Raw genomic sequence first — 115,343 nt, 5'->3', positions numbered from 1 at the left:
TCGCCGCTCCGGCCACCCGCGTGTCCGAGCTCCCGATGCTGGATGCCGCCGAGCAGACGCTGCTGGTGGACGTGTGGAACGACACCGCCGCCACGCTGGACGAGGGGGCGACGCTGCACGGCCTGATCGAGGATCAGGCCGCCCGGACCCCCGGCGCGGTCGCGGTGACATTCGAGGGCAGTCACCTCACCTACGCCGAGCTGAACGAGCGGGCCAACCGGGTGGCGCACCGGCTGGGCGAGCTGGGAGTGGGGCCGGAGACCCTGGTCGGCGTCTACGCCGAGCGCTCGGCCGAGCTCGTGGTGGCGCTGCTGGGCGTGCTCAAGGCGGGAGCGGCCTACCTGCCGCTCGACCCGGAGTATCCGGCCGACCGGCTGGCTTTCATGATCAACGACGCCGGCGCCCCCGTGGTGCTGACCCAGGGGCACCTGAGGGCGAGCGTCCCGGCAACCGACGCGACCATCCTGGACCTGGACGAGTCCGGCGAGTGGGCGGGCCGGTCCACCGACGATCCCCATCCGCCGGTCACCTCCGGCAACGCCGCCTACGTCATCTACACCTCGGGGTCCACCGGCCGCCCCAAGGGCGTGCCCAACACCCACCGCGGCATCGTGAACCGGCTGCAGTGGATGCAGCGGACCTACCGGCTGGGTGACGACGACGTCGTGCTGCAGAAGACCCCCGCCGGCTTCGACGTGTCGGTGTGGGAGTTCTTCTGGCCGCTGCTCACCGGAGCGCGGCTGGTGCTCGCCAAGCCGGGCGGGCACAAGGACGCGGCGTACCTGCGCGACCTGCTGATCAGCGAGAACGTGACCACCGCCCACTTCGTCCCCTCGATGCTGGCGGTCTTCCTCGCCGACGACGAGAAGGCCGCGGGGGACTGCACGGGACTGCGCCGGGTGATCTGCAGCGGCGAGGAGCTCCCCGTGGCCACGGCGGCCACGTTCACGACGGTGCTGCCGGGCTGCGAGCTGCACAACCTGTACGGTCCCACCGAGGCCGCCATCGACGTCACCTCCTGGCACTGCACCCCCGAGGCCGTCGCCGGGGCGGTCACCCTGCCGATCGGCGCCCCGATCGCGAACATGCGGCTCTACGTGCTCGACAGGCACGGCAGCCCCACCCCGATCGGCGTGCCCGGCGAGCTGCACATCGGCGGGGTCGGGGTGGCCAGGGGCTACCACCGCCGCCCGGCGCTCACCGCCGAGCGGTTCGTCCCCGACCCGTTCGGCAGCGACCTGGGCGCCCGGCTGTACCGCACCGGCGACCTGGCGCGCTGGCGCCGCGACGGGAACCTGGAGTTCCTCGGCCGCATCGACCACCAGGTGAAGCTGCGCGGCCTGCGCATCGAGCTCGGCGAGATCGAGACGGCGCTGCGGGACCGCGAGGACGTCACCGAGGCGGTGGTGGTGGTCCGCGAGGACAGCCCGGGTGACAAGCGGCTGGTCGCCTACCTGACGACCCCCGCCGGGACGGACGTCGACGTCACCGAGCTGCGGCTCGCGCTGAAGCAGGGCCTGCCCGACTACATGGTGCCGACGGCGTTCGTCACGCTGGACACGCTGCCGCTGTCCCCCAACGGCAAGCTGGACCGCGCGGCGCTGCCGGCCCCGCAGGCGACCCGGGACGCCACCGCCGAGCTGGTCGAGCCGGAGACCCCCACGGAACGGATGCTGGCCGAGATCTGGACCGAGATCCTCGGCCTGGAGCAGATCGGCGTCCACGACGACTTCTTCGACTCGGGCGGCCACTCCCTGCTCGCCACCCAGGTGGTGGCCCGGATCCGCAAGGCGTCCGACGGCTCGGGACGTCCGGTCGGTGTCATGGACCTGTTCCAGAACCGCACCATCCGCGAGCTGGCCGTCTTCATCGACGCCGGCGCCGACGCGGTGACCGGGCCGCAGCCGCTGCTGTACGAGCTGACCCCGAAGACGACCGGCAAGCGCACCCTGTCCTACGTCTGCGTCCCGTACGGCGGCGGCAGCGCGATCGTCTACCAGCCGCTCGCCGACGCCCTCCCCGCCGGGCACGCGCTGTACTCGGTGGCCATCCCCGGCCACGACGTGGGCCTGACCGAGGAGGGGCTCCCCTTCCACGAGCTGGTCGACCGGATCGTGACGGAGGTCCGGGAACGGGTGGACGGCCCGCTGGTCCTCTACGGGCACTGCGGCGTCGGCAGCGCCATCGCGGTCGGCGTGGCCCGGAAGCTGACCGAGGCCGGCCGGGACGTGGACGCGATCTACATCGGCGCCATGTTCCCGTTCGCCCGGCTCAAGGGCGTCATCGGCGCGGTCCGCACCCGCCTGGAGAAGCTGCGCAGCAACCGCGAGTCCGCCAACTGGCTGAAGGGGATGGGCGTCGACACCGACGCGCTCGACCCGGAGCAGGCCGACCGGATCATCGGCAACATGCGGGCCGACTCCCGGGCCGCCGAGGAGTACTTCACCGAGCTGCTCGACCGGCGGCCGGAGCCGATGTCCGCTCCGATCATCTCGGTGGTCGGCTCCGAGGACCCGGTCACCGACTACCACACCGAGCGGTACCGGGAGTGGGAGTTCCTCACCGACACCACCGGGCTGGTGGTGCTCGACCAGGCCGGCCACTTCTTCCTCAAGCACCGCGCCGAGGAGCTGGCCGAGATCGTCACGGGCGTCCACCCGGCGATGGCCCGGCGCGAGACCGCCGAGTACGGCGTCGCCGAGCGGGGCCCCGACGCGGCGTGGGCGCTGCACGACACGCACTACCCGGCCGAGCCCGGACAGGCCGCGGGACCGCCCGTGGTGGAGCCGAGCAACTCCAGGTTCCTCAGCGTCGCGATCGGGCAGCTCGTCTCGGCGACCGGGTCGGCGCTGACCGGGTTCGCCATCCCGGTGTGGCTGTTCGACCGGACGGGGTCGGTGACCGACCTCGGCCTGCTGTGGGCGCTGACGCTGATCGCCGGGGTGGCGATGCTGCCCATCGCCGGACCGCTCATCGACCGGTTCGACCGGCGGCGCGTCATGATCACCGCGAGCGGCATCTCGGGCGCGATCCAGCTCCTCATCGCGCTGCTGCTGTGGACCGGACGGCTGGACCTGTGGGTCATCTACCTGCTGCTGCCACTCAACTCGATGGCGGGCACCTACCAGCGGCTGGCCTTCCAGACCGCGGTGCCGCAGCTGGTGCCCAAGCGCTACCTGGGACACGCGGTGGGCCTCACCCAGCTCACCAACGGGTTCGCGATGCTGTTCGCCCCCCTGCTGGGCGCCGGGCTGTACGTCGCGATCGGCCTGCCCGGCATCATCGCCATCGACATGGCGAGCTACCTGTTCGCCCTCGTGGTGCTGCTGGTCGTCCGCTTCCCCGACACGCTCGGCTTCCGCCGCAAGGAGCCGCTGGTCACCGCGATCGCGGAGGGGCTGCGGTTCTCCTGGAACCTGCGCGGGTTCCGGGCCATGGTCATCTACTTCGCCGTCGCCAACATCTTCCTGGGCCCGGCCCTGGTGCTGACCGTCCCGCTCACGCTCTCCTTCGGCACGGTCGACCAGGTCGCCCAGGTCGCGGTGGCCGAGGCCCTGGGCGCGGTGGCCGGCGGAGTGATCATGGCGCTCTGGGGCGGTCCCAGGAAGCGCCGGATGATCGGCGTGTTCCTGGGCAACCTGGGGATGGCCGCCGGATGCCTGGTGATGGGCCTGCAGCCGTCCCTGGTCGTGGTCACGACCGGCGTCTTCTGCATGGCGATGGCGATGACGGTCTCCCAGGGCATCTACGTGACGCTGATCCAGGTCAAGGTGCCGCAGCGCTTCCACGGCCGGGTGCTCGCACTCAACCAGGCCATCTCGTGGTCCACCCTGCCGCTCGGGTTCGCCGTACTGGCGCCCCTGGCCACTTCCCTGTTCAACCCCCTGCTGCAGCCGGACGGCGCGCTCGCCGGCTCGGTCGGCGCGATCATCGGCACCGGGGACGGTCGCGGCGTGGGCCTCACCTACGTCGTCTTCGCGCTGATGATGGCCGCGATCACCATCGGCGCGTCCACCATCCGGCTGCTGCGGCGCTTCGACACCGAGGTGCCCGACTCGCTCCCCGACGACCTCATCGGCATGCAGGAACGGCAACGCCGCCTGAAAGGAACGACCGCATCATGACGGGTGTCATTCCCGAGGAACTGGCCCAGCTCGGGCCGGTGACCGGACAGCTCGACGGCAACGACCACACCACGATCGTGGTGTACGGTCTCGGGCCGGACATGACCGACCATCTCGACTGGGTGGCGGCCCACCGCGACAGCCTGCGGGCCGCCCTGGCCGAGCACGGCGCGGTGCTGCTCCGCGACCTGCCGGCCGACCTAGACCTGTTCGACCGGATCGTCCGGGTCGTCGGCGGTGACCCGCTGCGCTACACCGAACGCTCCACCCCCCGCACGTCCGTCACCGAGTCGATCTACACCTCCACCGAGTACCCGGCCGACCAGCCGCTGCCGATGCACAACGAGAACTCCTACTCGGACAGCTGGCCGGGTCACCTGTTCTTCTACTGCGACACCGCCGCGGCCACGGGCGGGGCCACCCCGATCGCCAACAGCCGCGCGGTGTTCCGCCTGGTCCCCCAGGAGGTGCGGGACAGGTTCGCCGACGGCGTCGTGTACGCCAGGGCGTTCCGGGAGGGGCTCGGCCTGTCCTGGCAGGAGTCCTTCCAGACCGACGACCCCGCGGCGGTCGAGGAGTACTGCGCGCGGCACGGGCAGACGTTCGAGTGGACCGAGGACGGCCTGCGCACCAGGCACCACCGGCCCTCCCACCAGACCGAGCCGCTCACCGGGGAGCAGGTCTGGTTCAACCAGGCGAACCTGTTCCACGTCACCAGCCTGGACGAGGAGGTCCGCGAGGCCCTGCTGTCGCTGTACGACGAGGCCGACCTGCCCCGCAACGCGTACCTGGCCGACGGCACCCCGATCGACCCGGCCGACCTCGCCGCGGTCAAGGCCGCCTACGACGAGGCCTCCTACGGGTTCCCCTGGCGCCGGGGCGACCTGATGATCATCAACAACATGCTGTGCGCCCACGGCCGTGAGCCGTTCACCGGCGCCCGCCGGATCCTGGTCGCCATGACGGCCTGATCACCGGGAGTCACGGGCAGAGGGCCCGGCCGCCGACGACGGCGGCCGGGCTCTCCTGTTCCGGTGCCGAACGTGCAGAACGCTGGACCCGGCGGTTTTCCGGGTGGGCGCGCCGCCGGGAGGCGGTCAGCGGATGCCGACGTAGAACCGGGTCTGGTCGCTGCGGTGGAGGGCGTAGTAGGCCTCGAAGCGCGTGTTGTCGTCCAGCCACGCGACCGATTCGATGCCGAGCAGCGGCGTCGAGGTGGAGACTTCGAGCATCGAGGCGTCCTCCCGGTCGGGGAAGACCGCCTCGATCCACCGATCGGCGGCGGCGGGTTCGATCCCGTACCGCCGCCGCAGCACGTCGTACAGCGACTGGTTCTCCAGTACGGCGCGCTCCAGGCCGGGCACCAGGCGGGCGGGCAGGGCGGTGTCGACGAGCAGCCACGGCTGCCCGTCGACGCGCCGGAGCCTCCGTATCCTGACGACCTGCTCCCCCAGGGGGATCTGCAGCAGGGCGGCCTCCCGCTCGTCCGCCTCGCCGAGGGTCTGGCGGATGGTCTGGGTCGTCACGCGACGGCCCGACTCCCGCAGGTCGTCGGCGGAGCCGGACATCGAGCCGATGAAGCGCAGCTCGGTCTTGCGCGGCGAGACGAAGGCACCGCGTCCTTTGACCTTGTAGATCAGGCGCTGCTGCACGAGCTCGCGCAGGGCCTCCCTGACGACGGTGCGGGAGACGCTGAACATGTCGCTGAGCTCCGCCTCGGACGGCAGCGGCTGATCCGGGCCGAGCTCACCGTCGTCGATCTTCGTTCGCAACGCCCGCATCAGCTGCATCCACAGCGGTTCGGCCCCGTCCCGGTTGAGGCGCGGATACGTCATCGTCACGGAAACCTCCTTGGCGGCAGCATCCAGAAAAGCATGCCACGCCCTCAGACCTGTAATGACAGGTTATCGCGCCCGTCGTGACGATTATCCACCACCCACCGGAAAGATCAGCAAAAAAAGTGACTCTTGACATGCTCGTAACGTCGTCTTAGTTTGCTTGTCATTACAGGTCTGTAATGACTGCACGGCCGCGCTCCCCCTGAGCGATGAGGTCGCGGCCTCGATTCCACCGCTCCGGCGGACCTGCTCTCTCTGGAGACCACGATGCGTACCCGTCCCACACTCCGGCCTTGGCGCACGGCCTCCGTGGCATCGCTGGCCGCCCTCGCGGTCCTGGCCGCGGGCTGTAGCTCCGCCGCCACCCCCGACGCGAAGCCGGACGGCGACAAGCCGTTCATCGCCCTGAGCAACGGCTTCATCGGCAACGGCTGGCGGCAGACGATGATCGCCAAGTTCGAGGACGCCGCCAAGCAGGCCCAGACCGACGGCCTGATCAGCAAGTACAAGGTCGTCAACGCGCCGGGCGACAACTCGGCGACGGAGCAGGTCGCCCAGATCAAGAGCCTCCTGCTCCAGAAGCCGGACGCCCTGCTCATCGACCCGTCCTCGCCCACCGCGCTCAAGCCCGTCATCCAGCAGGCCTGTGCCGCCGGCGTCACCGTCGTGGTCTTCGACTCCGCGATCGACTCCGAGTGCGCTTACGTGCTGCAGAACAGCTTCGTCGACTGGGCCACCTACGCCGCCAAGCCGCTGCTGGAAGGCATCGGCGGCAAGGGCAACGTCATCGTCAGCCGGGGCGTCGTCGGCTCGCAGCCCGAGTCCGAGATGTTCGACACCACCAAGAAGATCCTCGGCGAGTACCCCGGCGTGAAGACCGCCGCGACGGTGAACGGGATGTGCGACGGCGCCACCGCGCAGAAGGCCGTGCTCGGCGTGCTTTCGAGCGTGTCGAAGGTCGACGGGGTCATCGGCTGCGGCGACGGCTACGGCGTCGCCCAGGCCTTCGCCACGGCGGGCAAGCCCGTTCCCGCGGTGACCTTCGAGACCAACGGCCGCGCGCTGAACTACTGGAAGGACAACAAGATCGACAACGGCTCGGTGGCCGTCATGTCCGACCCGGGCCAGTCGGTCGCCGCGCTCTGGCAGGCGCTCGACCTGCTGGAGAAGCGCGACGTGCCCAAGCACATGACCTTCCCGATCGTCCTCGTCGAGCAGAAGGACCGCGACGCGTGGGCCGGCGTGCTCAAGCCCGACGAGTACGCCGCCTGGCCCTGGACGCGTGAGCTGTTCCGCGAGCAGGTGAAGGCCGTCCAGACCGGCGGCAAGCCGGTGCAGCCGCCGATCCCGACAGCCGCCGGCTGAGCGGGGAAGGCACGGAGGAGGTCGCGTCATGCACGTCCACAACCTTCCCGCGGAGCCGTTCGCGGCCCCGCGGGGGGCGGACCGGGGATCGTCCGATCGGCAGCCCGTCGTCGTCGCGAGACACGTGGCCAAGACGTACGGGCGCACCCGGGCCCTCGCCGGTGTGGACCTCGAGGTCCGCGCCGGAGAGGTGCTCGGCCTCGTCGGCCACAACGGCGCCGGCAAGAGCACCCTCATGCGCGTCCTCGCCGGGCTCGAAGCCTGTGACGAGGGCACGGTCACGGTGCGCGGGCGGGAGACCTCCGGTGAGGCCGGACCACGGGCCGCGGAGTTTCGCGGGGTGCGGATGGCCTACCAGGAGACGTCGCTCTGCCCCGACCTCACGGTCGCGGAGAACATCTGGGTGTCCTCGCGCCACTGCCTGCCGCGACTGGGGTGGCGGCGCGCGGCCAGCGACGCGGTACGGCGCCGGCTCGGCGAGATGTTTCCCGGCCACGGGGTGGCACCCGGCGACAGGGTCGAGGACCTGTCACTGGCCCAGCGCCAGATGGTCGAGATCGCCCGTGCCGGCCTGGTCGACCGGCTCGATCTGCTGATCCTCGACGAGCCCACCGAGTCCCTCGGCCCGGACGCGGCGCGCTCGCTGTACGACTACGTCCGCGGCCTCACCGCCGGCGGCGTCGCCGTCCTGCTCATCTCGCACCGCATCCGCGAGATCCTCTCGGTGGCCGACCGCGTCGCCGTGCTGCGCGACGGGGCCGTCATCGCCGACCGGCCCGCCGCCGGGCTCGGCGAGCACGACGTGCTGACCCTCATGGGGGCTCAGGTCGCCGACCGGGCCGGGAGCGAGCCGGCCGCGGCCCCCGCGGGCGAGCCCGCCGACCGCCCGGTGATGGCGGAGCTGCGCGGGGCCACCGGCTCCGGACTGCACGACGTCTCCGTACGGGTCGGCGCGGGAGAGGTCGTGGGCCTGGCCGGCCTGGCGGGCCAGGGCCAGCAGGAGGTGCTCGAACGCCTGTGGCGACCGGCCCGGCGCGACACCAGGGTGCACGGCAGCCGGGCGTACGTGCCGGGCGACCGGCAGCGCTCCGGGGTCCTGCCGCTGTGGACGGTGGCGGAGAACCTCATCGTGACCGCGATGCGGGGCATCGCCCGCCATGGTCTGCGCCGCCCCGCCGAGGAGCGCGCGGCCGTACGGAACTGGGTCGAGCGCCTGTCGATCCGGGGCGGCCCGGACGCGGCGATGACCGAACTCAGCGGCGGCAACCAGCAGAAGGTCATCGTCGCCCGCGCGTTCGCCTCCACGGCCGACCTCGTGCTGCTCGACGACCCCTTCCGAGGGGTCGACGTGCACACCAAGACCGACCTCTACCAGCTCATCCGCCAGGAGGCGGCGCAGGGCCGGAGCGTCGTCTGGTATTCGAGCGAGAACGCCGAGATGGCCCACTGCGACCGGGTCTACGTCTTCCGCGCCGGGCGGGTGGTCGCCGAGCTCGCCGGCGAGGAGATCTCCGAGGAGCAGATCATCGCCGTCTCGTTCGCCGAATCCGACGGAGCGCGGAGCGGTCCGCCCGCCGAGTCCCGCGACACGCGGAGCCGTCCGTCCGCGGAGCCCGACGGAGCACGGAACCGGCCCGACGGAGCACGGAACCGATCCGACGGAGAGCGGAACCGGCCCGACAGAGCACGGAACCGACCCGACGGAGAGCAGAGCCATGAGTGAGCTCCTCGCGCCGGCCCTGCCGACCCGGGCGCGGATGCGCCGGACGGCCCCGGCCGTGGTCAGCGCGGTCGCCATGATCATCATGTTCGCCGTCTGCGCGTCGCTTCAGCCGGACGTCCTGACGGTGGCCGGCCTCTCGCTGGTCCTCTCGGCGACCGTGCCCCTGGTCATCGCGGCCCAGGCCCAGATGACGCTGATGTCGGTCGGCGACATCGACCTCGGCATCGGCAACTTCGTCGGCCTGGTCACCGTGGTCTCGGCGACCACGCTGGTGTCGTCTCCGGCCACCGGCGCCCTGATCCTGCTCGCGCTCGTCGCGGCCTACGCCGTTCTCGGCGTCCTCATCCACCTCCGCCGGGTGCCGTCGCTCATCGCCACCCTCGGCGCGTCGTTCGTCTGGCTGGGCCTGGGCCTGTTCGCCCTGCCGACGCCCGGCGGGACGACCCCCGAGTGGCTGGCGTCCTTCGGCACGTGGCAGCCGGCCGGCTTCCCCGCGCCGTTGCTGCCGATCCTCGTCGTCGCCGCGGTGGTCTACCTCCTCACCGCACGCAGCACCCTCGGAGTCCGGATGCGCGGCCTGGGCAGCAACCCGGTGGCGCTGGAGCGGGCCGGCCTGCGCCCGCTGGCGTCCCGCGCCATCGCCTACGCCACCGCGGGCGTGCTGGGTGTGCTGTCCGGTCTCGTCCTGGCCTCCCAGACCGGCGGCGGGGACGTGTCGTCGGCCTCCAGTTACACCCTCATGACGGTGGCGGCGGTGATCCTCGGCGGCGGGTCCTTCCACGGCGGCAGCGCCGTGCCCTGGGGCGTGGCCGTCGGCGGCGTGACCCTCGGCCTGGTCAGCGTGGTCCTGAGCCTGCTCGACGTGCCGTCCAACATGCAGTCGGCCGTTCAAGGCGTGATCGTCCTGGCCGTGCTCGCCGGCCGCGTAGTGGTCGGAAAGGTGCTCCGATGAACATCCGTGCGCTCGTTGCGCGCCCGTGGATCTGGGGCTTCGTCGCCGCGGTGCTCGTCTGGCTGATCATCGTGATCATTTCCGGTCAGGGGGGTGGCCAGACGGTCTCCCTCGCCCTGTCCCTGGCTCCCTACCTGGTCGTCGTGGGGCTCGGGCAGATGCTCGTCATCACCGCCGGTCCCGGCAACATCGACGTCTCCGTGGCGCCGATCATCTCCCTCGCCGGGTTCGTCTCGGTCGCGGTGACCGCGTCCACCGGCTCGGCGGTCGTGGGGGTCCTCGCGGGCGTCGGCGTGGGCGTCGTCGTCGCGCTGATCAGCACCGTGGCGATCCTCGGCCTGTCCGTTCCGCCGATCATCGCCACCCTGGCCGCGGGGCTCATCGCCTCATCGGTCACGCTGTCGCTGGCCAACGGCTTCACCGCCGTGCCGGACGCGGGACTGCGGCAACTGCTCAACGTACGGCCGGCGGGGGTACCGCTCCTCGCCGTGGCCGTCGCGGTCGTGACCGCGCTGGTCATCGCGCTGCTGCGCCGTACGATCTACGGGCGGTCGCTGATCGCGGTCGGGCAGAACCGCCGGGCCGCCGAGCGCGCCGGCGTCCCCGTCGCGCGGATCATCGCGACGACCTACCTGGCGAGCGGCGCGCTGGCCGGCCTGACCGGCTCCCTGCTGGCCGCCTACATCGCGCCCTCCGCGGACCTCGGGACCCGCTACCTGCTCGACTCCGTGGCCGTCGTCGTCATCGGCGGGACGCTCATCTCAGGCGGACGGGCCGTGCCCGTCGGCGTCTGGGGAGCCGCGCTCTTCTTCATCCTGCTCGACGGCCTGGTCAATCTCGTGGGCTGGAGCACAGCGGCACAGAACCTCCTCAAGGGCGGTCTCGTGCTCCTGGTCCTCTTTCTCGCCGGTGGGGGCGACCGCGTCGGCGGCACGCCCTCCCGCTTCAGAAGACGGCCGCGACCTGCGGCCGCAACCACCACAACCACAGGAGACAGCACCCATGGCTGACACCGACGGCCTGCTCGAGGCCCGCAACTTCGAGGCGACCGGGCCCGTGGCCGGCGGCTTCCACGTCAAGGGCGCCCACGCCCAGGACTGGGGCCTGCAGAACCGCCTGTCGCGCATCTTCAGGACCGACACCGGCCGGACGGTCATGCTGGCGTTCGACCACGGCTACTTCCTCGGGCCCATGGCCGGGCTCGAGCGCATCGACGCCAACATCGCCCCGCTGGTGCCCGACGCCGACGCCATCATGATGACCCGGGGCGCGCTGCGCACGAGCATCCCCTCACACAGCGATGCCGGAATCGTCCTGCGCGCCAGCGGCGGCCCGAGCATCCTGCGCGACCTGTCTGACGAGCACATCGCCCTGGACATCGAGGACGCGGTACGGCTCAACGCCGCCGCCGTGGCCATCCAGGTGTTCGTCGGCGGGGAGCACGAGTCGCGGTCGGTCGCCAACCTGGCCACGCTCGTGGACGCCGGCCAGCGGCACGGCGTCGCCGTGCTCGGCGTCACGGCCGTCGGCAAGGACATGGTGCGCGACGCCAGGTACTTCCGGCTGGCCACCCGGATCACCGCGGAGATGGGCGCGCACATCGTCAAGACGTACTACGTCGACCAGGGCTTCGAGACCGTCACCGCGAGCTGCCCGGTGCCGATCATCGTCGCGGGCGGCAAGAAGCTGCCCGAGCTCGACGCCCTGACGATGGCCTACCGCTCGATCCAGGAGGGTGCCGCCGGCGTCGACATGGGCCGCAACATCTTCCAGAGCGAGCATCCCGCCGCCATGCTCGCGGCGGTCCGCGCGGTCGTGCACGACGACGCGAAGCCCGAGGAGGCCTACGAGCTCTTCAGGCAGCGGTCGGCCGGCAACGCAGCATCCTGACCCCTCCGAGGGTGCGGGTCCCGGCGTGAGATCGCCGGGACCCGCGCCCGTCATCTCCGGGAGCACCCATGTCGCACCACCGAACCGGACCTGACGACGACGTCGACCTCGCCGTCATCGGAGCCGGTATCAACGGGCTCGCCATAGCCCGCGACGCCGCCGCCCGTGGCCTGCGCGTCGTCGTCGTCGACCGCGCCGACGTGGGTTCTGGCACGTCGAGCACGTCGAGCCGGCTGATCCACGGCGGCCTCAAATACCTCGAACGCTACGACTTCAAGCTCGTCAGGGAGTCCATCCGCGAGCGGCACCTCCTTTTCCGCAACGCCCCGCACCTCGTTCACGACTATCCGATGCTCATCCCCTTCTACGCGGGCAACAGCAGGCCCGGCGCGCTGATCCGCCTGGGGCTGGCCGCGTTCGACGTCATGGCGATAGGCCGGGGGCACGGGCGGAGCCGCAGCGTCTCCGCCCGCTCGCTGGCCCGTCGATGGCCCACCCTGTCGACGAGCGGGCTCCGTGGGGCGGCGCTGTTCCACGACGCGCAGGTGCCGTGGGCGGAGCGGCTCTGCGTCGAGCTCCTCCTCGACGCCCGGCGGTTCGGCGCGCGGGTGCTGACCTACACGACGGTCACGGAGCTGATCACCGAAGGCGACCGCGTCGCCGGCGTGCGGGCCCGGGACAACCGGTCCGGCGCGCGGACGGAGATCCGTGCCGCCGTCACCGTGAACGCGGCCGGCCCGTGGATCGACGACATCCTCGACGGGCAGGTGGCCAGCCGGCGCCTCAACGGCGGCACGAAGGGCAGCCACGTCGTCGTCGACCCGTTCCCGGGCGCGCCCGACACCTGCATCTTCTTCGAGGCCGCCGCCGACCAGCGGCCGATCTTCGTCTTCCCCTGGGAGGGCCGCTATGTGCTGGGCAGCACCGACCTGACCTACGACGGCGATCTCGACGAGGTCGTCGCCGGCGACACCGAGATCGACTACCTGCTGGCCGAGACCAACCGGATCTTCCCGAGCGCCGGCCTCACCCCCGCCGACGTGCTGTACAGCGTGGCCGGCATCCGGCCCCTCCCCTACACCACCGGGGTCTCGGACAACGCCAAGATCAGCCGCGGCCACACGGTCCACAGCCACGCCCCGGCCCACCCGGGGCTGCTCACGGTCATCGGCGGCAAGCTGACGACCCACCGCGCCCTCGCCGAGGACGTCACCGACGAGGTGCTGCGGGTGCTCGGACGCACGCCCCGGCGATGCCTCACCCGCGAGCGGCCGCTGCCGGGCGCCGACACCGCCGACTGGCAGGCCTTCACCGAGGACTTCATGCGCTCGTCGCCGCTCACCGGGGCGCAGTCGCGCCGGCTGCTCGACATCTACGGCGTGCGGGCACGCAGGGTTCTTGAGATCGCCGCCACGGACGCCTCGCTCGCCGAGGTCGTCCACGAGGAGTCCGGCGCGCTCGCCGCCGAGGTGGTCCTGGCGGTGCGCGACGAGGGCGCCGTGACGTTGGGTGACATCCTGCTCCGACGTACGCTGGTCGGACTCGGTCCTGACATGGGCCTGGAGGCGGCGGCCGCCTGCGCCGACGTCGCCGTCCGTCACCTCGGCTGGGACGACGAGCGGGCCCGCGCCGAACTGGCCGGCTACGGAGCCGAGCTGCGGCGCTTCCGGCCACGGGTGCTGACCGCTTCGGCGTCACAGCGGAGCAGCGACAGGAGGACTCCGTGACATCCCCGACCACGTGCTACATCGGTGTCGACATCGGCCTCACGGCCTCGAAGGCCGCGGCCTTCGACGTCGACGGGCGGGAACTCGGCGTCGTCCACGCCCGCACGCCCCGCACCAGCGTGACCGCGCACCGTCACGACGTCGACATGCTCGGGCTGGCCGACACGGTGATGTCGCTGCTCGGCGAGCTCGCGGGCAAGCTGGCCGCCGACGGATACACGCCGGCCGGCATCGGCGTGGCGGCCCACGGCAACGGCCTCTATCCGGTCGACGCCTCCCTGCGGCCGGTCGGGCCCGCCGTCGCGTCGTCGGACAGCCGGGCCCAGCGGATCGTGGACACGATCCCGGCGCAGGCGGCCCGGCGGCTGGCCCGGGAGACCGGTTCCATCCCGTGGGCGGCCCAGCCCAGCGTGCTCCTGCGCTGGCTGCGCGACTTCGAGCCGGCGGCCTACGAGGCCACCCGGTGGGCCCTGTCCTGCAAGGACTGGGTCACCTCGCAGCTCACCGGTGTCGCGAGCGCCGACTACAGCGACGCCAGCGCCTTCGGCATGGTGGCTCTCGACACCCGCGCCTACAGCGCGACCGCGCTGGAGCTGGTGGGACTGCCGGCCACCGACCTCGACCGGTTCCCCCCGCTGCGGCAGTCCAGCGACGTGGTCGCCGGGCTGAGCGCCCAAGCCGCGGCGCGCACCGGACTCCCCGAGGGGCTCCCGGTGATCGCGGGCTGCATGGACTGCGTGGCGGCGACGCTGGGCGCCGGAGGCCGTGACCTGGGAGATGTGACGATCATCGTCGGGACGTGGGCCATCAACGGTGTCGTGGTGCCCGCCCGCACCCCGGCGCCGGAGATCACGATGAGCGCGTTGATGCCCGACCCCACCACGATGCTGGCCATGGAGGTCGCGCCGACCTCGGCCGCCAACCTCGAATGGCTGGCATCCGCGTCGGTGCCGCACGGCCAGATCGGCGGTGTCCCCGCGGTGGATCTCCTGAAGGAAGCGGCCACGGTGCCGCCGGGAGCGGACGGCCTGCTGTTCCTGCCCTTCGTCAACGGCGCCCCCGAACACCCCGCGGCCTCGGGAACCTTCCTCGGCATCTCCGGCGTGCACCGCCGCGGGCATCTCACCCGCGCGGTCATCGAGGGGGTCGCCCAGTACCACCGGGTCCAGCTCGACCGGGTCCTGGCCAGCGGCGCCGACATCGGGGACCGCCCCTGGCGCCTGGCCGGCGGAGGCGCCAGGTCCGAGGTCTGGGCGCAGATCTTCGCCGACACTCTGGGACGTCCGGTCCGCCGCCAGCTCACCAGCGAGCTGGGAGCCCGCGGAGTCGCCTCTCTGCTGCCAGGAGCTCTCGGCCACGACGTCCAGCCCTGGTCGGTGAACGACGGAGACGACCTGTGCGTGCGCCCCGGCCCCGACCGTGCCGCCTATCTCCGGCACTCCGAGGTCTTCGACCGATGTCTGGCCGGCATGTCGTCCGCGTGGTCGGAGGTCGAGCAGTACCGCACCACCGGCCTCGAGGAGGTCGTGTGAGGCGATCTGCCGACCGATCCGACCGCCGACCGGCGGTGGCGACGCGGCCGAGATTGGACGGTGCGCCGTCGTTCTCTCCCGGCGAGGCCGACCACGTTCCGCGTCAGCCGGCTCCCTTTCGCCGCCCCCGAAGACGCCGGGCGTTCGGTCAGCCGGTGGGCGGATGGTCAAGCCGGGCGCGGTCGAACCGCTCGATGAGGCTGGGCTTGCGCAGATGGTCCTGGCGTAGGAACGTGAAGCGCCGCGTGAAGTCACCGAGACGGCCGGCGCGCTCGGCCACGGCCCGCAGATCCCTCAGAAGCTCGACGGCCGCGTCGTACTCGCTCGCTTTCCTGGCACCGATCATCGCGTCGACACGCAGCCAGGCCCCGTCCTCGTCCCCGGCCAGCGCTTCCAGCCGCTTCTCCCTGGCCAGTGCCCCCTCCCGTTCGCGGTGGGCCTCTTCCTCGGCGCGTCTGGCCGCGTCACGGCGCTCGCGTCCCTGACGACGCTCCGCCGCGGCGTCCAGCAGCTCGGCCACGCTACGCCGGGGAAGGTCACCACCCTCGCCGCTGGACTCGTCCCGGAACCGGCGCAGCAGCTCCATCCGGATCTGAGCCTCCTGGCCCCGGACGACCCGCAGCAGCAGTTCGTCCTTCTCGGTCTCGGTCAGCTCCGCGATGCCCCTGGCCGGCCTGCGCGGATCGTCCCGCATGACGGCCGGCGCCGGACTCGCCTCAGCCGCGACGGCGAGCAGATCGGCGTCGAGGCGGAGGAAGTCGGCCAGGGCCCGCTGGGACGCGCTCAGCGACCCCAGCCCCGCCGGCACCGGGGGCTCACGTCCATCCTCGTCGACGTAGTCGGAGGCGTCCTCGACGCGCTCCCACCCGCCGAAGGCCGACAGCCAGGCGAGGTAGAGAGGCCGCAGATCGCCGGCGCCGAGTTCGGCCCGGACTCCGACGATGGCCGACAGGGAGTCCTCCGCGTACTCATCCCATTCGCCCGACTCGTCTTCGCTGGTCAGGTCGAGGATGAGATGCTCGCCCGAAACCCATGCCGACACCTGGTCCCCGACGCAGTACTGCTCGGCGACGTCCAGGTCGAGGAGGAGACGCGGCAGCCGGAGCATCACCCGGTGCGTGCCCCAGTTGGCCAGATACAGATGGGCGTCGTAGTAGCGCTCCATCATCCGGCGCGGATCGCCATCGAAGTCGCCCCAGTGGTATTCGTTGGTGAAGCCGGTGGCGGTGATCCGGGCCCGGGTGGACAGCGCACGGACCTCGGCCTGCTGACGGGCGTCCAGGGGGCGGTCCACCGCCAGGAACTCGTAGTACTGATATTCGCTCATCGTCAGCGTCCCCAGTGCCGGTAGGCCTCGATCCACTCCGAGCCTTCGGGGGGCGGAGCCGGCAGCGGAAGATCGAGGATGCCGATCGCCTGCCGGTGTGACCCACGGGCGCAGATCGCGACGATCCCGCTCCCCGAGAGCAGATCGATCTTCTTGACCGTGACCTCGACGCCCAGGACGGTCGTCTGGAACGGCAGCGCCAGACGCTCCTCGAGCATGGCGTGGAACCCGGAGAGCCGCTCGTCGTCGCCGTAGGCGTCGACGACGGCCTCCTCGACCAGCGCGTCCAGCTCCGCCTTGCTCAGTTGCGTCATGGCCATCAAGCCTAGCCAGGGGGGAAGGTGTCCGGCGGTCCGTGGACGTGATTAGCGCCGGAGCGGGAAGAAACGAAACGTGTACCGCGACTCTGCTGGCAGACTCGGCTTCCGTGAGGATCACGCTGGCCCAATCAACCTGGTCGCGGCAACATGAGTACGGGGGTCATGATGCGGACACATTTCGATCCGGAGGAGGCCGAGGAGTTCGAGTCGGCGAAGGACCTGCTGGTCCGCCGCTGCATCGTCTGGGCGGGTGAGCACGGCATGAGAGCCGACGAGGCGATGCTGGCGGCGGCCCTGGACGCGCGGCACCACAGCTGCGACGGGCGGCTGGCGTACTGGGACGCGCAGCAGGTACGGCGTTTCCTCCTGGAATGGATTCCCCGGCACCTCGTGGCCGAGCGGGGTCTCCTCGCCACCGCGCCGGAAAGCCTGCTGACACTCCTGCGCTACCTCGCCGCGTCCGGCCTGCGCGACCCTCGAGGCGCCTCCTCGGCGGAGCTGGAGGCGGCCGTGGCCGAGACCGCGGCGGAGTATCCGGTGGCACTGGCCGACCCGGCCCGGCAGGGCATCGGGAAGTTCTGGGCGCAGACCGCCCTCGACAACGGCATCGTCCTCGACGACGAAAGGGCGGTGGCCAGGTTCCAGCGCGACGTCGACGCGGGCCGGATACGGCTCGACGCCGGTGTGCTCGACAAGCTCCTCGAAGCCGAGTTCGCCGGCGCCGCCCCCGACGACGAGCGGGCCTTCCCCCAGCGTCCCGTCGCCATCCCTCCCGCCGCCGAACTCGCCGCCGAGGCCGCCCGGAGCGAGGTCGTACGGCAGCTGACCGCCCTGACCGGCTGGGTGGGGGCGGACGGACAAGCTCTCACCAAGACCGGAAATCTGCGGGTGGCCGACGCCCGCGAGCTGGCAGCGCTGCTGGGCACCGGGGAGCAGGATCTGCGGGTGCGCAGTTCCGCCGAGATGCCCCGGGTGGGCCTCCTGTTGGCGTGGGCGAAGAAGACGGGCCTGGTGCGGGTGCGCAAGGGCCGCCTGGTCCAGGTGGCCAAGGCCGCCCCCGTCCTGCGTGACCCGGAGGCGCTGTGGCGGCGCGCGTTCGAGGCGACCTTCGAGCTGGGTGCCGCGATCTGCACACCCGCTTCCGGGTGGTACCGCTCCTCGATGCTCGTCACGGCGTTCGACGTGCTGCTGCCCGACGTGCTGAACACGATGTACAGCATGCCGATCCCGATCCCCGTGGCCCGGCTGCAGGAGACGGTGTGGCTGGCCTGCCAGGAGTACTTCCTGCTCGACTCCGAGGAGGACGGCTTCCACCAGGACCTCTGGCGCCGTCAGGTCGAGCGGGAACTGCTGGCGGTGTTCGACGCTCTTTCCTGCCTCGGTGCCGTCGAGCTGAGCCACGGCGTGCCCGACGAGCTGTACTCCAGTGATCTGCGTCCCGGCGTCTTCGACGAGTTCGGCGAGCTCACCGAGGAGGACCTGCCGCTGCCGCCCGAGGCATGCGCCCGGCTCCTGGCGCGCCTGGCGGAGCCGGGCCCGCTGGTACGGCTGACAGCCCTGGGCACGCGAGCCGTACGGGAGCGGATGCTCGCCGACGGGCGGGACGCCCCGCTGATCGGGGAGCTGGCAGACGCCACGGCGGGCGAACTGCTGGGGGTGCTCGCCCAGCACTACCCCCCGGAGACGGCTGCGGTCGAGCTCGAAGGCTGGCTGGCGGCGCACGGAGGTGACGTCGAGCCGCTGCTGGACGCCATACGCGCCTGCCCCTTCCGTACCCGCGCCTCCGCCATGCTCTCCACCCTGGTGAGGACACTCCCCGACGGCCGGTCGACGCAGACGGGACTCCGGCGTGATCCGGTGCTGGGGCCCATCGTCCTGACCGCCCTTCTGGAAGAGGGGGAGCTGCGCCCCGAGGACCTCACCGCCCACGAGCACTCCCTGCTGCTGGCCGAGGGACTGATCCTCCTGTTTGAGCTGGGCGGTCCCGAGGCCGTCATGGAGCAGCTCCGCGAGTCGGCGGGCAGGGGCGCACCCGAGCTCGTCGCGGCGGTGCTGGACTCGGGGCATCCCGCGCGAGCGGCCCTGGAGGAGCTGCGCGCACTGGTGTACGAGCCGATGCTGGCCCGGAACGGCCGACTGCGCCTCGTGCCGCGTCCGGCGCCCGGCTCGCGGGGCCGTCCCAGCGGCCACGGCAGGAAGCGCAGGCACTGACAGCTTCCCGTCGTAGTCCCGGTTGTCACCGAGCAGTCGCCCGGTGATGTCCGTCGGTGAACCCGGTGGCGGTGATCCGCCCCCGGGTGCGCAGCGCACAGTGCGAAGCCGCTGTCTCCGGTAACGGCGAGCTACGGGGTGATGATGTCTGCGACAATCGCGACGACACCTTGATTGCTCTTCGTAACGAAACAATGACTCATTGAAATGCCGTAGCGGCCCGGCACACTGACGTCCGACACAGGAGGTGGGGCCATGGCACGGGGCCTGGGCAGGAACGCGGTCCGGCAACTGCTCGGGCTCAGCGTCTGGGAGATCGAGCTCGCGGCTACGACCAGCCTGCTCCGGCGCTTTCCCGACCGGACCTTCGATCCCGTCTCCGTCAGGGCGGCCGAAGCCGACATCGAGCACTTCCGGCGACTCCTCGCCGCGGAGCGCCGCTGCACCGTTACCGAGGCGTCGGCCAGGCTCGGCGTCTCGGCCGACCGCTTCAAACGGATCACTGCCGCCGTCGGTCTGGCACCCGTGGCCACCGAGGAGATCCGGAAGTACGGCCAGACCCTCACCGTCCGCTACTACCGTGCCGCTGACATGGACGCTCTGGCCGACCACGTCCACGCGGACGCCGAGCTACGCGCCGCCGCGCGGGCGGTCTCCCGCTCCGAAGCCGCCGGGAAGGCCGTCCAGACCCGCAAGCTGAACCTCGCGCGCACTGTCGCGGCCCGCGCGGAGATAGAGACGATCAAGCCCACCCTCGACGCGGACCACGTGCGGGTTCTCCTGTGGACCACTGCGCTGATAGTCGCTGCCGACGTCTGGCCGGGGCCTCTCAGACCCCTTCGCCGCATGGCGGACCCTCGCGTCCCACCGCTCACCGAGATCCTGCGCGCTGCCCGCCTCTCTCGCACCGAGCTGGAGGTGATGCTCGCCGAACTCGCCCCGAGATCAGCGGAGCTTGTGCGTCTCCTGGTCTCGCCTCGGGACGCGGAACAGGAGCTGGGTGTGCCCATTGAGATGATCCCAGCAGGGCTGCCCCATTTCGGCGACCACCTGCTGGCTCCCCTCCTCCGCGAGACGGTCTCCTCACCTCCTCCCTGGCTACTGCGGGCGCGTGCGGAGGTGGAGTTGCAACGAGCCGTCCACGCGGAGGAGCGGCGTGCCGTCGAAGAAGCCTCCCAGCGGCGCCGAGCCGAGCGAGCCGCTGTCGACCAGGCCACCCGAGTGGCCTCTCGGCTGTCCGACGAGTCTGTGGCCGAGCTGTTCGGCATACCCGCCGATGTGATCCGGCAACTCCGCCCGGCAAGCGGCCGTTGGGCGGCCGACCACGTCGCGGGACTGCTCCGGAAAACCCCGCCGTGGCTGCGGGACGAGTCCGCTGCCCGGGCGGAGGCCGACCGTCGCCGTCACCATAACCATCACCGCGCCGAGCGGAAAGCCGCCCGGCGGCTCTCCTGGCGCAGCCTCTGGGCTGAGGCGCTCGGCATCCCCCTCGACCGCATCCCCGATTCGGTCGGACGTCCCACCCGCGCGGCGATCGAAGCCGCCAGACGCGAGCCGCCCCGGTGGGCACGCGAGACACCACCCGGCTGAAACGTACCTGGCTCTCCGCTTCATGAGCCGCCGCAGCCGTCGGGAGCGACCGAGAACCGTGGCCACCCATCGAGGTCGCGCGGCTCTGCATGGTCCTTGCCGGAATGCTCGGTCACCACGACATCTCCACACGATCCCGGCCGTAAGGCTCGGCTGTCACAACGACGCCCGTGTGATCCTTGTGGGCGGCGTCGTTCTGGTCGCGCCGCTCGGCCACCATGCCGCCCGTACGATCTCCGCCGTGGGGTCGCCTACCACGGCGCCTCCGTGTGGTCCTTGAGGAAGACTCCGTGCACCGGGTCGCCCGCCTCGCCGCGCACGATCGGGTCGTAGACCCGGGCGGCACCGTCGATGACGTCCAGCGGCGTCCGGCGGTCGAGCCACTCCCGCACCGGCACCGGGTTCTCGTCGGTGATCCAGCCGGTGTCCACGCTGCACATGTACACACCCTGCCGCGCCAGATCGGCGGCGCTGGTACGGGTCAGCATGTTCAGCCCGGCCTTGGCCATGTTGGTGTGCGGGTGACGGCCGGTCTTGTTCGGCGCCACGGACTGCCCTTCCACCGCCGACACGTTCACGATGTACCGGCGTGGGAAAGGCGCGGCGAGCAGCAACGGCAGTAGCCGGTCGATCAGCAGGAACGGCGCGACCGCGTTGACCAGCTGGACCTCCAGCAGCTCGGCCGGATCCACCTCACCGATCCGCACCGACCAGGAGTTACGCGCCGACATATCCGGCAGCAGACCGGACGCATCCGGCAACCCCGGGGCCACGTCATCAGGACGCGACAACGGAAGCCCCCGCAGGTCCCCGACCGCGCCACCAGAAGGCGAGACCGGAAGACCCCAGACCCCGTCACCGGGAGGCGACATCGGAAGACCCGGCACGAACCCCGGCACCGCCGACGCCCCCGGCGGAAGCCCGGCCCGCTCCCCCTCGACCAAGGCGGCGTAGGCCGACAGCGGCCGGCGCAGGGTCTGCGCGGCATTGTTGACCAGGATGTCCAGCGGATCCCCGGCCGCCAGAAACCGGCGGGTTGGTGGCGATCCACCTGTGGCCCAGGCGAGAAACGCCCATCGCATTGCTGCGTGCCCTGGCCGGTCGTAAGGACACCCCGCCCGCTGATTTCGACCCGCAGGAACTCGTCAACGGCCAAGCCAAGATCGAGCCGGGCGTCCGCCCTTTCACCGTCTCCTTCGTGACCCCGGCCAGGCAGGGCCTGCCGCGCCTGTATCGCCAGACCCGCTACTTGCGCTGGTCGCCCGTTCACCAGTGGCTGTGGGCCCTGGCCTCCCGGACCAGCCTGGCCGACTATCCCCCCGATCCTCAGAACCTCAAACCGACGGGCAACGAGATCATCCGGCTCTCCAGCGACTGGCACGCCGTCGTCCTACGCGACGGGATGGGCGTCGTCGGCATCCGCCCCGACCGGGGACGGGACGGCGCGTTCTTCGGCTACGCGGAGCTGTACCTGCGCTCGATCTACCTGGATGTCATCCTGCTCGGCATGCTCCAGAAGCAAGGGCTCACCCGCCTGGAGGGGCGTATGGCCGCCGCGCTCGACTCCTCGCTGTCGGCGACGATGGCCGAACTCGAACGGGAGGTCAGCTCCTTCCGGCACCGACTGTGGGCGCAGCATCTGACCCCGCACGGGACCCCGAATCGTCTGCTGGCCGCCTACCAGTGCCAGCACGCGCTCCGCGAACGCTTCGAGCAGATCCTCACCGAGATTAACGACTTCAACCGGCGCACCCGCGAAGACGAGAACCGGCACGTCAACAGCGCCGTGGTCGTGTTCACCCTCGTCACCGTCCCCTCCGGCATCGCCCTCGCGCTCCTCCAGGTCCTGGAGACCAACGAGCCCTGGTTGTTCGCCGCCGTGGCCGTGGCCTGCGCAGCGCTTATCGCACTCCTGCTGCGCACCAGCTCCGCCCGGGTGGCCTTCCGAGCACTACGCCGCCGCTTCACTCCTTGAAAACACCGCCGCTCCGTCGCCCCATAAGCAGCACCTCATCAGCCACACAGCATTTTTCAGCTACCTCAACACCTCCAGTATTCAGTGATGTATGTATTACAGAGAGCAGCGATTGTCATGGGTTCACCGGCCTGGCTACTCACTCACCTCGCCACAGCAAGCAGGACCGCAATGCTGCAAGTAACCTGGCCCACCTCCGATTTGGAGCCCCCGGATGGCTGACACCGTGCCCGAAATCATCGAGTACGAGGGAAAGCACTACAGGTTAATGCCGTCGACAGGCAAGGCCATCTGCTCGAAGACCGGCAAAGACATCCATCACAGCGAGGACTGTCAGCACCTGCGCGGCGGCGACCAGTCCGCATGGCAGCTGTACGAGGATCCCGACGGCCTCACCTGGCGCCGCCTCCTCGATTCTGCCCCGTCGAACAACCGGGACGGTCGCCGGGAATTCGCCCGAGCACACGGCCTGCTCAACGGCGTCGGTAGACCGATCACCGACGCCTGCGATGACTGCGTCCTGAAGGAGGTCTCCATGACCGATGATGGACGTCCAATTCGCATGACTCTGGCCGAGGCCCTCACAGCCTTCGACCGGTCCGCCATCGCGGACGAGGTTGCCAAAGCCACCGCTGAGATCGAAAGGGTCCGGCAGGAGTTTCCTCTCACGGCCTGGGCCGACATGCCTCTCGAGCGCTACGCGCTTGGAGTATCCGACTACAGGAGCACCTTCTGCTACCAGATGGAGTACGGCACTCGTGAGCTGGGCGGCATCGGCGGTGGCAGCGCCCGCAAGCACATGATCTTCCGGCAGAAGAAGGACCAGCGCTGGTACCACGATCCCGCCTTCGCCAACGAGCAGGATGCGTGGGCGCACCTGCGACAGGGTTTCCTCGACGCGTTCGCATTGGCGGAAAAGGGTCAGGTCGCCGCAGTCGACGGGATCGAAGCGCTCCGCTCGGGTCCGAGCCTGACGGCGAAGACCCTCTATGTCTATATCCCCGACCGCATGCTGCCGGTCTACGGCCGGGAACACGTCCGCCACTTCATCTCGCTACTGTCGGACGAGGACCCGTCGAAGCTGGAGCCCTTCGAAGCTCACGCACTGCTGAAACAGCTCATCGACGAGACGGGGCACTTCTCCGGGTGGCACAGCAGGGAGATCGCACACTTCCTGTACTGGTGGAACAGCCCCAGGCAGAATGCCGCCATCGTCAAAATCGCACCCGGGCCGGATGCGAAGTGCTGGCAGGACTGTCTGACGGGTGGATACATCTGCGTGGGCTGGGACGATGTCGGAGACCTCACCGCCTACACGTCGGAAGACGATTTCCTCGAAACCTTCCGAGCGGTCTACGGCAAGGAGTACAACAGCAACCAGGCCAAGATCACAACAAAGGCCCGGGAGCTATGGCGGTTGACCCAGCTCCAGCCCGGCGATCTGATCGTAGCGAACAAGGGCACCCGGGAAGTCCTCGCCGTAGGTCACGTCACCAAAGCCGGCTACGCCTGGCGTGAAGATCGCACCGCATTCCGGCACATCGTGGCCGTGAACTGGGACACCTTCTACGCGCAGACGCTCCCCGAAGCGGAGAAGCACTGGGGTGTCGTCACCGTGGCCAGCGTGCCCGTCCGCCTATGGAAGATCATTCGCGCTGGAGCCGGTGCCGCGAAAGATCCAGCCCCCGTGCGAGGAAACGGCATGAAGATGCCGCAGGCCGACCCGCAGCTCTCCGCACTGGCCAAGGGGCTCGCGCGCAAGGGACAGCTCGTGCTGTTCGGCCCACCCGGAACCGGCAAGACATACACCAGTCTGCGCTTCGCCGCCTGGTGGCTCTCGCAGGAGCTCGGACTGGAGTCCGAGCCTGATCCGGACGGTGGCTCCCTCCGACGGACACTGGCCGAGCTGTCCCGGCGCGACGGGCGACCGGCTGGTCACCTCACCCAGGTGACCTTTCATCCGGCATACGGCTACGAGGACTTTATTGAAGGTTTCCGGCCGGTCGAAGACGGAAGCTCAGGCCTGCGCCTGTCGCTGGTGGACGGTGTCTTCAAACGCATCTGCCGGGCCGCCGAACAGGACCCCGGTCAGCCGTACCTGCTGCTCATCGATGAGATCAACCGGGGCGACGTCCCGAAAATATTCGGTGAGCTGATCACTCTGCTGGAGAAAGACAAGCGCGGCCTGACCGTGGTCCTCCCACAGAGCGGTGAAGATTTCAGCGTCCCGTCGAACGTGCACATGCTCGGCACGATGAACACTGCGGACCGCAGTATCCGGCTGCTGGACTCCGCGCTGCGCCGACGATTCGCCTTCGAGGAACTTCTGCCGGATGTCTTCCTGCTACAGGGTGCATTTGTGGGCAAACTCAACCTCGGTGACCTGCTCAGCGAGCTCAACCGCCGCGTGCTCAAGGAACTCGGCCGCGAGCGCCAGATCGGGCACTCGTTCTTCCTCCTCGACGGCGAACCCGTGCAGGACGAGGCGACCCTTGCCGCAGTGGTCCGCAATGAGGTGCTACCGCTGCTGCAGGAGTACGCCTACGACGACTACTCCATGCTCGCCCGGTTCCTCGGTTCCGAGATCGTCGACGTCATCGAGCATCGCATCAACGACGTCGACGACGAGAAACTGATCGACGCGCTCTACGCCGAGTTGCTGGTGGATGCGGGCCTGCGGTGAGAACCGTGGTCCTGGACGAGTACCAGAAGACCTGGGTCGGCGATTTGAGTCCCAGCGCTACCGACCGGGCAGCGGCCTACTCCGAGGACCTTGGGCAACGGCTGAGACTGCGCTGGCTGGCGAGCGGCGAGCTAGAGGTCGAAGCGACCTCGTACATAGGAGTCGTCGCCCTTGACTGCGTCACTATCCACATCCGACCCAAGCTGGTCGGCCGCGAGCTGGCCGTATTGAGGATGCTCGACTACGCAAGCGGGTTACCTGCGCTCCGGCATATGGACCGCCTGCGCAACCTCCCGAACCAGGGGCACGACCTTCGGGATCTGATCTGCCTGCTGCTGACCGTCGAATGTGAGGCATTGGTACGGCACGGGCTGCGGCGCGACTACATCCGGCGGCAGGAGACTCTGCCCGCGATACGCGGCCGGCTACTTGCCGACCAGCAGGTGCTGCGCCGATTCGGCCGACTGGACAGGTTGGAATGCCGATTCGACGAGTTCGACAGCGACATCCTCGACAACCGGCTGTGCGCGGCAGCTCTGCGAGTGGCCGCGCACAGCGCTCGCGATGAAGCACTGCGCGCCCGGGCCCGCCGCGTGGCGACCGACTTCTCCGAAGTCTGCACCACAGATGGCCTTGACGTGCGCTGGGTCGCGCAACACCTGACCTACCACCGCCCCAACGAGCACTACCGCCAGGCACATCGGTGGGCACTACTCCTGCTGCAGGCCCCCGGCTTTACCGATCTCCTCTCCACCGGCGGACCGTCCTCCCGCACATTCATGCTGGACATGAACAGCTTGTTCGAAGCCTTTGCCACGCAGCTGCTCCGCGAGGCCACGCACCGCACCGGCATCGCCGTACGCGCCCAGGAAAGCTTGTCTCGCAGTATCAGCCGTCCCGACGGCCGCAGCTACACGTCGATCACCCCGGACATCCAGCTCGTCCACGGACATGGCCCAGGCGCCTGGCGACGTTCGGTCGATGTCAAGTACAAGCTCTACGCCGACCGGACGATCAAGCCTTCCGACCTCTACCAGAGCTTCGCCTACGGCCAGGTCTTGAGCAGCGAAGAGACTCCGACCGCGTACATCCTTTTCGCCAGTGACCGGGACGGCGAGCCAGACCATGTCGTCCTGCGCCGCCTCGATGGTGTCCCTGTCGCGAAGCTCATCAGCGTCGGAGTGAACGTGCCGCGCGTCCTGGAGACCCTCGGCACACCGAGGCTCCAGCCCTTGCTCAACAGGCTTCTCGATGATTTGGGCGGTCACATCCAGTGGGCTTTTTCAACCTGAAGCCGCAGGTCTCTGAATCTCGCTGTTCCAACGGAGCCGGTAACTCGCTGGCCGGGCGGTAACCGTACATGACACGGTATGACGGTGTCCGACCTCATCAAGCTGCCCCGCTCGATTACCGAGGCCCTCACCGCCGAGCGTGACGGTCTGCGATTGCGTTATCTGTTCTTCTGGGGCCATCGGCCGCCCCGTGGCGGCGGTGTCGGCGCCGGGTGCCTCAGCCAGTGGTGGGAGGTCGCCTTCACCGTGGACGGGCACCTCTTCCGGTCGGCCGAGCACTACATGATGGCGCACAAGGCGTGGCTGTTCGGCGACGGCGAGACCGCGGTGCGGATCCTCGCCGCCGGGCATCCCGGCGAGGCCAAGAAGCTCGGCCGCGAGGTCCGCGGCTTCGACGAGTCCGTGTGGAACGAGCACCGCTACGAGATCGTGGTAGGCGCCAACATCGCCAAGTTCGGCCAGCACCCGGAGCTCGGAGACTTCCTGCTCGGCACCCGTGGCCGCGTCCTGGTCGAGGCCAGCCCCGTCGATCGGATCTGGGGCATCGGGCTCACCGCCGACGACGAGCGTGCCGCCTCCCCCGCCACCTGGCAGGGCCTGAACCTGCTCGGCTTCGCTCTCATGGACGCCCGCGACGCCCTGGACACCGCACCGTGAAACAGGGCTGGCTGGACGAGGTGGACCGGGTGTTCGCGGCGGTGCCGCCGTTGGACCGCGAGGTCGGCGGCTGCGCGCACTGCCATGCCGAGGAAGACCTGCGCCTGCTCGGCGGCGACCCCGCGGCCATGTCCGACGAACTCGTCGGGAGCTTCATGAGGAAGGTCGTCGACCACTGGGACGAGGACCAGTACCCGCTGCTGTGGCGCCGCCTGATGCCTCGCGTCCTGCGTTACCTGGCGTCGGCTGCTCCGGGCTGCGACCCGGCCGGAGAACTTCGCGGCCTGGCCTCCTACGGCGCGGGCTTCGCCGGCTGGCCCGCACACGAGCGAACCGCCGCCGAGCGTGCCTTCGCCGCCCTGCTCGCCGCGGCACTCACCGACGGACGACCCGCCGAACGCGTCGCCGAGCTCGTGGAGGGCCTCGCCCACGCGACCGAGGATCTGCGGCCCTGGCTGGACCGTCTCGCGGGCCTGCCCGGTCACGAGGCCGACGCCGGGCTGGTACGGCTGGCCTGCCACTGGTCGACCGCCCTGCTGTGGGAGGAAGACCTGTTCACCTGGTGGTACGACGGGGACCCGCAGGTTCTGGCCGATTGGCTGCCCAGCCAGCGCGACCGCATCGCATCTTTCGCCGCGGCGCATCGCTGTAAGACGGCCGCCGACACGGTCGTCGCCATCGACCGGCTCCAGGCGGGCGAGCCGAGCCCCTGGTTCTACCCCGGCGCCACGGGCTACCCGATGAGAGGCTTGGACCCGCGGCTGCTCCACGTCGTCACGCGGTGATCTCGGTGCGCTTCGGCATCCGCGCGCGTCGCCTACGGACCAGGAGCTTCCATACGCCCTGCGGCACCGCGTTGCGCCACGCCGTGCAGCTCTGGATGTACTCGGTCAGCAGATTGGTGACACGCCGCGGCTGATCGTCGGCGACCTGCTGCGCTATGTCCGGCGAGCGGTCCGGTGCACGCTCCGGACCGCGGCGATCTCGGGATGTGGCCGGAGTTCCGGTACGGCTGCCGCCAGGCGCCCCAGCTCGCGTTTGATCCTGGACGCGATGCCCTGACTCAGGATGAACCGGGTCGGCGACGGAGCCCGCTGGGCCTCGGCGAGCAAGCGGAGCGCACCCCTGCTGCCGATCCCCGTGTGCCCGAGATCCAGGTGTCCCAGCCGGTGCGGGGAACCGGCCAGCACCTGGGCGACGGATGCCACACCTCCGTCCCCGAGATGGTTGTCCGAGGCACCGAGGACCCCGGCGGCACGGACCCGGCCCAGGTCGAGCACCTCGACCCCCGCCGCCACCGCGGCGGCGACCAGCTCGACGGCGGCGGCGGATCCGATGCCGTTGCTCGCCACCGACAATCGGCGCAGACGTCCGGCCCGTACGGCCTTCGCCAGGTTCACGGCACCTTGATCTCCAAGGTCTGCCGCTGACACGTAGAGCTCCTCAAGCCCGGCTGCGGAGATCAGCCTCGCCAGCTCCTCGGCGCCCGCCGGTCCGAGAGGGTTGCCGCTCACGAACAGCCGCCCGATGCCTCCGGCGGACAGCACACGGTCGACGAATGTCGCGAGCCCGCCCGCGTCCAGGCCTGTCTGGACCAGGTCGACCGTGGTCAATCCGGCACCGACGGCCTCGGCGACGATGCGACCGCCGTCGGGTCCGAGCGGGTTGCGCTTGAGCCAGAGGCCACGGACGACACCGGGTGAGGCGGTCAGGCGGTCGGCGATCAGGCACGCGCCGGCCGCGGTGACGCCATTGCAGCCGAGGTAGAGAGTCGAGGCTCCGGAGGCCGTGGCCGCCTCCGCGACCGTGTCCGCCCCCGCATCGCCCAGCCCGTCGGTGCCCAGCAGCAGATGACGCATCGGCCCGCCGTGGGGCAATGCTTCCGCGATCAGCTCGGCGCCACGTGCTCCCAGTGCCTGCTTGCACAGGTCGAGGCGCCCGTCGGGCATCGCCGTACCCACCGCGAAATCGGTGCGGCGGGTCGCCGGCCGCCCGGCGCGCAACCACGCGAGCAACGCGTCAAGGTCGTGGGGCTCGGCTACCACGGCGCCTCCGCGTAGTCCTTCAGGAAGACCCCGTACACCGGGTGGCCCGCCTCGCCGCGCACGATCGGGTCGTAAACCCGCGCGGCACCGTCGATCACGTCCAGCGGAGTCCTGCGATCGAGCCGATCCCGCAGTGGCACAGGGTTCTCGTCGGTGATCCAGCCGGTGTCCACGCTGCACAGGTACACGCCCTGCCTGGCGAGGTCGGCGGCGCTGGTGCGGGTCAGCATGTTCAGCCCGGCCTTGGCCATGTTGGTGTGCGGGTGGCGGCCGGTCTTGTTCGCCACCGCGAACTGGCCCTCCACGGCCGACACGTTCACGATGTACCGGCGCGGGAAGGGCGCCGCGAACAGCAACGGCAGCAGCCGGTCGATGAGCAGGAACGGCGCGACCGCGTTGACGAGCTGAACCTCCAGCAACTCCGCCGGATCGACCTCGCCGATCCGGGCCGACCACGAGTTCCGCGCCGACAGGTCGGGCAGCAGGCCGGACACATCCGGCAACTCCCAGGCCACATCGGGGGCAGGCGGCACTCGACGACCATGAGAATTGGAGATCGGTACGAATCCAGGCACCACCGACGCCCCCGGCGGCAGCTCGGACCGCTCGCCCTCGGCCAGGGCGGCGTAGGCCGACGGCGGTCTGCGCAAGGTCTGGGCGGCGTTGTTGACCAGGATGTCCAGCGGGTCCCCGCCGGCCAGAAGCCGGTCGCTGAGCGCGATGACCTGCCGGGGGTCGCGCAGGTCGATCCCAACGATCTCCAGGCGGCCGGCCCAGTCACCGGTCTTCGCGAACCTCCTGGTCGCGTCACCCGGAAAGCGGGTGGTAACCGTGACGTGGGCTCCGTCACGGAGCATCTTCAGCGCGAGATGGTGACCGATCTTCGTACGTCCACCGGTGACGAGCGCACGCCGCCCCGACAGGTCGGCGCGTACCGTACGGCGCGCCGCGTTGGAGGCCGCGCACGAGGGGCAGAGCAGGTGATACAGGCCGTCCACCTGTGTGAAGCGGCTCTTGCAGACGTAGCAGATCCGCGCTCTGCGCAGCTTTCCTCCCGGCTCTCCCTCCGGCTTCTCCGCGACAGGAGCGTCGATCACCCGGTCCGCCCCACCCATCGCGGTGGCCGCCAGCACCGCGGCGTCGGCTTCCGCCGAAGCACGTCTACGGTCCCGCTTGCGGCGCTGCCGCCCGTCACGGATCAGGGCGAGCGCCACGTGCTCGATCCGGAGGCGGGCCGGATCATCCAGCGGGAGCAGGCGAGTCTCGCCGAGCGCGCGCAAAACCGCCGAGACGCTCTCCCCGTCCACGTCATCCTCCCTCGGGTGGGCCCGGCTGGATTCGAACCAGCGTCCTCCTCTTTGCCAAAGAGGCGCGACGGCCGACTGCGCTACAGACCCCGGCGAGAAATGGGGTCCGGCCGGATTCGAACCGGCGTCCTCCGCCTTGAAGGGCGGCGTGACGACCAACTGCACTACGGACCCCATGCGAAACCGGCTCATATCAGGACCGATCTTGTGCCTACCCTACCGACGAGATCAACTCGATTTCGATGGGGCTGGGCCGGAGGGATGCCGGGGCTGGGCCGGAGGTCGGGACCGAGACCGGGGGTGGGGGTCGTTCGCCGTCAAACGGCGCGGCGCCGTACGTGGTGGAAGGTCAAAAGCGCGGCGAGGGGTGGGTGGGGTGGCCCAGGGCCGCTTCTTCCGTGCGGGCCGGAGTCTCGTGGTCCGGGGGCGGTGCTCAGGAGGAGCCGGTCGATGGGCGGGTGGGAAGGCCTGGCGAGGGGGCGGTGGTGGATCGGGCGAGGCAGGGCGGACGCCGAAGAGCCCCAGGAGCGGCAGTGATCAGGCTTTTTCCTTGATCTGTTGGGATTGGCGGCGCCATGGACCGCCAATCCCAACAGATCAAGGAAAAACCCCGCACCGCCCCCTCCCCGGCCCGCGCAACGGGGAGCACTCCGTACGGCGCCGCGCGGATGGGTCGGCCCTGGGCCACTCCACCACCCCTCGCCGCGCTTTTGACCTTCCACCCCGGTACAGCGCCGCACGAAAGGAACGGCCCTGGGCCACTCCACCACCCCTCGCCGCGCTTTTGACCTTCCACCCCGGTACAGCGCCGCACGAAAGGAACGGCCCTGGGCCGGAACGGAGGTGAACGGGAGCCGCTACCGCCGCCCGCCACCGGCGGAACCCGTACACCACCTCCGTGGACGCAACCTCCGGCGACTCGGCGCCGTACCCGAGTCAGCAGATCCTCGACGCACTTGGGAAGCAGGATCAGTCCCAGAAATTGAATACCAGCTCGCCCACCGTTTCGGGCCTCCAGTAACGGATCTGATCCATCTCGGCCTCCCCGAGCTCGGAAAGATCAGCGCGGGCTACCGGCAAGGCCAGCTCGGCCGTGCCCGGAACCCGGTAGGGCTCGTACGCTCCGAGCTTCCCCGAGACTTCCCGATCGTCCAGGAACGACAGCGCCATGTCGCTTTCGATCCTGCGCCGCGCGAGCGCGAGAAGCGGGAGCAGCACATGCCCCACGAGCTCCAGTTCCCGGCCCCGGTCCCGGTAGGTCAATATGGCGGCGTGGAAGCTCCGTCTCCCGCCGGCGGGGTCAACGGCCAGGACCCGGCCATTCGTACGGCGCGCCACATCGTGAACGATCCGGGTGAACTCGCGCGGATCCGGTGCGCTCGGAGGCGGCTCCCCCGCGTACCAGAATCCGGTCGCCCCGCGCGGCAGCCGGAAGGCCGTCGGCGGACACGATCCTCCCCGCTCCGGCCCGGAACGGGGAACCTCATCCGTCACGATCCCACCTCGGTCCGTCCGAACCCGTACACGATCTTGTCCAGACCAACGCCGTGGTCGTTGAACTCCTCCACCTTCTCGGCTCCGGCTCCTCGGCGGGCGTTCACCGCCCGGGGATGTCCCTGTCGCCCGCCGGTCCCGGCCCTCCGGCGTCACATCCGCGGCGCGCAGGCCGCCGTCACCGGTAGCGGAAGCCGTCGAGGAAGCGACGGAAGACCCCGCCCACACGGGGCAGGGGCGCGGCCGGTGGCGGCGCCACCGTGCGCTGCCGGGCGATGGGCTGGTCGTAGTCGGTCCGCGCGATGGCGTCGACGACCTGCTGCTCGTCGAAGTCCTCGGACCCCTCGATCACGGGCACGAAACCGACCATCATCCCGTTGCGCATCACCAGGGCTTCGAGGCCCGCCGTACCGTCGGTGTCCCAGTCCGCCTCACGCCCGCCGGGCAACAACACCCGCACCCCGAACTGGTAAACGCCGACCCTCGCCAGATGGGCGTCTATGCCACGCTCGCGCAACGCGTCGACAACCCGCCGGGCCCGGTTCTCATCCACCTCTCCCAAGATAACCGGGCCGGTCCGCCCGCGAGCGGACGTCCTCGATGCGGGGTCCGGTGCGGTTGTCCGGCGGCTGCTGTGGCGAAAGCGACGTGGAGAGCATGCCCAGGAGGGCGCCTTGCCCCGGTCGGCGGACGCCAGCGGGATCCGGAAACACTCGAAACCGGTGGGGTGGGATGCCTCGAAGATCCCGGACAGGCAAGTGACCTGAGATTCCTCCCCGCTCGCACAGCACTCGTGGGAATCGGTTCGGTGGGCCAATCCCTGTCAGGCGACTTTCCAGGTTCGATTGCCCAGGGTCGCGACGAGATCAACCGTTCCTCCGAGCGCCGTGACATAGGCACGTACGACATCGATGCCGGACACCTCGCCGTTCTCGATCTTGGAGATTCGCGCCTGCGTCACCCCAAGAGCCTCGGCGAGTTCCACCTGGGTGATGCCGGCCGCCTTGCGCATCTCGGCGAGCTGATAGCCGCGCACGTACGCCTCCCGGCGCTGACGGGCAGCCTCTTGCCCGACCGCCCGCTCGGCATCCGAACGCGGGTCGAGCGCCCGCGCCTTCGCCTTGACGTCGGTCCACTTGGAGTATCCGCCGCTCATCGCCCCTCCTCCTTCAACGCGATCAAGTGCTCTTCGAACCGTTCGTCGGCCAATGGGATCGCCTGGCGGTACCAGCCTTCCCAGTTGCCGGCTTTGTCGCCGGCCACCAGGAAGATGGCTTCCCGAGCCGGGTCGAACGCGAAGATGATCCGAATTTCACTGCTCCCCGATGAGGGAGGCCGCAGCTCCTTCATGTTGTGAAAGCGGCTCCCCTGCAGCCGGTCGACCAACGGCCGCCGAGCCGTCGGCCCCTCCTCCGCGAGTTGGTCGATGGCGTCCTTGATCAGATCTGCCGTCTCGGAATCACTCACGCAGATCTCCAGATACCACGCTTCCACCTCGGGATGCAGACTGATCTCCCAGCTCATCGCCCTATTATAACCGATCAGTCATATCGGGGACGGGGTAAACAGCCTTCTGGGCACGCCACAGGATGACGATCAGTTGCATGATCTATTTTCGGCTCTGCCGGAGCCCCCGGGTCGAAGAGGAGTTCGGCCACGCCCCATGATCAACGCCAGGCGACTGATTAACGCAAGGCGACGGTCACCCGGCCAGCCGCGTACGGACTCCCCCGGGTTCGAGAAACCGGGACCCACGCCCTGGACCGCTTGTCCCCGGACACCTCAGACAGGCTGGCACCCGGGCACCTCCGGCCGTGGAAATGTCGGCGGGTTCTGTAAAGATCTCCAATCCCGGCCGAACATCTGATCTTGGAGATCCGCGACATGGGACCGAAGCACGTGCGGTTGACCGCCTGGGACCAGGTGCGCGAGCTCGTCGACGCCGGCGACGTGGCCAAGATCGTGGAGGCGGTGACCGCGCTCGACGACGCCGGACGGCGGGAGGTGGCACGCGAGCTGCCCGGATACGTGGCGGTGGCGCGGGAGAAGGCGCGGCGGACGCTGGCGGACCACGAGGCCGAACGCGACCGGGTCCGGCGGGTCCGGCAGACGGAGGCGCGACGGCTGCACGACGCCGGGGAGATCTCCGAGCACCAGTTCAACCAGATGTGGTCGATGACGTGGCACGACGACGACTGGGAGACCCTGCCCGGAACCGACGGCTGGATCGAGCCGATGCGGGTCGCGGGCGCGGGCACGATCGGCGGCGCGGCGGCCGTGGTGACCTGGATCAACCGCCGGGACTTCGATCGCTGGGACGTCGACGGCTGGGACTCCGCCGGCGGTCCGACGGCCGGCGGGATCGAGCCGCTGCTTGAGGTGATCGCCGCGCGGCCCGCCGAATGGCAGGCCGATCTGGCCGTACGGCTCGCACTCCGGATCCGTCCCCGGCGCCGCCGGAACCCGAGTGATCGGAACCTGCCGCTGGCGCTCGCCCTGCTCCGCCGTACCGGCGTGACTCCTCCCGCGCACGACCCGCTCGTGGTCGGGTGGGTGTCCCGGGAAGCCCGGCTCAGCGAGCTGCGGGCCGATCCGCTGCTCGACCGTCTGCTGCCGCTGATCTTCGATGCCGAGGGCGTCGGCCGGGCGCTGCGGGACGAGCGGCCCGACCCGGCCGGCGCGACCTCCTGGCTCGGCGCTCTCCGCACGCTCGCGGCCGAGGGCAGGGTGCCGCGCACGCTGTTGCTCGACGGCAGCCGGCGCCGCTTCCTGCTCGGCGGCGAAGGCCCCGACCTGCGATTCTTCGCCCGCCTCCACGAGCTGCTCGAACCCGTCCCCGCCGAGATCGAACCACACGCGATCGACTACCTGCGGCTCCTGCCCACCGCGCCGGGACCGGTGGCCGAGCTGTCGCTGAAACACCTGCGGCGGTTGACCGGCCTCGACCCGGCAGACGTGGTGGAGGCGCTGGAGGGCCTGCTGTTCCGCGCCGAGGGCGGGCTGGTCCGCGCCGGTCTGAGCTGGCTGGAGGAGTCCGTACAGCGGGCGCCCCATCGGGCCGACGAGCTGGCTCCCGCCCTGGCCCTGGCGTTCGGCCACGAGGCGCGAGCCGTACAGGAACGGGCTGTGCGCCTGGCGGTCCGGCACGCCGGGCGCTTCACCCCGCTCGGCGCCGAGACCCTTCGCCGCGGCACGGGCACGCTGGCGCCCGACCTGCACAACCGGCTGGCCGCGGCCATCGGGGGCGAGCCCGTCGAGGAGCCGGAACCCGAGCCCGAGCCCGAGGAGGTGTTCGTCCCGCGGCCGCTGCCCGCTCCGTTCCGGCCGGTCCCGGTCATCGCCCCGCCCGGCACTGCCGGGCAGCTGGCCCGCATGTATCTGCGCGAGGGCTGGCGAGCGGCCGAACGCTGCCTGGCCGCCTTCGTCCGGCTCGCCGCGCAGGACCGGGAGTCGCTGCGCGCGGAGCTGGCTCCGTTCGTCGAGCTCCATGGAGAGGAACTGGCTTCGGACGAATGGCGGAAGCACGGCACCTGGATGATCGCCTTCGCGGCCGAGCTGGTCGACCCCGGACGGGTGCACGAGAGCCGTCGCACCGCGTTCGTCAACCACGCCCGGCGCGAGCACGGGCTCCCACCTGTGGCGGTCGAGGAGCCCGACCGGCTGCCGAGGTCCGACCGCGTCTCGCCGCTGCACCGCTTCATCCTGCGCCGCCATGCGGAGATCCTCGCCGCGCTGAGGGCCGGGACGCTGCCGCCGCTCCTGCTCGCCACGCCGAGCCTGTCCAACGGTCAGCTCGACCCGGCCGAACTGGTGGCCAGGCTGGAGACGCTGGAAGCGGCGGGCACCACGCCGCTGCCCGCCGACTTCCAGCAGGCGCTGCTCAGGCTGCCCCGGCGGATCGACCCGGCGGTGGCCGTACGGGCCGCGGCGCTGAGGTCGGAGGCGGGCCGCCGGGCTGCCCGCTGGATGGCCGACGGCGGGCTGCCCGACCCCGACGTGCTGGTGACCTGGTCAGGAGAGGACGACGGCCTCGGGTCACGGATCTGGATGACCTCCACCGTTCAGGCCGCGCCCACCGGCCTGCCGCTGGTCGACGAGCTGCTCGCCGACCAGCCCCGGCACGTCAACCCCGTGTGCGGCGGGCATCTCGGGGGGCTGATGGAATGGTGGGCCGCCGTCCTGCCCTCCCACCGGGAGGTGGTCGCCGCCCATCTCCTGCCGCACCAGCCGGTGCCCGCCTGGAGCGTGGAGATGCGTCCGCTGCGCCTGGCCGATCTCGCCGCCGCGGAGGGACCCGCCGGACGGGCCGTCGCCGTCCTGCTCGCGCACCGGATCTTCCCTCCGCCGTTCGCCCACGACGACGCCACTCCCGCGGTCCGTGCCCTCCGGAGCCTGGCCGCCGCCGGCGAGTTCCCCGCCGAGGACTTCGGTACGGAAATCGCCCAGCGGGTGCTCCGGGGTGAGTTGACGCTGCGGCTCCTGGTGGACACGGTGGAAGGCGAGGCAGCGAACGGAACCCATCTCCACATGTGGCGAGCTCTCGCCGCGGCGTTGCCCTTCCTGCTCCCCGCCCGGGGCAGCCGCCCCACCGTCGCCCACACCGACCTGGTCGCCCTGGCGGCCCGCCTCGCCCGCTGGTCGGAGGCCCGGGGACAGATCCCCGCCCTTGCCGCCTTCGCGGCGCGCAAGGGCTCCAGCCGCATCCTCCGGCACGCCAGGACCCTCCACGACCGGCTGGCGTCCGGGGACGGCACCCGATGATCCACCCGCGACCCGGTCACGGGCGGGATCACCCATGCCTAACTCTCCACGGGCCCCCATACCGGGGAGAGGTACGGCAGGCGGGCCGAGCGGTAGAGCACGACGATCAGGGCCACGACAGCCGCGAACCAGGCGATGAGCGGGACAGGGCCCAGGCCGGTGTAGCCGTACCCGGCCAGCATGCCGAGCGCTCCCAGGCTGACCACGGCCCAGCGCAGCACGTCGAGGAGGGCGGCCCTGGAGATGTCTCCGCAGGGACGGATCCGGCTGATGACGGCGTCGGCGGTCAGCCAGACGGCGATCAGGGCACCGGCCGTGTCGGCGACGCCGATCACATGCATGACGGGGAGAGCCATCAGGGGGTAGCCCGGATGCGCGTCGGGCGCGACCATGGCGACGAGCGAGACGCAGACCATGACGATGGCGGAGGACCTGGCCCGGCTGAAGGGGTCGTCGGCGGATCGCTGCAGCCGAGACAGCCCGGAGACGCACAGGAGCCAGCCGGCGGGGTTGAGCAGCAGGTCGAAGCCATTGAACCGGAGGGCTCCGAAGGCGAAGACGAAACCGCTGGCGATCTTCGTGACGGGCCGCACGCGCCCCAACCTCTCAGGTGTGCCGTTGTCCGCGGATGAGCTGACTGTCAGGGCCAATCCGGGCTCACCGCGTAGTTGCAGATCTTGCCGGCGAGACCTCGCTGCCAGGCGACCGGAAGTCTCCCCTCGGCTCCTTCCAGCCACCACGAGTCCCACGTCACCTCCGCCGACCCGGGGCCCATCCAGGTTCTGTAGGTGAAGCCGACCGGCTGGGGCTCGTGTGGCACCGCCGCGCAGTCGGTGATGACGATGCGCGTCTCCAGGGTCTTCATGTCACCGCTTTCCACAGTGACCAGGGAATGCTCCTTTTTCGCCCCGTCGGCGGGGAGCAGGAGGAGACCCGGTATCTCTGCTGAGATACCGGTGAGGACGAAGGGGGCCAGCCCCTCGTTTTCAAGCTCGATATGCAAGCTGGCGGACAGGACGCCATTCTCGTCCACCTCGGTTCGGGAGAGGAAATCGTCGACCTCCCAGCGGATATGCGGAGTTATCGCCCCTGACCACCACAGAAACGCAGCGATAACCACCAGCGAAAGGCAGCTGGACACCACGACCGATAACAGCGATCGCGCATGCTGGACACGCCACGTGGCGACACCGAATTGCTGCCATATATCGCCCGAAGTCACGATGTAGAACCATATATGGTGTCACTTCGTGACGATACCCCCGATGATCTTCTGGGTAGCCGCCGTGGTCATCATGCTGGCAGCGGCCATACCGGTCACGGGCGAGCGGCTCACCAGGTTCGCCACCCTGACCGACCTTTCCGTCACAGCGGCCAACGCCCGCCAGGTCATCGACCACTTCGCCGGCCTGCGCCGGTGGCGGCTGATCATCCTCACCGTCGCCGTCCCCCTGGCCTGCTTCACCGATGACCCGTTCTATCTGGTGCTGGGCTGGTGTGCCGTTTCTGTCTTCCGCGACGTACGGCTGCCGGCCCCGGCGTCGCGTGCTCACGACGGCGCGCGGATCTACCGAGGGGCATGGCTGCTCGGTTTGGGCGGTGCTGTGGTGGCAGGCGTCCATCTGCTGACGGACCAGGGGGCCACTCCGGCACGCGTGGCCCATGCCGCCATCGTGATCGTCGTGGCGGCGGCCGTACCGCTTGCCGCTCGGAACCTGACCGCCCGGCCGGCGCCCGAAGCATCGGATGACACGGCCTGGGCCGAGCCGGCCATCCGCCAATGGTCGACACGGACCCTCTACCTCTCGGGAACCGCGATCGTGCTGTCGGGCGCACTGCTCACTCCCGGGCAGCCACCACAGCGCGAACTGCCCGAATACTCGATGCCCAAGTCGTTCCCGGAGCGCATGGCCGTGTTCACGACGGTGAACAAATACAAGAGGCCCACCTGTCCGTGGTTCGACCAGATAGACGACCCCTGCCGGTCATGGCTGGTGAACGGGGAGCCGTTCCCGCAGGCCGCGCCGTACGTCATCAGGAAAGGCGGAGCACCCCAGCGGGCGCCGTTCGCGCGCAGCCCCGACAAGAAGGCCGTCATCTACCTGGACAGACGCGATCGCCGCATGGTGTACCAAGACACCGAGGGCATCCATCACCTCACCGGCCGCCTGGCTGACACCGAAGTGCCCACGCCCGCGTTCGCCGGCCAGAACAGGTATGTCGTCCTGTCCAAGGACGGTACGCAGATCACCGACACCACGACCTGGACCACGGTGTCGATCCCGGGCGTTCGACAGGTCCACGACCTCAACGAGAGCGGGATCGTGGCCACGACGGCCTTTCAGGTGCTCGTGCTCGACCACCGGGGAAAGACACGGATGAGCCTCCCCCTCAGGAAGATCAAGGATGCGCCCGAGGACACCTACCACCTCCGGCCGGACGGAAGGCGCCTGGTGGTCATCCGAGGCCATGAGATGCGTGTCGAGACCTTCGCCCCGGAGACCGGCAGGCGTGTGTCCAGCGTCGTTCCCGTGTTTCCCGGCGACGACTTCCTCGACCTCGGCCTCGGCTGGTCGGAGCAGGGCCCCTTCCTGGTCCGCGGCTACACGAGCGAACGTGTCTACTACCTCGACCTGGCGACGGGCAAGCTCCGGAGACGTGAGAAGTGAACCACAGGCGGAGACGCCGGTCATGATGCCGTTGAGGCAGCCGAGGCCCTCGTCGTCGCCGTAGCTCTCGCGAAGTGGCTGAGAGGTACGCCTCGGATCCTCCGTACGGTGATTGCGAGACGACGGCCGGACGATTGCGCGTCACTGCATGTGCGCTCCTCGTCAAGGAACACTACAGGCTCTGGTAAAGACTCCAGTGATCAGCCGCAACCATACTGAGCAGGTCGGATCCACCGAACGGGTTTGACGCCGTAAATTTCCAAAGGCTTCTCAGCATAGGGGCAGGAAATGAAAAGAAACCTCAAGCGATGGAGCGCCCTCGGCGCCGCGGCCGTCTCTCTGGCAGGGGCCATGGTCGTCGCGGGCGGGGCCACCTCGGCGCACGCGGACACCCGGTGCACCTGGGGCTGGATCTGGATCAACGACAGCGCCGGCGGAGACCCCAAGACGCAGGCCCGCGGCCACTCCCACGACACCGGCAACCACTACGTCCGCGACTACGGATGGGACGCGGTTTCGGGGCGGTACCTCTGGAACTGGTGGGCCGACAACGACGGCGGGTCGGATGGCGACACGGCGGACACCTATTTCGGCTCGCGCTGGTGCGGTAGCGCCCCGTGGTAGTGGCACTCACGAACGAGTGAGACCCCGGTCCGTGAAGGCCTCCCCGGCTACGCGGGGAGGCGTCGAGGAAAACGCCGGCGCCTCTTCCGTCGCGGACCGTCGTGGACCGCGGGCACGGGCCGTGTAAAAGCGCCGGCCCGTCGGCCAGGAAGAGCGCCTTGGCAAGACACGTCGTGGCCTTCCCGGCCTTCCGGGAAGGCCATTGCCTTTCCCGGGAAGTTGCCGTTCCCGTTCGAAAGGCGTTTCACCCTCGAAAAACCCCGATGCTTGAACTATTCCTCCGGCCCCCGGACGATTTCGGCGCCATGACGCTCCATTCGCGCCATAGCCGCCCATCACCACATCTCCGTTCGTTACCTGCACCTGCTCTTCCAGCGGCCGGAGACCACCCTGATGGCGTGGATTCGGCAGCGCAGGCCGGAGAACTGCCGCGCGGACCTCGCCGACCCCCGTTTGCGAGCGCACTCCATACAGGACATCGCAGCCCGATGGGAGTTCACGCACGCCACGGACTTCAGCCGCTCCTTTCGCCGGGCGTACGGGATGTCCCCCAAGGACCACCGCCACTCCGTGCTGGACTCCCCGTGATCCCCGACCGCCGGGTGCCGGATCTCTGAAGCCCTCGGCGACGTCTGACGATCTTCCTGAAACTCCGGCACGTATCCGGCGCAGCGAGCCGCAGACAACCGGCGCCGACCGTAGACAGCCGGACACGGAAAAAGGCGCCCCCGACCGCGAACACGCAGGTCGAGGGCGCTTTTCGGGTGGTGACGAGAGGTAGGGCGGGCGGGACTCGAACCCGCGACCCAGGGATTATGAGTCCCCTGCTCTAACCGGCTGAGCTACCGCCCCTCGTGCGCATGCCGTACTGCCGCATTCAACCAAAGGTCGGCCCTGTTCGCACATCCACCGGGCGGTACGCGTTCAAGATGTGACCTTCGACGGCGGAACCGGTGTTCCGCCGACTCGCTAATCTACGGGGGGACGCTGTTGAGGAGTGTTGGATCATGCGCGTTATTGAAGCTTTTCGTGAGTCGTTCGGCGTGGAGCCCGAGGGGGTGTGGCACGCTCCGGGGCGGGTCAACCTCATCGGCGAGCACACCGACTACAACGACGGGTTCGTGCTGCCGTTCGCGGTGCCGTGGGGAGTCACCGCGGCGGTCGCGCCGCGCGAGGACGACGTCGTCCGGCTGCGGTCGCTCCAGGCGGGCGAGCCGCAGACCGTCGAGACCCTCGGCCGGGCCGAGGGCTGGGCGCGCTACGCCGTCGGCGTGTTCTGGGCGCTCCGCGAGGCGGGCCACCCGGTCAGGGGCGCGGATCTGGTGATCGACGGAGACGTGCCGCAGGGGGCAGGGCTGTCGTCGAGCGCGGCGCTGGAGGTGGTGGTCGGGACCGCGCTCAACGACCTGTACGGCCTGGGCCTCACCAAGATGGAGATCGCCCTCGCCGCGCAGCGGGCCGAGAACGACTTCGTGGGCATGCCGTGCGGGATCATGGACCAGGCCGCCTCGGCCCTCGGGGAGGAGGGGAAGGCCCTGTTCATGGACTGCCGGAGCCTCGGCACCAGGACCATCCCGTTCGATCTGGCCCAGCACGGCCTCCAACTGCTGATCATCAACACCGGGGTCCACCACGAGCTCGCCGACGGGCAGTACGCCCGGCGCCGTCAGGACTGCGAGAACGCCGCCAAGCACCTGGGAGTGGACGCGCTGCGCGACGTCACCGACCTGGCGGGCGCCCTCGGCAGGCTCAGCGGCGACGAGCGCAGGCGCACCCAGCACGTGGTGACCGAGAACCACCGGGTCGAGGCGTTGATCGGACTGCTGCGGGCCGGAGCCGTGCGGGAGATCGGGGCCCTGCTGAACGCCTCCCACCTGTCGCTGCGCGACCAGTACGAGGTGTCCTGCGCCGAGCTGGACGTGGCCGTGGAGTCGGCGGTCCGGGGCGGGGCCAGGGGGGCGCGGATGACCGGTGGCGGGTTCGGCGGGTCGGCGATCGCGCTGGTGGCCGACGACCGGGTGGAGGCCGTACGGGAGTCGGTGACCCGGGCGTACGGCGAGCGCGGCTGGGCGGCGCCGGAGATCTACCCCGCCACTCCGGCAGCCGGGGCCCGCCGGCTCCGCTGATCCCTGCCGGGCGCCTTCCCGCCTCACCCCGTCGGACCGGACCAGCGCCGGCCTCGACCCGGCAGACCCGGCGCCCTCCCGCCTCTCCCCGTCGGACCGGGCGTCCCCGACCTCGCCCCGTCCGGCCTGGCACCCTCCCTCCGGCCCGTCGGACCGGGCCTCCGCCTGCCTCGACCTGACCCGACCCGCCCGGCCCGGCCGGTCAGGTCCCGGCCGGCACCAGTTTGGGGACCGCGCCGAGCAACTCCCGGGTGTAGTCGTGTTTGGGGATGAAGAACACCTCGTCCACGTGCCCCTCCTCCACGACCCGGCCTTTACGCATGACCAGCACCCGGTCGCTGATGTGGTGCACCACCCCGAGGTCGTGGGAGATGAAGAGCAGCGCGGTCCCGTCGGCCGCCTGGATCTCCGCGAGCAGGTCGAGCACCTGGGCCTGGATCGACACGTCCAGCGCGGAGACCGGCTCGTCGCAGACGAGCACGTCGGGCCGGGGGGCGAGGGCCCTGGCGATGGCCACCCGCTGGCGCTGCCCGCCGGAGAGCCGCCGGGGGTGGCGTCCGGCGATGTCGGCCGGCAGGCCCACCCGCTCCAGCAACTCGGCCACCCGGGTCCTCCTGTCCCTGGAGGACCCGCCGAGAGGCTCGGCGACCAGGCGGCCGACGGTGTAGCGGGGGTCGAAGGAGTCGAGCGGGTTCTGGGAGATCACCTGGATGCCGGCGCGATGGGGGCGGCGCCTGCGCTCGGCGATCCCGGACCAGGGGGCGCCGTTCAGCCGCACCTCCCCGGAGATGGGCGCCAGCAGGCCCAGGACGAGCCGGGCGACGGTCGTCTTGCCCGAGCCCGACTCCCCCACGATGCCGACGGTCTCACCGGGATAGACCTCGAAGGAGACGTCGTCCACCACCCGGCGGGAGCCGTACGCGGCGGACAGGCCCGAGACCTGCACGACCGGCGAGCTGTGATCCACGCGCCGCTCGGGCAGCGGGGTGCGCAGCGAGACGCCGCCGGCGGCGACGGCCGACAGGCGGGTGCCGCGCGAGGCGGCCGAGGGTACGGCGGCCAGCAGCAGCTTCGTGTAGTCGTGTCCGGGCTCGGACAGCACTCGGTCGGTCGGCCCCTCCTCGACGACCACGCCGTCCTTCATGACCAGGACCCGGTCGGCGATGGAGGAGACCACCGCCAGGTCGTGGCTGATCATGAGCAGTGCGGTGCCCGCGGCCTTGCGGGCGGCGAGCAGGCGCAGGATCTGGGCCTGCACGGTGACGTCGAGCGCGGTGGTCGGCTCGTCGGCGATGATCAGCGGCGGGTCGGCGGCGATGGCCGAGGCGATGAGGGCGCGCTGGCGCAGCCCCCCGGAGAGCTGGTGGGCGTACTGCCGGGCGCGCACCCCCGGCTCCGGCACCCCGACCGCGTCGAGCAGCTCGATCACCTTCGTCCCGCGGTTCGCGCGGGGTACCACGTCATGGGTGGACAGCACCTCGGCGATCTCGTCGCCGACCGTGCGGAGCGGGTCGAGTGAGACGAGCGCGTCCTGCAGCACCAGTCCGGCGAACCGGCCGCGCAGCCGCCGCCAGTCCCGCGCCCCGAACCGGAGCGCGTCCTTGCCCTTCACGGTGAATCTCGTGGCCGTCACCGTCGCGCCGGGACCGGTCAGCCCGACCAGGGTCCTGGCCGTGACGCTCTTGCCCGAGCCCGACTCGCCGACGATCGCCACGCACTCGCCCGCCTCGATCGACAGGCTCACCCCCCGCACGGCCTCCACGCCGGACCTCGGGAAGGCGACCCGCAGATCCTCGACCTCGATGAGGCCCATCAGTTTCTCCCTTCGAAACGGCGCTGGAGCCGGCGCCCGACCAGGGTCAGGCTGATGACGGTCAGTGAGACGGCGAGCCCGGGGAAGAGCGCCGTCCACCAGGCGACGCGCAGGTAGTTGCGGGCCTCCGACAGCATCGAGCCCCACTCGGGGCTCGGCGGCTGGGGGCCCATGCCGAGGAAGCTGAGCCCCGAGGTGGCGATGATGGCGGTGCCCATGCCGATCGTGGCGAGCACCGGGAGCGGGCCGAGGACGTTGGGCAGCACGTGGCGCAGGACCAGGACCGGCCTGCGCAGACCGAAGGTGACGGCCTGCTCGACGTAGCCGGACCGGCGGACGACGAAGGTCTGGGCCCGGATCACGCGGGCGTAGTTGGGGACCTGGGCCATGCCGATCGCGAGGATGACGTTCCCGGTGCCGGGACCGGTGATCGCGATGACCAGCAGGGCGAGCAGCAGCTCGGGGAAGGTGGCCAGCACGTCGAACAGGCGGCTGAGCAGCTCGTCGAGGTATCGGGGGGACAGCCCGGCCAGCATGCCCAGGACGGTGCCGACCCCGGCGGCGAAGAGGATCGCGGCCGCGCCGATGCCCAGCGAGTGCCCGGCTCCGTGGACGACCCGGGACAGCACGTCCCGGCCGAGGTGGTCGGTGCCGAACCAGTGCTCGGCGCCCGGCCCCGAGAGCGCGTGCAACGGGTCGGCGGCCAGCGGGTCCACCCCGCTCAGCAGAGCCGGGGCCAGGGCTGCGACTGCGGCGAGGGCCAGGAACAGCAGCGGGGCGAGCAGCCAGGGACGCACGCCGTACCGGCGCCCGGCCGGGATGGGGGCGGCCGTGACCGGCGGCGCCTGCGTGACCGCCGTCATCGGCCCCTCCTCGGATGGGAAGCGGCCGCCGCCGACCGGAAAACGACCCGCGTCATCGGCCCCTCCTTCGATGGGAAGCGGCCGCCGTCGGCCGGAAAGTGACCTTCCTCATCGGCTCCTCCTCCGGGACCCGCGGCATCGGCGCCTCCTCGGTGACCCTTCTCATCGGCTTCTCCTCAGGCGGGGGTCGATCGCGAGGTAGGCGAGGTCGACGACCGTGCTGACCGTCACGTAGATCAGGGCCGACAGCAGGACGACCGCCATCACCACGGGCATGTCCTTGCCGGTCACCGCCGAGACGGTGACCTGGCCCAGCCCGGGGCGGCCGAACACGGCCTCGACGACGATCGCGCCGCCGAGCAGGACGCCGGTGAACCAGCCGGTGAGGGTGACGGCCGGGAGCAGGGCGTGCCGCAGGGCGTGCCGGGTGACGAGGCGCCACTCGGTGATGCCGCGCGAGCGCGCGGTCACCGCGAACGGCTCCTCCAGCGCCCGCTCCAGGCCTTCGCGCAGCACCTGGCCGAGCACCCCGGCGATCTGCAGCCCCAGCGCGACGGCGGGCAGCACCAGCGAGACGAAGCCCCGGTCGCCGGAGACCGGGAACCAGCCGAGGGTGAAGGAGAAGACGACGAGCAGCAGGATCCCGAGCATGAACGGCGGCACCGAGACCGCCACCAGCTCCGACAGACCGGCCAGGCCGCTGAGCCAGGACCTGCGGCCCGCGGTGACCAGCGCCAGCACCAGTGCCAGCGCCACTCCGAAGGCCGCCGCGGTGAGCGCGAGCCGTACGGTCGGGCCGATCTGGGAGGACAGGATCTCGCCGACGCCGCGCTGCAGGATGTAGGAGTGGCCGAGATCGCCGTGGAGCAGCCGGGTCAGGTAGTCGCCGTACTGCTGCAGGGCCGAGCGGTCCAGCCCCCATTCGGCGATGATCTGCGCCCGCCGCTCGGGGGTGTCGAGACCGTCGCCGATGAGGACGTCGACGGTGTCGCCCGGCACGAGCAGCAGCGCGACGTAGGCCGCGGTGGCGGCGGCCCAGAGCACGGCGACGCCGGCTCCGAGCCGCCGGGCCACCGGGCCGAGCCACCCGGCGGCGGCCAGCCCCCGCCGCCGGGTGAGTGTGAGGGTGCTCATGTCCCTGTCCGGATGTCATAAGCACTGTTGGGGGTGCCGGAGACCGGCTCGAAGGTGATCCCGGTGACGTCGGCGCTGTGGGCGATCTGGTCGGCGGGCACGTAGAGCGGGAGCAGCAGGGCCTCGTCGGCGACGAGCTTCTGCACCTTGGCGTAGAGCTCCTTGCGCTCGGCGACGTCGGAGCTGGCCGACGCCTCGGCGAGCAGCTTGTCCAGCTCGGCGCTCTCGAAGTGGGTGCGGTTGATCGCGGCCCCCTTCGGCAGGATCAGGTTGAGCGCGGCTCCGGCGTCGGTGTCGCCGCGCGAGTTCTCGAAGACGTCGAACTGGTTGTCGTCGTAGGCCTTCTGCGCGGTGCCCTGGTCGACCAGCTTGACCTGGAAGTCGATGCCGGCGCTCTGCTTGACCGCCGCCTGGATCGCCTGGGCGAGGACGTCGCGGCGGTCCCGGACGAACGGGGCGGAGTTCACGGCCCGCACGATCAGCCGCTTGCCGTCCTTGACCCGGAAACCCTCGCTGTCGCGCTTGTCCCAGCCCGCGTCGTCGAGCAGCTTGTTGGCCCGCTGCGGGTTGTTGCCGAAGGTCTTCTCCAGCGAGGCGTCGTAGAACTGCGGGCTGCCCTGGCCGATGATGCTCCAGGCCCGCTTCGCCGTGCCCTGGTAGACCGAGTTGAGGACCGCGTCCACGTCGACGGCGTCCCGGAAGGCCTCGCGCACCCGCTTGTCGTCGAACGGCGCGTGCGACTGGTTGAAGTAGTAGGAGAACGCGCTGCCGGAGTTGAGGTTGGTCTCCAGCTTCAGCTGGGGGTCGCCCTTGATCAGGCCGATCTCCGTGGCGGGCACGCCCTCGATCACCTGGACCTGGCCCGAGGTGAGCGCGCCGACCCGGACCGCCGCCTCGGGCAGGAAGCGGTAGGTCACCTCCGACAGGTGCGCCGGGCCTTGGTGGGCCGAGCCCGCGGGCGGCCAGTTGTAGGCCGGGTTGCGCTTGTAGTGGACCTCCTGGCCCGGGGTGAACCGGTCGAGGATGAACGGCCCGGTGCCGACGAGGTCGGTCCCGCCGGCCTTGAGGTCCTTGGCGTTCTTCAGCGACTTCGGGGAGACCTGGCCGGCGTAGGGGGAGGACAGGAAGTCCAGGAACAGGCCGTCCGGCGCCTTCAGCGTGATCTTGAGGGTGTGCGTGTCCGCCACCTCGGCCTTGCCGAAGTTGCGGAGCTGGATGGCGGCCACCGCCGGGTTGTAGCCCGGCACGACGAACTGGTCGAGGTTGGCCTTCACCGACGCGGCGTCGAACTTCTCGCCGTCGTGGAAGGTGACGTCGTCGCGGAGCCGGAAGGTGTAGGTCAGGCCGTCCTCGGAGACCTCCCAGGACGTGGCCAGCCACGGCAGGAACTCGCCGTTCCTCCCCCGGGCGATCAACGCGTCGAACTGGTTGTGCACCAGCAGCCGGGCCTTGTTCTGGCCCCACAGTTGCGGGTTGAACGTGATGGGCTGCGTCTCCACCGCCCACACCAGCGACCCGCCGCCGCCATCGCCGGCCGCGGCTGCGGGGGCCTCCGTCTCGGCTCCGCACGCCGTGAGCGCCAGCACTCCGGCCAGTGTCAGGGCGCCCCATCGCAGCTTCACGTGCTTCTCCTTGAACAACTTGAACGACTCGAACGATCTGAGTGACTTGCGCGCCATCAGGCGACGTGCCTGATCTGGGTGGCGGTGGCCTCGGACAGCACGATCCGGGCCAGCGCGTCGGCGTGCCGGAAGAGCGGGGCGTTGAGTCCGGGCCGGGCGAATCCGCCGGTGGCCCGGCCGCCGACGACCCAGGGGCCGAAGGCGAATCTGCGGGAGTGGGGGGTGTCCGACCGGTCCAGCAGGCGGCGGTCGGCCGGCCGTACCTTCAGCAGGCCGGACTCCTCGTCGATCTCGCCCCGGTCGCGGAGCGCGGAGATCAGCGGGTCGGTGGCCCGGCTCACGCTGGGCGCGGGCAGCCGGGCCTCGATCAGGGTCCTGGCCGCCACCCCGCCGGGGACGGTGGGGCTCTGCGCCCACCACTGCCGGTCGCGGTGCTCCACCTTCAGATCCGCGCCGAGGAAGGTGACCACACCCGCCTTGGCGAGCGCCCGCAGCTCCTCCAGCCGGGGGCCGGGCGGGCCGCTGGCGATGTAGCTGAAGAACCCGTTGAACCACGGGTCGGACAGGCCCAGCTCGGCGAGGACGCCGTAGACGGACAGCAGCCCGAGGATCATGGCGTGGTCGGCACTGTGCGCGGGGTCGGAGCGGCGCTCCAGGTCCGCTCCCAGGTAGCCGAGCATCCACCTGCGCAGTCCCGCCGGGTCGCCGAACCGCATCCGCTCCAGCGGCCGGTCCAGCCGGTCGAAGTCCAGCCGGTCCAGATGCCGGGGTACGGCCTTGCGGATCAGCGCCCGCATCCCGGCGTCGCGCCACTCCTCGGCCGCGTACGCCTCCTCGAACTCCTCCCAGCTCATCCGGGCGCGCTTCGGGTGGGCGGTGATCAGCTCGTGGTAGTAGGCGAAGCCCAGCTCCTTGGCGACCAGCGGCCACACGTCCCTGCGGAAGTTCCACGGCCCCTCGCCCAGCGCCTGCGCGGTGAGGAAGCGCGGCACCGGCGGGCGGGCGCCCCGGAACGGGTATCCGGTCTTCGAGTGGTACGGCACGCCGCGGCGCGACCCCACCTGGAGCAGCGGCTCCCGGCCGCTGGGCAGGTAGACGAGCTCCCCGTCGTACTCGCGGACGAACCGGCCGCCCCGGCCCGAGGTGAGCAGCACCATCAGGTCGACGAAGGCCAGCCCCATGCCCCGCACGATCACCGGCTCGCCGCCGGGCACCTGGTCCAGGTCGAGGTCGGCGGCGTAGCCGGTGGGCAGGTAGCGCAGGCCGCTGCCGGCGGCCACGTCCGCCAGGGCCTGCTCCTGCCCCGTCGGGGTCACGTCGCCGTGTCCCTGCGCCAGGATCACCGTGTCGACCTCGATCGTCCGGCCGTCCCCCAGCGTCACCGCCTGCCCGCCGGGGACGTCGGCCAGGTCCAGCGCGCGGGTGGCGTGGACGTGCACCCGGACGCCGCGCGGAGCGGTGTTCACCGCGCGCCAGAAGACGTCGGACAGGTAGGCGCTCTGAACCGGCCGGGAGGCGAACCGGCCGGGGTCGCAGCCGAGCCACTCGGCCAGCGAGGGGCCGGGGCGGATGGGGCCCTGGCACTGGACCGACTCGTCGGTGAACAGCGTCACGTCGGCGGCGGTGGAGTTCATCCAGAGCAGTCCGGACTGCTCCCTGCGCCAGACCCGCCCGCCGCCCGGCGGGTAGGGGTCGATCACGTGGATGTCCAGCGACGGCCAGGGGAGCAGGTCGGCCGCGTTGGCGCAGATCCGCTCCACCAGGCAGGTGCCGGTCGGCCCGGCGCCGACGACGGCGATGGAGGCACTCATGCGATCTCCTCGCCCGGCGGCGCGGGGGTGGTCCCGCGCCGATCGACTGGCTGTCTCATACGGCGGCTCTGCGGTGTGACTCGTCCCAGTCGGCGTGGAGCGGCTGGACCGGGATCCGCCAGGGGTCGGTCTCGGCGGCGGCCGGAGCGGTGAGCACGGCGAAGTCGGTGTTCTCACGGAAGGCGGGATGCTGGTAGAGGTCCCTGGCGTAGGCCCACAGGTTCGGGAAGGAGGTCAGCGGGCGCTCGCTGATCCTGGCGGCCGGATTGTCGTTCACGTCGAAGCGGAGCAGCGTCGGCCAGAGCCTCACGTCGGCCTCGGTGATCCCCGAGCCGAACAGGAACCTGCGGTCGGCGAGCCGGGCGTCGAGCTCCTCCAGGAAGGAGATCACCGCCTGCCGGGCCTCGTGGTAGTCCGCCTCGGTGGTGGCCGACGCGACGCGGCCCGCCGCCGTGTTGGCGTACTCGTAGATCCTGGCGTTGAGCGCGTCGATCTCCGGCCGGAGCTCCTCGGGGTAGAGGTCGGCGTCCGGGTCGCCGCCGAACCGGGTGCCGAGGTCGATCGTGATGTCGGGGAAGTTGTTGCTGACGATCCGCCCGGTCGTCCTGTCCCACAGCACCGGCACCGAGACGTGCCCGTCGAAGCCCGGCTCGGTCGCCTCGTAGGCCTCGCGGAGCGTGGTGAACCCGTTCACCGGGTCGGCTCCGCGCCGCTCGCGGAAGGCCCAGCCGCGCCCGTCGCGCTCGTCGTCGACGTAGGAGAGCGAGACCACGTCCTGCAGCCCCTTGAGGGAGCGCACGATCGCCACGCGCTGCGCGTAGGGACAGACCGCCGCGACGTAGAGGTGGTAGCGGCCGGATTCGGCCGGGAAGTCGCCGGTGCCGTCGGCGATCCGCCCCTGGAAGGGGTAGCGGGGGCCGGGCCGGTCGCCCGGCCGGTAGCGGCCGTAGGTGTCGAGGTCGGCGGGGCCGGCGTAGTTCAGTGTGATCTCGGACATGTGCTGCTCCCAGGCATGTCTCGGTGACCCGGTGAAGGGGTCCGCGCTTGCGGCACGCCCACCGTGCCGCCAGGTCTCCCCCGGGGGCACCCCGCCGCGGTGCGAGGGTTGCCGGTCAGCTAGCCGGGGCTTTGCACTGACACTCTTAACCTAGTTAGAAGGTAGGAAATACATAGATCTATGTCAACCCTTATGGTCGAGGGATGTCACACGAGATCGTGAATGTGGTCTACCGCAAGTACGACGGCTCCCTGCACTGGCATCACCAGGCCCTGCTCCTCGGCGAGGACGAGCACGGTGTCTGGACCGGCTGCCTGGCCGGCAGCAGCGGCAGGAGGGGTCACGAGCCCCCGGTCGCCTGGTCCCACGCGTTCGTGATGCTCTTCCCCCGCGACGCCTGGTGGACGGCCAGCTTCAACGCCGCGCCGAACAAGACGGAGATCTACTGCGACATCTCGACCGTGCCCGAGTGGCGCGACGGCGAGGTGACCATGGTCGACCTCGACCTCGACGTGATCCGCATGCGCGACGGCCGGATCTTCCTGGACGACGAGGACGAGTTCGAGGAGCACCTGCTCCGCTACGCCTATCCTCCCGACGTCATCGCGAACGCCCGCGCCTCGGCCGCCCGGCTCATGGAGGCCGTCGCCGCCGACGCGGCCCCCTTCGCGGGCGCCCCCCACTGGCTGTCCCACGTGACCTGACCCGCCCCGGCCCCGGCGGTCAGGCGGGGCCCTCTACAGGGGTGGGAACCCGGGGGCGCGGCGCTCGACGAAGCTGGCCACCCCCTCGGCGAAGTCGGGGCGGCGGAAGGACTCGGCCATCAGGCGCACGGCGGCGGACTCCGACGCCTCCAGCGTCCGGTCCCAGTCGCCCCAGACCTGACGCTTGATCACGGCCATCGACGCCGGCGAGCTGTGCGTCGCCAGCTCGCGGGCGTAGGCCTGAACCTCCTCCAGCAGGTTCTCGCCGGGCACCGACCGGTTGACCAGGCCCAGCTCGCAGGCCTCGGCCCCGGTGAACGTCCGGCCGGACAGCAGCAGGTCCATGGCCCTGGCCTGGCCGATGAGCCGGGGCAGGATCCACGACAGGCCGTATTCGGCGATCAGGCCGCGGCGGGCGAAGGCGGTCGTCCACTTGGCCTCGTCCGCGGTGAAGACCAGGTCGCAGACCAGGGCGTGGACCATGCCGAGCCCGGCGCAGGCGCCGTTGACGGCCGCGATGACCGGCTTGCCGATGGTGGCAGGGAAGGTGGTGGGCCGCCTGTCCGGCTCCCCCTCGTAGGAACCGTCCTGGATGGCGTTGAGGGTCTGGAAGTCCGCCCCGGCGCAGAAACCCCTCCCCGCCCCGGTCACGACGATCACCCGGACCTCCGGGTCCTTCTCCGCCTCTGCGAGCTGGTCGAAGTATCGCCGCCCCATCGCGTCGGTCCAGGCGTTGAGCCGTTCCGGCCGGTTGAACGTCAGCGTCAGCACACCCTGCTCGACCGACGACAGCACCAGATCCAACATCGCGCCCTCCTTGCCCGCCCCCATACCGAATCATGTTCTGCATCTTCTCCGCAACGCCTCTTGCCAAGAAGGAGGTGCCAAATTACGGTCAAGACCGTAATTTGGCACCATCTGGAGGTAGCCCGTGCGATCTCGGCTGGCGGCGCTCGTCACCGCCTTTCTCCTCATCCCCCTCGCCGTCCCCCTCTCCGCCGCTCCGGCGCAGGCCGTACGGCAGGCGCCCCCGTCCGGCTGCGGTCTGCAGGCCCTGGGCACGCTGCCTCTCACCGGCGCCACGACCGCCGGCACCGCGCTCGACGCCGATCACCCCGACGGGCCGCGCGTCTACTCGGTGACCTCCAGCGCCTCCGGCCCCGCGCAGCTCGGCATCAGGGACGCCCACGACGGCCGGCTCATCGCCGAGCGCCCGCTCCCCGGCGCCCTGGGGTCATGGGCCGTGACCGTGGCCCCCGACCATTCGGTGTACGTCGGGACCTACCCCCTGAGCCCCGCCCAGGCCCGCTTCTACCGCTACCGGCCGGACACCGACCAGGTGACCGACCTCGGTGTCCCGATCGCGGGCGAGACCTTCGTCTGGACGGTGGCCGTGACCCCCGACGGCTCCGCCGTCTACGGCGGCACCTCCCCCTCGGGCAAGGTGTTCCGCTACGACACCGCCAGCGGCGCCGTCACCGACCTGGGTGCCCCGGTGCCCGGCGAGCAGTACATCCGCGACCTGGCGATCGGCGACGACGGCACGGTCTACGCGGGCGTCGGCGCGGGGAGCATGAAGGTGGCGGTGCTGGCCCCGGACGGCACGACGAGGAAGATCATCGATCCGCCGATCCAGGGCAAGGGCTACGCCTACGACCTCGACCTGGCCGGCCGCTACCTCCTGGTCCGCTACGGCACCACCACCTCGACCAACCCCATGGGCGTCTACGACACCGCGCGGGGCGTCTGGAAGGACGTCGTGGACGACGTCGACAGCCTCACCGTGGGCGGCGGACGGCACGGGCAGCAGCTCTACCTGTGGCAGGACGACGAGCTCGCCCGTTACGACCTCAAGTCGGGTGAGCTCGTCAAGCTCGGCTTCACCGAGTTCGGCGGGGGCGCCGCGCGGACGCTCGGCTGGGTCGGTCATACCCTCGTCGGCACCGGCTCCACCGGCCGCATCTGGAACTACGACCGCAAGACCGGCAAGGGGAGCCTGCTGGCCGGCACGCTCACCGGCCAGCCGGTCAGCATCCGGTCCATGACCACCGGCCCCGACGGGCGGATCTACGCGGGCGGTTTCTTCACCGGCGGCCTGGCCGCCTACGACCCCGCGACCGGCCAGACGCAGTCGTGGCCGGACATCGGCCAGAGCGAGGGCCTCGTCACCCACAAGGGCAAGCTGTACCTCGGGGTGTATCCGGGCGCGCGGATCCACGAGTTCGACGGGACCGCCTTCAAGCAGCTGCTCGACCTGCGCGACCAGGAGCAGGACCGGCCGTTCGCCCTGGTCTCGGCGGGTGACTGGCTGGCGTTCGGCACCGTGCCCAGGGCCGGCACGGTCGGCGGGGTGTTCGGGCTGTACGACCCGGCGACGGGCCGCAAGGTGATCAAGCGGAACATCGTGCCGGGCCACAGCATCGTCGGGCTGGCCTACCGCGACGGCGTCGTCTACGGCACGACCTCGGCGTTCGGCGGTGTCGGCGTGCCCCAGGGCGACGCCGCCCACGTGTTCGCCTACGACATCGCCACCGACTCGATCAAGTGGCAGACCGCGCCGGTCCCCGGCGACCTGGCGCTCGGCTCGATCACCTTCGACGACGCGGGCAAGTTGTGGGGGCTGACCCCCGACGCCCTGTTCGAGATGGACCCGGCCACCGGGCAGACCCTGCGGACCGTCAAGCACCAGACCTACGCCTGGCAGAACCAGACCCAGGTCTGGCTGGACACCAACATCGAGTTCCACGCCGGGGCCCTGTGGGGCAAGGTCCAGGGCAAGGTCTACCGGATCGATCGGGCGGCGATGAAGTTCACGCTCATCACCCGCCCGATCTCCAACCTCGTCAAGGGCCCCGACGGGCACCTCTACCTGTCACGCGTCGAGAACTTCTCCACCTACCGGATCTGCGGGTCGTAGCGGTACAGCTGCGGCCCCTCGGCGAAGTAGACGTCCCCTGACCGGTGCACCGCGAGGTGGTGCACCGGTCCTTCGCGCAGTACGGCGTGCCGCCTGCTCCGCGGGTCCAGCGAGAACAGCGAGGATCCCGCGTGCGCGCCGTACAGCGTGCGGTCCCGCTTGCTGAACACGAGCTGGCCGCTCGCGCTCGCACTCGGCGACAGGGTGACGCGGGAGACGACCTTGCGCGCGTGCACGTTGACCGCGAAGACCTCGCCGCCCGCGATGCCCCAGAGCCGGCCGCGGTCGTCGAAGGCCAGCGCGGGGACGGCGGGCTTGCCGGGGACCGGGGTGATCTCCCACAGCAGGCGGTTCTCCCTGACCGACCAGGCGAACAGCCGGGCCTCGGTCTGGGTGGGCGGCGTGGCCGACTGCCCGCTGTGGATCGAGGTGCCGCCGTAGACCACCCCGTCGCGGTAGGCCAGCGAGACGATGCTCTGGTCCTTGACGACGTGCCGCTGCGCCGTGCGGAGCGATCCCTCCCGGGGGTCCCACAGGGCCAGCACGCCACCGAGGTGGCCGAGGTCGGGCATGGTGCCGACGGCCAGGTAGCGGCCGGCCGACACCGTCGCCCTGGGACGGATCTGCTTGTCGGCCGCGAAGTCGAACAGGCGGGCCGGGTTGTCCGCGGGCCCCGGCTCGGGGCTCGGGGAGTACTCGGCGCTGTTCCAGGGCAGCTTCGGGTCGTAGGAGTAGACCCGCGCCTGGGGATAGGCCCCGACGTAGAGCTTGCCGTCGTGCGTGGTCATGTCCTCGCTCTGGGAGAAGGTGTGGAACTCCTCCCGCTCACCCGTCTTCGCGTTCAGGGCGGCGAAGCCGCCGTTGAGGAAGCCGCCGGCGTACATCCGCCCGTCGGGCCCCTCCGACAGGGCGGTGACGTCGATCGGCTCGCCGCGCACCGCCGTCTGGACGAAGGAGCGCGCGCCGGTCTGCGGGTTGTAGCGGAACATCATGCCCCGCCAGAGCAGGCCCACCACGCTCCTGCCCGGGTAGTCGGGCAGGCCCAGCTCGGCCCAGCCGATCCCGCGGGTGTTGGCCACCCGGCCGGTGAAGGGCATCCCGGTGGGGGTGACGGTACGGCTGCGCGGGTCGTAGCGGACCAGCTCGCCCGCCTTGACCATGTAGACACGGCCCTCCTCGTCCGGAGGGGAGACGTCCAGGCCGTGGGCCGCCTCCAGCCTGTCGATCCAGGCCCCGGCCGCGATGTCCCACACGTGCGCCGGGCCCGGGAAGGCGTCGCTGTAGCGCACGTAGAGGTATCCGCCCGCGACGTTGACGTCGTAGGCCCACTTGCCCGCCGGGTCGAGCCCCGGGGGCGTGGGGAGCTGCGTGGACGCGCCGGTCTCGGCGTCCACCTCGAAGACCGCCGCCGGGGCCTCGGTGCCTGCGTAGATCTTGCCGCCCGCCACGGCGACGCTTCGGACGTAGGCGTGCGCCGGGGAGAGCTTTCCGTAGTCGCGGACGCCGTTCACCGGGTCGTAGCCGAACAGCCTCCCGCCGGGCGAGGTGCCGCCGTAGATCCTGGACGCCGAGTCGGCGGCCACCGTCCAGATGAAGTTCTCCGACGCCAGCGGGCGGCCGAGGTCGCGGATCCCACCCTGCTCCGTCCAGCGGTACAGGCGGCCGTCGCCGTAGCTGCCGACGTAGACGGACCCGTCCGGGGCCGCGTCGACCGCCCAGGCTCCGCCCGCGCCGGGCAGGTCGTACCTGGCGACCTCCGCGCCGGTGGCGGGATCGACGGCGTTGAGGTGCGCCGGGCTGCCCGAGGAGACGCCCCAGAGCACGGTCGCGCCGCCCGGTCCCGGCGCGACCGTGCCGCCGATGAGCAGGACGTCCTGGAGCGGCACGCCGAGCGCCTCGATCGCGGCGGGCGCGGCCGAGGCCGATGGAGAGGCCAAAGCAGGTGGGGAGGCGGCGAGCACGGCTGACGCGGCGAGCGCGACAGCCGTGAGCCGCCGGATGCCTTGAATAAGGGTCATGACCGGAAACCTAGAAAGAGCAGTCTTCTACGTCAATAGATGAATTCCGGTGCGGACCGAATTTCATAGATCGCTCGCTTTTCTTCTCCACGGCGCCGGGCGGGCGTTCCGCCCGCCGTCGAGCGGCGGTCCGCGCCTCTACGGCACGCAGCCCGTCCACCCGGACCCGCGCCTCTACGGCACGCGACCCGTCCGCCCGGTCAGCGATCCGCGCCGAGCACCTTGGCCAGGGCCTCGACGACGTCCGAGGCTCCGGCCGCCTCCTCCATCAGCATCGACTGGCGCACCCAGACCACCGTCCGCGAGGCGGCCTCCGCCGCCGGGCAGGGCTCGACCCGTGCGCCCGCCTCCACCAGGGCGGACATCGTCCCCAGTGGCGGGTAGCCGCCGTCCAGCGGCACCCCCTCGGCCGCCATCGCGGCGAGCAGGAACTCCCGGTCGACCGGTGCGTCCACCCGGAGCATGAGCAGGTGCCGGGAGTCCAGGGTGGTCCCCGGGGGCTGCGGCACCACGGTCACCGGCGGCCGGGAGCGATCGGGCTCCGCGGACGAGGACACCGCCGCCCCTCCGGCGCCCGATCCCGCGGACGCCGCCGGCCCCCACGGCACGGACAGCCGCCCGAGCCCGCGCTCCACCGCCTCGCAGAAGGCGTTGCGCCGCGCGATCTCCTCCTCCAGCCGGTCCAGCCAGGGCAGCAGCAGCGCCGCCTGGATCTCGGTCATCCGCAGGTTCCAGCCGACCTCGGGGTGGCCGTACCACTCGCCGCCGAGCCGCCGTCCGAGGTTGCACGTCGACCAGGTGCGGGCGTGAACGCCCTCGTCCCGGCAGACGATGACGCCGCCCTCCCCCGCGGTCATGGCCTTGCTCGCCTGGAAGCTGAACACCCCGGCGTCGCCCAGGCCGCCCACCGGACGGTCCCGGTAGAGGGCTCCGTGCGACTGGGCGCAGTCCTCCACGACCGCCAGGCCGTGCCGTACGGCCACCGCGGTGAGGCCGTCCATGTCGGCGGGACTGCCCGCCAGGTGGACCGGCATGATCGCGGCCGTCCTCGGCGTGACCGCCGCCTCCACGGCGGCCGGGGACAGGTGCAGGTCCACCGGGTCCACGTCGACGATCACCGGGGTCGCGCCGGCGAGGATGACCGAGGTCGCCGAGGCCACGAAGGTGTAGGCCGGGACGATCACCTCGTCCCCCGGTCCCACCCCGAGGCCGCGCAGCGCGGCGAACAGCCCCAGGGTGGCGTTGCCGACCGTCACGCCGTACGGCACGGCGGACCGCGCCGCGAACGCGGCTGCCAGATCGGTGCAGAGCGATCCCTGCGTGGCCCCCCACAGGCCGCTCTCCAGCACCTCGGTGACCAGCTCGCGCTGCCCGGCGGAGAGCGGTGGCGGCCAGGACGGCCACGGCGCCGAGCGGACAGGGGTGCCTCCGTCGATGGCGAGTTTCACGCGAGCGGTCCTCCTATGCGTGGGCGCGATGCCCTGTGAACGGTCCTCGAGAGGGATGCCCTGTGAACGGTCCCCAAGAGGCGGGCGGGACGTCAGGCGAGGCGGGTGCCCAGGACGCGGGCGAGGTTGCCGCCCAGGATGAGGTCGCGGTCGGTCTCGGCGAGGGGTGCCAGGGCGACCCGGCCGAGGCCGACGCGGAGGTCCAGGAAGCAGGCGTCGGAGCCGTACACCACCCGCTCCGCCCCGGCGAGCGCGGCCAGGCGGGAGATCCAGCGGCCGGTGATCTTCGATCCGCAGACCTCCAGCAGCACACCGGGGTGGTCGGCCACCAGCCGGGCCGCGCGCGCGAAGCCGTACGGCCAGAGCCCGGTGTGCCCCATCAGCAGCGGCACCTCCGGATGGCGCGCCGCCACGGTGGCGAACTGCGCGGGATCGCTCCAGGGCGAGTCGGTCTGGCCGTGTGCGAGCACCGGCAGCCCGAGGGCGAACACCGGCTCGTAGAGCGGGTCGTCCAGGCGGCAGTAATGCACGTCGGGGTGGAGCTTGACGCCCCAGACGCCCGGCCGGTCGGTCAGCGGCGTGCGGTGGTGGGGGTTGTAGACCTGCCAGACGCCGAACCTGCCGGGGTGCTCGGCCGCCGCCTCGAAGGCGCGCCGGTTGCCCTCCACCGCGTCCGGCCCGACGCCGAGCAGGTCGCTGATTCCCATCGCGGCGATGCCGATCCGGTCCATCGTCGCCACCAGCCCCCCTGCCGAAGGGTCGGGGATGAGGAAGTCGGGCCAGGCGCCGATGTGGCCGTGGGCGTCGAGAATCACATCAGCCTCCGCAGGGTGCCCGAGGCGATCAGCTCGACCTCGCCGGCCTCGAGTTCCAGGTGGTCGAGGAGGAAGCGGGGCCCGCAGTCGTCGAGCACGGGCGCGCCCGTGCCGAACACCAGCCGGTCCGCGCCGTACCGCTCGGCCAGCCACTCGACTCCGCGCTGGGTGTTGACCGTGCCGATCTCCAGCCAGAGGTTCGGGATCGCCTCCATCAGTTCGGCGACGGCGCGCAGCCGCCGGTAGCCCGGGTTGAGCAGGAGCACGCGCAGGTCCGGGAGCTCGGCCGCCAGGGTACGCAGCCCGGCGGGCGAGGTCTCCTCCAGGTCGACGGCCACCGTCAGGTCGCGGGCGGCCATCGCCGCCAGCCAGCGCAGCGCGACGGGCCCGGTCAGCTCGAACCTGTGCCGTTCCGGGCAGAGCCGGACGATCCGGACGTCCCAGTCGAGGACCTCGTCCAGGGCCGCCGGGGCCCCGGCTCCGGGCACCCCCGGCACCACCACGGGCACCGGGATCAACCGGGGGTCACCGAGGGCGAACAGCGCCTCGTTCCCGGCCGCCGGGTCGGCGTACAGGCTCAGGGTGTGGGTGACGCAGGCGGCCTCGATGCCCAGCCGGTCCATGTCCGGCCGCGGATCCGCGGGCAGATCGTCGAACGGCACGGGCCCGACCAGGCGATGGGCGTCGACCACCGGGAGAGCGACCAATTTCGGCACAGACCGAAATCTTTCCAGACGGAGTAATGGTCGTCAATAGTCCCGCGACCGGATCAGGAAGCGCGTCATAGACATTACGGCCGGGGCCGTTATAGCTTTCGCGCGAACCAACTACTCGGGAGGCACGCATGATCCCCCGCCGTCGATTCATCCGGCTCGCCGCGGGCTCGGTCGCCACGGGCGCCGTCGCCGCGGTCATCCCGGCCGCATCCGCCCACGGAGCAACCGGGCAGCCCGAGGGAACGCTCACCGATCTCGGCCCCGCGAGCGTCACCAACGCCCTGGGGAACGCCGAGTTCGCCGGCGACGTCCTCTACGCCGCCACCCGGGGGCTGTCCCCCAACGTGGTGGGCTCCTACGACCTGGCCGCGGACGCGGTCACCGCCCATTTCGACATCCCCACCGGCATCGGCGTGTGGGCGATGTGCGCCACCGGCACCGACGTGTACGTCGGCACCCACGGCGGCGACTCCGACCTCTACCGGCTCGACACCCGCACCGGCGCCGTCACCAAAGCGGCCGGCTACTCCGACGACTACATCTGGGCCATGGCGGCCTCGCCCGACGGCAAGGTCTACATGGGGCTGTCCCCGACCGGCCGGGTGGTCGAGTACGACCCGGCCACCGGCACGAGCCGCGACCTGGGCGTCGCGACGCCGGGCGAGCAGTACGTGCGCAGCGTCGCCGCCGACGCCACCACCGTCTACGCGGGCGTCGGCGCGCACGCCCATCTGGTGGCGATCGACCGCGCCACCGGCGCGAAGCGGGAGATCCTCCCGGCGGAGCTGGCGAGCCGGGACTTCGTGGCGAGCATGGCCATCTCCGACACCCACCTCGCGGCGGGCATCTCGTCGTCCGGCGAGGTGCTCGTGCTGTCCACCTCCGACCCCGCCGACCACCGGATCCTCAAGGCGACCGCGGCCGGGGAGAAGTACGTGACCTCGGTGGTCATCCACGACGGATACGTCTACTTCGCCGGCAGGCCGTCGGGCGCCCTGTACCGGTGCCCGCTGTCCGGCGGCGAGGTCGAGTCGCTCGGCGTGGCCTACCCCGAGGCCGCCACCCACCGGCTCCTGGTCCACGACGGCCGCGTCTACGGCGTCCAGGACGGCGCGGTCTTCGTCTACGATCCGGCGACCGGCTCGCTGGAGTACCGCAATCTCGTCCAGCGCGGCTTCCGGGCCGCCCCCGAGCAGCCGATGTCCGTGCACTCCGACGGCCGCCGCGTCTACGTGGGAGGGAAGGGCGGCGCGGACATCCACGACGTGGCCGCGGGGACCCGTACCCGGCTGGGCGTCCCGGGCGAGCCGAAGACGGCGCTGACGCTCAAGGACACCACGTATCTCGGCGTCTACACCCAGGGCCTGCTCTACGCCCACCGGGCCGGCGAGAGCTCGGCACGGCTGCTGGCCCGCACCGGCAACCAGCAGGACCGGCCGCGCGACCTGGCCTACGACGCCCTGACCGGGCTGATCGTGATGCCCACCCAGCCCGAGCCCGGCCACATCAACGGGGCGCTGTCGCTCTACTCCCCGCGCACCGGGAAGTTCGACACCTACCGGCCGGTCGTCGAGCGCCAGAGCGTGTACTCGGTGGCCACCCGGCGCGGCACGGCCTACCTCGGCACGAACGTCCAGGAGGGCCTCGGGCTGCCCCCGGTGACCACCACGGCCCGCCTGGCGGCCTTCGACCTGCGAGGACGCAAGCTCCTCTGGGAGCTCGAACCGGTGCCCGGCGCACGGTACGTCGCCGCCCTCGGGCAGACCCCCCTGGCCCTGTACGGCCTGACCAACACCGGCGTGCTGTTCGAGTACGACTTCCGGCGCCGCCGGGTCACCCGGACCGCCAAGGTCGCCGGCCGCGGAGGCGAGCTCGTCGTCACCGGGGCGGTGGCCTACGGCACCGACGGTGACAGCGTCTACAAGGTCGACCTGCTCCGGCTCACCACGACGACGATCGCCGACGGCCTGGCGGGCGAGTGGTTCGGCGGGGAGCCGAAGCTCTCCCTCGACCCGTCGGGCCGCGCGCTGTACGGCCTGCGTGGCCGCAACCTCGTCCGCATCGCGATCTCCGGCCGGCGCTGACCGGGACCGGAGACCTCCACGCCGTCGTGGCCACAGAGCGTGCCGTGGCCACGACGGCGTGGAGATCCGGCCGCCGTGGCCACAGAGCGTGCCGTGGCCACGACGGCGTGGAGATCCGGCCGCCGTGACAGGACGGCGTAGGGATCCGGCCGCCGTGACACGACGGCGCGGGGATCCGGCCGCCGTGACACGACGGCGCGGAGGCGCGGCCCGCCGGCGCTACCGCCGTGTCACGGCGGCGGCCGTCGTCGCGCGCGGGCTCACGGTGTGACGTCCAGGGCGGGGCAGCCCGGGTCCAGGCGGACCAGTGCCAGGTCACGGCCGACGAGCGTCCAGGCGTTCCACGAGTGCGGCTCGAAGGCCAGCTGCGGGTTGGTGTACCACTCGTCCCCCAGCCCGGTGGCGACGAGCTTGGGCTCGGCGAGGTCCGGGCCGAGCTGGTGGACGTTGCCGCCGCCGAAGTAGGTGGAGGCGAACACCTTTCCCCGGTGGACGTACAGCTCGCCGTACCCGGTCAGGGGACCCTGCCGGGTCACCGTGCGGGTGGCGAGGTCCATGACGAACCAGCCCGCGTTGCGCTTGAAAACGCCGTACAGCAGGCCGCGGTGGACGATGACGTCCTGGATCGTACGGTTGCCGGGGACGGGCGTGACCTGCCAGAGCACCTTCCGGGTGCGCAGGTCGAAGGCCGCCACGGCCGCCGCGCTCCGGGTGGGCGGCGTGCCGCCCCCGCCCAGCACGTCGGCTCCGAGGTAGGCGATCCCGCGGTCGACGGTGAGGCTCATCAGGCTCTGGTCCGGGACGACGTCGTGGTAGACGTCCATCTTCCCGGTGTCCGGGTCGAGCAGCGTGAGCGCGCCCGACAGGTCCGCGCCGAGGGGCGCCGAGGCGATGAGCAGCAGCCCGCTACGCGGGTCGTACTCCATGTCCCAGGGCCGTTTCTGCCCGTGCCCGAGGTAGCCGAGGCTCCGGATCCGGTCGTTGCGGGGGTCGAGCTCGATGATCTGCCCGCTCGGGTAGAGCGCGGCGTAGATCTTGTGGTTGCGGAGCAGCATGGCCTTGGGCTCGCCCGGTACCCGGATCCTGCGGTGGGCCCCGGTCCGCAGGTCGCGGACCTCGACGGCCCAGTGGCCGGCGACGTAGAGCGCCTTGCGCGGGTCGAGCAGGATGGACTGCGGCCGCTCCGGCCCCGCGGGGATCCCGGCGTCGAGCAGCTCGGTGAACTCCGACGTGCCGGTGCGCAGGTCCATCGACCACACGCCGCCGCTGCCGGCGAAGCCGACGAGCGTGTGCTCGTCGGTCAGGGCGAGCGCGCGGTGCTCGTCACCCGGCGAGGGAGGGGTGCCGATCTCGGTGAGGGCGGTGTCGCCCGTGCGGTAGCGGTAGATCGCGCCGTAGGGCCGGGAGGAGAGGTAGGCCGTGCCGTCGGCCGCGACGGTGATCGCGTCCAGGCTGGTCACGCCGAGGTCGAGGACCCGGGCGTCGCTCCCGTCCTTGCGCACGTCGACGAGGAAGGTGCCGCTCCCGGCCAGCAGCCGGTCGCCGTAGTCGGCCAGCACGCCGAATCCCGCGGGCTTGGCTCCGAGCCCGGCCGGGGTGATGTCGCGGACGACCCCGTCCGCCCGGCCGATCGCCAGCAGCTTGCCCTTGTCGAGCAGGCCGGCGTAGACGTTGGCGGCGTCCGCGGCGATCGAGCGGACGTAGCGCTCGCCGGCCGCGAGGACACCGTAGTTGCGCACCGCGCCGGTGGCCGGCGAGTACTCCCACACCCGGCCGTCGCTGTAGGTGCCGGCGTAGATCGTGCCGTCGGGCGCCGTGGTCAGGCTCCACACGAACCCGCCCTTGCGGCCGAACGAGTGCAGGTGCTCGACCTCACCGGTCGCGGGGTCGAACCGGTACAGGTCAGGCACCGGGTAGGTGCCGATGTAGATCTTCCCGCCGGACACGGTCATGGCCCACGCGCCCTCGGGCTCGCCGTCGGCGGGACCGTCGGGCAGCGGGACGGACCGGACCACCTTGCGGGTGACGAGGTCGAACTCGGCGACGATCGGCGGCTTCAGGCCGCGGGTGACCACGTAGCCGCGGCCTCCGTGCAGGACGGCGCCGACGATGGCGCCGGTGGTCGTGGCCGGGCCGAAGGTCTGGACGCCGGGGCCGGCACAGCGCGCCGGGGGCGCGCCGGAGGACGCCGCGGCGGCCTGGACCGGGGACGTGAGCGGCAGGGCGAGGGCGAGAGCGGTCAGGACGGTCAGAACGATCCAGCGCGCCGGATGGGGACGCGGCATGGCCGTACCTCCTCAGTGGGTGGGGGGTCTCGCTCGATGGGCGGGAGGTCGCGGCGAGGCGGGCTCGCGCGGCCGGGGGCGGCTCGGGTCCGCGGGGCGGCACGCTCAGGAGCGCGCCGCCGCCGTGCCGCGAGTTCATTGTTGTTCGATTTGGGCCCCGACCGTAATTTTTTGAGCATCCGCTGTCAACAGTCTTTCCCTGGTTTGATGCTTGTGGAACGCAAGAAAGGCAATTATGGTCAAGACCGCTATGGAAAACTGGGAGAACGGACCGTTGCCGGCATGACAGCTTTCGACGCGGAGGGCCTGATCGGGGACCTCACGGTGACCCTCGACGTCGACGTACTCGTCGGCGCCTACCCCGACCGCGACGGCCCGCCCGGCACCCCGGACGGGGTGCGCGAGACGCTCGCCCGGCACCGGACCACGGCCGGCGCGGTGGCCGGGCTGCGCGCCGCGCTGTTCGACGTGCGCTCCGGCAACGACGAGATCCTCGCACTGGACCACCCCGAGCTGCTCCCGGTCGGCGTCGTCGACCTCCGCGACCCGGTCGGCGCGGGCGGGGAGCTGGAACGGCTCGCGGGCGCCGGAGCGCGCGCGGTCCGGCTCTTCCCCGACGAGCAGGGCGTCGAGGCGGACTTCCCCTCGGTACGGCACGTCGCGCGGCGGGCGACCGGTCTCGGGCTGGCCATCCTCACCGGCGGGGACGTGCGGCGCTTCTGGCGTCCTTTCGCCGGGCTCGGCGCCCGGGTGGTGTTCCTGGACACGCACTTCTACCACCTCGGCGACTTCCTCGTGACGGCCGCCGACGAGCCCGGTTTCCACACCTCCACCCGGCTGCTCAACTCCCCCGACGCGCTGGAGACCGCCGCCGGGCACGTCGGCGCCGAGCGCCTCCTGTACGGCTCGCGCACCCCCCTCTCCGAGCCGCTCGTGCCCCTGCTGCGCCTGGCCACCAGCGGGCTCACGCCCGCCGAGGTGGCGGGCGTCGCGGGCGGCAACGCCCGCCGCCTGCTCGGCCTGGAGGCACAGTCATGATCATCGATGTGCACGCCCACTGGGGACCGTGGTTCTTCACCATGGACGTGGCGGAGGTGAACCTCGCGGTCATGGACCGCTACGGCATCGACCTGGCCGTGGTGTCCGCCACCGAGGCGGTCATCTACGACGCCCCCTCCGGCAACCGGGCACTCGCCTCCGTCCTGGAGCGCACGGACCGGCTCTACGGCTACGTGACGGTCAACCCCCGGCGGCTCGCCGACGCCGAGCGGGACCTGCGCGAGTACCTGCCGACCGGCCGGTTCGTCGGCGCCAAGATCCACACCGACTACACCGGGTCACCCGTGACCTCCCCCCAGATGCGTGAGGCGCTGGCCATGCTGGCCGAGCTGGACTGCCCCGCGCTCGTGCACACCTGGGACTCCTCCGTGCTGGACCTCGCGCAGGCGTGTCTCGACCTGCCCGGCCTGCGGGCGATCGCGGGCCACATGGGGGCGACCGGGTGGCGGCACGCGATCGAGGCGGCCCGCGCCTGCGACCGCCTCCACCTCGAACCCTGCTGGTCCCACGCGCCCGCCGGCCGGTTCGCCGAGGTCGCCGCCGCCGTCGACGCCCGGCAGCTGCTCTTCGGCACCGACGCCACGTTGATCGACCCCGCCTCCGCGTTCGGCGCGGTCGCGGCGGCCGGGCTCACCGGCGAGACCGCCGAGCGGGTCGCCTGGCGCAACGCCGCCGACCTGTTCGGTATCAAGATCCCGCCCGGTCACGGCTCCCCGCCGGTGCCCCCGGAACGGTAGGGGTCCGCGCGGCGACGCCCGCCCCGGTCCCGGTCCCGGGCCCGGGACCGGGAAGAGATCACTCCCCCGTGGCGACCAACACTTCCGAAATCAACCAGCCCGTAGATCATCACGCGATAACGTCGTTTCGGGCGCACCCGGAGGGCGCCCGAGGCTCCAACGACAAGGACAGTCATGCGTGTATCCGTGATCGGTTGCGGCCACCTCGGCGCTCCGCACGCCGCCGCGATGGCGGAACTCGGCCACGAGGTGATCGGTGTCGAGCTGGACCCCGACAAGTGCAGGGCTCTCAGCGCCGGTACGGCACCCTTCTACGAGGCGGATTTCGAGGAGTTGCTGGTCCGGCACACCTCCTCCGGCCGGCTCCGCTTCACCACCGACCTGGCCGAGGCCGCGAGCTTCGCCGACCTGCATTTCATCGCGGTCGGCACGCCGCTGCGCGAGGACGGGCGCGGCTACGACGTGTCCCAGGTGATCGGCGCGGTGCGGTCGCTGGTCCCGCTGCTGCACAGGCCGGCCACGATCGTCGGCAAGAGCACCGTGACGGTCGGCACCGTCGCCCGGATCCAGGAGGTCATCGACGCCGGCGCGCAGGTTCCCGGCGTGGACCTGGTCTGGAACCCGGAATTCCTGCGCGAGGGCTACGCCGTGCAGGACTCCCTGTTCCCCGACCGGATCGTGGCCGGACTGACCTCCCCGCGGGCCCGCGCGGCGATCGAGGAGGTGTACGCGCAGATCCTCGACCGCGGGGTGGCGTTGATCCTCACGGACCCGCCCACGGCAGAGGTGATCAAGTCGGCCGCGAACGCGTTCCTGACCACCAAGATCTCATTCATCAACGCGATGGCCGAGGTGTGCGAGTTCGTCGGCGCGGACGTGAACACGGTCGCCCATGCGATCGGCCTCGACAAGCGGATCGGGCCCGGCGGGATGCGACCGGGCATCGGCTACGGCGGCGGGTGCCTGCCCAAGGACGTGGCGGCCTTCACGCACCGCGTCGGCGAGCTGGGTGCCCAGCACGCGCACGGGCTCCTGGCGGCCGTCGAGTCGGTCAACGCCGGCCGGCCCCTGGCGGCAGTCGAGCTGATCGAGAAGGCGCACGGCGGCCCGATCAGCGGTCGCGTCGCGCTCCTCGGAGCGGCGTTCAAGGCGGGCACCAGCGACGTGCGCGACTCGCCCGCCCTGCGTCTGGCCGTGCGGCTGGCCGAGCGCGGCGCGGTACCGGTCATCTACGACCCCGAAGCTCTCGCCGCCGCCCGCGCGCTGCACCCGGAATTCACCTACGCCGACACCGCGGAGCAGGCCGTCTCCGGTGCCGAGCTCGTCGTGCTCGCCACGGAGTGGCCGGAGCTCACCGCCGACCCCAAGCTCCCCGAGGACGCGGCCGGCCTGGTGCGCCGCCGGGTGCTGGTGGACGTGCGCAACGCCGTCGAGCCCGGTCCGTGGCTCGCCGCCGGCTGGGAGGTCTGGCAGCTCGGCCGCAAGCCCCAGCGCCCGTAGCAGGCCTCGCCGCCCGGCCTCAGGAGGTCCGGGCGGCACCGGTCGCGAAAGGCGCCAGGAGCGCCCGGTCCTCCGCCAGGTCCGGGCCGTACGGGTCGTGGGCGTGGCTGTCCGGGATCCGCCCCTCGGCGGCGGCCAGCCAGAGCATGCGCTGGACGTAGCCCTCCATCGGCTCGGTGAAGGTGGCGGCGGCGAGCCGGTCGAGCCGCGCGGACGCCCGTTCGAACCCGCGCAGGTCGGAGCCGGCGAAGGCGGTCATCACCTCCGCCGTGACCTCCACCGCCGCCGCGGCGATGCCCACCAGGGCGGCCTCGGCCCCCCACAGCAGCGACGGGCCGAACATCCGGTCCTCGCCCGTGATGGGGAGCCTGCCCGCCTCGCGGGTGACGGCGATCGCCTCCTGGCAGCCCATCGCGTCCGACAGCAGCGCCGTCTTCAGCCCGGCCACCCCGGGGTGGCCGACCAGCCGGCGCAGGACGCCGGGCGGGTAGGGCCTGACGTAGAGGTCGAAGGCGATCATCGGCAGGCCGGTCGCGCGCCAGATCGCGTCGTGGGCGGTCCAGGGGTCGTCGGAGGGGAAGACCATGACGGCGTCCGCGCCGAGGCCGGCCGCGACCCGGGCCTCGGCCACCATCCGGTCGACGGCCCCGCCGGCGTGCCCCACCGCACCGGAACCGGACGGGCCGGCCGTATCGGAGGAGCCCCCCGTACCGGACGGGTCTCCCGTACCGGACGGGTTCGCCGTACCGGGTGAGCCGCCGACGCCCACGATCACCGGCACGCCCGTCGCGACGGCCCTGCCGATCACGCCCGCGCGGACCTCCGGCGCGAGGAAGGGGCCGCGTCCGGTGTGCGCGAGCACGGCCAGGCCGCCGGCCCCGTCGGCGACCAGGCCGGCCAGGTAGTCGCCGACCAGGTCGAGGTCCACCTCACCGGCCGCGGTCATGGGGGTGGCCGCCGCCGCGACCAGAGTGCCGCGCAGCCGGTCGCGCAGCTCCGCCGCCCGTGAATCGATGTCCATCCGGCGAGCTTATTTCAGGCCGGTCATGGCGATGCTGTTGACCAGGTAGCGCTGGAGCAGGGCGAAGACGAGCAGGCAGGGCAGCACCGAGATCGTCGCGGAGGCCATCAGCACGGCCAGCGGGACCTCCTCGCCCCGCAGCGTGGTCAGGCCGACCGTCAGCGTGCGCATCGCGTCGCCCTGCGCGGCGACGAGCGGCCACAGGAAGTCGTTCCAGTGCCACAGGAAGACGAAGACCCCCAGCGTGGCGAGGATCGGCTTGGTGAGCGGCAAGACGATCCGCCAGTAGACCAGCCACTCGGAGGCGCCGTCCACCCGGGCCGCGTCGAACAGCTCGTCCGGCAGGTCCTTGATGAACTGGCGCATCAGGAAGACGGCCTGGGAGCTGGCGAGCGTGGGGACGATCAGGCCCCAGTAGGTGTCGATCCCGCCCAGGTCGGAGACCAGCACGAACGTCGGGATCAGCGTGGCCTGGAAGGGCACCATCATCGTCGCGAGGAAGGCCCACAGCAGGGCGTCCCGGCCGGGGAAGCGCTTCTTGGCGAAGGCGTAGCCCGCCATCGACGCCGTGATCAGGATGATCACCACGGAGACGAGCGCGTAGATCAGCGAGTTCATCGTCCACCCGAGGAACCCGGAGGCCGACAGTGTCCGCGCGAGGTTGTCGAAGGTCAGCTCAGAGGGCCACTGCGCGGGCACCGTCGGGCTGCCCGCGGGCGAGAGCGCCACCACGAGCATCACCAGGAACGGGCTGACCGTGAGGATCGAGACCAGGCCGAGCAGGACCGTCAGCGGCCACTTCCCGAACGTAGGGCGCCGCGCGGGGAGCGCCGTCTTCTTCGCCGTGGCGGTGGGGCGGGAGGCGGTGATCGTCATGAGGTCCCCCGGTCGAGCAGACGGCGCTGGATCAGCGAGACGATCAGGACCACCGCGAACAGCACCATGCCCAGGGTCGCCGCGTAGCCGAAGTCGAAGAACTTGAAGCCCTGTTCGTAGAGGCCGTAGATGAGGGTGTAGCTGGCCCGGGCCGGCCCCCCTCCGGTCATCACGTAGATGGTGTCGAAGGTCTGGAAGGCCCCGATGGTCTCGATGATCAGGACGAAGAACAGGGCGGGCCGCAGCAGCGGCAGCGTGATCCGGCGGAAGCGCTGCCAGGCGTTCGCCCCGTCGACGCGGGCCGCCTCCAGGTAGGAGCCGGGAATGGACTTCAGGCCGGCGAGCAGGATCAGCATGGAGTAGCCGAACCCCTTCCAGACCGAGACCACCGCCAGGGCGGGCAGCACCAGCGAGGACTGCTCCAGGAATCCGACCGGGCCCAGGTCCACCTTGGCCAGCAGCCCGTTCAGCAGGCCGTCGAACTCGTAGATCCAGCGCCAGATCACCCCGGCCAGCACGAAGCTCGTCACGTAGGGCAGGAACAGCATCCCGCGGAACAGCCCCTTCGCGTGGATCGCCGCGTTGAGCATCAGGGCGGTGCCGAGGGAGACCAGCATGGTCAGCGGGACGTAGACCGCCACGTAGAGCAGCGTGGTGCGCAGGCTGGCCAGGAAGAGCGGATCGTCCAGGAGCCTGGCGTAGTTGTCGACCCCGACGAAGCTCCATTCTCCGCTGACCTTGTAGTCCGTCAGGCTCATGCCCGCCGCCCCCAGCGTGGGGACGAACCGGAAGATCACGAAGAGCACCAGCATCGGCAGGACGAACAGCAGCCCCGTCATGGGATCTCGCAACCGCTGTCGCACAGGTCACACCTCTCAGTCGGACCTCCCCGCCGTGTACGGCACGGCGGGGAGATGCATGGTTGGGCTCAGCCGCCGCTGGCCAGCAGCGTGTTGGCCTCCTGCGCGGCCGCGTCAAGAGCCGTCTTCGCGTCCTCCTTGCCGAGCAGCGCCGCCTGGATGTGCGGCGTGATCAGCGCCATCACCTGCCGGGCCTTGGGGTGGGTGTCACCGGGGAAGGCGAACTCCAGCGACTTGGCGAACTCCGTGGCCTCCGGCGACTGCCCCGGCACGGTCGCGTCGGTGCGCGCGGGGAAGAAGCCGGACTCCTTGGCGAGGTCGGCCGCCACCTCGGGCGAGGAGAGATACTCGGCGAACTTCCTGGCCTCGGCCTGCTGGGGGGAGTGCTTGGCCAGCACCAGCCCGCCGGGGATGCCGAACGCCACGCGCTTGCTGCCCTCCAGCGGCAGCCCGATCCCGACGTTCTCGGCGCCGATCGCGGCACCGAGCTGGACCGCCTGGAGCGCGGTCGCCGCGTGGTACATGGCGGTCTTGCCGGACGCCAGCGGGCCGCCCTCGATCTCGTTGGTCTTGGTCGCGGCGTTCTCGGGGATCCCGCCGGCGGCCTTGAGGTCGAGCAGGAGCTGCAGGGCCGCCACGCCCTCCGGGCCGTTGAAGGCGACGGACTTGCCGTTCTGGGCGAACACGCTGCCGCCGTTGGACCACAGCATCGGGTAGAAGCTCTGGTTGAGGCTGATCTCGGGAGCCCCCGGGTAGTCCAGGACGGCGACCTTCTTGGCCGCCAGCTTGGGCGCGGCCTCCTTGAGCGCGGCCCAGGTGCCGGGCACCTCGGAGACCCCGGCGTCGGCGAAGGCCTTCTTGTTGTAGATCGGCGCCGTGATCGTCTGGTAGATCGGCACGCCGTACAGCTTGCCGTCCACCGTCAGGGCGTTCAGCGCCGCGGGCAGGTAGGCCGACTTGGCGGGGGCCACGAGATCGTCGAGCGCGACGAGCGAGCCCTGCTGGGCGTACTGCGGGATCTGGTCGGGGCCGAGGACGACCAGGTCGAAGCCCTTCTTGGCGGCCAGCGCCGTCGTGACCTTCTCCTGGCGGCCCTCCCAGGGCTGCAGGTCGATCTTGAGGTCGACGGCGGGGTTCGCCGTCTCGAAGCCCTTCTCGACCTTGGCCCAGAACGCCTGGCTCTTGGCCTGGTCGGAGATGACGGGATACATCCACATGGTGACCGTGCTCTTGCCCGACCCGGAGTCGGAGCCGGATCCACATCCGGCGAGCACGACTCCCAGGGCGGCCGCGAGGCCGGCAGCGGCGACCTTCCTCATCGGCGCCTTCCTTTCCTTATTGCTAATACCGGTCTAGACCGAAACCTAGTCACCTGGTGAAAGGCGGGTCAATGCCTGAAATACGAACGTAACTAACGGCCAAGGCCGGTACCCGATGGGTGATCACCGGCCGAACCCGGCGGCCACCGCGTCGACGTGCTCGTCGGTGTAGTGCTCGTTCCAGTCGATGACCAGCAGGTTCTCCGCCACCAGGCGTTCGGCCTCGGGACACGGCGCGGGCGGACCGTCCAGCGGGAAGCGCGAGGTGCCGTAGACGGGCCCGTCCCACACCGGGGCCCGGTTGAGTGGCTCGACCAGGTAACCGGCCCTGGCGGGGATCCCGGCGCCGGCCAGGCGCTCGGCCAGCTCCGGTGCTCCCCCGCCGGGCAGCACCAGCGGGAACAGCCACCAGGCATGCCCCTCGGGGTCCGGCAGGCGGACCCCGTCCAGCCCGTCCAGGGCCTTCAGCAGCCGCGCGGCGGTGCGCCTGCGGGCCTCGACCACCCCGGGCAGCTTCACGAGCTGGGCGCGGGCGACCGCCGCCTGCAGCTCGGTCATGCGGTAGTTGAGCCCGAAGCTCACATGATGGCGGCCGACGGCCCTGTCCCAGCCCTTGTCGGCGAAGAGCCGCATCGTGTGGGCCAGCCGGTCGTCATCGGTGATCACCAGGCCGCCGTCGCCGCAGGTGATGTGCTTCCACTGCTGGAGGCTGAAACAGCCGACCTGCCCCACCGTGCCGACCGGGTGCCCGCCGGGCGACGTGGCCAGCCACGCCTGGGCGCAGTCCTCGATCAGGGTCAGGCCGTGCTCGTCGGCCAGGGCACGCAGCTCGGCCGTCCGGGCCGGGGCGCCGAACAGGTGGACGGCCATGATCGCGCGGGTGCGCGGGCCGATGAGCGCCTCCACCGCGCCGGGATCGAGATTCCCGGTCACCGGATCGACGTCTGCGAAGACAGGGACGGCGTTCTGCGCCAAGATAGGGGCCACCGTGCCGAAGTCGGTCAGCGGGGTCGTGATGATCTCGTCTCCGGGGTCGGGCGCGGCGGCCACGACGGCCAGATGGAGGGCCGCGGTGCCGGAGCTGCAGGCGATGGCGTGGCGGGAGCCGTACAGCTCCGCCATCTCACGCTCCAGCGCTCGCGCCTCGGTCCCCCACACGGAGCTGAGCATCCCGGAACGGATCACCCGTTCCGCGGCCGCCACCTCCTCGTCGCCGAGTGTCCGTCCGTCCGATCCGGCCATGCTGGGAAATGTCAGAGCCAACGAGCACCTCACAAAAGGTAGGGTCAGACCACAAAGCGGTCTTGACCGTAATAGGGAATGGAGAGGCCTGGGTGGGCATCGTCATCGGAGTCGTCGGCCCCCATGATCTGGTTGACGAGGTGGCCGCCACCTGCGAGGAGCAGCTGGGGGTGAGCGCCTTGCGGCTGGACTACGACCACGAGTCGCAGGCGCCCGCGATCGTGGAGGCCCACGCCGCGTCGGTCGAGGGATGGCTCTTCACCGGCATCGTGCCCTACATGCTTGCACGCGACGCCGACGTGCTGTCGCGGCCGGCCTCCTTCGTGGACTACTCCGGCGCCACCCTGCTCAGCGCGCTCGTCCGCCTCCAGCACGAGGGGCAGGACGTGACCCGGCTGTCCATCGACACCCTGGCCCCCGCCGACATCGTGGCGACCTTCGCCGAGGCGGGCCTGCCCACCGAGGAGATCCGGACCCTCCCCTACCGCCAGGGGATGAGCTCGAAGAAGGCCGTCGCGTTCCACCGCCGGGGCCGGGAACACGCCGTGGTCACCTGCCTCAGCTCGGTCCACGAGGCGCTGCGCGGGGAGATGCACGTGCTGCGCCTGGCCCCGTCGGTCCACTCGGTCCGCGTCGCCCTGCGCCAGCTCCTGCTGTCGGCCGAGGGACAGGCCCAGGAGGACGCGCAGATCGCGCTGGGGCTGATCGAGGTGGAGAGCGAGGAGGGCCTGCTGCGCGAGGCCGCCGCGCTGGGCGGCACGCTGGCCGCCTTCCGCGGCGGCACCCACCTGCTCGTCACCACGCGCGGCCCGCTCTCCGACGCGACGGGGGGCTTCTCCTCGCTGCCCATGCTGTCGCGCCTGGCGAGCCACAACCAGGTCGTGCGGGTGGGGTTCGGGCTGGGGCGCAGCGCGGCGGAGGCCGAGAGCCTGGCACGCCGCGCCCTCGCCCGCGCCCGCCGCATCGGCGAGGTGGCCGCGGTACTGTCGCTCCGCGCCGACACCGACATCGTGCTCGAATCGGTCACCGCCGCGCCGGCGGGTGGCAAGAGCCTCAACGTGATCGCGCGCCGGGTGGGGCTGTCGGTCCCGACGCTGGAGAAGCTGATCGAGGCTCGGGCCGCCGTGGGCGACGAGCCGCTCACCACCCGTGAGATCGCCGAGCGCCTGGGGGTGCAGCAGCGGACGGCCCGCCGGATGCTGCACCGCCTGGAGCTGTCGGGGCTCGCCGAGCGCACCGGCAACCTTTCCAGCGGTTCGAGCGGCCGTCCGCTGACGATGTACCGGCTGACCCTCTAGCCCAGCCACCGGTCGAGGCCCTCGGCGACGAAGTCGTCGTCACGCAGCCAGGGGTAGGCCGCCCAGATCCGGTCGATCTCGGCGAGCTGGCCCGGCGACAGGTCCTCGGCCGGGTCCAGGCACCAGCGCCCGGCGAGCAGGCCCTGGCGCCGCAGCACCTCGTGGATGCCCGGGATGCAGCCGTGGAAGCCGCCGGCCACGTCGAAGATGGCCGCGTTCGCGTCGGTGAGATGACCGTCGAGGGTCAGCAGGCGCCGCACGGCCACGTCGTCGCCGGCGCGGGCGCGCTTCGCCTCCTCCAGCAGCTCGACCGCGCGCCGCACCCAGACCGCCCACTGGCCGAGCAGCCCGCCGACGAACTCCAGCTCGACCTCGCGGCCGTCGACGACGACCCGGTGGGGGGTGATGAGGTCGGCGAGGATGTGGTCGTCGTTGCCCGTGTAGAGCGCGACCTCGCCCTCCCGGCCCGCGCGGCAGACGCCGTGCAGGACGTCCAGCGTCCGGTAGCGGTCGAAGGGCGCCACCTTGATCCCGACCACCGCGTCGATCGAGGCCAGCTCTGTCCAGAAGTTCCGCGACAGCTGCCTGCCGCCCACCGCGGGCTGGAGGTAGAAGCCGATGACGGGAAGGACCTCCCCCACCGCGCGCGCCCGTTCGATCAGCTCGTCCTCGTCGAGATCCCGGGCGGGGCTGAGCAGGACCATGTGGTAGCCGAGCGACGCGGCCAGCTCGGCCTCGGCCACGGCCTGGGCGGTGGGGCCGGTGGCCCCGGCCACGAGGAGCACCTCCCGGTCGTACTCGCGGGCGGTCTCGGCCGCCAGTTCGAGCACCGGGGGCAGCAGCGGGGTGCCGTGGATGGCGAACTGCGTCGTGTGCACCCCGACGGCCAGTCCCCCCGCCCCCGCCTCGACGTAGTAGCGGGTCAGCGCCCGTTGGCGCCGCTCGTCCAGCCGGCGCTCGCCGGTCAGCGCCAGCGGGTGGGCCGGGATCACACATCCCCGCCGGAACAGATCATGCACGGACGCGTGCGTCCCAGGTGCCGTGCTCAGCACGTGCCATCCCCCTCGGTTAGAACTTGCCGTCACGACGTTCGAATTTGGTTGGCTTTCCAAGCAGCGGCCCGCCATCGGCCACCCATCGCGCCGTGTGCCCGATCAGCTCGGTGAGCGTGAGATCCGGGTAGCCGAACAGCCCGTGGCAGCGCGCGGCGTTGGACAGCAGCGCCGTCGGGGCCTCCTCGCCGGTGAACACCGGCCGCCTGCCGAGGGCCTCGCCGAGGGCCTCCGCCGCCTGCCGTACCGAGACCAGCTCGGGGCCGGTGACGTTGAGGACGTACGGCTCGGCGCCGGCCAGCGGCAGCGAGCGGAGCGTGACCTCGTTGGCGTAGCCCTGCCAGACCACGTTGACCTGCCCGGTGGCCAGGTCGATCGGCTGGTCCGCCAGGATCCTCTGCGCGAGGTCGACGAGCACGCCGTAGCGCATCTCGACCGCGTAGTTGAGCCGGATCAGCGACAGCGGCGTGCCGTACTCCGCCGCGAAGTGCGTGAGCACCCGCTCCCTGCCCAGGCAGCTCATCGCGTAGTCGCCCACCGGGCCGGTGGGGCCGTCCTCGGTGCTGCCACCGCTCGTGACCGGCACCAGGGGGTAGACGTTGCCCGTGGACAGCGCCGCGATCCTGCTGCCGCGGAACCGGTCTGCCACCCGGCCCGGCAGGTAGGTGTTGGTGAACCAGGTCGCGTGCTCGCGCCCGGCGGTGCCGAACTTGGCGCCGACCAGGAAGACCACGTTCGCGGCGTCGGGCAGGCCGCGCAGCGCCTCCTCGTCGGCGACGTCGGCCGCCACCACCGTGGCGCCGCTCTCCTGGAGCGACTGCGCCAGCCCGGGCTCGGAGAACCGCGACACCGCGATCACCCGCCGGGGCACCCCCGACGCCCGCACACCGCGCAGCGCCAGGCGCACCAGGCTCGGCCCCAGCTTGCCGCCGGCTCCGAGGATCATGATGTCGCCGTCGAGCTTGCCCAGATCGTCGGCGAGCCCGTCACGCGGTCGTGACAGCCGCTCGTCCAGTTCCGCCAGCGTGCGCATCCGGCCTCCTTGTTCTCATTTACGGTCCAGACCGTAACTTCGGCAGGCTCCGGATGTCAATGGGAGCGGCGCGGCGTCAGCTCGGCGGGACGGCCTCGCGCGCCGAGATCAGCACGTCGAGGATGGCGCGGGTCTGCTCCCACGGGACGGGGCTGGGCGCTCCCCCGACCATGGCGAGGAACGCCTCGATCGTGCCCTCGTAGCCGAGGCCCCGCAGCACGTCGTCCCCGCCCTGGATCACGATCGTCTCGGTGGCGTCGCGGGTGTGGACGGTCACCGTGTAGGACTCCTCCTCGGTGACCCCGAGGATCTCGACGGTGCCGGGGACGCCGTTCCCCCACTGCAGCGCCATGACGCCGGTGTCCTCCGAGCGGAGCGAGCCGTAGTGGCGGGTCGCCCCCGCCGCGCCGACGAGCCGCACGTCGGGGCCGAGCAGGGCGACGAGCAGCTCCACGCCGTGGATGCCCATCGTCACCATCGTGCCGCCCCCCTCGGCCGGATCGTCCTGCCAGGGGTTGTAGCCCGTGGCCCAGAGACCCACGTCGTGCCGGACCGTCGCCCGGACCGCCAGGACCTCCGCGGGGTCGACCCGCCGGCCCGCGAACCCGGGGGCGAACCGGAGCACCGAACCGGACATCACCCTCCCGGCGACCGGCCCGATCAACGCGTCCAGCTCCCGCAGCCCCGCACGGGTGGCGGCGGCCGGCTTGTTGACGAAACAGGGCGCTCCCGTCTCCAGGACCGGTCCCAGCGCCTCCACCGTCCGCGGCGTGGGCACCGTGAGGACGACGCCGTCGGGCTCGGTCGCCAGGAGCTCCTTCAGGCTGGGGACCACGGTGGCCGCCGGGTGTTCCTCGGCGAAGCGCGCCAGCCGGCCGGCGTCCTCCTCCCACACCACCAGTTCGGCGCGGCGGGCGACGGTGCGGGCGTCGGTGAAGGGATGGCTGGTGGCCAGGCCGGCGAATGCGATGCGCACGGCATCCTCCTGAGCAGTCGGGTTACCGACCTTACGACAGGGACCGCATTGGCCTCGGCCCCGGCCGGGTCAGCCGACAGGCCAGTGGCCGAGTCCCCGCTCCACGGAGTCGGGATGGTGGACGAAACTCGGCGACAGCTCCGCCTCGTCGTAGTAGCGGTGGAACACCGGGGTGGCCGAGCCCGAGATGGGAGGGACGATCCAGCTCCAGTCGGCCGGGCAGACCCGCCCCGCCTTCTCCTCGCGCGCCACGTGGGTCAGGAAACGCCGGGACTCGGTGTGGTGGTCGGTCATCGTCACCCCCGCCTGCTCGAAGGAGTGCAGGACCGCCACGTTCAGCTCCACCAGGGCGTGGTCGCGCCAGAGCGAGCGGTCGTTGGTGGCGTCCAGCCCGAGGAGGTGGGCCATGATCGGCATCAGGTCGTAGCGGTCGATGTCGGCGAGGTTGCGCGCGCCGATCTCGCTGCCCATGTACCAGCCGTTGAACGGCGCCGCCCGGTAGTGGATCCCGCCGATCTCCAGGCACATGTTGGAGATCGCCGGTACGGCGTGCCAGCGCAGCCCGAGGCTCTCGAACCACCGGTAGGACGGGTGGGAGAGCGGCACCTCCAGCACGGCGTCGCCGGGCACCGTGCACATCAGCGGCGGCCCGTTCCCCGCCGAGACGAGCAGCGGCAGCACGTCGAAGTGGGAGCCGGGCCCACCGGGCCAGCCGAGCTTGCGCACCATCGTGGTGAAGTCCACGTACCGGGGGTCACCGATGACGGACCCGTCGTCCATCGCGTACCCGGCGTACCGGATCAGCTGCTCGTTCCAGATCCTCGGCCCCGGCCTGCCGGGCCGGTCCGGGGCGAACACCGTGATCGTCGGCCGGACCTTGTTGTTGGGCGCGGCCTCCCTCAGATGGTTCACGCACTCCACGGCCACGCCCTCGGCCGTGTTCACCCCCCGCCGGTCACGCACCTGCAGCGAGTGCCAGTAGAGCCGCCCGATGCACCGGGAGCTGTTGCGCCAGGCCACCCGCGCGCCGAAGGTGAGTTCTTCGGGGGTGTGCGTGTAGGTCCCCGTCATGTAGATCTCGGCCCGTACCTCGCGCAGGCGGGGCTCCACCGGCCCCGCGGCCGGGTTTTCGGCGTGGAACAGCCTCAGGAAGTCCGCGGCCGCTGCGACATCGATCTCTTGCACGACCGGAACAGGCCCCCTCGCCTTCAGGAATGTGGACACGGCGCGTCGAACGCCTCGGCTCAGATCCGGTGCACGGCGCCGGGACCTCCGCCAGATCAGCACAGAACAACCACCTATGCGTGGCTCACGGGCACAGACAGCCGTTCCGGGCGGCGTGGTGCCCTCTGTGCAGCGGCCCTTGTCCCGCTGCGATCGCTGGTGTTCCGCGGCAACCGCGCCATCCTCGCTTGACAGGTGAGCATAGCGATACATGACGCAGTGTCTGTCATCTTCTATGACTGAAGATGATTTGTCTTTCGAATCGGGACACAAGACGCCGAAGGCCCCTGGAGCTGGGCTCCAGGGGCCTTCGGATGTTGCTCCCGCGATAGGACTCGAACCTATAACCTGCCGGTTAACAGCCGGCTGCTCTGCCGATTGAGCTACACGGGATTGTGCTCTGCGTCGCTCCGAGCCGGGGAAGTTTCCCCCGCTCCTTGCGGCGCAGGAATAGATTAGCGCACTCTGAGCGTGTGTGTCGCATCGCTACACCGGGGTAGGTCGGAGAGAACTCGCGATCCGCGGGTAGGGGTCCGGCGGAGCACGGCTGTGGAGGTGGAGATGCGTTACCGAGTGATGTTCGGGGTGGGTCTTGCGGTGGGCTACATCCTGGGGAGCCGCGCCGGGCGCGAGCGATACGAGCAGATCAAGCGGATGGCCCAGCGGGTGTCCGACAGCCCCTCGGTGCAGGAGGCCGCCGGCCTGGTCGGCGCGAGGGTCTCGAAGGTCACCGACGTCGCCAGGACGAAGGTGAGCCACGTGGCGAAGAACCGGCTGCCCTTCCTGCAGTCGGAGAACGGCGGGCAGACCGCCAAACACGACGAGACGGGCACCGGCTGGCCGGACGACGACAGAGCCGTCTCCCCGCACCCCTGAGGGACCGGCGATGGAAGGCCCCCCGCGGGGGGCCTTCCGCGCGTCCGTGCCCGGGGACCGGGCGGTCAGACGCCGAAGCTGCGGCGTGTCTCCTCCAGCGCCTGCTCGGCCAGGGCCCGCAGGCCGGGATCGGCGGGGTCCATGCCGGGGTCGAAGACGAACTCCCAGATCATGCGGTCGTCGTCGGTCCTCCTGGCCACCAGCCGGACTCCGCCGCGCGCGTCCAGCGGGGCGTACTGGTTGACCACGATCGAGGCGGTCACCCGCTCCCGCACGGCCTCGGGGATCCGCCCCGGCTCGGGCAGCAGCGCCCGGTGCGCCTCCCCGGCCGTGGTGACGACCGTCAGCCCCTCCTCGTCCCATACGCCGCGGTCCACCTGGAACCACGGCAGCCGGGTGCCGCCCAGATAGAGCGCCCGGTCCGTGGCGATCACATGGCCGTCGGGCCCCTCGGCGTAGGTCAGCACCCGGTCGGGCGGGACGACGGCCGCGCGGACCTCGGCGGGCATGCGGTTGAAGAGCTTCACCTCTCCACATTATCCGCGAGCAGATCGAGGGTGAGCGCGGCCGAGCAGGAGAAGTCCCCGCTGCCTCGGCCGCTGCCGTCGAAAGGGTCGAAGCACTCGCGGAAACCCGCCTGCCGTACCAGGCGCAGGGTGCCCGCGCCGAGCAGCCGCACCAGGTCCGTCCGGCCGTGTACGGCCAGCGCCAGCCGGAGCAGCCAGTTGGTGTTCACCCAGGACGGCCCCCGCCAGTACCGGGACCGGTCGAACTGCGGCGCGCGGATCTCGCAGCTCGGCACCGGATACCCGGCGGCGCCCATGAACCGGGGCGACTCCAGCACGTCCACCAGTTTCTCCACCCTGTCGGCGGGCAGGCCCGGATCGAGCATCGGCCCGAAGCACCCGACCGTGCTGACGGGGCTGAGCCGCCCGCTGCGCAGATCGCGGACGCGGAAGACGCCGTCGGACCAGAGCCGCTCCAGCAGCGCCGCGCGGATCCGCTCGGCCGCCTCCAGGTGCGGCCCGGGGTCGGCGCCCGCCAGCGGGGCCAGCTCGGCGAGCACCTGGCAGGAGGCCAGCCAGATCCCGTTGAACATCGGGTCCTCGACCGCGAACGGATGGTCGTCGCGCAGGTAGGCGGTGTCGTAGCCGGAGTCGCGGTAACGCAGGGCCAGCCAGGTGTAGCGGTCCTGGTGGCTGTCGGAATGGCAGGCGGGGGACTCCTCGCGCCGGTACGCGTAGCGGACCGCGGGCAGCGCCCCCACCGGGGCGTCCCACACGGGGCTGTCGTCCATCCCCGACTCCCACGGGTGCACGATCGCGGCCAGCCCTCCCCCGCCCAGGTCCCTGGCCGTGGCGAGGTAGGCGTGCTGGGCCACCAGCATCGGGTACAGCCGTCGGACGAGCGCGACGGCCTCCTCGCGGTCCACCGCGTGCCGCCACACCCACCAGGCGGCCAGGGCGTGCAGCGGCGGCTGGGTCAGACCGGAGGTGGGCAGCCGGTTGGGGGATGCCGGATTCTCCTGCGAGCGCCAGACGGAGGGGCCGGGGAAGTAGCCCTCGGCGTGGGCCGGGCGGAAGACGATGTGCGGCACCATGCCGGTGCTCCACTGCCCGGCCAGCAGGCCCAGCAGCTCCGCCCCCGCCCTGCGGGTGTCCCACCGGGCCAGGCCGATCGCCACGAAGGTGGAGTCCCAGTTCCACTGGTGGGGGTAGAGGCCGGGGGCGGGCACGGTGGCGGCCCCCGCCCGGTTCGCGTCGAGCACGGACCATGCCTCGCGCCCGAGCGCGGCGTCGTCTACCGCGGGCCGCGCCTCCATTTGCCCAGTCTGCCCCTGTATGCGCCAGGAGAACAGGGCCTCCCCCCGGCCGTGGGTGGAGGCGCGGTCAGTCCAGGAGGCCCTGACCCCAGAACGAGCCCGGCCGCACCCCGCCCGGACAGGCGAAGACGCCCGACCCGACGTGCTGGATGTATTCGTTGAGCGGGTCCGTGGCCGCCAGGGCACGCTGGATCGGGATGAACCCCTTCTCCGGGTCGCGCTGGTAGGCCAGGAAGAACAGGCCCGCGTCCAGCCGTCCCAGGCCGTCGCTGCCGTCGGTGAAGGAGTAGCCCCGTCGCAGGATCGTCGCCCCGCTCAGCGAGGCCGGGCTGGCCAGCCGCACGTGGGAGTCGATCGGCATCCTGTCCAGGACCACGGGGTCGTGCTCGCGCGTGCCGCCGTAGGGGGCGCCCTCGCGCTTGGTCCGGCCGAAGATGTCCTCCTGCTCCTTCAGCGAGGTGCGGTCCCAGGTCTCGATGTGCATCCGGATCCGCCGGGCCACCAGGTAGGAGCCTCCGCGCATCCACTCGGGCCCCTCGTCGCCGACCCAGACGTGCTCGTCCAGCTTCTTCCGGTCGGTGCCGGCGATGTTGTTCGTGCCGTCCTTGAAGCCCATCAGGTTGCGCGGGGTCTGCGCGTCCGGCGTGGTCGAGGACGTCTTGCCGAAGCCGAGCTGGGACCACCGGACCGACACCGTGCCGAAGCCGATGCGCACCAGGTTCCGTACGGCGTGCACCGCCACCTGCGGGTCGTCGGCGCAGGCCTGCACGCAGACGTCGCCGCCGCTGCGGGCCGGGTCGAGCTTGTCGGCGGGGAAGTGCGGCAGCTCCTTGAGCCGCTCCGGCCCGGGCAGCTTCAGCTTGTCGAAGAACGAGGGGCCGAAGCCCACCGTCAGCGTGAGCCGCGAGGCGGGCAGGCCGATGGCCTCGCCGGTGTCGTCCGGCGGGGCCGGCTCCGCGCCCGTCGCCCCGCCGCCGACCTCCTGCGCCGCGGTCAGCCGGACGGCCGCCGCGGTCCAGGCCTGCAGCATCGCCACGACTTTCTCGCGGGAGTCGGTGCTCAGGTCGAAGGCGGCGAAGTACAGCCGGTCCTGGACCGGAGTGGCGATCCCGGCCTGGTGGGCGCCGTGGAAGGGGATAGCGCCTCCGAGGGCGTCGGCCTCGACCGGCGCCGGCTGCGCCTGCCGTACCAGGCCGGCGCCGGCGGCCGCCGCGGCTCCGGCGCCCACGACGATGCCCGCACCGGTCAGGAGCCGGCGGCGGCTGAGATCGGGCATTTCTCCCCCTTCGGTAAGGGTCAGCTCGCGGCGACCGCCGCGAGGCCGGACAGCGGCTCAGCGAGGGCGTTGACGGCGTCGGCGAGCTCCTTGACCTGCTCCCTGGACAGGTCGGTGTAGGGGACGTAGCCGTCGCCCTCGGTGTACTCGGCCAGGAGCTTGTCCAGGTCGGCGAACTCGGCGTCCAGCGTGGTGACGAGGCCGGGGTTCTTCTCCATCACGATCGGGGTGAGGAGCTGGTAGACCTTGAGCGCGCCGTCCACGTTGGCCTTGAAGTCCCACAGGTCGGTGTGCGAGAAGGCCTCCTCCTCGCCGGTCACCTTGCCGGTCGCGACCTCGTCGAGCAGCTCCTTGGCCCCGTTGGCCATGGAGCTCGCAGTGATCTCGGCCCTGGGCAGCCTGGCCTTGAGCTCCGCGAGGTCGGCCAGGAGGATGTCACCGTACTCGGCCTCCTTCTTGAGCGTGTCCGGGGCCTTCCACAGCGCCTTCTCCAGGCGGTGCCAGCCGGTCCACTTCTGCCCCTCCTCCAGGTCGGCCTCGCGCAGGTCCACCTTGGGGTCGATGTCGCCGAACGCCTCGGCCACCGGCTCGATGCTCTCCCAGCCGAAACGGCTCGGGGCGTAGAGGGCCTTGGCCTTCTTCACGTCGCCCTTCTTGACCGCGGCGACGAACTTCTTCGTCGTGGCGATGGTGTCGTCCACCTGGGTGGCGACGTAGGCCCGGTAGTCCTCGACGGCGCGGGTGACGCGCGGGTCGGCCTGGACGGCGAGCTCACCCGTGACCGTGACCTCCTGGCGGATGCCGTCGCCCTCGTGGTTGGGCTTGCAGGCGAGCTGGTAGGTGCCCGCGCCGAGCTCCACGACCAGATCGCCGGTGGCGCCGGGGGCGATGTTGGCCCGCTCGCCGACCACGGTCTTGTCCGCCCGGAAGAGATACAGCCAGGTGGGCTGCTTGCCGCCGTTCTTGGCCCGGAAGGCGACGACGCCGGCGGAAAGCGCGGTCTTCGCCGCCACGCACGTGGTGTCGGTGGCCGCGACGGCGACCGTCTCGGTGACCTTGCCCGTCGGGGCGGCATGGGTGGCCGAGCCTTCGGCACTGCCGCTGCCGGTCGTCAGGCCGCCGTCGGTGGCGCCGTCGTCGGCCGAACCGCAGGCGGTGAGAGCGACGGCGAGAAAGCCACAGGCGGCGACGGAACGGATGACGGGGGGCATGAAAGCTCCTGACAATCAGTTAGGCATCCCTAACTTAGCTTCCCCTTACCTCGCGCCGCCAATCCAGGTCGCCGGCTCGGCGTGATGGGCGCCATCGGCGGGCCGGGAGGCACCGCGGGCCGGGAACGGCGAAGGCCCCCGGGATGTGGACCAGGGGGCCTTCGCCGTAAGGACTCTCAGTCGAGATAGTCGCGGAGCATCTGAGCTCTGGTCGGATGACGGAGTTTGGCCAGGGTCTTGGACTCGATCTGGCGGATGCGCTCCCGCGTCACGCCGAACTCCCGGCCGACCTCTTCCAGCGTCCGGGGGTGACCGTCGGCCAGGCCGAAGCGCAGCTGGATGATGCGCTGCTCACGGTCGGACAGCGTCGCGAGGATGTCGTCGAGCTGGTCCTGCAGCATGATGAAGGCCGCGGCCTCCATCGGCACGACCGCGTCCGCGTCCTCGATGAAGTCGCCGAGGTCGGAGTCCTCCTCGCCGATCGGCGACTGCAGCGAGACGGGCTCCTGGGCGATGCGCTGGATCTCGATCACCCGGTCGATCGGGAGGTCCATCTCCAGTGCGATCTCCTCGGGCGCCGGCTCGCGGCCCAGATCCTGGTGGAGCTGGCGCTGCACCCGGACCAGCTTGTTGATCGTCTCGACCATGTGCACCGGAATGCGAATGGTGCGCGCCTGGTCGGCGATGGCCCGCGTGATCGCCTGGCGAATCCACCATGTGGCATACGTGGAGAACTTGTATCCCTTGGTGTAGTCGAATTTCTCGACCGCCCGGATGAGCCCGAGGTTGCCCTCCTGGATCAGATCCAGGAACAGCATCCCGCGGCCCACATATCTTTTGGCGATCGAGACGACGAGCCGCAGATTGGCCTCGATCAGCCGCTGCTTGGCCCGCGTGCCCTGCCAGACCAGCTCCTTGAACTCCGGGAAGGCCAGCCGCGAGACGACGCTCGTCAGCTTGTCCTCGGCGAACAGCCCGGCCTCGATGGACTTGGCGAGCTCCACCTCCTCCTCGGCCGTGAGCAGGGGCACCCGTCCGATCTCCCGCAGGTATATGCGGACAAGATCGCTGGTCGGAGCGCGTTTACCGACATCCTCCTCATCGGAGCGGGTGGTCTCCTCCTCGCCCTGGGGCTCGAGGACCTCCACTCCGTGCTCGGCGAGCATGCGGACGACGCGTTCGAGCGCGTCGGACGGCAGCTCGGATTTGTCGAGAGCGGCGGCCACGTCATCGACCGTGACGCTTCCGCGCTCTCTCCCTTTCGCAACGAGGTCGGCCACCTGGTCTACCGATGGCGGCCCACTTGGCAGCACCGATGCACCCACGGGACACAGTCTGCTGTATTGGGTCCCCAAAATGGCAGACCTATTTTTGTCACCGAAGGTAAGGCCCCGATCATTATCGAACCGAGACCTTATTAAGGTTTGGTCGAATCAGCCCACGGAAATTAAAGCCAATTACGCGATCAACTTCCGGCGGCGCGTTCCTTCAGCACACGCCGCTGCTGCTCCAGCGCGACCAGCTCGCCGAACAGCCGGTTGTACTCCTGCTGCTCCTCGACCGGGTTGGTCCGCTGCATGCGCGACTTCAGCTGCTCGATCGCCCGGACCACCGAGACGAGCTCCAGCGCGGCCAGCATGGCCGAGGCGTAGCGCTCCTCGCTCGCCACGTCCGCGCGCAACTCCTCCACCGCGAACCGGGTGACCACCCCGCGCAACGCGTCGGTCACCCCGCCCAGCAGCCGGTCCACCCACTCGCGGCCGCCGTGCCCGGCCGCCGCAGTGCCCCCGGTGTCCATGACCAGCTTGTAGAGCGCGACGTGTTCGGGCAGCGTGAACGCCGCCGGGCCGATCGCGTCGAAGCCGGGCCCGAGCAGCGCGGGACGCTGCACGGCCAGCTTCAGCACCTCGGCCTCGGTCCGTACGCCGGGGTCGGTGAGGTCGGCGACCTTCCGCGGCCCGGCGGGCCGCTGCTGGCGCGGCTGGGCCGTGGCGGAGATCTCGGCGATCCGGTCCATGACGAAGCGCTCGTTGTTGAAGCCCAGCCAGCGGTCGAGGTCCACACCGTAGAGCTGGCGCAGGGCCCGGTCCTTGATCCCCGCCACGATCGGCGCGGCGGCGTCCAGCGCGGAGAGCCGGCCCTCGTTGGTGCTCACGTCGTAGCGGGAGATCATGCTGCGGATCGCGAACGCGAACAGCGGCTCCCTGCTGGCGATCAGGTCCCGCACGGCGGCTTCGCCCTGCCGTACGCGCAGGTCACACGGGTCGAGCCCGTCGGGCTGCACGGCCACGAAGGTCTGGGTGACGAACTTCTGCTCGTCGGCGAAGGCCCGCAGCGCCGCCTTCTGCCCCGCCGCGTCGCCGTCGAAGGTGAAGACCACCTCACCCTGGGACCCGGACTGGTCCAGCAGCAGCCGCCGCAGCACCTTGATGTGCTCCTCGCCGAAGGCCGTGCCGCAGGTGGCCACCGCCGTCGGCACGCCCGACAGGTGGCAGGCCATCACGTCGGTGTAGCCCTCGACGATCACCGCCTGGGAGCGCTTGGAGATCTCCCGCTTGGCCAGGTCGACGCCGTAGAGGACCTCGCTCTTCTTGTAGAGCGGGCTCTCGGGGGTGTTGAGGTATTTCGGACCGTCTTCGGCGTCGTTCAGCTTCCGCGCGCCGAAACCGATCACGTCACCGGTGATGTCGCGGATGGGCCAGACCAGCCGCCCCCGGAACCGGTCTATCGGGCCCCGCCGCCCCTCCTTGGCCAGGCCTCCCTTGATCAGCTCGGCGCTGGTGAACCCCCGGGCCATCAGGTGGCGCGCGAGCGCCTCCCACTCGGCGGGGGCGTATCCCACCCCGAAGTGCTCGGCGTCGACCCGCTCGAACCCGCGCTCCGACAGGAACTTGCGCCCGATCGCGGCGTCCGGCGCCGACAGCTTCGAGGCGTAGAACTCCGCCGCCGCCCGGTGCGCCTCGATCAGCCGGCTCCGCTCGCCCTGCTCGCGGCCGGGGACGTAGCCGCCCTGCTCGTAGCGGAGCTGGATGCCGGCCCGGTTCGCCAGCCGCTCCACGGCCTCGCCGAACGACAGGTGCTCCAGCCGCCGGACGAAGGTGATGACGTCTCCGCCCTCGGCGCAGCCGAAGCAGTACCAGTAGCCCCGGGTGGGGGTGACGTTGAAGGAGGGGCTCTTCTCGTCATGGAAGGGACACAGCCCCTTCAGGTTTCCGCCGCCCGCGTTGCGGAGCTGGATGTGCTCACCCACGATGTCCGCGATCGGTGAGCGCTCCCGCACGAGCGCGATGTCCTCGTCACTGATCCGGCCTGCCACGCCGCGAGTCTAGTGGCGCCCCGCGACAGCTCGGAGCCTGGCGGCGGAGCCGACTTTCCGGAACGGGCCATGACCAATCGGAAGGTCGGTTACAAAGGTAACGGCCGATTCTCGATAAGTTACGCGGGTGGAGATCATGCGATCGGGGCATATGGCACGGTTGGCCGGCGTGACCGGCGCGGTGCTCGTCACAGGAGCCTGCGCGTCACCGGGTGGAGTCGCGGGCATCAGCACGCTGCCTCCGGCCCCCTCTGCCGAGGCGGTCGCCGCGGCGCCGGGCGCGGTGACCGCGACCATTCCGTCGCCGGCACAGACGACCGTTGTCCCCAAGGTGCCGGTGCGGGTGACGGTGGAGCGGCCCAAGGCCGGCGACCCGGTGCAGGTGCCGCCGCCGAAGGTGTCCGCTCACACCTACGCCTTCCCCGTCAAGGACTGCAGGGTGACCTACGAGAGCAGGCTGCTGGTCCTGCCCAAGACCACCATCTGGGCGGCCAAGGGATGCTCGTTCGTCTCGCCGGTGAACGGCGTGGTCCACGAGGTCAACATCAAGAACCGCTGGAGACCCTCCACCGACCGGGGAGCCGACCGCGAGGGCCGCTTCGTCAGCGTCATCGGCGACGACGGCGTGCGCTACCTCGGCGGCCATCTGGACAGGGTGACACCGGGGATCGCGCCGGGGACGCGGGTCAGCGCGGGCCAGGTCCTCGGCCAGGTCGGCAACTCGGGCAACGCCCGCTCCACCGCCAGCAACCTCTACTTCGCGATCTCCTGGAAGACCGAGCCCTCGCTCTGGTGGGTACGGCGGGGCATGGTCAAGCCGTGGAACTACCTGGACGCCTGGCTGAACGGCAACCGCACGCTGTCGCCCAAGGACGAGATGCAGGCCGTGCTGGCCCAGACCGGGGCTGCGCCCAGGTGCGTGACCCTGTGCAAGTCCAAGCCGGGGGCCAAGCCCAAGCGCACCGAGAAGCCCCCGAAGCCGGACGACGAGCACATCACGGTGGGCGGTTAACCCCACCGGACACGGCAGCCGGCCCCGGCGTCCCGGGGGCGGCCCCGGCGTCCCGGGGAGCGGCGGAGACGGCGGCCCGGGGAGCGGCGGCCCCGGGGTCAGCGTCCGGACAGGCGCCGCTGCCAGGTGACCGCGGAGGTGTCGGTGAGCGAGGCGATCTGGTCGACGACCACGCGGAGCCGCCCGGCGTCGCTCCCGGCCTTGACGAAGGAGGGCCGGAGGGCGGGCTCCAGCGTGCCCGGGGCACCCAGCATGATCAGGTGGGCCAGGTCGTGGATGAGCTCCCGCTGCCTGGCCTGGTTGGCGTTGTGGGCGTCCCTGGTCATCACGTAGTGGGCGGTGAGCCCCTTCAGCAGGGCGCACTCCAGGCGGGTGGCCCTGGGCACGATCAGGTCGGCGCTGTAGCGTCCCGCGGCCGGGCCGTAGGACTCCCGGGTGGCGATCTGCGCGGACCGGCAGAGATGGCCGATGAGCGAGCTGGTGAGGCCCTTGATCGCGGCGAGGGCGGCGAGCGAGCCGTCGAAGTGGCGGGGCCAGAGCGGCTGGGCGACCAGGCGGCCGAAGAGGTCCTCCAGCTCGCCGGGCTCGGCCTCCGGGGCGTACCAGGCGCGGGTGGTCGCGCAGACCTCACGGCGCTCGGCGGGGTCGCGCAGGGCCTCCGGCGCGACGGCGCCGGAGTGGAGGGCGTCCTCCAGGTCGTGCACCGAGTAGGCGACGTCGTCGGCCCAGTCCATGATCTGGGCCTCGAAGCTGACCCGCCCCTCGGGCGCGCCCTCCCTGATCCACTCGAAGACGGCCATGTCGTCGCCGTAGGCGCAGTATTTGGGACTCGTCTCGCGGGTCCAGGGATATTTGACCGCGGCGTCCAGGGAGGCGCGGGTGAGGTTGAGCCCGGCGCTGCGGCCGTCCTCGGTGAGGACCTTGGCCTCCAGCCGGGTCAGCAGGCGCAGGCTCTGCGCGTTCCCCTCGAACCCGCCGCACCCGGCAGCGAGCTCGTTGAGCGCGGTCTCCCCGTTGTGCCCGAACGGCGGGTGCCCGAGGTCGTGGGCCAGGCAGGCGGTCTCCATCAGATCGGGATCGCGGCCGAGGGACTGTCCCATCTCCCTGCCGACCTGCGCGCACTCCAGCGAGTGGGTCAGCCGGGTGCGCGGGATGTGCTGCCCGCTGCCGAGGGTCTCCCCCGGCCCGACCACCTGGGTCTTGGCCGCGAGCCGCCGCAGCCCCGCGCTGTGCAGCACCCGCGCCCGGTCCCGCTCGAACGGGCCTCTCTCCGGGTTGCCGGGGGGTTCCGGCACCCATCTGGCCTGATCGTGCTCGTCATAACCGTGCATAAGTGCAGTGATTTTATCCACCAAAGGAGCGGTCCATGCCGAACGGGAGGAAAACACCTGATGACCCCGGACCTGCGCTCATGGGACGCCGGCCGGCCGTACGCGCCCGCGCGGAGCCCGCCCCGCCCCTCGCGGGCGGTCTCCGACGGCATCGGAGACCGCCCGTGAGAAGAAGGCGCGCGCCGGCCCCGACGGGTGGACGCCCCGGCCGGGGCCCGTCCTATCGGGTGTCGGAGCCCTCGCAGACCAGCGCCGCACGGCCCGCCTCCAGCCGGGCGACCGGGATGCGGAACGGCGAGCAGGACACGTAGTCCAGGCCCGCCTGGTGGCAGAAGTGGATCGAGTCGGGGTCGCCGCCGTGCTCGCCGCAGATGCCGAGCTTGAGGTCGGGACGGGTCCTGCGGCCCTCCTCGGCGGCGATCCGCACGAGCCGGCCCACGCCGTCACGGTCCAGGGACTCGAACGGCGAGACACCGAAGACGCCCAGCTCCAGATACTTGGAGAAGAACGCGGCCTCGACGTCGTCCCGGGAGAAACCCCAGGTCATCTGGGTCAGGTCGTTGGTGCCGAAGGAGAAGAACTCCGCGGCCTCGGCGATCTGCCCGGCGGTCAGCGCCGCCCGCGGCACTTCGATCATCGTGCCGACCAGGGCCTCGACGCCGACCTCGGCGAGGATCGCCCGCGCCTCGTCCTTGACGGTCTCCAGCTCCTGGACGGCGGCGACGAGCGGGATCATGATCTCCGCGCGGGCGCCGGGGACGGCACTGGCCGCCTCGGCGATCGCCCGGACCTGCATGGCGAACAGGCCAGGGATGACCAGGCCGAGCCGTACACCGCGCAGGCCCAGCATCGGGTTCTGCTCGTGCAGGCGCTTGACCGCCGCCAGCAGCCTGCGGTCCTTGTCGTCGGCCCCCTCGCCGGCGAGGGCGACCTTCACCGACAGCTCGGTATGGTCGGGCAGGAACTCGTGCAGCGGCGGGTCGATCAGGCGGATCGTGACGGGCAGGCCCTCCATCGCCTGGAAGATCTCGGTGAAGTCCGCCTTCTGCAGCGGCTCCAGCGCGGCCAGCGCCCGCTCCCGCTCCTGCGGGGAGGTGGCCAGGACCAGGTCCTCGACGAGCTGGCGGCGGTCGCCGAGGAACATGTGCTCGGTACGGCACAGCCCGATCCCCTGGGCGCCGAACCGGCGGGCGCGGGCGGCGTCCTCGGCGTTGTCGGCGTTGGCCCGCACGTCCAGCCGCCGGGAGGCGTCGGCGTGGCTCATGATGCGGTGCACGGCCCGGACGAGCTCGTCGTCCTGGTCGAGCGCGCCCTCGAAGTACTCCACGACCGGGGAGGCGACCACGGGCACCTCGCCGAGGTAGACGGCGCCGCTGGAGCCGTCGATGGAGATGACGTCCCCCTCGGAGACGACGACGCCGCCGGGGGCGGTGAACCTGCGCTCCTTGGCGGAGACCTCCAGCTCCTCGGCACCGCAGACGCAGGTCTTGCCCATGCCGCGGGCGACCACGGCCGCGTGCGAGGTCTTGCCGCCGCGGCTCGTCAGGACGCCCTGGGCGGCGATCATGCCCGACAGGTCGTCGGGGTTGGTCTCGTGGCGGACCAGGATGACGGCCTCGCCCCGGGCGGCGAGTTCGACGGCCCGCTCGGAGGAGAAGACGGCCTTGCCGACGGCCGCCCCCGGGGAGGCGTTCATCCCCGTGGTGATCTTCGTGCTGTCCGCATCTCTGCCGAAACGCGGGAACATGAGCTGGGCGAGCTGGGCGCCGGTGACGCGGGTCACGGCCTCGTCGAGGTCGATCAGGCCCTGGTCGGCGAGCTGTACGGCGATGCGGAACGCGGCGCCCGCCGTCCGCTTGCCCACGCGGGTCTGGAGCATCCAGAGCTTGCCGCGCTCGACCGTGAACTCGATGTCGCACAGGTCGCGGTAGTGGTTCTCCAGCTTCTCCATGATCTGCATGAGCTCGTCGTAGACGGGCTTGTCGATGCCCTCCAGCTCCTGCAGCGACATGGTGTTGCGGATGCCCGCGACCACGTCCTCGCCCTGGGCGTTCTGCAGGTAGTCGCCGTAGACGCCCTGGTGACCGCTGCCGGGGTCACGGGTGAAGGCCACGCCCGTGCCGGAGTCCATGCCGCAGTTGCCGAAGACCATCGAGCAGATGTTGACCGCCGTGCCGAGGTCGGCGGGGATGCGCTCCTGGCGGCGGTAGAGGATGGCGCGAGGGGCGTTCCAGGAGTCGAAGACCGCCTTGACGGCCATGCGCATCTGCTGGTGCGGGTCGGCGGGGAAGTCCTGTCCGGTCTGGGCCCGGACGACGCCCTTGTAGGTCTCGACGAGCCGCTGGAAGTCGGCCGCCTCCAGCTCCAGGTCGTCGCGGCCGTTCTTGATCTCCTCAAGGGCGTCGTCGAACAGCGCGGCCTCGATGCCCTGAACGGTCTTGCCGAACATCTGGATGAGACGCCGGTAGGAGTCCCAGGCGAAGCGCTCGTTGCCGCCGGCCTGCTTGGCCAGGCCGTGCACCGACTCGTCGTTGAGCCCGATGTTGAGGACGGTGTCCATCATGCCGGGCATGGAGAACTTCGCCCCGGAGCGCACGCTCACCAGCAGCGGGTCGTCGGCCTGGCCCAGGCGGCGGCCCATCTGCTCCTCCAGCGCGGCCAGGTGCAGGGAGACCTCCTCCTCCAGCCCGTCGGGGAGCGTGCCGTCTTCGAGGAACCGGCGGCACGCGTCGGTGGTGATGGTGAAGCCGGGGGGCACCGGCAACCCGAGATTGGTCATCTCGGCCAGGTTGGCCCCCTTACCGCCGAGCAGATCCTTGAGATCTTTGTTGCCCTCGGTGAAGTCGTAAACGTACTTGGGCACGGTTGCTCCTTCTGCGACTTCAAACGACGCGTGGTTCCGCCTCCCTTCGGACTCTACCGACGAATAAGCCGATGAAACGTCACACAACCGGACACCCTGCGTTTGCGCACGTCAATGCCCACATAGCGGTCTAATCCAATTCAAATCGGAGTCAAAACAACCGCGATATCGGCCGCCCCAAGAATTGGTATAAACCAATTGGTATAAACCAATTGTCTCAGCATTCAGGCGCGTTCACCGGAGGTTCAAGCCATGGTGTACAAGGCGCCCCGGGCCGCCGGCCGCAGCGGAAAAGCGACGGCCGGCGGCCCCCCGCGGGGTCGCCGGCCGTCGTCGGTCGGAAGGAGCGGTCGTCAGTCGTTGAGGTGCTGGCGGAGGTAGGCCTCCACCTGGTCGAGGGCCACGCGCTCCTGGGCCATCGAGTCGCGCTCGCGGATGGTCACCGCCTGGTCGTCGAGGGTGTCGAAGTCGACGGTGATGCAGAACGGCGTGCCGATCTCGTCCTGGCGGCGGTAGCGGCGGCCGATCGCGCCCGCGTCGTCGAACTCGACGTTCCACCGGCGGCGGAGCTGGGCGGCCAGGTCCTTGGCCTTCGGCGACAGATCGGCGTTGCGCGACAGCGGGAGAACGGCGACCTTGACCGGCGCGAGACGGTGGTCCAGCCGCATGACCGTCCGCTTCTCCATGACGCCCTTGGCGTTGGGCGCCTCGTCCTCGGTGTAGGCGTCGAGCAGGAAGGTGAGGGTGGCGCGGTCGACACCGGCGGCCGGCTCGATCACGTACGGGACGTAGCGCTCACCGGTGTCCTGCTCGAAGAAGCTGAGGTCGGTGCCGGAGGCCTTGCCGTGCGCGGTCAGGTCGAAGTCGGTGCGGTTGGCGACGCCCTCCAGCTCGCCCCACTCGCTGCCGGTGAAGTTGAAGCGGTACTCGATGTCGACGGTCCGCTTGGAGTAGTGGGACAGCTTCTCCTGCGGGTGCTCGTAGATGCGGAGGTTGTCCTGGCTGATGCCCAGGTCGGTGTACCAGCGGAAGCGCTCGTCGATCCAGTACTGGTGCCACTCCTCGTCGGTGCCCGGCTTGACGAAGAACTCCATCTCCATCTGCTCGAACTCGCGGGTGCGGAAGATGAAGTTGCCCGGGGTGATCTCGTTGCGGAACGACTTGCCGATCTGGCCGATGCCGAACGGGATCTTCTTGCGCGCGGACTGCTGCACGTTGAGGTAGTTGATGAAGATGCCCTGGGCGGTCTCCGGCCGGAGGTAGGCCAGGCCGGACTCGTCCTCGACCGCGCCGAGATAGGTCTTCAGCAGGCCGCTGAACTGCTTGGGCGCGGTGAAGGAGCCCTTGTTGCCGCAGTTGGGGCAGGTGATGTCGGCCAGGCCGTTGACCGCCGGCTTGCCGTGCTTCTCCTCGTAGGCCTCTTCGAGGTGGTCGGCGCGGTAGCGCTTGTGGCACGCCTGGCACTCGGTCAGCGGGTCGGTGAAGGTGTCCACGTGGCCGCTGGCCTGCCACACCTCACGGGCCAGGATCACCGAGGAGTCAAGGCCGACCACGTCGTCACGGCCCTGCACCATGCTCTTCCACCACTGCCGCTTCACGTTGCTCTTGAGCTCCACGCCCAGCGGCCCGTAGTCCCATGAGGCGCGCAGGCCGCCGTAGATCTCGCTGGAGGGATAGACAAGGCCACGTCGCTTGGCGAGGCTGACGATGGTGTCCATGATGTCCGTACGGCGTGCCATAAGGGAAAATCTCCATCCGGCTGGAGGTCGGCGAGGAATGATTGAGTTCCCAGCTTAGGGGAGTCGGACGGGCGGGACGCGCGCATGAACCACCACGCCGCCCCGCCCGGCGGAGGCCGCCCGGGAACGGTCCACTCCGGGGAGGACCGGTCAGGGACGGTCCACGTCCTCGTAGGCGCTCGGCTCGTTGATCATCAACGTCATCAGCGGATACATCGCCATCCGCGCGGCCCCCAGCGCGCGCCGGTAGAACCCCGCCCCCTCCCACTCACTGACCAGCGCCCACAGCTCCGGCTCGTCCACCGAGCGGGTCACGCGGCCGCGCACGTAGCCGGGCTGCCCGGCCAGGGTGTCGAGGATGTCATGCGCCTGGGCAAGGAACTCCCCGGTCTGGCCGGAGGGCACCGAGTAACGGATGAGAGCAAGCATCCGGACAGCATGTCAGAGCCCGCCGTCCTCCCCGCTTCCGGCGTCGCCCCGGCCCGCCGGCACCGGCGGGCGGGCGTGAGCCCGGGTGCGGCACGCGCCGGCCGGGGGCGACGGAGCATGTCGCCCGGGGCGTCCCGGCGTTAGGCTCGGGCCGTGGCCGAAAAACGCAGCGAGCGCTCCGCACACCCCCTGGCCCGGCAGCGCCCCCAGCAGCGGAGACAGCGCCCGCTCCCGCCCGGCGAGCAGTTCTTCACCCCGGGGGCGACCGGCCTGCGGCAGAAGGTCGAGAAGCGCAGCGCGGCCCCGCTCGTCTTCCTGTTCCAGCTTCCCCGCTGGATCGCCCCGGTGGCACTCGTGGTCCTGCTCCTGGTCGGCTTCGCCGTGCCGTCCTTCTGGGGCGGCCTCGCGGTGCTGCCGGTGATCGGGTTCGTCGGCTGGCTCGCCTACATGTCGTGGCCCTCGCTCGGCGCCCGGGGGCGTATCCTGCGCGTCGCCCTCCTCACCTTCCTGCTGCTCCTGGCGGCCGACCGGTTCGGGGCCTTCTAGAACGGTTTTGACAACCGTTTTCATTTACGCGCATACTGGTGGACATGGTGTCCGACTTTTCCCGACGTATGCGCATGCGTGGCGCGGGTCTGCTTGCTCTCACGACCGTTCTCGCCACCACCGCCGCCTGCGGTTCCGGCTCAGCCGACTCCGCCCGGCCGGGCGGTGCGCCGGGAGGCAGGACCGACGTCACCGCGGCCTTGTATCCGCTGCAGTGGCTGGCCGAGCGGGTGGGCGGCCCCGACGTCGCCGTCACGGGCCTGACCAAGCCAGGCGTCGAGCCGCACGATCTGGAGCTGACGCCCGTCCAGGTGGCCGGGCTGGAGAAGACCGCCCTGGTCGCCTATATCAAGGGCGTGCAGCCCGCCGTGGACGAGGCGGTCGAGCAGCACGCCGCCGACCGGGGCTTCGACGCGGCGGCAGCGGTCAAGACCCTCCCGGCGGTCGCCGGCGAGGAGGAGCACGCGGGTGAGGAGGAGCACGGCCACGAGGTCGCCTACGACCCGCACATCTGGCTCGACCCGTCCCGTTTCGCGACCGTCGCGACCATGCTCGGCGACAAGCTCGCCGCCGCCGACCCGGCGCACGCCCAGGGCTACAAGGACCGCGCCGCCAAGACCGCCGCCGACCTCGGCGCCCTGGACGGCGAGCTGACGCGGGGGCTGAGCAAGTGCGCCTCCACGGCCATCGTCACCAGCCACGGCGCGTTCGGCTACCTCGCCGACCGCTACAAGCTCCGCCAGATCGGGATCAGCGGCCTCGACCCGGACGCCGAGCCCTCCCCCGCCCGGCTGGCCGAAGTGGCGAAAGTGTCCAAGCAGGAGAAAGTGACTACGATTTTCACCGAGACCCTCGTCAGCCCCAAGGTCGCCGAGGTGCTCGCCCAGGAGGTCGGCGCCAAGACCGCGGTCCTGGACCCGGTCGAGAGCCAGCCGGCGAGCGGCGACTACCTGTCCGCCATGCGCCAGAACCTCACCGCACTTCAGGCGGCACTCAGCTGCTCGTAAAGGCAACATGTGACATCCAACCAGGCAGTTTTCACCATGAGCGGCGGCCAGGTCAGCCTGGACCGCCGTCCGGTGCTCCGCGGCATCGACCTGACCGTCAAACCCGGCGAGGTCGTGGCCGTGCTCGGCGCGAACGGGTCGGGCAAGTCCACCCTCATCCGCGCCCTGCTCGGCCTGACGCCGCTGTCCGGCGGCTCGACCCTCCTGTACGGCGCGCCGCCCGCCCGCTTCCGCGAGTGGTGGCGGATCGGCTACGTGCCCCAGCGGCTCGCGGTGGGCGGCGGCGTGCCGACGACCATCCGCGAGGTCGTCGCCTCGGGCAGGATCGCCAGGCAGCGACGGCTCCGCCCGACCAGCCCGGCCGACCGCGAGGCGACCGCCAGGGCGCTGGAGGCCGTCGGCATGGCCCACCGCGCCGGAGACCCGGTCCAGGCCCTGTCCGGCGGGCAGCAGCAGCGGGTACTGATCGCCCGCGCCCTCGCCGGGGAGCCCGACACCTTCGTCATGGACGAGCCCACCGCGGGCGTGGACGCCCAGAGCCAGCAGCTCCTGGCCGACACCCTGACCACGCTCGTCGACCAGGGCAAGACGGTCCTGCTGGTGGCCCACGAGCTCGGCCCCATGGAGTCGCTCATCACCCGCGCGGTGGTGCTCAGGGACGGATTCGTCTGCCACGACGGCCCGCCGCCCCACGCCGTCGGCGCGCACGCGCTGCCCGGCCACGACCACGTGCATCCGCACGCCGAGGAGAAGCCCGCGAGCCCGCTCGACTGGAGACCCGCATCGTGATCGACCTTCTGCAGTTCGACTTCATGCAGCGGGCGCTGATCTCCGCCCTCCTGGTCGGCCTGGCCGCCCCGGCCCTCGGCACGTTCATCGTGCAGCGCCGCCTGGCGCTGCTGGGCGACGGCATCGGGCACGTCGCGCTGACCGGCGTGGCGCTCGGGTTCCTGACCGGCACCGCCCCCGTGCTGACCGCGGTGGCGGTCTCGGTGCTCGGCGCCGTGGCGATCGAGCTGGTCCGCGCGCGCGGCAGGACCAGCGGCGACGTGGCGCTCGCGCTGCTGTTCTACGGCGGCATCGCCGGAGGCGTGCTGCTCATCTCGCTGGCCCCGGGCGGCAGCAACGCCACCCTGATGTCCTACCTGTTCGGCTCGATCAGCAGCGTCAGCACCCAGGACGTGTGGGTGATCGGCCTGCTGGCGGTCGCCGTGCTCGGCGTGGTGGCCTTCTTCGGGCGCGAGCTCTACGTGCTCTGCCAGGACGAGGAGGTCGCCAAGGCCAGTGGCCTGCCGGTCCGCTTCCTGAGCCTGCTGATCGCCGTCACCGCCGCGCTGACCGTGGTCATCGCCATGCGCGTGGTGGGACTGCTGCTGGTCAGCGCGCTGATGGTGGTCCCGGTGGCGACCAGCCAGCAGCTCACCCGGGGTTTCAGGAGCACGATGGCGCTCTCCATGCTTTTCGGGATGATCTCCACGGTCGGCGGACTGACCTCCTCGTTCTACATCGAGGTCCCGCCGGGCGCCATCATCGTGATCGTGGCCCTCGCAGGGTTCGTCCTGGCCCTCGGGCTCGGTAGATTCGTACGCCGAAGCCGACCACAGGAGTCCAGCCCATGAGCAACAGACGTGATGCCGTCCATGAAATCCTCCGCCAGAGCGAGGGCTTCCGCAGCGCGCAGGACGTCTACGCCGAGATGCGCGCGGAAGGCGCCAAGATCGGACTGACCACGGTCTACCGGGCGCTCCAGGCACTCGCCGACAGCGGCCATGTCGACACGCTCAGGACCGACGACGGGGAGTCGGTCTACCGCGCGTGCGCCAGCGGCGACCACCACCACCACCTGGTCTGCCGCCGCTGCGGGCGGACCGTGGAGGTGGCCGGGCCCGCGGTGGAGCGCTGGGCCGAGGCGGTCGGCTCCGAGCACGGCTTCACCGAGATCACTCACACGGTCGAGGTCTTCGGCACCTGCGCCTCCTGCTCGGCCGCCGTCAAGCCCGCGGGGGTGCCGAGCCGGGCCTGAGAGTCCGGGAGGCCGGCGGGGCCCGCCCCGCCGGCGAGGGCCCGGGACGGGGGCGTCCGCGGGAGCCGCTCCGGGCGGGAGCCGTACAGGACGCCGAGGGCGATCACCGTGCACCCGGCGAGCTGGACCGCCGACGGGCGCTCCCCCAGCACCAGCGCGGACAGCGCGAGCGTACCCGCGGGCTGGATGAGCAGGAGCAGCGCGGTGAGGGCGGCGGGCTGGCGGGGCAGCGCGTAGGTGATCAGCACCCAGCCGAGCACCTGGGGCCCGAGCGCGAGCAGCAGCAGCCAGCCGTGCGAGGGCCAGTGCGGGGTGAGGGCGGCGGCGCCCGGCCAGGGGCCCGCCAGAGCGATCAGCACCGTGGCGGACGCGGCCGCGTGGGCCAGCGGCCCGGCGCTCCGGCGGCCCTCCTCCGAGCAGCCGCGCAGGATCAGCATGAAGGCGGCGTAGACCGGCGCGGTGGCCACGCCGAGGATCACGCCGAGCCGGGGGTCGGAGCCGTAGGCCGCGGCGTCGAACAGGCCGGAGATCAGCACCACCCCCGCGAACACGACGGGGGCGGCGACCAGGAGCCGGATGGAGGGCCGCTCGCGCAGCAGGGCCCAGGCCGCGAACGCGACCACGAACACCTGCAGGTTGCCCAGCACGGTGGCCAGGCCCGCGCCGACGTAGTCGATGCTGCGGTGCCACAGCAGCAGGTCCAGGCCGAAGACCAGGCCCGCGAGCCAGGCGAGCGCGCGCCGCCGGGCCGCCATCGGGCCGAGCCGACGGCCCTCCCGCCAGGCGAGAACCGCCAGGAACGGCAGCGCGTAGGCGCACCGGAACAGCGCCGAGATCGCGGCGGGCTCACCCGACAGGCGGACGAGCGTGGCCGAGGTCGCGATGACCGCCGCTCCGGTCACGGCGGCCAGGACGGCGCGGCGGTGTGCGGTCACGACGGGCCCCCGAACAGGCGCCGGAGAGATACGCTTCCGAGACGGCGAGCCGCCGTACGCGCCCCCCACGTTAGAACCGCATTCAACAGGAGGCAACATGCCATTTGGACATGACATGGTGTACTCGCTCGCCACTGTGGTCGATCTCGTCAACACCTCCCCCTCCACCGGAGGCGAAGACAGTCTGACCGACCTGGAGCAACTGACTGAATTCGTGGAGAACCGGCAGGTCAGCGGTGTCGGCGAGCTCGGCGAGGCGGACCTGGGCCAGGTGCGCGCCCTGCGTGAGGCCCTCCACAAGGTCTTCACCGCCCCCGACCAGGCCACCGCGGTCATCCGGCTGAACACGCTGCTGAGCGGCACCCGCATCACCCCGCGCCTGACCGAGCACGACGGCCACGCCCTGCACGTCCACTACTTCGCCCCCGGCGCCTCGCTCGGCGAGCACCTGTCGGCCGATCTGGGCGTCGCGCTGGCCCACCTGCTCGTCGAGGGCGAGTGGGAGCGCCTGCGCACCTGCTCGGCCCCCGACTGCGGCCACGTCTTCGTCGACGAGTCGCGCAACCGCTCCCGGGTCTACTGCGACAGCCGTACCTGCGGGAACCGCATGCACGTCGCGGCCTACCGGGCCCGCCGCCGCGCCTGAGGCCGCCCTCCGCCGATCACCGCGGGCCCTCCACCACGGCGGAAGGGGTCACGCCCCCGCGGCGGCCGTCCTCACGGCGGGGACCCGCGCCCCGGAGCGTCGCGACCGCCCGTCCTGCGGCCTCAGCCGCCGCCCCGGAGCGCGCTGAAATCACCGTGGCGTCCCGCCCCCGCGGCGAAGCGGGCGGCGCCGGCCACCGCACCGGGCAGGGCGCGCATGCCATGGCGCAGCTCGCCCGCCATGGCCTCCTCCTCGTCCAGCCCCTCCTGCTCCAGCACCGACATGCGGTCACCGCGCATGCAGTCCTGCGGGAAGCGCGCGAGGTCGGCGGCGAGCTCCTCGGCGGCCTGCCGCGCCCCGCCGGCCGGCACCACCCGGTTGACCAGGCCCATCTCGTAGGCCTCCTGAGCGGACACCGGACGTCCGGTGAGGATCATGTCCATCGCGCGGCCGGTCCCGATCAGCCTCGGCAGCCGGACGGTGCCACCGTCGACCAGCGGAACGCCCCAGCGGCGGCAGAAGACTCCGAACACCGCGTCCGCCTCGGCCACCCGCAGGTCGCACCAGAGCGCCAGCTCCAGCCCGCCCGCGACGGCGTGTCCGGCGACCGCCGCGATCACCGGCTTGCCGAGCCGCATCCGGGTGGGCCCCATCGGCCCGTCGCCGCCGGGGGCCACCCGGTTGCCGCGGCCCGCGGCGACGGCCTTGAGGTCGGCCCCCGCGCAGAACGTGCCGCCCTCACCCCACAGCACGGCCACCGCGGCCTCCGGATCGGCGTCGAAGTCCCGGAAGGCGCCGGCCAGGGCCGCGGCCGTGGGCCCGTCCACGGCATTGCGGACCTCAGGCCGGGACAGGACGACGGTGGTGACGGGGCCCTGGCGTTCGATCCTGACGGTCATCCGGTGCACCTCTCAGCGGGTCGGCAGCACCCCGGAACATAACATTATTCTGTGACCGCGTTCGGCAGGGCTCCGCCGTACCGCCTGTCGCGCTTGGCGTAGGTCTCGCAGGCCTCCCACAGGTCCCGGCGGTCGAAGTCGGGCCACAGGCGGTTGAGGAAGACCATCTCGGCGTAGGCCGTCTGCCAGATCAGGAAGTTGGAGGTGCGCTGCTCACCCGAGGAGCGCAGGAACAGGTCGACGTCGGGGATCTCCGGCTCGTCCAGGTAGCGGGCGAAGGTCTCCTCCTTCACCCGGCCCGGCCTGACCCGCCCGGCGGCGATGTCCTGCGCCAGGCGCAGCGCCGCGTCCACGATCTCGGCACGGCCGCCGTAGTTGACGCAGAACTGCAGGGTGAGCGTGGAGTTGCGCTCGGTCATCCGCTCCGCGTCCTGCAGCTCCTGGATGACGCTCTTCCACAGCCGGCCGGGACGGCCGGCCCAGCGGACCCGCACGCCCATGGCGTGGAGATCGTCGCGGCGGCGGCGGATGACGTCGCGGTTGAAACCCATCAGGAAGCGGACCTCGTCGGGGGAGCGCTTCCAGTTCTCGGTGGAGAAGGCGTAGGCCGACAGGTAGGGGACGCCGAGCTCGATCGCGCCCTCGATGACGTCGAAGAGCGACGCCTCGCCCGCCTTGTGGCCCTCGGTGCGCGGCAGACCGCGCTGTTTGGCCCACCGGCCGTTGCCGTCCATCACGATCGCCACATGCCGGGGCACGAGATCGCGCGGGATGGGGGGCGGGGTGACGCCGGTGGGGTGAGGGGCTGGGGGACGGACGTTCACGTGGCGGGCTCCCTTTCTACGTGTCGGAGAGAGCGTATGCCGTGCTCCAGGTGCCATTGGAGATATGCGGCGACCAGCCCGCTGCACTCGGCGCGGTGCCGGCCGTCGGAGGCGTCGGCGGTGAGCCAGTCGCCTTTCAGTAGCGCCACCATCAGCGCGAGGGTCTCCCCCGCGGGCACGGCGGCCCCCGCCGGACGGCAGCCCCCGCACACCACGCCCCCCGCCACGATGGCGAACGCCCGCACCGCGGGCGCCTTGCAGCGGGCGCACGCCTCCAGGGCGGGGGCGTAGCCGGCGACGGCCAGCGAGCGCAGGAAGTAGGCGTCGAGGACCAGCCGGGGCTCGTGCTCCCCCGAGCCGAGCGTGCGCAGGCCGCCGACGAGCAGCAGGAACTGGCGGAGCGAGGGCTCCTTCTCCCCCAGGGTCAGCCGGTCGGCGGTCTCGAGCATCGCGCTGCCCGCGGTGTAGCGCGGGTAGTCGGTGACGAGCGCCTCGCCGTACGGGCGGATCGTCTCGGCCTGGGTGATCACATCGAGCGTGCGGCCGGTGTGGAGCTGGAGATCCACGTGGGTGAACGGCTCCAGCCGGGCGCCGAAACGCGACATGGTCCGCCTGACCCCCTTGGCGACCCCTCTGATCTTTCCGGTGCGCCTGGTCAGGACCGTGACGATGCGATCGGCCTCGCCCAGCTTGTGGGTGCGCAGCACGATGCCGTCGTCACGGTACAGACTCACCTGGTCAGTCTAGTGGGATGCCCCACGTGGCACGGTTTTAACCATGATCAAGTGGCACAGATGGATCACGGGTGCATGTTGTTCATCCAAAACTCACTAAACTTTGGCGTCTGGCGAACTCCCCGCGCCACGTTTCACCCCGCCCCCGCACGAAAGGGTGCCATGCCCCGCGTGGTCCTGCTGGGCTCATCGCCCGGCCCCGATGCCGCTTCCGGCCAGTCGACGCCGTCCGCCGCGCTGACTCTGCCCGCGCTTCCCGGCTGCCCCACTGTGATCGGCAAGCTGCACGGTCAGCTCGCCTCGCTCGACCCCGCGCCGGTGACGATCGCCCGCTCCGGCGACGCGCCGGCCTACCGGGGCTTCCCCGGCCGGCTCGTCGAGACCTCCGACCTGGCCGGTGACCTGCGCGCCGTCGCGGACGCGGTCGAGCACGCCACCGAGAACCTGCTCATCCTGCCCGCCAACTCGCTGATCCACGACGAGCTGATCTACCAGATCACCAAGTCGAAGCGCGGAGCGCTCGCGCTGATCACCAAGGAGCCGCGGGAGGAGGACGAGAACGGCGACACGATCGTCCCCGACGTCCCGATCGACGAGGCGGAGCCGGAGATCGGCGACCGCACGCTGGAGGGCCTCCCGGTCCGGGTCCGCGCCAGCAAGTCCCGGGTGATCTCGGTCGGCTCGGCCTACCACGCGGTGACCCGGCCCAACTCCGTCCTGCTCGGCCCGCTGCACCTGCACCACAAGCACGCGGTCACGCTGGCCGAGGCCGCCCGCGAGCTGGCCGACATGGCCCACCTGCTCGGCCCCGAGGACGACCTGCTCCAGCTCCTGGTCCTCGGCCTGGTACGGCGGGGCGTCTCGGTCGGCACCCGGGGCCGCCGCGACCTGTTCTTCCGCCGGCTGAACAACCGGGAGCAGGCCGACGAGGCAGTGGCCGAGATGTCCACGTTCAACGAGGACAAGGCCCGGCTGAACAACGCGGTCAAGGGCGCCGACGGCTTCTTCACCACCTACTTCGTCAGCACGTACTCCCGCTTCATCGCCCGCTGGGCGGCCCGGCGCGGGCTCACGCCCAACCAGGTCACGCTGATCTCCATCGCCCTGGGCGTGGCGGCGGCGGCGTGTTTCGCCACCGGCGCGCGGCCCGGGATGGTCGCCGGCGGCATCCTGATCTACTTCGCCTTCGTCTTCGACTGCGTGGACGGGCAGGTCGCGCGCTACGCCCGCAAGTTCGGCGTGCTCGGAGCGTGGCTGGACGCCACCTTCGACCGGTTCAAGGAGTACGTGGTCTTCGCCGGCCTGGCGGTCGGCGCGGCCGTCTCCGGCGTGGGTGACGTGTGGACGCTGGCGCTGGCCGCGCTCGGCATGCAGTCCATCAAGCACCTGCTGGACTTCTCCTTCGGTGCGGCCAACCGGCGCAAGCCCCCGTCGCCGCTGCCCTCGGTGTCGCTGGCGGTCAGCGCCGACACCGACCTCCGGGCGGCGCTGGAGCAGCGCAAGATCGCGCGCAGCGGCGGGATCCGCGGGCTGCTGAAGATGTGGAGCAAGGCGGGCAGGAACCGGGCCGTGCACTGGGCCCGCAAGATGATCGTTTTCCCGATCGGTGAGCGCTTCGCCGCCATCGCCATCGTCAGCGCCTTCTTCGACGCCCGGGTCACCTTCCTCACCCTGATCATCTGGGGCGGCATCGCCACCGCCTACTCGCTCACCGGACGTCTGATGAGGTCGCTCGCATGATCACCCAGCCGCAGACCACCCCCGCTCCGGACCCCTACGAGGAACGGCTGCGCGTGCAGACCGCGCGTCTGCTCGCCTACCGCGACGACGGTCCCCTGGTGATGGCGCTACGCGACAAGATGGGACCGGGGCTGCCCCCGGTGCCGGCCACGCTCGTCGCGTTGCTCGCGATCATCGCGATGGCGGTGACCGGGATGCTGGACGACGGCCCGGTCCTGCTGGTCCCGGTCGTGGTCATGGTGCTCCTGGTGCTGCCGACCGCGGCCCGCGACCACCTGGGCAAGCTCGACTGGCTTGCCCCGCCGCTGATCCGGGGGGCCGAGTTCCTCACGATCATCCTGGTCGGCCTGGCGGCCGGGGCGCCCAAGTGGCTGCTGTTCGTGCTGCTCTACGTGGTCGGCTACCACACCTACGACACGGTGTACCGGACCCGGCAGAGCATCTGGCCGCCCGACTGGGTGTTCAAGGCGGGGCTGGGCTGGGAGCTCCGGCTCCTGCTGCTCGGCGCGGGCGCCGCGCTCGGCGTGCTGACCTGGGTGCTGGCCGCGCTCACGCTCTACCTGGGCGTGCTGTTCGCCGTCGAGAGCGTGACGAGCTGGGTCCGCCTGGACAAGGAGACGGCGCTGGCCCAGGCCGGCGACGACCTGGAGGCCTCTCCCGAGGAGGCCATGGAGCAGGCCACGGGCGAGGCCGAGCCCGCCTGAGGCCGCGGGGCGCCCTCCCGGGCGCCGCCGTACCCACGCAGACACGCCAGACACGCAGAGGGCCGCGACAGTCCGTCGCGGCCCTCCGCCGTTCCCGGAGACCCGGCGTGTCCCGTTCCACGGAACCCCGCCCCGGCCCGCCCGTTCCCGGAGACCCGGCACGTCCCGTTCCACGGCGCCCCGTCCCGCGCGTTTCCGGACTTCCTCACAGCGCCCCGCCCCGCCCGTTCCCGGAATCCCGCACAGCGCCCTGACCCGCGCGTTCACCGGGTTCCCGCGCGCCCGTCCCCCCGGATCCCCGGCCCGCCGCGCGGCGGCGTGGACCGACGCGTTGCGGAACGGCGCGCGCTGTTGTGTTACAAAACAGCGTGGACCTGGACCGGCTGGATCGTGACATCATCGGGGCGCTCGTCGAGGACGCCCGAAGCACCTACGCGGAGATCGGGCAGAGGGTGGGCCTGTCGGCATCGGCGGTGAAACGGCGGGTGGACCGCCTGCGCGAGACGGGGGCGATCACCGGGTTCACCGCGCGGGTGGCTCCCACGGCGCTCGGCTGGACCACCGAGGCCTACGTGGAGCTGTTCTGCGCGGGCAAGACCTCGCCGTCGGAGATCGGGGTAGCCGTCGCGCGCCTTCCCGAAGTGGTCTCGGCGTGCACCATCACCGGGGAGGCCGACGCGTTGCTGCACATCAGGGCCACCGATGTCCGTCACGTGGAGCAGGTGATCGAGCGCATCGCCTCCGAGCCGTTCGTGGTGCGGACCAAGAGCTCCATCGTGCTCTCCCGGCTGATCGAGACCCCTCTGGTCACCTCACGCAACGGATCGACGTTCGTGGCCTGAAGCACGCAAGGGACCTGCGCCAACACGCATGATCGGGCTCTTGGCCCGCACGTACCCCGTTCCTAGGCTGTTGCCGTTCCCACCACGACGTCCTTTACGGGGTTCCCCATGACGAGGCACTACCTCATGTGTCGGCCTGACTATTTCGCGGTCGAGTACGCGATCAACCCGTGGATGGATCCCGAGGCCGGCGCGGACCGCGAGGTGGCGATCCGGCAGTGGGAGGGGCTCAAGAGCGCCTACGAGGAGCTCGGTCACCGGGTCAGCCTGATCGACCCGGTGGAGGGCCTGCCCGACATGGTCTTCGCCGCCAACGGTGCGCTGGTGGTCGGCGGCCGGGTGTACGGCGCGCGGTTCACGCACCGGGAGCGGGCCGCCGAGGGGCCCGCCTACCTGAAGTGGTTCACCGACAACGGCTACGACCGGGTGCACGCGGCGGCGTTCACCAACGAGGGCGAGGGCGACTTCCTGACGCTCGACCACGTGGTGCTGGCCGGGACGGGGTTCCGCACCGACATCACCGCGCACAAGGAGGCCCAGGAGTTCCTCGGCCGCCCGGTGGTGACGCTGCAGCTGGTGGACCCGCGCTTCTACCACCTGGACACCGCACTGTTCCCACTAAACGGACATAACGTGGCATACTTCCCAGGGGCCTTCTCGGCGGGGAGCCAGGAAGTGCTAGAGAACCTGTTCCCCGACGCCGTCATCGCGGACGAGGACGATGCGACCGTACTGGGCCTCAACGCGGTCAGCGACGGCACCCGGGTGGTGATCAACGCCGAGGCGGCAAACCTTCAGCTGGAGCTCAAGCGCCACGGCTTCGAGGTCGTCCCGGTCGAACTGTCGGAGCTGCGCAAGGCGGGCGGCGGCCCCAAGTGCTGCACGCTCGAAATCCGGGGATAAACACAGGTAGAACGGCTAAGAACAGGGAACGGCGAATATCGGATGACCAGCACAGACACCTTCATCGAGCTCAGCGAGCGCCGGAGCGCGCACAACTACCACCCGCTCCCCATCGTGATCCACGAGGCGCAGGGCGCCTGGGTCACCGACGTGGAGGGCAGGCGGTTCCTGGACTGCCTGTCCGGGTACTCCTCGCTGAACTTCGGTCACGGTAACCCGAAGATCGTCGGAGCAGCGCAGGAGCAGCTTGCCAAGCTCACCCTGACCAGCCGCGCCTTCTTCCACGACCAGTTCGCCGCCTTCGCCGCCGGGCTGGGCGACCTCACCGGCAAGGACATGGTCCTGCCGATGAACACCGGCGCCGAGGCCGTGGAGACCGCGATCAAGGTGGCCCGCAAGTGGGGCTACGAGGTCAAGGGCGTGGCGCCGGAGCAGGCCAACATCATCGTGATGGAGGACAACTTCCACGGCCGCACCACCACGATCATCAGCTTCTCCACCGACCCGGACGCCCACGACGGCTTCGGCCCCTACACCCCGGGCTTCACGGTCGTGAAGTACGGCTCGGTCGAGGCGATCCGCGAGGCCGTCGACGCCAACACCGTCGCGGTGCTGCTGGAGCCCATCCAGGGCGAGGCCGGCGTGCTGGTCCCGCCGGACGGCTACCTCACCCAGGTCCGCGAGCTCTGCACCGCGGAGAACATCCTGATGATCGCCGACGAGATCCAGTCCGGCCTCGGCCGCACCGGTGACACCTTCGCCTGCGACCACGAGGGGGTCGTCCCCGACATCTACGTGCTGGGCAAGGCCCTGGGCGGCGGTGTCGTCCCGGTCTCGGCGATCACCGCCAACGAGGACGTACTCGGCGTGATCAAGCCGGGCCAGCACGGCTCCACCTTCGGCGGCAACCCGCTCGCCTGCGCGGTGGCCAACGCGGTCATCGAGATCCTCAACACCGGCGAGTACCAGGCGCGGGCCAAGGAGCTCGGGGCGGTGCTGCACGAGCGGCTGCGCGGCCTGATCGGCCGGGGCGTGGTGACCGTGCGCGGCCGCGGCCTGTGGGCGGGCGTCGACATCGACCCCTCCCTGGCCACCGGGCGCGAGATCTCCAAGGCCCTGATGCGCCGCGGCGTCCTGGCCAAGGACACCCACGGCTCGACCATCCGTCTCGCGCCGCCGATCGTCGTCTCCGAGGAAGACCTCCTGTGGGCCGTCGACCAGCTCGCCGACGCCCTCGCGGAGTTCGCGAAGTGATCCCTCCGGTACGGCCCGCGCTACCCGGCGCGGGCCGTACCGGACCTCACTTCCAGGCGTCCAGGAGATCCTCGGGCCCGTAGGCGGCGGCCAGTCCTCCGGCGGTCACCCCGGATCTCGAAACAGCGATCATCGGAAGGGCGTCCGCCCCGGCGACCACCCCCTGGGCCTGGGCAAGCCGGGTGAGGTCGTGGTTGTCGAAGGGACGCTCCTCCAGCCACTTCACCGAACCGACGAAGAAGAGCCGTCTGGCGATGGGCTCACGATCCGCTCCGACGACGTCTATCTCCACGTCGTTCGTACGGGTCCAGAACGAGCCGACCTCGACCACCTCGGGGAAGATCTCGCCGGGCAGCAGCCTGGCCAGGGCCTCGCGTACCACGGGCTCCACCGCCCGCCCGCGCCATGAGGTCCAGCCCTCCTGGATGCGGCGCAGCACCACGTCGGAACGTCCCCGTTCGAGCAACGGCAACGCGGGCTCCAGAAACCGCGTCCAGAACCGCAGGTAGGGGTCGGCGACACGGTACCGGCGGTCCTTGGAGGGGCGGGTGCTCAGGGGGAGTTCCGCCGCTACGGCCTGTTTGGCCCTGAGAAGCTCCAGTGACCGGGTGGCTGTCGCCGCGGAGAGGCCTCCGCAGGCACGCGAGATGTTGCTGAAGGTCCGTTCACCGGAGCCGATGACGCCGAGCACATCCTTGGCGATCGCCTGCTTGGGGAACTCCGCGGCGAGCGAACGTTCCGCGGAGACCAGCAGCGGAGAGGTGGGATCGGTGAGCGCCCGTTCCAGGAAGGTCCACATCCCCTCCCCCTGGTTCCATTCGGCGCAGATCAGCGGAAGGCCGCCGGTCACCAGCCAGGCGTCGAACGTCTCGGCCGCCGGAAGGTCCAGCATGCGGCCGACCTCACCCGGAGTGAGCGGGCCGATCTTCACTTCCCGACCGCGCTGGTAGAACGGCCTGCCGTAGCTGGTGAGCGCCTCCATCATCGACAGGTCCGAACCGATCAGGATCAGCAGGACAGGCTTCTGCTCGAAGAACCTGTCCCAGGCCCGCTGCAAAGTGCCCTCGAAACCGGGGTCTCCCTGCGCGAGATAGGGAACCTCGTCGATCACCACCACGGAGGCCCGATCATCGGGCAGCACCTGGCTCAGCAGGTGAAACGCTCCGTCCCAGGTGTCCACGGGAGTCCTGGCGAGCAGCTCCCACTCCCGTGCGCCGGAGAGCGAGGCATCCTTGCGGAACTGCTCCAGCTCCTGTTCCACTCGCACCCCGCCCGCCGTGTAGTACAGCACTGGCGCATCAGAGGAGCGGGCGAACTCCTCCACCAGCCGCGACTTGCCGACACGGCGGCGGCCACGCATGATCAGGCACCGGCCTGGGCGGCTACCGCCGACTGCGGCCCGCACGAGGTTCAGCTGGTCGCGGAGAAAGCCGAGCTCACGCTCGCGGCCGATGAACTGCACCATGGCATGCTCTCGTCGATGTTAGTAACTTCGCTGGAACTTTCATCAATGAGAGTAACTCCAAGAGTCGTGGCCCGCCCCTTCACTTCTGACCGGTCAGCTCCACCGTGGTGATCTCCGAGATGTCGGTGGCGGCGGCGGTGTCCCAGCGGACGGACAGGGGGCCGGTGCCCAGGGAGAGCGTGGCCACCGCGTTGGAGAACCAGGGGCCGTGGACGATCCGCCACTTGAACGGGGGCTTGGGGATCCTGGCCAGGCGGGACAGCCACCCGCCGACCAGGGTGGCGAGGCCGAACTGGGCGACGATGTTGGCCAGGCGGAGCGTACGGCTCAGCGGGTTGCGGATCGGGGAGCAGACGAGCTGGTAGATGGGCAACCCCTCGGCCTTGGCCACGTAGGAGTAGTGCACGTCGCCGGAGAGCACGACCACGGGCTTGCCGGTCTCGGCCAGCAGCCTGGACAGGTCCTCGAAGGAGCGGCGGAAGGCCGCCCAGTGCTCCAGGTCGACGGCCTGGCGGAGCGCCTCGGACCAGCGGGCCACCCGCTTGCCCCAGGCCCCCTGGGCCAGGGCCTCGTTCCAGTTCTGGATGTGGTGGATGCCGGCCGGGAGCAGGAACGGCACCGAGGTGCCGATGACGAAGCGCTCGACGCCGCCCCTGCGGAGCTCGTCGGTGAGCCACTCCCACTCCACCGGATCGATCATGCGCCGGTCCCCCGGGGTGAGCTGCCGGGCGCATCGGGAGTCGAGCATGATCAGACGGGTGCCGCCGAGGTCGCGGGAGTAGCTCCACCGGTTGTCGGCGGGGACGTCGTAGGCGTGCTCGGCGAACGCGTCGAGCAGCTCGGCCCCGTCGCCCTCCGCCGCGCACAGCTTGTTGAGCAGGTCGTCCGACTCCCGCTCCTGCGGCGACATGTTGCCCAGGTGCTGGTAGATCCAGTAGGCCCCGAGGCCGGAGACCACCCGGCGCGGCCACCACGGGACCTTGGCCATCTGCTCGCGCCATGAGGCGGAGGTGTTGAAGTCGTCGCGCAGGTCGTGGTCGTCGAAGATCATCGCACTGGGAACCGCCGAGAGGATCCAGCGGATCTCCGGGTCGGTCCAGGCCTGCCGATACAGCTCGGCGTACTCCTCGAAGTCGGCGATCTCGCGCACCGGCTCGCCGTCCCTGCGGTTCTTGATGAACTCCAGCATCTCGACGGACGGCTCGTCGGCGTAGACCTGGTCGCCAAGCAGGAGCAGCAGGTCGGGCCACTCCTCCTCGGGGGTGTCCATCAGGGTGCAGCCGTAGGCGCGCAGCACGTCCACCCCGTGCGAGATGACGTGCATCGTGTCGTGCGGCACGCTGGTCCGGCAGGAGCCGAACATCACCCGTCTGGGCCCGTCGGGGCCGAGGAAGCGGATACGGCTGGGCGGCTGGTCCGGCAGCGGCCACACGGTCTCCCCCGCGAGCCGGACCTCGTAGGCGCCTTCGGTGCCGACGTCCACGATCGCGTAGTGGTGGCCGTGCACGGTGAACGTCAGCGCCCGCGAACGCGACTGGCCGACCTCCACCGTCACCTCGCACGGCTCGCTGGTCTCCACCCACACCGACGCGCCGGTCTCATTCACGTAACGCAGCAGCGGCCCGACCACAAGTTCCGGCACGTTCATCCCCTCAGCACTACAGAACGGCAGGCGTCCAGGCAGGAGCCTGCCATATTGGCGCGTTGCCCTCACCGTGCCCGACCGGTCTGATCAATAACAACAGATCTGCCACAAGTGAGGAAACGCACAAAATTTGGTCATAAGAACACAATATGCCCAGGTTGGCAGGTAAAAACCGCACAACTAGTGTGATCATCACAAACAGCTCTGAGCGGAGCAACGGCGCTCCGCTCACCGTATGGAGGCTCTCCTTCATGACCGTTATGGTGCCGTCAATGACGCCGGCAGCCGCCCCCCTCGTCAGCCCCGGCCGCCAGGCCCTCGACTCCGCGCTGCTCCAGCTCGACCAGGCAGCCGACCGGCTCCACCTCGACGACGGCCTGCGCACGATGCTGGCCACCCCCCGCCGCTCGCTCACCGTCTCGGTGCCCGTCCGCCGCGAGGACGGCCGGATGGACGTCGTGCAGGGCTTCCGGGTCCAGCACAACACCACCCGCGGCCCCGCCAAGGGCGGCATCCGCTTCCATCCCTCCACCGACATCCACGAGGTCACCGCGCTGGCCATGTGGATGACCTGGAAGTGCGCGCTGGTCGGCATCCCGTACGGCGGTGCCAAGGGCGGCGTGTCGGTGGACCCGGCCTCGCTGACCACGCGGGAGCTCGAACGGGTCACCCGCCGCTACGTCAACGAGATCCTGCCGATCATCGGCCCGGACAAGGACATCCCCGCCCCGGACGTCGGCACCGACGAGCAGACCATGGCCTGGATCATGGACACCTACTCGGTGAACGCGGGCTACCCCGTGCCCGGAGTGGTGACCGGCAAGCCGACGACCCTCGGCGGCTCCCTGGGCCGGGCCGGAGCCACCTCCCGCGGCGTGCAGATCGCCACGCTCAAGGCCATGCCCGGCTCTCCGGAGGGCCGCACCGTCGCGGTCCAGGGCTTCGGCAAGGTCGGCGCGCCGGCCGCGCGCCACCTCGCCGACGCCGGCTGCCGCGTGGTCGGGGTCTCCGACGTCACCGGCGCGGTGGTCAACCACTCCGGCCTGGACGTCGATGACCTGCGGGCGTGGGTGGCGGAGACGGGTGGCGTGTACGGCTACCGCCACGCCGACGCCCTGTCGCACGAGGACCTGCTGGAGCTCGACGTGGACGTGCTCGTCCCCGCCGCGCTGGAGGGCGCGATCACCGGGGAGAACGCGTCCAGGATCAGGGCACGCCTGATCGTGGAGGGCGCCAACGGCCCCACCACCCCGGAGGCGGACCGGATCCTGGCCGACGCCGGGATCACCGTGGTCCCCGACATCCTGGCCAACGCGGGCGGCGTGATCGTCTCCTACCTCGAATGGGTGCAGAACCTGCAGGCCTGCTCCTGGAGCGCGAACGAGGTCGACACCAGGCTCCGTGGCCTCATGGAGGAGTCCTTCGACGCGGTCGCGGCGATGTCCGCCGAACGCGGGCTCAGCCTGCGCCAGGCCGCCCACGTCATCGGCGTGGGCAGGGTCGCCGAGGCCCACCGGATGCGGGGGCTCTACCCCTGACGGAGAAGGCCCGGCCTCCGTCCGGAGGCCGGGCCGCCACCGCGTGTCCCGCACAGCGCGGACGCGGGGCGGCTCACGGACGGACGGGACCGCTCGGATCCCGCTCGGCCTGGCCGGACGCGTCCCGGACCGGCGGAGCCGGCCGCGTCCGGAAGCGTCACGGGCTGACGGAACCGGACCCGGCCGGGCGGCTCACGAACGGACGGGACCGCTCAGGTGCCGCTCAAGAGGCCGGGAGGGCTCGTCCAGGGCCCTGACCAGCCCTTCCAGGTCGCGCATGAGCTGTTCGGTGCGCTCGGTGCCGTAGGCGGCCTCGATCACCCGGTGGTGACCGGCCACCCCGCCCTCCACCCGGGCGAGCAGTTCGGCGCCCCGGTCGGCGAGGAAGACGGCGACCTTGCGGCGGTCGGCCGGATCGTGTCCCCGGTAGACGAGCGAGCGGTCGATGAGCCGGTCGATCGCCTTGGTCAGCGTCGGGTGCGGCATCAGCACGGCCTCGGCCAGGTCACCCATCGAGTGGCCCCTGCCGTCGGCCAGGGCGCGCAGGATGCGCCACTGTTCAACCGTGACGTCCTCGGCGGTCACCGCCGCGGCGAGGCCGCGGTTGACACTGCGCTCGGCCCGGCTGAGCAGGTAGGCGAGCGAGGATCCCAGTCCGGTCGTCACCATGTGAAGCTCCCGTCTGTATCCCGGCTAAGTAACGGGCCTGCCAAGACCCTCCTTTTAGGAGGATACTCGTCTACGTGGCAGAAGCCATCACACCGGTCATAGAACCTCTGGAAGCCGAACTCATCCGGAGCCACGCCCTGCGCGTCGGACTTGTGGTGCCGGTTTCCGGAGTCCTCGGCCTGGTGGGGCCGTGTGCGATCAACTGTGCCATTCTCGCGGCCGACGAGGTCAACCTCGCGGGCGGGGTGCTCGGCAGGCCGATCGAGCTGGTCCTGATCGACGGCGGGAGAGCCGCTGAGCAGGTGGCCGCCGAGGTCGGGAACCTGGCGGCCAGCGGCGCGATCGACGCGGTGGTCGGCACCCACGGCAGCGACGTGCGGATCGCGGTGGTCCGCGCCCTGGCCGGGCGGGTGCCGTTCGTCTACGCCCCGCCGTACGAGGGGGGTGGCCACTCGCCCGGGGTCTACTTCCTGGGCGAGACCCCCGGCCGCCAGCTCAGGCCCGGACTCGACTGGCTGATCGACCGGCGCCGTGCCCGCAGGTGGTTCCTGCTCGGCAACGACTACATCTGGCCGCGCCTGGTCCACGACGCCGCGCGCCGCCACCTCACCGCCCGCAACGTCACGGTCGTCGGCGAGCGGTTCGTGCCGTACGGCGTGCGCGACTTCGCCCCGCTCCTGGAGCGGCTGGCCGCCAGCCGGCCCGACGCGGTGCTGCTCAGCCTGATCGGCAGCGACCTGGTCACCTTCAACCGGGCCTTCACCGCGGCGGGGCTGTCGTGGCCGCGCCTCTGCGGGGCGCTGGAGGAGCACGGCCTGCTCGGCATCGGCGGCGACGCGACCGGTGAGCTCTACGGGGCGATGGGCTATTTCGCGAGCCTGGTCACCGATGACAGCCTGAGCCTCGGTGAGCGCTACATCCGCCGGTTCGGCGCCGGCGCGCCGCTGCTCAACGGGCATGGGCAGGGGTGCTACGAGGCGGTGCTGATGCTCGCCGCGCTCGGCTCGCGCGCCGGGACGCTCGCCGTGCCCGCGGTGGACGCGATCGCCGACGGCACCTCCATCGTCACCGCGCGGGGGCGGCTGACGCTTCAGGACCGGGGAGTACGGAGGCGCGCGCACATCGGCCGTGCCGACGGCCTCGACTTCGACATCGTCCACTAAAAGCTTTCGTCTGAAATCTTTTCATTTTCAAGGAAAAGTTCTATCGTTACGGCTGCCCCCCCATCTTCTAGGAGCCGTCCATGACCACTGAGCCCTCCCTGGAGCAATTCGGCTACCAGCAGGAACTCCGAAGGTCCCTGAGCTTCACCGACCTGCTCGTCTACGGCCTGATCTTCATGGTCCCGATCGCGCCGTTCGGCATCTTCGGCGGGGTCTTCCAGGCCTCCGGCGGCATGGTCGCGCTCGCCTACGTCATCGGCATGGTCGCCATGGCCTTCACCGCGCTGTCGTACGCGCAGATGGCCAAGGCCTTCCCGATGGCCGGCTCGGTCTACACCTACGCGGGCCGGGGCATCACCGGCACCGTCGGCTTCCTGGCCGGATGGGTGATCCTGCTCGACTACGTGCTGGTGCCGGCGCTGCTCTACCTCATCGCGAGCGCGGCGATGACCGCGATCCTGCCGGTCATCCCGATCTGGGGATGGCTGATCGTGTTCGTGATCCTCAACACGGTCGTCAACTACGCGGGCATCCAGATGACCGCGCGGATCACCAAGATCATGCTGATCGGTGAGCTCATCGTGCTGGCGATCTTCCTCGTCATCGGCCTGGGCGCGCTGGCCATGGGCAAGGCGCAGGCGGGCGCGCTGACCCCGCTGTTCGACTCCGGGACGTTCTCCTGGCCGCTGGTCTTCGGCGCGGTCTCCGTGGCGGTGCTGTCCTTCCTCGGCTTCGACGGCATCTCCATGCTGGCCGAGGAGAGCAAGGCCGACAGCCGCAAGATCGGCAAGTCGATGGTCGCGGCGCTGGGCCTGGCGGGCGCGCTGTTCATCGTGCAGACCTGGGTGGGCGCGCTGCTCACCCCCAACCGGGCCGAGCTGCTGGCCAAGGGCGACCCCGAGGGCACCGCGTTCTACGACATGGCCGAGTTCGCCGGAGGCCACTGGCTCAGCGTGCTGACCGCCGTCGCCACCGCCATCGCCTGGGGCTTCGCCAACTCCCTGGTCGCCCAGGCCGCCACCTCGCGCCTGCTGTACGCCATGGCCCGCGACCGCCAGCTCCCCGCCTTCCTGGCCAAGGTCCACCCCAGGCACAAGGTGCCGGTCAACGCCACCCTGCTGGTGGCCGTCATCTCCCTGGCCGTCGGGCTCTACCTGACCACCCGCGAGGACGGCATCCCGCTGATCAGCAGCCTGGTCAACTTCGGCGCGATGACCGCCTTCCTCGCGCTGCACGTCTCGGTGGTCGTCCACTACGTCATACGGCGCCGCAGCCGCGACTGGTGGCGGCACCTGATCGCCCCCGTGATCGGCTTCGCGATCCTGATCTACGTAGTGATCAACGCCAACATCGCGGCCCAGGTCCTGGGGCTCATCTGGCTCGGCATCGGCGTGCTCGTGCTCGCCACCTTCTACGCCTACGGCCGCCGCCCCCTGCTGGCCGCCCTGGGCGGCGAGACGTCGGAGAAGTCCCCCCGGTCCCGGTAGCGACCGCGCCCCGGCGCACCGGGGACATGCCGCACACCCCCGCCCAATCCGTTCGATCACGCGAGGACAGAGCACATGTTCGAAATCTTCCTTGAGGTGGAGGAGGGCTTCACCTCGGCCCTCCTCAACTCGGTAACGACCCTCAGCCGGGCGGGTGTGCGGTGAACGTCGTCTCCTACAGGCCGGCTCCCGAGGAGCTGAGCTACACCTTCGGCGGGCGCCCCGCCATCGGCAGGATCAGGCCCGGCACGATCGTCGAGATGTACACCGAGGACTGCTTCGGCGGCCGGGTGCGCTCGGTCGAGGACCTGCCGTCGAGCGTCTGCGACTTCCCCTACCTGAACCCGGTCACCGGCCCCTTCCACGTCGAGGGGGCCGAGCCCGGCGACACGCTCGCGCTGCACTTCGTCGCCATCGAGCCCGCCAGGGACTGGGCGGTGTCCGCCACGTTCCCGCACTTCGGCGCGTTGACCGGCACGCACGCCACCGCCATGCTCACCCCTCCGCTGGAGGAGGTCGTGTGGCGCTACGACATCGACGTGGAGAAGGGCGTGGCCCGCTACCACGCCCGCAAGGGCGACTTCACGGTGGAGCTCCCGCTGGACCCGATGCACGGCACGGTCGGCGTCGCCCCGGGCGCCTCCGAGGCCCGGATGACCATCACCCCGGACGCCCACGGCGGCAACATGGACACCCCTGAGCTGCGCGCCGGGGTGACCGTCTACCTCGGGGTCAACGTCGAGGGCGGGCTGTTCGCGGTGGGTGACGGGCACGCCCGCCAGGGACAC

95 protein-coding genes, 4 tRNA genes and 1 riboswitch (2 of these 100 cut by a window edge) are annotated in these 115,343 nt (G+C 71.0%); of the genes, 45 read left to right on the top strand and 54 right to left on the bottom strand.

Annotated elements, in window-relative coordinates; genetic code table 11:
• Together SROS_RS11735 and SROS_RS11730 are read left to right on the top strand one after the other, a co-directional pair.
• On the top strand, positions 1-4,124 hold the 3' portion of the coding sequence (locus tag SROS_RS11735; protein ID WP_012889143.1) for a non-ribosomal peptide synthetase/MFS transporter. It extends 1,396 nt beyond the left edge of the window; the window shows 4,124 of its 5,520 coding nt (coding positions 1,397-5,520); its start codon lies beyond the left edge, outside the window; it ends in the stop codon at positions 4,122-4,124.
• Positions 4,121-5,095: a TauD/TfdA family dioxygenase gene (locus SROS_RS11730; RefSeq protein ID WP_012889142.1), complete on the top strand. Its 975-nt coding sequence runs from the start codon at positions 4,121-4,123 to the stop codon at positions 5,093-5,095. The genes SROS_RS11735 and SROS_RS11730 overlap by 4 nt, the downstream gene beginning before the upstream one ends.
• A 126-nt stretch (positions 5,096-5,221) precedes the next feature.
• On the opposite strand, the gene SROS_RS11725 is transcribed toward SROS_RS11730, so the two are convergent.
• Positions 5,222-5,959, bottom strand: coding sequence for a GntR family transcriptional regulator (locus tag SROS_RS11725; protein WP_043655341.1), 738 nt, complete (start codon positions 5,957-5,959; stop codon positions 5,222-5,224).
• A gap of 270 nt (positions 5,960-6,229) precedes the next feature.
• Here SROS_RS11725 and SROS_RS11720 point away from each other — a divergent pair, with 270 nt between their 5' ends.
• The 7 genes from SROS_RS11720 to SROS_RS11690 all read left to right on the top strand — a co-directional run bounded on the left by SROS_RS11720 (position 6,230) and on the right by SROS_RS11690 (position 15,151).
• Positions 6,230-7,327: an ABC transporter substrate-binding protein gene (locus tag SROS_RS11720; RefSeq protein WP_012889140.1), complete on the top strand. Its 1,098-nt coding sequence runs from the start codon at positions 6,230-6,232 to the stop codon at positions 7,325-7,327.
• 28 nt (positions 7,328-7,355) lie between these two features.
• Positions 7,356-9,050, top strand: coding sequence for a sugar ABC transporter ATP-binding protein (locus tag SROS_RS11715; protein ID WP_012889139.1), 1,695 nt, complete (start codon positions 7,356-7,358; stop codon positions 9,048-9,050).
• Positions 9,043-10,002, top strand: a complete 960-nt coding sequence (locus SROS_RS11710; protein ID WP_012889138.1) for an ABC transporter permease — start codon at positions 9,043-9,045, stop codon at positions 10,000-10,002. Before SROS_RS11715 ends, SROS_RS11710 begins: the two co-directional genes overlap by 8 nt.
• The gene (locus tag SROS_RS11705; RefSeq protein ID WP_012889137.1) at positions 9,999-11,012 is read left to right on the top strand and encodes an ABC transporter permease; all 1,014 of its coding nucleotides are present in this window, start codon (positions 9,999-10,001) and stop codon (positions 11,010-11,012) included. The genes SROS_RS11710 and SROS_RS11705 overlap by 4 nt, the downstream gene beginning before the upstream one ends.
• Positions 11,005-11,892 carry a 3-hydroxy-5-phosphonooxypentane-2,4-dione thiolase gene (lsrF, locus tag SROS_RS11700; RefSeq protein WP_012889136.1) on the top strand — a complete coding sequence of 296 codons (888 nt, stop codon included), beginning with the start codon at positions 11,005-11,007 and terminating at the stop codon, positions 11,890-11,892. The genes SROS_RS11705 and lsrF overlap by 8 nt, the downstream gene beginning before the upstream one ends.
• A gap of 68 nt (positions 11,893-11,960) precedes the next feature.
• Complete coding sequence (locus SROS_RS11695; protein WP_012889135.1) at positions 11,961-13,619, top strand: glycerol-3-phosphate dehydrogenase/oxidase; 1,659 nt, start codon at positions 11,961-11,963, stop codon at positions 13,617-13,619.
• Positions 13,616-15,151, top strand: a complete 1,536-nt coding sequence (locus tag SROS_RS11690; protein WP_012889134.1) for an FGGY-family carbohydrate kinase — start codon at positions 13,616-13,618, stop codon at positions 15,149-15,151. The genes SROS_RS11695 and SROS_RS11690 overlap by 4 nt, the downstream gene beginning before the upstream one ends.
• A 148-nt stretch (positions 15,152-15,299) precedes the next feature.
• Here the strand turns inward: SROS_RS11690 and SROS_RS11685 are convergent, their stop codons facing one another.
• Together SROS_RS11685 and SROS_RS11680 are read right to left on the bottom strand one after the other, a co-directional pair.
• Positions 15,300-16,478 (bottom strand): hypothetical protein, encoded by a 1,179-nt coding sequence (locus SROS_RS11685; RefSeq protein ID WP_012889133.1) that lies wholly within the window; start codon positions 16,476-16,478, stop codon positions 15,300-15,302.
• A gap of 2 nt (positions 16,479-16,480) precedes the next feature.
• Positions 16,481-16,792 carry a calcium-binding protein gene (locus SROS_RS11680; protein ID WP_012889132.1) on the bottom strand — a complete coding sequence of 104 codons (312 nt, stop codon included), beginning with the start codon at positions 16,790-16,792 and terminating at the stop codon, positions 16,481-16,483.
• Positions 16,793-16,960: 168 nt separating this feature from the next.
• On the opposite strand from SROS_RS11680, the gene SROS_RS11675 reads away from it, so the two are divergent.
• Positions 16,961-19,009 carry a hypothetical protein gene (locus tag SROS_RS11675; RefSeq protein ID WP_012889131.1) on the top strand — a complete coding sequence of 683 codons (2,049 nt, stop codon included), beginning with the start codon at positions 16,961-16,963 and terminating at the stop codon, positions 19,007-19,009.
• A 255-nt stretch (positions 19,010-19,264) separates the two neighbouring features.
• Positions 19,265-20,599: a hypothetical protein gene (locus SROS_RS11670; protein ID WP_012889130.1), complete on the top strand. Its 1,335-nt coding sequence runs from the start codon at positions 19,265-19,267 to the stop codon at positions 20,597-20,599.
• Between the two features lie 251 nt (positions 20,600-20,850).
• On the opposite strand, the gene SROS_RS52805 is transcribed toward SROS_RS11670, so the two are convergent.
• Positions 20,851-21,330, bottom strand: coding sequence for an SDR family oxidoreductase (locus SROS_RS52805; protein WP_245564611.1), 480 nt, complete (start codon positions 21,328-21,330; stop codon positions 20,851-20,853).
• A gap of 308 nt (positions 21,331-21,638) precedes the next feature.
• Here SROS_RS52805 and SROS_RS11660 point away from each other — a divergent pair, with 308 nt between their 5' ends.
• From SROS_RS11660 to SROS_RS11640, 5 genes are all read left to right on the top strand, one after another.
• Complete coding sequence (locus SROS_RS11660; RefSeq protein ID WP_012889128.1) at positions 21,639-22,574, top strand: hypothetical protein; 936 nt, start codon at positions 21,639-21,641, stop codon at positions 22,572-22,574.
• 214 nt (positions 22,575-22,788) lie between these two features.
• Positions 22,789-25,257: an McrB family protein gene (locus SROS_RS11655; RefSeq protein WP_012889127.1), complete on the top strand. Its 2,469-nt coding sequence runs from the start codon at positions 22,789-22,791 to the stop codon at positions 25,255-25,257.
• Positions 25,258-25,262: 5 nt separating this feature from the next.
• Entirely contained in the window at positions 25,263-26,549 is a 1,287-nt protein-coding gene (locus SROS_RS11650; RefSeq protein WP_169369283.1) for an McrC family protein, read from the top strand.
• A 78-nt stretch (positions 26,550-26,627) separates the two neighbouring features.
• Positions 26,628-27,206, top strand: coding sequence for a riboflavin biosynthesis intermediates N-glycosidase (locus SROS_RS11645; protein WP_012889125.1), 579 nt, complete (start codon positions 26,628-26,630; stop codon positions 27,204-27,206).
• Positions 27,203-27,991, top strand: a complete 789-nt coding sequence (locus SROS_RS11640; RefSeq protein WP_012889124.1) for a hypothetical protein — start codon at positions 27,203-27,205, stop codon at positions 27,989-27,991. Before SROS_RS11645 ends, SROS_RS11640 begins: the two co-directional genes overlap by 4 nt.
• A gap of 153 nt (positions 27,992-28,144) precedes the next feature.
• On the opposite strand, the gene SROS_RS11635 is transcribed toward SROS_RS11640, so the two are convergent.
• From SROS_RS11635 to SROS_RS11600, 8 genes are all read right to left on the bottom strand, one after another.
• Positions 28,145-29,251 (bottom strand): leucine-rich repeat domain-containing protein, encoded by a 1,107-nt coding sequence (locus SROS_RS11635; RefSeq protein WP_012889123.1) that lies wholly within the window; start codon positions 29,249-29,251, stop codon positions 28,145-28,147.
• Positions 29,245-30,558 carry an SDR family oxidoreductase gene (locus tag SROS_RS11630; RefSeq protein ID WP_012889122.1) on the bottom strand — a complete coding sequence of 438 codons (1,314 nt, stop codon included), beginning with the start codon at positions 30,556-30,558 and terminating at the stop codon, positions 29,245-29,247. The genes SROS_RS11635 and SROS_RS11630 overlap by 7 nt, the downstream gene beginning before the upstream one ends.
• A 16-nt stretch (positions 30,559-30,574) precedes the next feature.
• A tRNA-Ala gene (locus SROS_RS11625) sits at positions 30,575-30,648 on the bottom strand.
• An 11-nt stretch (positions 30,649-30,659) separates the two neighbouring features.
• Positions 30,660-30,732, bottom strand: a tRNA-OTHER gene (locus SROS_RS11620).
• Positions 30,733-31,527: 795 nt separating this feature from the next.
• Entirely contained in the window at positions 31,528-31,896 is a 369-nt protein-coding gene (locus SROS_RS11615; RefSeq protein ID WP_043651835.1) for a hypothetical protein, read from the bottom strand.
• A gap of 334 nt (positions 31,897-32,230) precedes the next feature.
• Positions 32,231-32,605, bottom strand: coding sequence for a hypothetical protein (locus SROS_RS11610; protein ID WP_012889120.1), 375 nt, complete (start codon positions 32,603-32,605; stop codon positions 32,231-32,233).
• 270 nt (positions 32,606-32,875) lie between these two features.
• Positions 32,876-33,208: a helix-turn-helix domain-containing protein gene (locus SROS_RS11605; protein WP_012889119.1), complete on the bottom strand. Its 333-nt coding sequence runs from the start codon at positions 33,206-33,208 to the stop codon at positions 32,876-32,878.
• Positions 33,205-33,576: a type II toxin-antitoxin system RelE/ParE family toxin gene (locus SROS_RS11600; RefSeq protein ID WP_012889118.1), complete on the bottom strand. Its 372-nt coding sequence runs from the start codon at positions 33,574-33,576 to the stop codon at positions 33,205-33,207. The genes SROS_RS11605 and SROS_RS11600 overlap by 4 nt, the downstream gene beginning before the upstream one ends.
• A 360-nt stretch (positions 33,577-33,936) precedes the next feature.
• Between SROS_RS11600 and SROS_RS11595 the strand changes: the two genes are divergently transcribed.
• Positions 33,937-36,813, top strand: coding sequence for a DUF7824 domain-containing protein (locus SROS_RS11595; protein ID WP_012889117.1), 2,877 nt, complete (start codon positions 33,937-33,939; stop codon positions 36,811-36,813).
• Positions 36,814-36,851: 38 nt separating this feature from the next.
• Here the strand turns inward: SROS_RS11595 and SROS_RS11590 are convergent, their stop codons facing one another.
• Positions 36,852-37,406 (bottom strand): hypothetical protein, encoded by a 555-nt coding sequence (locus SROS_RS11590; RefSeq protein ID WP_012889116.1) that lies wholly within the window; start codon positions 37,404-37,406, stop codon positions 36,852-36,854.
• 47 nt (positions 37,407-37,453) lie between these two features.
• Complete coding sequence (locus SROS_RS11585; protein ID WP_148269024.1) at positions 37,454-38,035, bottom strand: hypothetical protein; 582 nt, start codon at positions 38,033-38,035, stop codon at positions 37,454-37,456.
• 43 nt (positions 38,036-38,078) lie between these two features.
• Here SROS_RS11585 and SROS_RS11580 point away from each other — a divergent pair, with 43 nt between their 5' ends.
• The 3 genes from SROS_RS11580 to SROS_RS11570 all read left to right on the top strand — a co-directional run bounded on the left by SROS_RS11580 (position 38,079) and on the right by SROS_RS11570 (position 40,694).
• Positions 38,079-39,482: a hypothetical protein gene (locus SROS_RS11580; protein ID WP_012889114.1), complete on the top strand. Its 1,404-nt coding sequence runs from the start codon at positions 38,079-38,081 to the stop codon at positions 39,480-39,482.
• A gap of 288 nt (positions 39,483-39,770) precedes the next feature.
• The gene (locus tag SROS_RS11575) at positions 39,771-40,106 is read left to right on the top strand and encodes a hypothetical protein (RefSeq protein ID WP_012889113.1); all 336 of its coding nucleotides are present in this window, start codon (positions 39,771-39,773) and stop codon (positions 40,104-40,106) included.
• A 315-nt stretch (positions 40,107-40,421) separates the two neighbouring features.
• On the top strand, positions 40,422-40,694 hold the full coding sequence (locus tag SROS_RS11570; RefSeq protein ID WP_081453088.1) for a helix-turn-helix domain-containing protein: 273 nt from the start codon (positions 40,422-40,424) through the stop codon (positions 40,692-40,694).
• Between the two features lie 190 nt (positions 40,695-40,884).
• Here the strand turns inward: SROS_RS11570 and SROS_RS11565 are convergent.
• Positions 40,885-40,958, bottom strand: a tRNA-Ile gene (locus SROS_RS11565).
• A 155-nt stretch (positions 40,959-41,113) separates the two neighbouring features.
• Here SROS_RS11565 and galK point away from each other — a divergent pair.
• Positions 41,114-42,232: a galactokinase gene (galK, locus tag SROS_RS11560; RefSeq protein WP_012889112.1), complete on the top strand. Its 1,119-nt coding sequence runs from the start codon at positions 41,114-41,116 to the stop codon at positions 42,230-42,232.
• Between the two features lie 202 nt (positions 42,233-42,434).
• On the opposite strand, the gene SROS_RS11555 is transcribed toward galK, so the two are convergent.
• The 6 genes from SROS_RS11555 to SROS_RS11530 form a co-directional block, all read right to left on the bottom strand.
• Positions 42,435-44,045, bottom strand: a complete 1,611-nt coding sequence (locus SROS_RS11555; RefSeq protein ID WP_012889111.1) for a dipeptide ABC transporter ATP-binding protein — start codon at positions 44,043-44,045, stop codon at positions 42,435-42,437.
• The gene (locus SROS_RS11550; RefSeq protein ID WP_012889110.1) at positions 44,045-44,908 is read right to left on the bottom strand and encodes an ABC transporter permease; all 864 of its coding nucleotides are present in this window, start codon (positions 44,906-44,908) and stop codon (positions 44,045-44,047) included. Before SROS_RS11550 ends, SROS_RS11555 begins: the two co-directional genes overlap by 1 nt.
• Positions 44,909-45,070: 162 nt before the next feature.
• The gene (locus SROS_RS11545) at positions 45,071-46,042 is read right to left on the bottom strand and encodes an ABC transporter permease (RefSeq protein WP_012889108.1); all 972 of its coding nucleotides are present in this window, start codon (positions 46,040-46,042) and stop codon (positions 45,071-45,073) included.
• Positions 46,039-47,664 (bottom strand): ABC transporter substrate-binding protein, encoded by a 1,626-nt coding sequence (locus tag SROS_RS11540; RefSeq protein WP_043655321.1) that lies wholly within the window; start codon positions 47,662-47,664, stop codon positions 46,039-46,041. Before SROS_RS11540 ends, SROS_RS11545 begins: the two co-directional genes overlap by 4 nt.
• 56 nt (positions 47,665-47,720) lie before the next feature.
• Positions 47,721-49,475 carry an FAD/NAD(P)-binding protein gene (locus SROS_RS11535; RefSeq protein WP_012889106.1) on the bottom strand — a complete coding sequence of 585 codons (1,755 nt, stop codon included), beginning with the start codon at positions 49,473-49,475 and terminating at the stop codon, positions 47,721-47,723.
• A 55-nt stretch (positions 49,476-49,530) separates the two neighbouring features.
• Complete coding sequence (locus SROS_RS11530; protein ID WP_012889105.1) at positions 49,531-50,472, bottom strand: glutathione S-transferase C-terminal domain-containing protein; 942 nt, start codon at positions 50,470-50,472, stop codon at positions 49,531-49,533.
• Between the two features lie 38 nt (positions 50,473-50,510).
• Positions 50,511-50,623: riboswitch (SAM riboswitch) on the bottom strand.
• A 52-nt stretch (positions 50,624-50,675) separates the two neighbouring features.
• Here SROS_RS11530 and SROS_RS11525 point away from each other — a divergent pair.
• Positions 50,676-51,176: a ribonuclease FAU-1 family protein gene (locus SROS_RS11525; RefSeq protein WP_012889104.1), complete on the top strand. Its 501-nt coding sequence runs from the start codon at positions 50,676-50,678 to the stop codon at positions 51,174-51,176.
• A gap of 33 nt (positions 51,177-51,209) precedes the next feature.
• Here SROS_RS11525 and SROS_RS11520 read toward each other — a convergent pair whose 3' ends face one another.
• Positions 51,210-51,983 (bottom strand): enoyl-CoA hydratase, encoded by a 774-nt coding sequence (locus SROS_RS11520; protein WP_012889103.1) that lies wholly within the window; start codon positions 51,981-51,983, stop codon positions 51,210-51,212.
• Positions 51,984-52,107: 124 nt separating this feature from the next.
• Between SROS_RS11520 and SROS_RS11515 the strand changes: the two genes are divergently transcribed.
• A complete protein-coding gene (locus tag SROS_RS11515; RefSeq protein ID WP_012889102.1) occupies positions 52,108-54,093 on the top strand; it encodes a hypothetical protein in 1,986 nt (661 codons plus the stop codon).
• Here the strand turns inward: SROS_RS11515 and SROS_RS11510 are convergent.
• The 4 genes from SROS_RS11510 to SROS_RS11495 all read right to left on the bottom strand — a co-directional run bounded on the left by SROS_RS11510 (position 54,072) and on the right by SROS_RS11495 (position 59,090).
• The gene (locus SROS_RS11510) at positions 54,072-56,111 is read right to left on the bottom strand and encodes a PQQ-binding-like beta-propeller repeat protein (protein ID WP_012889101.1); all 2,040 of its coding nucleotides are present in this window, start codon (positions 56,109-56,111) and stop codon (positions 54,072-54,074) included. The genes SROS_RS11515 and SROS_RS11510 overlap by 22 nt on opposite strands.
• 200 nt (positions 56,112-56,311) lie before the next feature.
• Positions 56,312-57,559 carry a DegT/DnrJ/EryC1/StrS family aminotransferase gene (locus SROS_RS11505; protein ID WP_012889100.1) on the bottom strand — a complete coding sequence of 416 codons (1,248 nt, stop codon included), beginning with the start codon at positions 57,557-57,559 and terminating at the stop codon, positions 56,312-56,314.
• A 92-nt stretch (positions 57,560-57,651) separates the two neighbouring features.
• Complete coding sequence (locus tag SROS_RS11500; protein WP_012889099.1) at positions 57,652-58,374, bottom strand: amidohydrolase family protein; 723 nt, start codon at positions 58,372-58,374, stop codon at positions 57,652-57,654.
• A complete protein-coding gene (locus SROS_RS11495) occupies positions 58,371-59,090 on the bottom strand; it encodes an amidohydrolase family protein (RefSeq protein ID WP_012889098.1) in 720 nt (239 codons plus the stop codon). The genes SROS_RS11500 and SROS_RS11495 overlap by 4 nt, the downstream gene beginning before the upstream one ends.
• Before the next feature lie 128 nt (positions 59,091-59,218).
• On the opposite strand from SROS_RS11495, the gene SROS_RS11490 reads away from it, so the two are divergent.
• The gene (locus tag SROS_RS11490; RefSeq protein WP_012889097.1) at positions 59,219-61,174 is read left to right on the top strand and encodes a PQQ-binding-like beta-propeller repeat protein; all 1,956 of its coding nucleotides are present in this window, start codon (positions 59,219-59,221) and stop codon (positions 61,172-61,174) included.
• Between the two features lie 260 nt (positions 61,175-61,434).
• On the opposite strand, the gene SROS_RS11485 is transcribed toward SROS_RS11490, so the two are convergent.
• Positions 61,435-63,459: a PQQ-binding-like beta-propeller repeat protein gene (locus tag SROS_RS11485; protein WP_012889096.1), complete on the bottom strand. Its 2,025-nt coding sequence runs from the start codon at positions 63,457-63,459 to the stop codon at positions 61,435-61,437.
• A 282-nt stretch (positions 63,460-63,741) separates the two neighbouring features.
• On the opposite strand from SROS_RS11485, the gene SROS_RS11480 reads away from it, so the two are divergent.
• From SROS_RS11480 to SROS_RS11470, 3 genes are all read left to right on the top strand, one after another.
• Positions 63,742-64,497, top strand: coding sequence for an amidohydrolase family protein (locus SROS_RS11480; protein WP_043651828.1), 756 nt, complete (start codon positions 63,742-63,744; stop codon positions 64,495-64,497).
• The gene (locus tag SROS_RS11475) at positions 64,494-65,255 is read left to right on the top strand and encodes an amidohydrolase family protein (RefSeq protein WP_012889094.1); all 762 of its coding nucleotides are present in this window, start codon (positions 64,494-64,496) and stop codon (positions 65,253-65,255) included. Before SROS_RS11480 ends, SROS_RS11475 begins: the two co-directional genes overlap by 4 nt.
• A 174-nt stretch (positions 65,256-65,429) precedes the next feature.
• Positions 65,430-66,755 (top strand): UDP-glucose dehydrogenase family protein, encoded by a 1,326-nt coding sequence (locus SROS_RS11470; protein WP_012889093.1) that lies wholly within the window; start codon positions 65,430-65,432, stop codon positions 66,753-66,755.
• Positions 66,756-66,774: 19 nt separating this feature from the next.
• Here the strand turns inward: SROS_RS11470 and SROS_RS11465 are convergent, their stop codons facing one another.
• From SROS_RS11465 to SROS_RS11445, 5 genes are all read right to left on the bottom strand, one after another.
• Positions 66,775-67,776, bottom strand: a complete 1,002-nt coding sequence (locus tag SROS_RS11465; protein WP_012889092.1) for a dihydrodipicolinate synthase family protein — start codon at positions 67,774-67,776, stop codon at positions 66,775-66,777.
• 9 nt (positions 67,777-67,785) lie between these two features.
• Entirely contained in the window at positions 67,786-68,652 is an 867-nt protein-coding gene (locus SROS_RS11460) for a carbohydrate ABC transporter permease (RefSeq protein WP_012889091.1), read from the bottom strand.
• Complete coding sequence (locus SROS_RS11455; RefSeq protein ID WP_012889090.1) at positions 68,649-69,515, bottom strand: carbohydrate ABC transporter permease; 867 nt, start codon at positions 69,513-69,515, stop codon at positions 68,649-68,651. The genes SROS_RS11460 and SROS_RS11455 overlap by 4 nt, the downstream gene beginning before the upstream one ends.
• A 65-nt stretch (positions 69,516-69,580) precedes the next feature.
• Complete coding sequence (locus tag SROS_RS11450) at positions 69,581-70,831, bottom strand: extracellular solute-binding protein (protein WP_012889089.1); 1,251 nt, start codon at positions 70,829-70,831, stop codon at positions 69,581-69,583.
• A gap of 123 nt (positions 70,832-70,954) precedes the next feature.
• The gene (locus SROS_RS11445) at positions 70,955-72,073 is read right to left on the bottom strand and encodes a DegT/DnrJ/EryC1/StrS family aminotransferase (RefSeq protein WP_043651825.1); all 1,119 of its coding nucleotides are present in this window, start codon (positions 72,071-72,073) and stop codon (positions 70,955-70,957) included.
• Positions 72,074-72,165: 92 nt separating this feature from the next.
• On the opposite strand from SROS_RS11445, the gene SROS_RS11440 reads away from it, so the two are divergent.
• Positions 72,166-73,371: a response regulator gene (locus SROS_RS11440; RefSeq protein WP_012889087.1), complete on the top strand. Its 1,206-nt coding sequence runs from the start codon at positions 72,166-72,168 to the stop codon at positions 73,369-73,371.
• Here SROS_RS11440 and SROS_RS11435 read toward each other — a convergent pair.
• The 5 genes from SROS_RS11435 to SROS_RS11415 form a co-directional block, all read right to left on the bottom strand.
• The gene (locus SROS_RS11435) at positions 73,368-74,390 is read right to left on the bottom strand and encodes a dihydrodipicolinate synthase family protein (protein ID WP_043651822.1); all 1,023 of its coding nucleotides are present in this window, start codon (positions 74,388-74,390) and stop codon (positions 73,368-73,370) included. The two genes, SROS_RS11440 and SROS_RS11435, sit on opposite strands and share 4 nt — an antisense overlap.
• A gap of 49 nt (positions 74,391-74,439) precedes the next feature.
• The gene (locus SROS_RS11430) at positions 74,440-75,456 is read right to left on the bottom strand and encodes an NAD-dependent epimerase/dehydratase family protein (protein ID WP_012889085.1); all 1,017 of its coding nucleotides are present in this window, start codon (positions 75,454-75,456) and stop codon (positions 74,440-74,442) included.
• 76 nt (positions 75,457-75,532) lie between these two features.
• Positions 75,533-76,432: a Gfo/Idh/MocA family protein gene (locus SROS_RS11425; protein WP_012889084.1), complete on the bottom strand. Its 900-nt coding sequence runs from the start codon at positions 76,430-76,432 to the stop codon at positions 75,533-75,535.
• A gap of 69 nt (positions 76,433-76,501) precedes the next feature.
• A complete protein-coding gene (locus tag SROS_RS11420; RefSeq protein ID WP_012889083.1) occupies positions 76,502-77,617 on the bottom strand; it encodes a nitric oxide synthase oxygenase in 1,116 nt (371 codons plus the stop codon).
• A gap of 359 nt (positions 77,618-77,976) precedes the next feature.
• Positions 77,977-78,049 (bottom strand) — tRNA-Asn (locus SROS_RS11415).
• A 168-nt stretch (positions 78,050-78,217) separates the two neighbouring features.
• Here SROS_RS11415 and SROS_RS11410 point away from each other — a divergent pair.
• Entirely contained in the window at positions 78,218-78,532 is a 315-nt protein-coding gene (locus SROS_RS11410; RefSeq protein WP_012889082.1) for a YtxH domain-containing protein, read from the top strand.
• 65 nt (positions 78,533-78,597) lie between these two features.
• Here SROS_RS11410 and SROS_RS11405 read toward each other — a convergent pair whose 3' ends face one another.
• The 6 genes from SROS_RS11405 to dnaG all read right to left on the bottom strand — a co-directional run bounded on the left by SROS_RS11405 (position 78,598) and on the right by dnaG (position 86,157).
• Positions 78,598-79,059: a hypothetical protein gene (locus tag SROS_RS11405; RefSeq protein WP_012889081.1), complete on the bottom strand. Its 462-nt coding sequence runs from the start codon at positions 79,057-79,059 to the stop codon at positions 78,598-78,600.
• Positions 79,056-80,354 (bottom strand): MGH1-like glycoside hydrolase domain-containing protein, encoded by a 1,299-nt coding sequence (locus SROS_RS11400; protein ID WP_012889080.1) that lies wholly within the window; start codon positions 80,352-80,354, stop codon positions 79,056-79,058. The genes SROS_RS11405 and SROS_RS11400 overlap by 4 nt, the downstream gene beginning before the upstream one ends.
• A 67-nt stretch (positions 80,355-80,421) precedes the next feature.
• Positions 80,422-81,630 (bottom strand): iron uptake transporter deferrochelatase/peroxidase subunit, encoded by a 1,209-nt coding sequence (efeB, locus tag SROS_RS11395; RefSeq protein ID WP_012889079.1) that lies wholly within the window; start codon positions 81,628-81,630, stop codon positions 80,422-80,424.
• A 20-nt stretch (positions 81,631-81,650) separates the two neighbouring features.
• On the bottom strand, positions 81,651-82,841 hold the full coding sequence (gene efeO / locus SROS_RS11390) for an iron uptake system protein EfeO (RefSeq protein ID WP_012889078.1): 1,191 nt from the start codon (positions 82,839-82,841) through the stop codon (positions 81,651-81,653).
• Between the two features lie 176 nt (positions 82,842-83,017).
• A complete protein-coding gene (gene rpoD / locus SROS_RS11385; protein WP_425358632.1) occupies positions 83,018-84,121 on the bottom strand; it encodes an RNA polymerase sigma factor RpoD in 1,104 nt (367 codons plus the stop codon).
• Positions 84,122-84,306: 185 nt separating this feature from the next.
• A complete protein-coding gene (gene dnaG, locus SROS_RS11380; RefSeq protein ID WP_012889076.1) occupies positions 84,307-86,157 on the bottom strand; it encodes a DNA primase in 1,851 nt (616 codons plus the stop codon).
• Positions 86,158-86,308: 151 nt separating this feature from the next.
• Between dnaG and SROS_RS11375 the strand changes: the two genes are divergently transcribed.
• Positions 86,309-87,169 (top strand): M23 family metallopeptidase, encoded by an 861-nt coding sequence (locus SROS_RS11375; protein ID WP_148269020.1) that lies wholly within the window; start codon positions 86,309-86,311, stop codon positions 87,167-87,169.
• A 98-nt stretch (positions 87,170-87,267) separates the two neighbouring features.
• Here the strand turns inward: SROS_RS11375 and SROS_RS11370 are convergent, their stop codons facing one another.
• The 4 genes from SROS_RS11370 to SROS_RS11355 all read right to left on the bottom strand — a co-directional run bounded on the left by SROS_RS11370 (position 87,268) and on the right by SROS_RS11355 (position 93,531).
• Positions 87,268-88,500: a deoxyguanosinetriphosphate triphosphohydrolase gene (locus SROS_RS11370; RefSeq protein WP_012889074.1), complete on the bottom strand. Its 1,233-nt coding sequence runs from the start codon at positions 88,498-88,500 to the stop codon at positions 87,268-87,270.
• 220 nt (positions 88,501-88,720) lie between these two features.
• Positions 88,721-91,363, bottom strand: a complete 2,643-nt coding sequence (gene ppdK / locus SROS_RS11365) for a pyruvate, phosphate dikinase (RefSeq protein WP_012889072.1) — start codon at positions 91,361-91,363, stop codon at positions 88,721-88,723.
• Positions 91,364-91,716: 353 nt separating this feature from the next.
• Positions 91,717-93,102, bottom strand: coding sequence for a glycine--tRNA ligase (locus tag SROS_RS11360; protein ID WP_012889071.1), 1,386 nt, complete (start codon positions 93,100-93,102; stop codon positions 91,717-91,719).
• Between the two features lie 150 nt (positions 93,103-93,252).
• Positions 93,253-93,531 (bottom strand): antibiotic biosynthesis monooxygenase family protein, encoded by a 279-nt coding sequence (locus SROS_RS11355; RefSeq protein WP_012889070.1) that lies wholly within the window; start codon positions 93,529-93,531, stop codon positions 93,253-93,255.
• A gap of 153 nt (positions 93,532-93,684) precedes the next feature.
• On the opposite strand from SROS_RS11355, the gene SROS_RS11350 reads away from it, so the two are divergent.
• Genes SROS_RS11350 through SROS_RS11330 form a run of 5 tightly spaced genes read left to right on the top strand, consistent with a single transcriptional unit; the run spans position 93,685 to position 97,107 of the window.
• On the top strand, positions 93,685-94,077 hold the full coding sequence (locus SROS_RS11350) for a DUF6703 family protein (RefSeq protein WP_012889069.1): 393 nt from the start codon (positions 93,685-93,687) through the stop codon (positions 94,075-94,077).
• A gap of 44 nt (positions 94,078-94,121) precedes the next feature.
• Complete coding sequence (locus tag SROS_RS11345; RefSeq protein WP_245564609.1) at positions 94,122-95,084, top strand: metal ABC transporter substrate-binding protein; 963 nt, start codon at positions 94,122-94,124, stop codon at positions 95,082-95,084.
• A 36-nt stretch (positions 95,085-95,120) separates the two neighbouring features.
• On the top strand, positions 95,121-95,873 hold the full coding sequence (locus tag SROS_RS11340; RefSeq protein ID WP_043651818.1) for a metal ABC transporter ATP-binding protein: 753 nt from the start codon (positions 95,121-95,123) through the stop codon (positions 95,871-95,873).
• Positions 95,870-96,703, top strand: coding sequence for a metal ABC transporter permease (locus SROS_RS11335; RefSeq protein WP_012889066.1), 834 nt, complete (start codon positions 95,870-95,872; stop codon positions 96,701-96,703). The genes SROS_RS11340 and SROS_RS11335 overlap by 4 nt, the downstream gene beginning before the upstream one ends.
• The gene (locus tag SROS_RS11330; protein ID WP_012889065.1) at positions 96,700-97,107 is read left to right on the top strand and encodes a Fur family transcriptional regulator; all 408 of its coding nucleotides are present in this window, start codon (positions 96,700-96,702) and stop codon (positions 97,105-97,107) included. The genes SROS_RS11335 and SROS_RS11330 overlap by 4 nt, the downstream gene beginning before the upstream one ends.
• Here SROS_RS11330 and SROS_RS11325 read toward each other — a convergent pair.
• Positions 97,029-98,042 (bottom strand): DMT family transporter, encoded by a 1,014-nt coding sequence (locus SROS_RS11325; RefSeq protein ID WP_012889064.1) that lies wholly within the window; start codon positions 98,040-98,042, stop codon positions 97,029-97,031. The two genes, SROS_RS11330 and SROS_RS11325, sit on opposite strands and share 79 nt — an antisense overlap.
• 97 nt (positions 98,043-98,139) lie before the next feature.
• Between SROS_RS11325 and SROS_RS11320 the strand changes: the two genes are divergently transcribed.
• Complete coding sequence (locus SROS_RS11320; protein WP_012889063.1) at positions 98,140-98,688, top strand: CGNR zinc finger domain-containing protein; 549 nt, start codon at positions 98,140-98,142, stop codon at positions 98,686-98,688.
• A gap of 122 nt (positions 98,689-98,810) precedes the next feature.
• Here the strand turns inward: SROS_RS11320 and SROS_RS11315 are convergent, their stop codons facing one another.
• The 3 genes from SROS_RS11315 to recO are packed head-to-tail and all read right to left on the bottom strand — an operon-like array spanning position 98,811 to position 101,145.
• Entirely contained in the window at positions 98,811-99,587 is a 777-nt protein-coding gene (locus SROS_RS11315; protein ID WP_012889062.1) for a crotonase/enoyl-CoA hydratase family protein, read from the bottom strand.
• A 44-nt stretch (positions 99,588-99,631) separates the two neighbouring features.
• A complete protein-coding gene (locus SROS_RS11310) occupies positions 99,632-100,411 on the bottom strand; it encodes an isoprenyl transferase (protein ID WP_012889061.1) in 780 nt (259 codons plus the stop codon).
• Positions 100,408-101,145: a DNA repair protein RecO gene (gene recO / locus SROS_RS11305; protein ID WP_012889060.1), complete on the bottom strand. Its 738-nt coding sequence runs from the start codon at positions 101,143-101,145 to the stop codon at positions 100,408-100,410. Before recO ends, SROS_RS11310 begins: the two co-directional genes overlap by 4 nt.
• Before the next feature lie 162 nt (positions 101,146-101,307).
• Between recO and SROS_RS53830 the strand changes: the two genes are divergently transcribed.
• The 5 genes from SROS_RS53830 (at position 101,308) to rocD (ending at position 106,588) form a co-directional block, all read left to right on the top strand.
• Positions 101,308-102,885: a CDP-alcohol phosphatidyltransferase family protein gene (locus tag SROS_RS53830; RefSeq protein WP_012889059.1), complete on the top strand. Its 1,578-nt coding sequence runs from the start codon at positions 101,308-101,310 to the stop codon at positions 102,883-102,885.
• Complete coding sequence (locus SROS_RS53825) at positions 102,882-103,589, top strand: DUF5941 domain-containing protein (RefSeq protein ID WP_012889058.1); 708 nt, start codon at positions 102,882-102,884, stop codon at positions 103,587-103,589. Before SROS_RS53830 ends, SROS_RS53825 begins: the two co-directional genes overlap by 4 nt.
• Positions 103,590-103,957: 368 nt before the next feature.
• The gene (locus SROS_RS11290) at positions 103,958-104,431 is read left to right on the top strand and encodes an Lrp/AsnC family transcriptional regulator (RefSeq protein WP_043651813.1); all 474 of its coding nucleotides are present in this window, start codon (positions 103,958-103,960) and stop codon (positions 104,429-104,431) included.
• A 108-nt stretch (positions 104,432-104,539) separates the two neighbouring features.
• Positions 104,540-105,334 (top strand): dimethylargininase, encoded by a 795-nt coding sequence (gene ddaH / locus SROS_RS11285; RefSeq protein ID WP_012889056.1) that lies wholly within the window; start codon positions 104,540-104,542, stop codon positions 105,332-105,334.
• Between the two features lie 42 nt (positions 105,335-105,376).
• The gene (gene rocD, locus SROS_RS11280) at positions 105,377-106,588 is read left to right on the top strand and encodes an ornithine--oxo-acid transaminase (RefSeq protein ID WP_012889055.1); all 1,212 of its coding nucleotides are present in this window, start codon (positions 105,377-105,379) and stop codon (positions 106,586-106,588) included.
• Between the two features lie 46 nt (positions 106,589-106,634).
• On the opposite strand, the gene SROS_RS11275 is transcribed toward rocD, so the two are convergent.
• Together SROS_RS11275 and SROS_RS11270 are read right to left on the bottom strand one after the other, a co-directional pair.
• Positions 106,635-108,053: an ATP-binding protein gene (locus SROS_RS11275; protein ID WP_012889054.1), complete on the bottom strand. Its 1,419-nt coding sequence runs from the start codon at positions 108,051-108,053 to the stop codon at positions 106,635-106,637.
• 79 nt (positions 108,054-108,132) lie between these two features.
• Entirely contained in the window at positions 108,133-109,701 is a 1,569-nt protein-coding gene (locus tag SROS_RS11270; protein ID WP_043651811.1) for an alkaline phosphatase D family protein, read from the bottom strand.
• A 269-nt stretch (positions 109,702-109,970) separates the two neighbouring features.
• Here SROS_RS11270 and SROS_RS11265 point away from each other — a divergent pair, with 269 nt between their 5' ends.
• Positions 109,971-111,236 carry a Glu/Leu/Phe/Val family dehydrogenase gene (locus tag SROS_RS11265; RefSeq protein WP_043651808.1) on the top strand — a complete coding sequence of 422 codons (1,266 nt, stop codon included), beginning with the start codon at positions 109,971-109,973 and terminating at the stop codon, positions 111,234-111,236.
• A gap of 192 nt (positions 111,237-111,428) precedes the next feature.
• Here the strand turns inward: SROS_RS11265 and SROS_RS11260 are convergent, their stop codons facing one another.
• Positions 111,429-111,905: a MarR family winged helix-turn-helix transcriptional regulator gene (locus tag SROS_RS11260; protein WP_012889051.1), complete on the bottom strand. Its 477-nt coding sequence runs from the start codon at positions 111,903-111,905 to the stop codon at positions 111,429-111,431.
• 74 nt (positions 111,906-111,979) lie between these two features.
• Between SROS_RS11260 and SROS_RS11255 the strand changes: the two genes are divergently transcribed.
• The 3 genes from SROS_RS11255 to SROS_RS11245 all read left to right on the top strand — a co-directional run.
• A complete protein-coding gene (locus SROS_RS11255; RefSeq protein ID WP_012889050.1) occupies positions 111,980-113,068 on the top strand; it encodes a substrate-binding domain-containing protein in 1,089 nt (362 codons plus the stop codon).
• 80 nt (positions 113,069-113,148) lie between these two features.
• Positions 113,149-114,555 carry an APC family permease gene (locus SROS_RS11250; protein ID WP_012889049.1) on the top strand — a complete coding sequence of 469 codons (1,407 nt, stop codon included), beginning with the start codon at positions 113,149-113,151 and terminating at the stop codon, positions 114,553-114,555.
• A gap of 161 nt (positions 114,556-114,716) precedes the next feature.
• On the top strand, positions 114,717-115,343 hold the 5' portion of the coding sequence (locus SROS_RS11245) for an acetamidase/formamidase family protein (protein ID WP_012889048.1). It continues 384 nt past the right edge of the window; 627 of the gene's 1,011 nt are visible here — the first part of the coding sequence; its start codon is at positions 114,717-114,719; its stop codon lies off the right edge, out of view.

The organism is Streptosporangium roseum DSM 43021 (assembly GCF_000024865.1).
GTDB lineage: Bacteria > Actinomycetota > Actinomycetes > Streptosporangiales > Streptosporangiaceae > Streptosporangium > Streptosporangium roseum.
Note: the sequence above shows the minus strand (reverse complement) of the source record. Positions and strands in the feature narration are given on the sequence as shown.

Excerpts from the sequence above, each read along its gene's own strand:
- SROS_RS11730 (WP_012889142.1), top strand. The coding sequence starts at position 4,121 with ATGACGGGTGTCATTCCCGAGGAACTGGCCCAGCTCGGGCCGGTGACC.
- SROS_RS11725 (WP_043655341.1), bottom strand. The coding sequence starts at position 5,959 with ATGACGTATCCGCGCCTCAACCGGGACGGGGCCGAACCGCTGTGGATG.
- SROS_RS11720 (WP_012889140.1), top strand. The coding sequence starts at position 6,230 with ATGCGTACCCGTCCCACACTCCGGCCTTGGCGCACGGCCTCCGTGGCA.
- SROS_RS11715 (WP_012889139.1), top strand. The coding sequence starts at position 7,356 with ATGCACGTCCACAACCTTCCCGCGGAGCCGTTCGCGGCCCCGCGGGGG.
- SROS_RS11710 (WP_012889138.1), top strand. The coding sequence starts at position 9,043 with ATGAGTGAGCTCCTCGCGCCGGCCCTGCCGACCCGGGCGCGGATGCGC.
- SROS_RS11705 (WP_012889137.1), top strand. The coding sequence starts at position 9,999 with ATGAACATCCGTGCGCTCGTTGCGCGCCCGTGGATCTGGGGCTTCGTC.
- lsrF (WP_012889136.1), top strand. The coding sequence starts at position 11,005 with ATGGCTGACACCGACGGCCTGCTCGAGGCCCGCAACTTCGAGGCGACC.
- SROS_RS11695 (WP_012889135.1), top strand. The coding sequence starts at position 11,961 with ATGTCGCACCACCGAACCGGACCTGACGACGACGTCGACCTCGCCGTC.
- SROS_RS11685 (WP_012889133.1), bottom strand. The coding sequence starts at position 16,478 with ATGAGCGAATATCAGTACTACGAGTTCCTGGCGGTGGACCGCCCCCTG.
- SROS_RS11680 (WP_012889132.1), bottom strand. The coding sequence starts at position 16,792 with ATGACGCAACTGAGCAAGGCGGAGCTGGACGCGCTGGTCGAGGAGGCC.
- SROS_RS11675 (WP_012889131.1), top strand. The coding sequence starts at position 16,961 with ATGATGCGGACACATTTCGATCCGGAGGAGGCCGAGGAGTTCGAGTCG.
- SROS_RS11670 (WP_012889130.1), top strand. The coding sequence starts at position 19,265 with ATGGCACGGGGCCTGGGCAGGAACGCGGTCCGGCAACTGCTCGGGCTC.
- SROS_RS52805 (WP_245564611.1), bottom strand. The coding sequence starts at position 21,330 with ATGTCGGCGCGTAACTCCTGGTCGGTGCGGATCGGTGAGGTGGATCCG.
- SROS_RS11655 (WP_012889127.1), top strand. The coding sequence starts at position 22,789 with ATGGCTGACACCGTGCCCGAAATCATCGAGTACGAGGGAAAGCACTAC.
- SROS_RS11645 (WP_012889125.1), top strand. The coding sequence starts at position 26,628 with ATGACGGTGTCCGACCTCATCAAGCTGCCCCGCTCGATTACCGAGGCC.
- SROS_RS11605 (WP_012889119.1), bottom strand. The coding sequence starts at position 33,208 with ATGAGCGGCGGATACTCCAAGTGGACCGACGTCAAGGCGAAGGCGCGG.
- SROS_RS11600 (WP_012889118.1), bottom strand. The coding sequence starts at position 33,576 with ATGAGCTGGGAGATCAGTCTGCATCCCGAGGTGGAAGCGTGGTATCTG.
- SROS_RS11595 (WP_012889117.1), top strand. The coding sequence starts at position 33,937 with ATGGGACCGAAGCACGTGCGGTTGACCGCCTGGGACCAGGTGCGCGAG.
- SROS_RS11580 (WP_012889114.1), top strand. The coding sequence starts at position 38,079 with ATGATCTTCTGGGTAGCCGCCGTGGTCATCATGCTGGCAGCGGCCATA.
- SROS_RS11575 (WP_012889113.1), top strand. The coding sequence starts at position 39,771 with ATGAAAAGAAACCTCAAGCGATGGAGCGCCCTCGGCGCCGCGGCCGTC.
- galK (WP_012889112.1), top strand. The coding sequence starts at position 41,114 with ATGCGCGTTATTGAAGCTTTTCGTGAGTCGTTCGGCGTGGAGCCCGAG.
- SROS_RS11555 (WP_012889111.1), bottom strand. The coding sequence starts at position 44,045 with ATGGGCCTCATCGAGGTCGAGGATCTGCGGGTCGCCTTCCCGAGGTCC.
- SROS_RS11550 (WP_012889110.1), bottom strand. The coding sequence starts at position 44,908 with ATGACGGCGGTCACGCAGGCGCCGCCGGTCACGGCCGCCCCCATCCCG.
- SROS_RS11545 (WP_012889108.1), bottom strand. The coding sequence starts at position 46,042 with ATGAGCACCCTCACACTCACCCGGCGGCGGGGGCTGGCCGCCGCCGGG.
- SROS_RS11535 (WP_012889106.1), bottom strand. The coding sequence starts at position 49,475 with ATGAGTGCCTCCATCGCCGTCGTCGGCGCCGGGCCGACCGGCACCTGC.
- SROS_RS11530 (WP_012889105.1), bottom strand. The coding sequence starts at position 50,472 with ATGTCCGAGATCACACTGAACTACGCCGGCCCCGCCGACCTCGACACC.
- SROS_RS11525 (WP_012889104.1), top strand. The coding sequence starts at position 50,676 with ATGTCACACGAGATCGTGAATGTGGTCTACCGCAAGTACGACGGCTCC.
- SROS_RS11520 (WP_012889103.1), bottom strand. The coding sequence starts at position 51,983 with ATGTTGGATCTGGTGCTGTCGTCGGTCGAGCAGGGTGTGCTGACGCTG.
- SROS_RS11510 (WP_012889101.1), bottom strand. The coding sequence starts at position 56,111 with ATGACCCTTATTCAAGGCATCCGGCGGCTCACGGCTGTCGCGCTCGCC.
- SROS_RS11490 (WP_012889097.1), top strand. The coding sequence starts at position 59,219 with ATGATCCCCCGCCGTCGATTCATCCGGCTCGCCGCGGGCTCGGTCGCC.
- SROS_RS11485 (WP_012889096.1), bottom strand. The coding sequence starts at position 63,459 with ATGCCGCGTCCCCATCCGGCGCGCTGGATCGTTCTGACCGTCCTGACC.
- SROS_RS11480 (WP_043651828.1), top strand. The coding sequence starts at position 63,742 with ATGACAGCTTTCGACGCGGAGGGCCTGATCGGGGACCTCACGGTGACC.
- SROS_RS11475 (WP_012889094.1), top strand. The coding sequence starts at position 64,494 with ATGATCATCGATGTGCACGCCCACTGGGGACCGTGGTTCTTCACCATG.
- SROS_RS11470 (WP_012889093.1), top strand. The coding sequence starts at position 65,430 with ATGCGTGTATCCGTGATCGGTTGCGGCCACCTCGGCGCTCCGCACGCC.
- SROS_RS11465 (WP_012889092.1), bottom strand. The coding sequence starts at position 67,776 with ATGGACATCGATTCACGGGCGGCGGAGCTGCGCGACCGGCTGCGCGGC.
- SROS_RS11460 (WP_012889091.1), bottom strand. The coding sequence starts at position 68,652 with ATGACGATCACCGCCTCCCGCCCCACCGCCACGGCGAAGAAGACGGCG.
- SROS_RS11450 (WP_012889089.1), bottom strand. The coding sequence starts at position 70,831 with ATGAGGAAGGTCGCCGCTGCCGGCCTCGCGGCCGCCCTGGGAGTCGTG.
- SROS_RS11445 (WP_043651825.1), bottom strand. The coding sequence starts at position 72,073 with ATGGCCGGATCGGACGGACGGACACTCGGCGACGAGGAGGTGGCGGCC.
- SROS_RS11430 (WP_012889085.1), bottom strand. The coding sequence starts at position 75,456 with ATGCGCACGCTGGCGGAACTGGACGAGCGGCTGTCACGACCGCGTGAC.
- SROS_RS11410 (WP_012889082.1), top strand. The coding sequence starts at position 78,218 with ATGCGTTACCGAGTGATGTTCGGGGTGGGTCTTGCGGTGGGCTACATC.
- SROS_RS11400 (WP_012889080.1), bottom strand. The coding sequence starts at position 80,354 with ATGGAGGCGCGGCCCGCGGTAGACGACGCCGCGCTCGGGCGCGAGGCA.
- efeB (WP_012889079.1), bottom strand. The coding sequence starts at position 81,630 with ATGCCCGATCTCAGCCGCCGCCGGCTCCTGACCGGTGCGGGCATCGTC.
- efeO (WP_012889078.1), bottom strand. The coding sequence starts at position 82,841 with ATGCCCCCCGTCATCCGTTCCGTCGCCGCCTGTGGCTTTCTCGCCGTC.
- SROS_RS11375 (WP_148269020.1), top strand. The coding sequence starts at position 86,309 with ATGGCACGGTTGGCCGGCGTGACCGGCGCGGTGCTCGTCACAGGAGCC.
- SROS_RS11370 (WP_012889074.1), bottom strand. The coding sequence starts at position 88,500 with ATGCACGGTTATGACGAGCACGATCAGGCCAGATGGGTGCCGGAACCC.
- SROS_RS11360 (WP_012889071.1), bottom strand. The coding sequence starts at position 93,102 with ATGGCACGCCGTACGGACATCATGGACACCATCGTCAGCCTCGCCAAG.
- SROS_RS11355 (WP_012889070.1), bottom strand. The coding sequence starts at position 93,531 with ATGCTTGCTCTCATCCGTTACTCGGTGCCCTCCGGCCAGACCGGGGAG.
- SROS_RS11345 (WP_245564609.1), top strand. The coding sequence starts at position 94,122 with ATGGTGTCCGACTTTTCCCGACGTATGCGCATGCGTGGCGCGGGTCTG.
- SROS_RS11340 (WP_043651818.1), top strand. The coding sequence starts at position 95,121 with ATGAGCGGCGGCCAGGTCAGCCTGGACCGCCGTCCGGTGCTCCGCGGC.
- SROS_RS11330 (WP_012889065.1), top strand. The coding sequence starts at position 96,700 with ATGAGCAACAGACGTGATGCCGTCCATGAAATCCTCCGCCAGAGCGAG.
- SROS_RS11320 (WP_012889063.1), top strand. The coding sequence starts at position 98,140 with ATGCCATTTGGACATGACATGGTGTACTCGCTCGCCACTGTGGTCGAT.
- SROS_RS11315 (WP_012889062.1), bottom strand. The coding sequence starts at position 99,587 with ATGACCGTCAGGATCGAACGCCAGGGCCCCGTCACCACCGTCGTCCTG.
- SROS_RS53830 (WP_012889059.1), top strand. The coding sequence starts at position 101,308 with ATGCCCCGCGTGGTCCTGCTGGGCTCATCGCCCGGCCCCGATGCCGCT.
- SROS_RS53825 (WP_012889058.1), top strand. The coding sequence starts at position 102,882 with ATGATCACCCAGCCGCAGACCACCCCCGCTCCGGACCCCTACGAGGAA.
- ddaH (WP_012889056.1), top strand. The coding sequence starts at position 104,540 with ATGACGAGGCACTACCTCATGTGTCGGCCTGACTATTTCGCGGTCGAG.
- rocD (WP_012889055.1), top strand. The coding sequence starts at position 105,377 with ATGACCAGCACAGACACCTTCATCGAGCTCAGCGAGCGCCGGAGCGCG.
- SROS_RS11275 (WP_012889054.1), bottom strand. The coding sequence starts at position 108,053 with ATGGTGCAGTTCATCGGCCGCGAGCGTGAGCTCGGCTTTCTCCGCGAC.
- SROS_RS11270 (WP_043651811.1), bottom strand. The coding sequence starts at position 109,701 with ATGAACGTGCCGGAACTTGTGGTCGGGCCGCTGCTGCGTTACGTGAAT.
- SROS_RS11265 (WP_043651808.1), top strand. The coding sequence starts at position 109,971 with ATGACGCCGGCAGCCGCCCCCCTCGTCAGCCCCGGCCGCCAGGCCCTC.
- SROS_RS11260 (WP_012889051.1), bottom strand. The coding sequence starts at position 111,905 with ATGGTGACGACCGGACTGGGATCCTCGCTCGCCTACCTGCTCAGCCGG.
- SROS_RS11250 (WP_012889049.1), top strand. The coding sequence starts at position 113,149 with ATGACCACTGAGCCCTCCCTGGAGCAATTCGGCTACCAGCAGGAACTC.